Origin of the sequence: Pseudomonas sp. FP2300, assembly GCF_030687595.1 — a bacterium.
In the GTDB taxonomy this organism is placed as follows: Bacteria; Pseudomonadota; Gammaproteobacteria; order Pseudomonadales; family Pseudomonadaceae; genus Aquipseudomonas; species Aquipseudomonas bijieensis.
In genome coordinates this window covers 1265940-1378642 of record NZ_CP117440.1, presented here as the reverse complement: position 1 = coordinate 1378642, position 112703 = coordinate 1265940, and the positions used below count along the sequence as shown (strand labels likewise).

Sequence of the window (112703 nt, the reverse complement as noted above, 5' to 3'; positions counted from 1 at the left end):
ACAGCACCACGCCCCAGACCAACGCGATCATTGTCAGGGCGACGAACTGGGCGGCGCTGCCCATGTCCTTGGCGTTTTTCGACAATGGGTGCAGTTCCAGGGAGATGCGGTCGATGGCCGCCTCCACCGCCGAGTTGAGCAGCTCCACGATCAATGCCAGCAGACACACGGCTATCAGCAGCGCCTGCTCGACACGACTGACGTTCAGGAAGAATGACAACGGAATCAGCACGACGTTGAGCAGCACCAGCTGACGGAAAGCCGCTTCGCCGACAAAAGCCGCACGCAGTCCGTCCAAGGAATAGCCGGAGGCGTTGAGGATGCGTTTCAGGCCGGTCTGGCCTTTAAAAGGTGACATAGAGTGGGCAACTGATCGAAAAGGAGTGGAGAAGCTAATTCAAACCCGGTCAAAAAAGCGTGAATCAGAACACTAAGCCTGCGGTGAAATTGACTCAAGTTGTTGCAACAGCAAGGCTGCCTGGGTCCGGGTGCGCACGTTCAGCTTACGAAAGATCGCCGTGACGTGGGCCTTGATGGTGGCCTCCGACACGTTCAGCTCATAGGCAATCTGCTTGTTCAGCAGGCCTTCGCAGACCATGGTCAACACCCGAAACTGCTGCGGCGTGAGGCTGGCCAGCCCCTCGCTGGCGGCCTTGGCTTCCTCGGACACGCTCACTGCTTCGAACGCCTGGGGCGGCCAGCAGACATCGCCGTCCAGGACCGCTTTCACAGCCTTCTGGATCATCTCCAGGGAACTGGACTTGGGTATGAAGCCACTGGCACCGAACTCCCGGGCCTTGACCATCACCGAGGCTTCTTCCTGGGCCGAGACCATGACCACGGGGATCTGCGGGTATTGGCCGCGCAACAGCACCAGCCCGGAAAACCCATAGGCACCGGGCATGTTCAGATCCAGCAGCACCAGGTCCCAATCGGCCTTCGCCGTCAGTTGGACCTCCAGTTCCGCGATACTGGCCACCTCCGTCAACCGGACAGCCGGGCCAAGGCCCAGGGTCACTGCCTGATGCAACGCGCTGCGAAAGAGCGGGTGGTCATCGGCAATCAGGATTTCGTATGTGGCCATTTTTCCAATGATCCTGTTTTTAATGGCAGGCCCGATGCATTCGCGCCTCGCCAAGACAACTCAAGACACCGCCATGCAGCGGCATCCACAGGGGCACGTTCAACGCCAAACAGGGCGTTTCAAACATCGGCTGCACCCGGGTCGGCGCCAAGCATGCCCAGCGAAGCCGGGGTGGTCAAGCAGCACGGCCGCCCCTGTGTCCAGTATGGGCCACTATTGGGCCAATACCGCCTGCGGTGTACCGATAAAGGCTTGCAACTGCGCGTGCGCCGGGGTCGACACGTTCACCTCCTGCTGCCCCTTGGCCCCCAGATAATGCTGGCTGAACACATCGAAATAGGCGTCCAGGGCCGACGCGGCGTCGGTGTCCCCCGCCAGTTCCAGACACAACGCCGCCACTTCGGCGGTGCACAGGTGCTCGCTACGGGTCGAACGGCGCAAGCGGTAGCGCGACAGTCTGTCGGGTAGCAGGCTCAGGATCGGCAGCCGGTCGAAATACGGGCTCTTACGGAAAATCTTCCGCGCCTCCGTCCAGGTCGCGTCCAGCAGAATGAACAACGGGCGCTTGCCATGATCTAGGTCAACCGTGTGGGTAACCCGCGATGGCTCGACGTATTCGCCAGGAAACACCAGGTACGGTTGCCATTGCGGATCGTTCAGCAATGCCAGCAGTTGTTCATCAACGTCGGTGCGCGACCAGATGAATGCATGATTGTCGCGCACCACATCGGCAATCAGCCAACCGGTGTTGCTCGGCTTGAACACTTCCTTGTTGGTCATGATCAGGCAGACCCCGGAGCGGGTCTCGACGCTAGGACGCCAGGCGCACAGGCAATGGCTCTCGATCACTCGGCAAGCGCTGCAACGGGGGGCGCGCCAACCACGGGCCTGGATCGGCTTGATTCCTTCGTCGATGCGCTGGTCGCGCAGGCGGGCTACGGCGTTAGGGGCATGATTCATCGTGGGTGACGCCGACAGACAGGAAAACTCGACACGAACGACACTCGGCAGGGCAATAAAGGCCGGCAGTCTACCAGAGCGCACGAGCCTGTACCGTCCACCCTGGCTCCCCTATAATTCCCAGCCACTGAACGCACAGTCATGTGATCGGTCGAACCACCAGTCACTGAACCAGGAGAGTTTCATGCTGCGCCTTATCGTCCCTACCGTTGCCGTTTTGCTGGCAACGTCCCTCAGCGCTCAGGCTGCCTCGCTGAAAGAACTCGAACTGAACAAGATGCTGCAGAACGTCGCCAGGGAAAGTAGCGTCGGTACGCCACGGGCGATCAACGAAGACATCCTCGACCAGGGCTATACCGTCGAAGGCACCGAGTTGATCAATCACCTGAGCGTGCAAAGCAGCCATGCGCAGAAAATGCGCGCTGACCCCAAGGCCGTGTATTTCCAGTTGGGCTCCACGGTGTGCACCAATCCGGGCTTTCGCAAGTTGATGGCCAAGGGCGCGACCATGCGCTACGAGTTCACCGAAGTTAAGACCAACCGCCCGGTTGCAACCGAGCGCTTCCAGGAATCGGACTGCCCGAAACCGGCCAAGACGAAGAAGTAATCAACCCAAGCGTGCGCGCCGCTGCTCATCGTCGGCGCGCAGTTCGGCTACCAGCGCTTGCAGATAACGCGAGCGCCAAGTCCGGCCTTCCAGCCGTCGGCAGCATTCCTCTTCAAGACTTACCTGATTGGCCTTAGCCGCTTCCAACAACGTCAGGTATAACTGCCTGTCGAGTTCCAGAGTCACCCTGGCCATCTCTCCCGCCTCCATGCCCTATCCGCTTCAGTCCATCGCCTGACGCCCAGCCCTGAGCGCCGAATTGCATTGGCACGCTTGTTATCAGTAAATCAGAGCGGCACGTAGCCAGTCGCTAATCTGACGAGCGGTGGGGTATTTCAGCGGTTGCCAACGGTCACTTTTGAGCGCCATGATCAGGGCTACGAAGATCAGCTAGATTCAGAAGTATCTTTTGTCATCGGGCAGAACGAGGCTGCCCTGCCAGTACCTTGCCGTGTGATTGTTTTCATCCAAGGGAAAAACGGAACCTGTTGGATGGCTTGATCGCTTTGTTGCAGACCGCGTCGAGCCAGGTCGAACGTCCAGGCACGGGCCTGGGCCGACAACGACACACGGAGTGTCGTGGCCCTGACGAATCTCTCGTTCGGGCCAGGGTTCTGTTAAGAAGGAGAAGTTGAATGCCTTACAAACCGAATGACCTGCTCAGTCGTCATTTTGAGAACCACGGCCACGACCTCACCCGCAAGGTCGAAGAGCAACTCAACCTGGTGTCCCCCAACAGCCCCAACCTCCCCATTTATCGCGACATGATCCTGACCGTGCTGCGCATGGCCCAGGAAGATCACAACCGCTGGAATGCCAAGATCACGTTACAGGCCCTGCGGGAACTGGAGCACGCCTTCCGTACGCTCGAACAGTTCAAGGGCCGGCGCAAGGTCACCGTCTTCGGCTCGGCCCGAACCCCCATCGAACATCCTTTGTATGGCCTGGCCCGAGAGCTGGGGGCTGCGCTGGCCCGTTCGGACATGATGGTCATCACCGGTGCCGGCGGTGGCATCATGGCCGCTGCCCACGAAGGCGCGGGGCGTGACCATAGCCTGGGCTTCAATATCACCCTGCCTTTCGAACAGCACGCAAACCCGACCGTTGAAGGCACGCCGAACCTGCTGCCATTCCACTTCTTCTTCACCCGCAAACTGTTTTTCGTCAAAGAGGCCGACGCACTGGTGCTCTGTCCCGGCGGTTTTGGCACGCTAGATGAGGCTTTGGAAGTCCTGACGCTGGTACAGACAGGCAAGAGCCCGCTGGTACCGGTGGTGCTGCTGGATGTCCCAGGGGGCAAGTTCTGGCAAGGTGCCCTGGATTTTATCCGTGAGCAATTGGAGCAAAACCGCTACATCCTGCCCACTGACATGAAGCTCATGCGCCTGGTGTACAACGCTGAAGACGCCGTGGAAGAGATCAACCAGTTCTACCGCAACTTCCACTCCAGTCGCTGGCTCAAGCATCAGTTCGTGATCCGCATGAATCACAAGCTAAGCGAACAGGCATTGCAGCAGATGCAGGCGGATTTTGCCGACCTGTGCCTGAACGACTGCTTCCATCAACATGAGTACAGCGGTGAAGAGCACGACGAGCTCCGCTTCAGTCATCTGACGCGACTGGCGTTTACTTTCAATGCCCGCGATCACGGCCGCTTGAGGGAACTGGTGGACTTCATCAATTTGCCGGAAAACTGGGCCCAACCCGCCCAAAAGCCCCATCCCCTCACGTGGGAGCCGATCAAGGTAACCTGAGCCCATAAAAAAACGGCCCGCTATCGAAATAGCGGGCCGTTTTATTTAATCGTCCATACCGCGACCGCTGAACAAGCGGTTGATCATTTCCATGGAGTAGCCTCGGTACGCCAGGAAACGCCCTTGCTTCGCGCGTTCTCGTGCATCGATAGGCAAATGCCCTGAGAACTTGCGCCGCCAGGTGTCCGTCAGTTGCTCCTGCCAATCGATACCGCTTTCGCGCAAGGCGAGTTCGATATCCGGGCGCTGCAAACCACGCTGGCCCAGCTCCTCACGAATGCGCAAAGGCCCATAGCCGGAGCGAGCGCGATAAGAGACGAAGCTTTCCAGGTAACGGGACTCCGACAGCAGGCCCTCTTCAGTCAAACGATCAAGGGCCGTGTCGATCAACTCATCAGGCGCGCCACGCTGACGAAGTTTACGCGTCAGCTCGACTCGACCGTGCTCGCGTCTGGCGAGCAGGTCCATCGCGGTTCGCCGCACCGCGACGAGGGTATCGAGTACGGCGGTCATTGGATCGATCAGATGTCAGCGTCAGCCAGGTCGTCAGCGGTCTCGCGGTTGGCGACTGACTTGACGTCTGCCACTGGGCTCAGCAGCTTGTCACGCAGTTGCTTCTCGAGAGCCGCGGCAACTTCCGGATTATCTGCCAGGAACTTGGCCGAGTTGGCCTTGCCCTGACCGATCTTGGTGCCGTTGTAGGCATACCATGCGCCGGATTTTTCGACGAAACCGTGCAACACACCCAGGTCGATCATCTCGCCATTGAGGTAGATGCCCTTGCCATAAAGAATCTGGAACTCGGCCTGACGGAACGGCGAAGCCACCTTGTTCTTCACGACCTTGACGCGGGTTTCGCTGCCGACAACCTCATCACCTTCTTTCACCGCGCCAGTACGGCGGATGTCCAGGCGGACCGAGGCGTAGAACTTCAGCGCGTTACCACCAGTGGTGGTTTCCGGGCTGCCGAACATCACGCCGATCTTCATACGGATCTGGTTGATGAAGATCACCAGGCAGTTGGCATTCTTGATGTTACCGGTGATCTTGCGCAGGGCCTGGGACATCAGGCGAGCCTGGAGGCCCACGTGCATGTCGCCCATTTCACCTTCGATTTCAGCTTTAGGTACCAGCGCCGCCACGGAGTCGACGATGATCACGTCGACCGCATTGGAACGCACCAGCATGTCGGTGATTTCCAGGGCCTGCTCGCCGGTGTCCGGCTGGGAAACCAGCAGGTCATCGACGTTGACCCCCAGTTTGCCGGCATATTCCGGGTCCAGGGCGTGTTCGGCGTCGACGAAGGCGCAGGTCGCGCCGGCTTTTTGGGCCTGGGCGATCACGGACAAGGTCAGTGTGGTTTTACCGGACGACTCAGGACCGTAGATCTCAACGATACGGCCTTTTGGCAGGCCGCCGATGCCCAGCGCGATGTCCAGGCCCAGGGAGCCGGTGGAGATGGAAGGAATAGCCTGACGGTCCTGATCGCCCATACGCATTACGGCACCCTTGCCGAATTGACGTTCGATCTGACCCAAGGCCGCAGCCAAGGCTTTCTTCTTGTTGTCGTCCATTAAAGTCCTCACGTAATCAATAAGGCCTGACGGCCAACACCTGTATAAGTAGCCAGTATTATTCCACAGCGTTCGAGGATCGCCTACCCCTGATTTGAGATTTCTACAGCGGCATGTTGCAGCAGCCCCTCTAGCGCGGCCTTCACCGTTTGTCGGCGAACCTCGTCGCGGTTGCCCGGAAAGAATTGCTGCTCGCTGACGACCTTCTCGCCAACGCCCCAGGCCAGCCAGACAGTGCCCACCGGTTTGTTCGGCGAACCACCGTCCGGTCCCGCGACGCCACTGACCGCCACAGCAAAACGCGCCAGGCTCTTGTGCTGGGCGCCTTGCGCCATGGCCTCGACCACCTCGCGGCTGACCGCCCCGACCGTCTCGAACAACTCGCTCGGCACGTTCAACTGCTGGGTCTTCTGACGATTGGAATAGGTCACGAACCCCGCCTCGAACCAGGCCGAGCTCCCGGGAATCCGGGTGATTGCCTCGGCAATCCCCCCGCCCGTACAGGATTCGGCCGTGGTCACATGGGCATTGAGCAATTGCAGGCGCCTGCCCAGTTCGGCGGCCAGTTCGGTAATGTCGTCCATGATGCTCTCCTGATTCGACACAATGGGGCCTACCGTACACGAGCAGCCGAAGCTTGCAAGGCTCGCCGGATTACCGACCCAGCGCTCTGATATAGGCCTGACAGGCCTGCAAGGCAATCAATCCGCGATCACCGGCGTCGGTGATGGCGATAATTCGTTGAGCATGCGCCGGGTCAAGTCGGGCGCGTGGGGCGCCATGATCCAGGCCGCCGGCGCCGGTGGCGGCAGGCACTGCACAGCCGGCGGCAACATCGTCGGCGTCGAGGAGGACTGACAGCCGGACATCGGCAGTAGCAAGGCGATCGCGCAGGCGATCCTGGTTACGTTGGGCATCGCTCAAGGCTCGGTAATGGGTTTGTTCGCTGGTGGAGAGTTGCTGCTCCAGAGCCAGTCGTTTGTCGGTTTCGTGCTGCTGTGCAATAGCGCTCGACAAGGTCAACTGACGCAGGGTTTCGGCCTGTAGCCTGGCCTGTTCCGCCAATGCCTTGCCGTAGCGCCAATCCTGGACTTTCCACGTTACACCGGCCGCCAACAGCAGAAGCATCAGCATGAACACCGGGGCGAACCTCATTACGACGGGGTTCATCCCAGCACCTTCAGCGCCTGTGTATAAAAGGCCCGACGCTGCGTCGCGCCGTTCTGGCCACCGTTGATCCGCTGCGTGATCTTGTCGAAAAGTCCCGCGTCAGCCAGAGCATTGAGCCCATGGACCGCCCAGAACCAGGCCGCCGAATGAGCGGCCCACCGTGGCTGCTCCAGCAACGCCGGCTCATTGACCAGGTCCAGGCCCAAGGCTTCGCCGCACGCCTGATAGTTAGCCCGACCGGTAATCTGAATCAAACCCCGGCCCCGGTACTTCTGACCATCACCGTCGGCTTGTGGACTGTTCCCCAGGCGCAGGGCCAACGGGCCGGTGTCATATTTCGACAGATAGGCATCATTGCCCAACTCACGCACGTAGCGCAGTTGACCGGACTCATGACCCACCTGGGCAATGAATGCGGCGACACGCTTCGAGCCGATGACCTGATAACGGCCCATGGCTACGTTCAGCACAGGTGCAAAAACGCCGGCGTTTGTGCCGGCGTTCGGGAGGATCTGTAGCAGTTGTGCCTGTGTGATGGGCATGGCGTTCTCCTTAACGCAATTGAAAGACATCGTCGAAAAATCGCTCATGGCGATGGCGGATGCTGAAATCGGCATCGTATTCAGAGCGAAACCGGACTGAACAAAAAGCAACAATTTCAGTCGATTAGTAGATCGTAACGTCGCGAATCACTTTGAGCGTGCCGATGGAAAAGCCGGAAGCCGGCCTTTATCCAAGCTGCCCCTCAACTGGAAAGCGACGTGTCCGAATAATCGTTGCACAAGCGATGACCTGAACATTAAGGAAGGACAAATGAGCAAGGAAACCTCAGATAGGTCATACACCAAGGATCCCCCCGCCGCCCCGTCCAGGCAAATCTCCCCTGATGAACTGAAGAGCGTAAAAAGCGGCCCTGTCTTTATTATCGCCTCAGGCAATTCGGCGAAGCATTTTCCTATCCATGAGTTTTCAGACATCCCGATGATCACCATGAATGGCGCCATATCGATGTTCACCCACACCGATATAAAACCATTCTTCTATGTCTGCTCCGACAATGATTTCCCGCGTCAGCAACCTGAGCTGTTTGCCACGGCCATGCGGCTCAGCGAACACGTCGCGTTATGGGAAGATCAATTCGAAGCCATTGAAACCCCGCCAAGCGGACGCTCCCTGAGCCTTAAAAAAGCCCCGAGGGCCTCCTTCTTGGCGACCTTGTTTGGCAGAGAAAAGTCGCTCGTCCGAAAAACATCTTTCCTGAGCAAACGCAGCAAAGACATCGGCTTCAGCAAAGACCTCGCCGCTGGCTGCTTCGATGCGCGAACCGTCATGTACCTTGCCCTGCAGGTCGCCTACCACCTGGGATTCAACAAGGTGTTCCTCGTAGGCTTCGACTTGAACCAGGCCGCAGGCCGATTTTATGAAACGGCCCAGATCAACCGGTCGCCCTGCGGCCTGGACCAGCACTATTACACCCGAATCCTGCCGTCCTTGAAGCTGATGGCGAACTCCGTCATCGATAGCCGTTTCCAGGTTTACAACTTATCCTCCACCTCCAGGGTTCCCACACACATCATCCCGAAAGTAAGCGTTGATGATGCGAAGCGAATACTTGCAACCTGAAGTCGCAACTCGTCCAAATAGACGCCCATCAAAAACCGCTCTCATGGGTGAACGTCAAGCCCTGGCATCCAGGCAGGTCGCTTCAATGCTGCAGCGATAGCTTTTTTCCCGGTCACCGCTGGCAGTGACCTTGTCAATCGACCAGCGACCGCGCATGAAGTCCGGCCAGGTAGGGTCCAACAGCACGATGCCTTCAGCAGATAATCCCGGATTGCCAGGGCATTCGATCGTCACCTTGAGGGCCTCGCGCATCATCCGCCGCACCTCGCCTTCGCCAGCGGCGCGGGCATCGTCGGCGCTCTGGAAACGTTGGCGCAGGGTCTTGAACGGCGCGAGGCCACTCTCCTCGACACGCACTTTGCCGGCCGCCGCGTCCCACCAACTGGTCTTGCAGCCCTGGTATTTCGCCCGGGCGGTTTCTTCCAGCTTGGCCGAGATAAAGGCGTTATCCCCCGGGCGATTATTGGTGGTCACCGACAGCTTTATCTCTGGCAAGACCTTGCCCGACAATGACTTCGCCTGACCGCGCCGAGCCAGCACATACAACTCGTTGATTGGCTTGGCGACGGCGTCATAACGGTGGGCCAGGCGCGTCAGGAACCCCATGTCGGTTTCGTTGGACTGGTCGACGTGCTCGATTTTTATCAGCGACAGATCCGGCGCGACACGAGGAGAAAAGCCGTGCCTGCTGGTCAATTGCCGAAACAGCGCCCCCAGGGTCGTCGGGCCATGGCTGACGGATCGGCGTTGCTTGAACCCGCTCTGGTCCGCCGCGCTGAACGGCGCGGCCATGGCCACCAGGACCATTTGCAGGGGAAACAGCATCGGCGTGCGTCCGGTAATGACGAACTCGCCTTTATCCACCAGCCCCGACTCCAGATAACCGACCCGCAGGCCGATTTTTCCACCCAGGCTGGGCATCCCTTCAAGCCCGTCCAGGCTGATCGTCAGCGTGAGTTGATCGGACTCGATCCCCGCCGCGTCGACGTGCGACCACTTGAGCAAGCGTTCGTTGAGCAGTGCCGCGTTCGCACCATAAATTTCCACCGCTGGCGTGAAACCCAGTGACATGTTGCCTCCTTAATCCCAGGCCGAAACCGGTGGGGTTGCCACGGGTTTGAGATCCACTTCCGGCAAGACCACCCACACGCCCGCCGGCAATACCGGGCCCCACTCAGCCAATCCCGGATTGAGCCGCCAGAGCGCTTCCTCGACGATGTCGTCACAACGCTCCAACTCGCGATACAGCAACAGATTCACCGAATCACCGGCGATACTTCGAACCCTACGCATTGGCGAACTCCATCAATACCACCACCCAGCCGACCACCATCGCCGTGCCGTCATCAATGATTTCGGTCTGGGTTTCCGTGACCTTGTTGATCTGCCACAGGCCCCAGTTGCGGCCGATGCCATCGACCAACGGCAGCGGAATGCGCTGTGCCTGCAGGGCGCGCAGTTCATCGAGGCGATCCATGGCGGTCGCGTACATCGACTTGCCCGTGATCGTCAGTTCTTGCAGGCCCTGGCCGATCTGGCTCGACTTGGGTTTGCTGGTGAGAATGTCGATGTTTTTCCAGCCACCGTCCGACGTGTGCACCAGTTGGTGGTAGGCAAAATTTCTCGACAGGCCAAAAATGAAACTGCCCAATGCCATTTGTTGGCGCATCACGTACCTCCGTCGGTCAGGGCCGCGTCACTGCGCATGGCAAGTGTGTTGGGCATGGTCGTTAAGCCGAATTGGCCCGAGAGCTGCTGCACCACCAGGTTGGCCAATTGACTGGCGCTGGCCTGGTCCTGGCCGTTGATGTAGATGTTCGCGGTCATGGTGTTCTGTTGTGTGGGGGGCTGGGCGCCGGCCAGGTCTTTGCTGACCTGGTCTGGAGCGGCGAGTCTGTCGGCGGGGGCGACGAGTTTTTCACCCAGAGACGCGCCAGCATCGCTCCCCAACCAGCCGCCCAGCAGTCCGCCAAGCACACCACCAATGGCAGTGCCGATCACCGGAACGACACTACCCAAAGCGGCACCGGCCGCAGAACCCGCAGCAGCACCTGCCCAGCCGCCACCGGCGGCTCCCAGGCCTGCGCCCATCATTCGCTTGTCGCCGGTAAGCACACCCTCGGCCACGTCAGCGACAGCGCCGACTACTTTTAATGGGCCGGGCGCACGGCGAGTCATCGAGCGTAATGACGCCGTTGGTCCGAGTGAAAGACGCCCTGCGCTCCCCCGTGAGCCTCGTGTACTGACGCGTATTTTCGGCCTTCCCGTGGATTCGGGACGCTGGCTGGCATTGCTTGGATCCAGCTTGTCCCCACGAGGATTTTTTCTGAAGTCTTCGGAGATCACCTCACCCAATTGGCCGGGAAGGTACGGGGCAGCCTTACCCAGCACCCGCTTGGCCACCTGATTGGACACCTCATCCCCTACGGCTTTGAGCAACGCACTCACCAGCGGTTTGATCGCTGCGGCGACAAGCACAATTGCCGCGGTGGCTTTAGGTGAGGACTCAGCCAATTCACTCATGCCATCGGCCAGCGAACCCAACGCCTGAAGCGAGCTATCCGCCACGGGCGCCAGGGCATTGCCCGTGGTCACCGACAGACGCTCAGCACGTGCACCCAAGACATTCCACTGGCCTTGCTGGGTATTCGACAGCGCCAACGCGTCCTGCCTTACCGAACCCTTATCACCCAACTGCGACGTGGCGTATTGGGCCGGGTCTTTCACTTGTCCGAAGGCTTCATTCACATCGGCCAGTTTCTGCGCCATGCGCAGCACCGATTCATCCCCACTGCCAAACAGCGAAGAAGCAAGGGTCGAGCGTTTATCAGCAGGTTGGGCGTTCAAGGCCGCGAGCACCGTCATCACCGTGCCAGACGTCGTGTCCTTGTCACGCAAGCCGCTCGCCACCGCGTTCGGCTCCAGGCCCAGTTGCTTCCAGGCCGCTTGCTCGGTGGCAGAGGCCTGATCCCCTTTGCCCAGGGCAGTCGTGAAGTGATCAAGCGCCACGCCGGCTTCAGCCTGTTGCGTGCCGGTATTGAGCAATGCCGCCGTCAACGCTGCCGCTTGCGCAGGAGCCAGGCCCGCCGTCGTCGCAGCCGCACCGTCACGCTGCAAGACGGCGCCGATGTCTCCCGGTTTCGCCCCACCGGGGATCTTGCTCAACTGGTTGATGGCATCCGCCAGGTCAAAGGCTTGAGCGCCGCTGAGCTTCATGGAGGTGCGCCAGCCGACCATCATCTCGGCGACTTCCATGGCCGGTTTTCTGAACGCCGATGCAGTGACACCAACATCACTGGCAAAGCGCAACAGTTCGAACTGTCGGTCCGATGCATGGGGCAGATCGCGACCGATGCCAGCACTGGCTGCCAGGCTTTCGATTCTCACCAGGTCAACCGCTTTGGTTCCGCCGGCTGCTACCAGCGGTGCGCGGGCGATCTGCTGAGTCGGCTCAGCCATCTCCGCGATCTGGCGAGGGGTAAACTGGGTGGCCAGCTTCAGATCGGCCATGGCCGAATCCATCGCTATCGCGGGTTTGAGCAACTCGGGTGGTTCGATACCGCCACCCGACTTGCCCTTTGGCTCATTGGCCGACTCGCCCTTGGCGCCGATGCCCATCGTTTGGGAGAACAATCGTTGCGCCGACAGCTTCACGGTCAGCGACTCGATCGCCGTGGTCAGCAGCCCGAGCTTGAGCCCGAGCGTTTCCAGCGCCAGATCGAGACTCGACAGCTGGTCCCTGGCAAACGCGCCCTGTGCCGACACGCCACTGGTGAGGCTGGTATTACCGAACGCCAGCCCACTCTCATTGAAGGCTGCGTATTTGAGCGAATATCTATCGTCCGCCATCCCGCTCTACTCCTGTTTCACGCCAAGGCGAGTGATCGCGATGTCGTAACGGCGCAAGGCCTTGCCGGCGTCCCACTCCAGGATTTCCGCCTCACTTACCGAGTAAATGAGCGGCACCACATCGAGAATCACTTCGATGTCGCGCTCCGAAAGTAGTCCGCCGGTTTGTTTAAAAAATCGTCGATGCGCACCTGAAGTTGCGTCCAGTCGGGCACGCTCAGCAGGTCCAGGTCGGGAATCATCAGGCCGGTGCAATGGGCGGTGATGAACTCGGCGCGTTCCTTGGCCGTCTTCAGTTTCTTCATCGCCTTGGTCGCTCGCAGCACCGGCATTTCCAACGTCAGCGACGTCAGGCTGCGGCCCGCCACGTTCAGCGGTTGCAGCAGTTGCACCTGGTCGGGGTCGGTCTGCGGATCATCCAGAAAATACGACGCCGGGCGCGTGGACATGTCGTGCACGTACTGGGCAATGCTGACGTAGTCCGGGCGCTTGAGCTGATCCAGCTCCTTGACCGACAGGCCGGTGGCCAATTTGGCCAGCTCGAAAAACTGATCGTCTTCGTCATCGCCGGCACGGGCCAGGGCGTCTTTCTGCGCCGCGTAGAACAAGGGTTTGAGTTGGAGCTGCTCGATCTGCGACTCGTCGTTAGCGGTGATCGGCGACAACAACACATGAACAGGAGGCGTCCAGGACATGAAGTGAATTCCTTGGTGGATCATGGAGGGCGAACCCCTTGTGGGAGCGGGCTTGCTCGCGAAAGCGGTGGGTCAGGCAACTTCGATGTTGAAGCTGATGGCCTCTTCGCGAGCAAGCCCGCTCCCACAGGAGGTCTGCGTTCAGCCGACAGGCCTTGGTTTAAGGCAACAACACCGCACGGCGCGCATCGCCGAGAATGTCGACGCCGTTGAGCACGAACTTCTGGGTGCGCACGTCGATGTCGATCACCGGGACGCCGTTTTCCAGACGGTTGTAGGTGCGGCAGGACAGCTCAAGGTTGGTCTTGGGCTTCTCGCTCATTTTCAGCGGCGTCTCCTCGAGGGATTTCAACTTGCCGCCGACCGTGTGGTAAGTGAACCAAGTGTTGCCGTCCTGATCCTGACCGGCTTCACGAACGTTCAGCAGAATGTCGTCGCCCACGCTCACGCCCAGCGCCAGCATGATTTCCGGGCCGAGGCCTTGCAGCGTCAACTTGGCCGTCAGCACCTTGCCGCTCTTGACCATTTCCTCGCCAATGAACCGGCCGCCACGCATATCTTCCATGTCGAATTCGATCTTCGGCGGGCTGAACTCTTCCACGGTCGCCGACAACGGCAAGCCTTGCAGGGTGGCCGCGATGGCCTGTCTTACGCGGTTGGTAAACATTAGAGAACGTCCTCCAGGAACTGCTCGATGATTTCATCGCGGGCATTGAGTTGATAAATCATGTGTTCGTTCGGCGCGTAGCGGCCGTAGTCGATGACCACGTACCAGGTGCCGTTCTTGTACTTCTCGACGCTGTTCAATTCCGGGTGCAGGTACACGCTGCCGCCGGGGATGGTTTCGTCGGCGACCAGGGTTTGCAGCCAGTCGTTGATGCGCTTGACCTCCTGGTCCATGAACGACTTGGTCAGGTTCTTGGCCATGGCCTTCTGACCGGCTTTCACCAGCTTGCGGCTGATGGCATCTTCCAGGCCGACGTAGCTGATGAACTTGCCGGTGATGGAGCGGTTACCCAGCAGCGAGAAGCCGCCGAGGATCGTGCGGGCGTAGTAGCTGACGCCGTAGCGGTTGAGCAGATCGCCTTCGGTGGAGGTGTCGAGGATGTTGTATTCGACGGTGCGCGAGACATCTTCGGCGTAGGTCACCTGGTTACCCGGGCTCTCCCATTGCTTGACCTTGGCCAGCGCGGCGATGGCCAGGCTCGACGGGGCCAGGAAGACGTTTTTCTTCGCCGCCTTGGAGTACACCGCCGGCATGTTGTGCACCACCAGGCAACGGTCGAAACCCAGGTCCGCGCCGCCCAGTTCCTGGCTGTAAGTCACTTGATCAGCGACCGAGGCGTCCTTGCCGTCGAGCACCACGCGCGCCTTGATGCGCTTGCCGAACGAGGCGAACTCGCTGGCTACGGCCTTGGTGCCGGTGAAGCCCGGCGCGCCGATGATGGTCAGGTCTTCAGCGACCCCACTCAACGCGGCCAAGCCCAACTTGCGCCCGGTCTGCGCCTCGATGCCGCCGATGACGTTGTTCTGCGTGTCGGCCTGAGTCGCGCCCTCTTCGACGATGACGACGTAGACCGGCACCTTGACCACTTTGAGGATCTGGTAGACCGCCTGGAACAGCGTGCCCGCCTCGGCACCGGTCGGGTCCAACTGGGCCTGGGTGGTGAAGCTGTTGATGCGGAACGGGGTGTTTTTCGGAATCAGCAAGTTGGCATTCGGCGCGGTGCCGACCAGCCCGATGACGTTGTCACCCAGGCCACCCATGGCCTCGGGAGATTCAGTGGCATTGACGGTAATGCCGTTGTGCTCGAAGTTCAAAACCTCAGCCATGGTTATTCAGCCTTTTTGGTTGTGGCCTTTTTGGCCGGGGTGGATGCAGAAGCCGCTTCAGCGACCTCGGTTTTTTTCAGCTCCAGGCGACCAGCGCTGCGCAAGGCATTGGCCTCAACGTCGAGCAGGTCGAGCTCCTGGCCGACGCTCGACCAGTGCCCTCCCCCGGTGGGGAATGGGAGGAGTACGGTGTAGGTTTGGCGTGGTGCCATTTGAGGTTCTCCAGATATGAAAAAGCCCCGTGTGTGCGGGGCTGTTGTCAGGTTTTTGTGATGTGTTGCGGAAGGAAAACGTCCCGATGGTGCGGGGCGCTTATTGGGGTTGTTTTGCAATCCAGGGCGGTGCAACTGGCCGCAGCCCAGCACTCGGAAAAGTCGCTGTTTGCGGCCAATCCCGAAGCGCCTGACGATAGGAAAGCAACTCAGAGAATTGCCCTGCCGCCAATGTAGGAGCCAATCCCAAATCCTGTTCTTCACGGTGTCGCGCAACCAACCATTCGGTACGTTGAATGTCCGAATCACGCCAGCTACGCTCAAAGGCGATCAATTGATCAGGCGGTACAACCCGGTTAATCGCCTCCGGCCACCCATCGACAATCGTTATTTCTTTGCCTTGATCAATTTCCTCTCTTAAGACCTGGTAAGCCTCCTGGGTAAGCTCTACACATTCCTTCCCTACCGCATCGCCATAGGGGCCTCCGGGATAAAAGCCGCCCGTTTCGGCGCAAAAAAATACAGTCATTATCAATATCCCCAATATTCCCAGGTTCCAGTGGTGTTAGTTAGCGCCAACGTGGAATTGTTGTTAACACAGACGACAATTGTTGTTTTTGAAGACCCGTTAGGACGGGGCTGCGCACTGCACAAGCCTTGGTTATGAACTGAAGCTGAGGAAGAAAGAAGCCCATTTGGAAAAGCTTTGGGCAAGGTAATTACCAGCCCGACGTAGGCACCGCTTGCAATAGAGGGCGCATTGAAAGTTCCCCACTGACGGATCAGTCCGCTCGGATATTCTTGGCTGCCGCTGGTGCCGATACTAGCGGAAAACATTCCCGAATATTTATTAAGCACGGTGCCTGAAACCACCCTCCACCCACTAGGATTGGAAACCAATATGATGCTTTCAAAGACATCAATAGGGACGGTGGGGAGAACAGATAATCCGATAGATATCCCAGGATCGCCCGCAAAAGCTTTCAAATTAAAGCTTCCTGCGCCTGCGGAAATAATGATGGACTGGCCCGGTGTTGTCGTTGATAGCTGTGGCAACGTGACATCTAACCCAGTCAGCCCGGCGGACCCGATAATTAGACATCCTGTATCGTTTACAGTCAGATCAGTCGACGCAGTAATGATCTTGATGCCCGAATAGTTGCCCATTAAGGAGTTGATCGCTGCCGAATCCACAATTTGGGCAGAACCTGATGCCCACCACCCGCTGGCGCCGTCAGTAGTAAGATCCAGCGTAGATCCCACAGGCATAACCATCGTAGTCTTAGTTAGACGGCCCGATTTAATATTGTCCGAACCAGGGCAAAGAATGGTTACTACACCCGCACCTCGGTTTCGGATACTTATTGTTCCGCCTGCACCGCCGCTGTTGGCGGCAGGGAGAGTGATATTAAAGGTTCCAAGGCAAGAGATCATGGAGCCGAACGCCGTAGATGCTATCAAGGTCGTGTTAGACGTTGCATTAAGGAACCCTCGATAGTTTCCTTTCGCGCGCTCTACAAATTCGGTAGTTGCCAGCAACCTGCTGCTATCGAAAATCACCGGGGTATCGCCAAACAATTTGGAGTACTGCAACTGCGCAGACCCCTCCGCCCACCAGGCAGTCACACCATTACTGCTCAACACCAAGGTGGTACCCGGCTGCAATGCAATACTATTGGGCTGATTGAAGTTCCCTGCGTTGATTAGATCAGCACCTACACAAGCCACGGTGACAACACCGCCGCCAATGTTTCGGAAGTGGATCGAACTACCAGATGGTAGGGCGTTGGCCGTCGGCAAGGTAAGTGTGAACGTCCCAATCACCGAAACCAAAGTGCCTACCGCTGTTGCCGTCAGCGTGGTGGCCGACGTCAAGCTAGTAAAGCCGCGATAATTGCCACTGGCACGCATGACGTATTCAGTCGTCGCGATCGACTTCGTATTGTCAAATAGCGGCGGCGTATTTGCTGTGGGGTTTACCAGCACCGGCGAATTAAGCGGCGCAAACCCTTGAGTGATGTTCTGAAACATCAACGCGGTGGTACCCAGCACAATCACACCGTCAGTAATCAACTGCCAGATCGTATTGGCAAGCGTCGCGCCCTCCTCCACCGAAACGATCAATCCCGAGGTGACGTCGGCACTCGCATCGGCATCCTTCGCACGAACCCATGCGCTGTTTGCAGCGACATAGATGCCGTTGTCTTTCGCCAAGGTCTGGGATTTAACAAGCACGCGATCTCCAGCGATCACAGCAACACCGTCAATCGTCTGCGCACCACTCAAGACAATATTGGCCGTCGTCGCTGCCCGCACAGACTGCTTCCTGTCGAGCTTGGCGAGTTCGTCGGCCACATAGCTGGCAACCCAGGCCCGCGTCGCCTTGACCACCGTATCGTCAATCAGCAACGTCACCAACTCCGCATTGCTGGTTTCGAAAATCGAGCGGATATAAAACTCTTTCCCCGAACCGGAAGTCGCCAACACCGGCTTGAACGACTCCGGATATTTGACAATCGCGTACAGGATCCCGGTATCGGTCCAGATCCCGGCCTCACGCACATACCAGCCGCCCACATCGGACGGGATAGTGACCTCAGCCAGCAGCCAGCTCGGGTTGTTTTCATCCTGGAACAGCGCATTGAGCGGCCCACGCCAGACTTCACGCTTGAGTGCCGTCGCCGTTGCGGCCGGGTTGTATTCTGTGCCGCCGCCGTCACCGACGGAAATCTGCGACAGCTTGATCGGTGTGCCCGCCGCCTTGCAGGCAGTTTCGTAGGCGATCCCCGCATCGGTGAGCAGGGTGTAGTAGTCGGCCATTTAGGACCCCTGTGGATAAATAGTGGAGGTTTCGACGGTGTAGAGCGCAGCGGCCATGAAGGCCTGGCCCGAGGCTTCCAGCCCTTGGATGACAATCGGGTAAACCGTGGTCAGCTCGCCGCACAGCGTGGCGGCGCCGATGACGTGACGGCCGAAGGCACTCAAGCCGACAGACACCGTCAAGGTGTCGCGCTCGCTTTTGGCGTCGGCCAGGCGGCGGTCGAGACGGGCGTCGATAGCTTCGCTGTAGGGTTGCTCGGTAAATGCCCTGACGGAAAAACTGTAGGGCGGGCCGGGTGGCGCTTGCTCATACCAGGCGCGCACTTCAGGCATCAGTTGCAAACCCTTGGCGGCGTTTTCCAGCGCTTTTCGCGTTCCCGCCTGGCGGGCGGTGGGCCAGGCGAGCTCAACGGTCAGGCGCTTTTCAGCCTCGGGTGCCGTCGTGCTCCACTCACTGACTCCGCGATCCGCCGCCAGATACGGCAAAAACGCCAAAGGCGTGGCCGCCGGGTTCATCAACTCAGGAAACGGCGGATCAACGCGCTCGAGCAACCGGGCGAAGCCCAGATCGAGCGCCCTTTCCAGCGCCGAGCTGTTGGCCGGCAACAGGCTTGGGCGAGGTGTGTCGTCACTCATAACGTATCCACCTCGACCTCGACGCCCGTGCAGTACGGGGCTTGGAAAGCCGTCGTCACAATCGGCGCCAGCGGTTCGAGAATCTGCAACTGAACCGCGCCCGCACTGTGCAGCGTGTAGTCGATCCAGCTCGGATCCACTCGCCCTTCCAGGCGATGACAGGCCTCGGCGTACGTCCGCAATTGCTGCTCGGCAGCGACCTTGGTCAAACCTGAATCAGGACCGGCATTGATCTTCGCCACGACGCGGATTTTGTAGGGTTTGATTTGCGCGGCCTGGACGATGACCAGGTCGGTTTCCGGTCGCACATCAGGCCGGGCGAAATGCTGGCGAACGCCCTCGAGCAGCGCCTCGGACGGTGTGCCATCGCCCTCTCGGGACAGCACCGTGACCGTGACTTCGCCCGGCGCGGTGCGGCGTCCGTTGCCGTCCTTGACCTGCGCCGCATGGCCATCCGGGTCGAAGGTGTAGGTGACCGTCACTACGCCCGCCGAGGCGTTTTCCACCTTCACCACGGGCCGTTCACCCAAGGTAAAAATCTCCCGCCGATACTGCATGCGCGAGCCGGCGGCCGGGGCATGGGGCGCCAGGTAATAGCGCAAGCGGGCATCGTCATCGCTCTCGTAGACCGGTGGAATGGGCGGGAACGCCGCCGGATCGCCGGGATCGAGCAACTGGCGCTCAAGGCCCATGTCCGCGAGGCGCGCATCGAGGTTGGTGCCGGTGGCCCACCACGCGAGCATCTGCTTGATGCGCGCGTTGTATTTGCGTTCGTGGGTTTGCAGCCGAACACAGAACGCCTCAAGGGCCAGGGTCAGCAGTTCGCTTTCGTTTTCCAGGCTGTTTACAAGCTTGGCCGCGCTCTCAGGAGAACGGGCACCGACGTACTCGACCACGAAGGTCTTGAATTCGGCGAGCAGGTCCTCGAACGCTTCGACGGTGACGATGGCCGGTTCGGCCAACTGGTTCTGGCCGGGTATCAACATGCTCATGTCACCACCTCGAAAGTCTGTTTGCGGTTTTTCCAGGTGCCGGCGAAGCGCAACAACAAACCGGCGCCCTGTCGGCTGGCGACAATGACCTGCGGCTCGAAATCACCGATGCCATTGTCCGGGTTGTAGAACGCTTGGGCCGCGTGGCTCTGGGCCAGAATCAGCAAGTCATCGCCGAGGTTCTGCCCGAGCAATTGCGTGAGTGCACAGCCATACAAAGGGCGCTTCTGGCGAGTGCCCAACGGCGTGGTCAACGCCCGAGTGGCGCGCTGGACAAATTGCAGCCAGTCGTCGACCGTGGCGCCGGTATTTCGATCGATTCCAATCATGGGGAAATCTCTTATGCGGTACTGATGACACGTCCCTGGTGATCCACCACCGGGCCGCTCAAGTGCACACCGGAGGCGTCGAGCCGAATGCCGACGGCACCGACTTGCAATTCGATGGCCTCGGGTGTCATCGCCAATCTCGACGGGCCAATGCTCAATTCGAGGGATTCGCGAGAGCCGGCGAATGCCGCCGGACCGTTTTGCCAGTGCAGGACATGGCTGGCATGGTCGTAGCCGTTTTCCGTACCGTCCTGATAGAGGCGACGCGTCAACGTGGCCTGGGTCGAGACGGGAGGAAACTGACCGCCGTTAAGGCCGAACAACGCCACCGCCTGCCCGCCGCCCTCGCCGCCGCCATGGTTCAGCAACAGGCACTGCTCACCCACGGACGGAATCCGCGACTCGCTCTGGGCGCCGGCGCTCGGGTTGAAAAAACGAATCGCCGGGGTCAGCAGTCCGCCATGGCTGACTTTGCAGGTATTGCTGGCCGCATCGACTTCCTGGCAAACGCCGATGCGGCAGAAACTCTCCGCACGCCGATGCAGGTCCTCCAGCTCGGTTTCCATCTGTGCCAGCCGCTCGATGATCGGCCCCAGATGCGTCCGTAATAGCGCATCAAACATGGCTCAACCCTCGAGTGCGGTGTATTGGTCCGGGTCGTCGATGTTCGAGACTTCCCAGGTGCGGGCAAATTTCGGGATGCCCAGCGGGTCCTCCAGCAGCGTCGGGCCGAGGTACAGGGTTTGACTGAAGGAAAGGGTCCAGGCGGTGTACGCCCGCGCCGGGTTAATGAACGTGGATGGCAGGCCATCGAGCTCCGTGGGCAGATCGCATTGATTGGCCGACAGCCCCCAGCGGTTATCCACAACCAGGTGTTTCAGCTCAGCGGCCAAGTCGCAGGCATCCCAGCCCGGAACAGCCATGACCACTTGCAGGGAAACCGTCAGGACATGGGCGATACGCCCGTCGTTGGCACGGTGGCCAGGCCCATCACGCTCAAGGGCAATCAGCACCCAGGGTTGGTCGTCGGTGCCATCGAAATCCTGGGGGCTGCCGATTTTCAAAGTGGGGTAAGTGGCGCGCAGCGTCTGGGCAACGGCGGCGAACAGCTGCGACGGTTTTTCGAGGACGGCAGGCATCAAGGCCTCCTGTTTTTTATGGCGGCACGAAGATCACCAGCGAGGGATCAGTGTTGGTCGGAACGGGGATCGCGCGGCGGCAGCTCACTGACGCCCATCCGCTTGGCGGCCCAGCGTTCGTAAAGACCGATGGCCACGTCCGCCCCGGCCATCGCCGTCAGGCAACCAAAGGCACCAGCGGCCCAGATCGACAAGCCCATGGCGTACAACAGCATGATCGCCGAGACGCCGCAGACCATGCAGGCGCCGGAACGCAGAGCCAGGCGACGTAGCAGCGACCAGCCTCGGGCGCCCTCCTTGTCGGCACGCCACATCTCGCCAGTCACCCCACCCACCAGGGCGAGCACGATGACCAGCCAGATCGGCATGTCCAGCAACGCTTGTTGCTCGTTTGTCATGTCACGCTTCCTGGGGGGTGAGGGATGAGTGCTTGGGGGCGGCGGGTCTTCGCAGGACAATCGTTGGTTTACAGTGGCTCAACGCTGACGTTGTCGATGAAGGCGAAGTGGGCGTAAGGGTTCTGCTCATTGGAGAACGCCAAAGTCGTTTGGGCCGAAGTGGCCGTGAAGTCATACGTGATGGTGCTCCACTCCACTGCGGTACCTTTGGCCGACGGCGTGTCGAAGGTGACACTCTGCCCCGCCACCTTGACCTGGATGGTGCCGTCGCCGGAGCGGCTGGCGTAGCGCGAATTACCCGCGCTGAAGGTCAATCGGTACTTGGCCCCGACCGTGGTGGCGAAGTTCTGCTGGATACCACCGCCGTTGCCGTAGACATAATTGGCCAGGTCGACAATCACAACGCCATCCGCAGCCACGGAACCCCCGATCGAAGCGGGCATATTGAAGTACTCGGCACCGGACAGAAACGTCGTCCAACCGGTGATGAAATTGGCTTTCGCCGGGGTATCGAGGATGCAACTGCCACTGCAGCCTGGCTGTTCGAAACTACCGTTGACCAGAAGGTTGGCGGCGCTAGCGTTGCTTCCCACACCGAGCAACGCAATGGACAGCATCAGCGGGGCAACGTATTTCTTGAAACGATTCATGATTCACCTCTTGAGTTATTGATTGATCGCGCGGTTGATCAACAGCGCTCATCTCGCTCTCTGGCGATCACTCGAGGCTCAAGGGCCTTCACATGATTCAACGTCCCGCATCGGGCACATTTGATCTGGAGTTCGGTGTTCTCGCCCATGCGGGCCAGAAGCCTTTTGCAGCTACCGCATCTGAAATCCTTCAGCATTGAAAGCCCTCCCATTGGCGGCGGTTTGAAGCACCTCACGGCACAGGCATTCCAAAAAGCCCGGTTACCCAGGCTTTTCAGTAATGCGCTTGATCTTTCGGCGCGACTGGCGCGGTACGGATCCATTCAAATTGTTCCTCCGGCCGCGGTCCCTGCCCGCCGGATAACTGCTTCTGGTGCTTTACGCTGCACACCCGGGTCAGTTGCCAACCCTCTGAACCGTTAAGGCCGGTTCATCGCTGCCTGTTGGTGGTACTAAAGAGCTTTGTTGCCAGCCGCTTTGTCGAGCGGCTTGGACACAGAATATGCATGGATGCATATACAGTCAATGCGTAAATGCATTTATTTATGCATTGAGAATGCGCACATGCATGAAATCCTTGTAAACACAGAGGTTGCGGGTTTTCAGGAGGCGAAAAAAAACCCGCACGGCGGCGGGTTTTATCTGACAGCGGAGGGGTTAACGGGCGTACATGCCCCACCAGAAGACGTGACCGAGAATGACGATTTGCTCGTCCTGCATTTCCTGAAAGGTGTAGTCCTCGTCCGGATGCTCGTCACGGTTGAAGCTACGCAGGCGGATGCCGGTGGGCAGGCGATAAAGCTGCTTCACTCGCAATTGGCCGTTATGGTTGATGGCGTAGAGGTCACCGTCGACGATGTCGCCGATCCCGCATTTGCCCGCATTCACTCCAACCGTGGCGCCGTCGCGCAGCACCGGCAACATGCTGTTGCCGCGCACCGTCACGCACTTGGCCTGGTCGAACTGCACACCGTTGTGGCGCAGGCTGCGTTTGCCAAAGCGCAGGCTAGAGCGCTCGCTTTCCTCGATGACGAATCTTCCTGATCCAGCAGCCAATTCAACCTCACGCAGAAAAGGGACCGACACCTCGTCTTCTTCGACGGGTGTTTCGTCGTCCCACAGGCTTATGTCCTTGAGTTCGGAATGCGGCTCATCGCGGCGAGCATTGCCGGCGGGCACAACGTCCGCACGCCCGCGCAACTGATCGGTGCTCACGGCGAAGTATTCGGCGATCTTCGAGATGTGTTTATCCGAAGGATCGACGATCTTGCCGCTGAGGATCCGCGAGAGAGTGGACTGAGGCACGCCGGTACGCCGGTGAAGCTCCGTGGGGGAGATCCCGTGCTGATCGAGCAATGCTCTTAATACGGTAGAAACGTTGCGTTTTTGCATAACGCGCATGATGCTTGTTCTTTTTGCAGAAGACAAATGCTGTTTTGCATAAGCGTGCATATCGACGACGAAGTGCTTCCCCCCAACATCAACGCAAGCTGAACCACCGCTATCGCGAGCAAGCTCGCTCCCACAGGGGATTTGGGTGCATGTGATGTCTGTGAACACCTCGGTAAAACTGTGGGAGCGGGCGTGCTCGCGATGACGGCCGTACATTCAACGCCGATGCAAGCTGTCCTCAGCACTCTCGCTGGCTACGTAGGGCGGCCAACTTGTGTGAGCGCTTCGCGCTCAAGCGGGAGCAAGCTCCCTCGCCACGGACTCAATCCAACGCTCAAATGAATGGTGTTGCGACCAAGCATCATGCCTTCCGACACTCGGGAAATTCCCCCTACAACCTCGTGAGAAACGGCCCAACCCTGCGTCCTTCAAATGTGCGACACGAGGCTACGTCGCCTTGCGCCCCTGCCTACAACTACGCCAGAATCCGCCGGCTTGTCCACCTTGGATCCCATCGGTACTTTTGATCCTGTCACTGCCCATCAGTGATCGGGTTTAGTAGCTCGGTATCCAAGATGTTCATTGCTCCATTCAGTCAGGTGTTCCTATTCCTGCACTCAATGGTGGCTGTGCGCAGGGCGCCCTCGGGCGCGCCGGTTTCTTGGATCCCCGGTCTACTAACCTGCGTACAGCTGCCGCCCATCTCGTTTAGTAGCGGATTGGTAGTGGCTCCAACTTAAGGATCCAAGACTATGACCAAACCAACTCCGAATCCCCCTGAAAAAGACCATACATCCCGCAGCCAATCGGCCAATGCCAAAAAACTCGACGACGCGGCCACTCGTGCCCTGGACTATTACCTCAAACCCAAAGCCGACAAAGAAACCGGCGACACACCCGACACCCTTTTCATCATCGCCCCGAACATCGACGCCGAATGCCTGCTCGCCAACCTCAGCGAAACCCTGGCCTCGGCCAACGCCATGGTCAGCGACCTGGCATTCGACCTGAAGGGCTCGCGACGAAATATCGCCCTGGGGGTTCAGCAGATGATTGAGCTCAGTCAGTTGCTGGCGAACCGGGCGTTGGATGTGGTTGAGGTGAGGTAAGCATTCATGATGCAAGCCGAGACCTAAGAGAAGCCCGAGCAATCACTGTGGGAGCGAGCTTGCTCGCGATAGCGGTAGTCCAGTGACAACTAAGTTGTTTTGGCTGCCGTCATCGCGAGCAGGCTCGCTCCCACAATTGGATCGGCGTACAGCCAGAGAACCAGGCCGGCTGTCAGGCCGTCTCGCGAGCAAGCTTTGCTCCCACAGATATGATGGGTGTACGACCGGGAGAGCCAGGCCGGCTGTCAGGCCGCCTCGCGAGCAAGCTTTGCTCCCACAGATATGATGGGTGTACGACCGAGAGAGCCAGGCCGGCTGTCAGGCCGCCTCGCGAGCAAGCTTTGCTCCCACAGATATGATGGGTGTACGACCGGGAGAATCAGGCCGGCTGTCAGGCCGCCTCGCGAGCAAGCTTTGCTCCCACAGATATGATGGGTGTACGACCGAGAGAGCCAGGCCGGCTGTCAGGCCGCCTCGCGGTGGACGTTGATCTCGGCGCCCCGTTAACCACGATGGCTGAACGAAGGTATTGCGCAGTGGGCAACCCGGCATGGATGCCGGGTTAGCCGCGCTGGGCCATGGATGGCCCTTCGCGGCGGCCCACGGAGCAATGCCTTCGTTCAGGCATGCCGAGCCTAAGCGAGGCACCGAGTGGTGGGGCATGTACGGGACAACCACATGGGTTACAAAAAAGTACATTCACATAGGTGACACTTTGATTGAAACGTAGCCGTTCTTTGCGTCCCTGGCATTGACGTGACCTAGGATCACCGGACCGAAGATCACATTCCATACTCCATCTTTGATCATCTCCATTCCAATGTTTTGATGCCTGAGCAGATTCCCCACGTATATCCGCAGCCCCGCCCGATTAATGATTCCGCAACTATCAGCCAGGTAACACTCAACATGGCTCGCATACCCCATTTCCGGTAGCTTTTCCGGGTAAGCTCGGGTTGAAGGGGTATAGCAGGAAGCCGGGGTTTTCTGGCCGAGCGCCTCGTGCCCTCGCTCGTGATTGTAGTGCTGCATAAAACGATCAAAGTGTTTTTGCTGAGCCTCCCAGGCAATGGCTGGCGGTTTGGGGAAAGTACTTTTCAATGTCCGGTGCATGCGCTCATGACGCCCATTTTGATCTGGCCGACCGGGCTCAATTCGCTCAGGAATAATCCCAAGGCGCAACCACCAAATCGACAACTGCGATAGTCCTGCACGACCGGTGCTGGCAAACGGCACGCCGTTATCGGTGCGGATGCGCTCAGGCATCCCGTATTCACGAAAAACGCGCTCGAAGGTTTGCTGGGTCTCCTTGAGATTGGTATTGGCCATGCTCTCGCAGGCAAGCAAGAACCGACTGGCATGATCCATGATCGTCAGTGGATAGCACCAAACGCCCGCCCCAGTGAGAAATTGGCCCTTGTAATCTGCGCTGAAGAGCTGATTAGGCGTTTCTGCCTTACGCAAAGGCTTGGGATAGACAGCGACACGCTGACGCAACGGTCGAGACGTAATCAAGTCCGCAGCCTTGAGGATGTTGTAGATGGTCGTTTTCGACGGCGGATCCTGCCCCGGAAAACGCTTCATCAGGTCGTTCTGGATCTTTTTAGGGCCCGGAACCGTTTCGCCAGTAGAGCGAAACTCAATGATTGCCTGCCTCACAACCAATGGCACCACATAGGTTTGGTTGTGCCGTCGGCGGCTACGTTCGTCGAGCCCACTGGGCCCCTCCAGCTCATAGCGCTCGACCCATTTGTAGCCAGTCTTTCGGCTGATCTGATAGTCCCGGCACAGCCGGCTAAAGTTGTGCTTTTCAGACAGATACTCAGCGATGAACATCACTTTGAGGTCCATAGGTTTCAGCTCTCTCCAGGGCATGGTCAGATCCTCGCGAAATCGACCCTGCCAGTTAAAAACTGTTACCTATGTGCGTGAACTGATTTGTAACCCATGTGGGTGAGTCATACCGGCAGAAGCGCTTTGGTTACTTTCGCGCTTTTCGAAAGTGACCCGCCGTCAGGGCGGAACCCTAAGTGGCCGTTACCGCAGCAACGGATATGCACTCAATCCCATACACACCAAAGTCCCAAAAACCACTCACATATGGGTCGCACCAGACCGCCCATGTTAACCTTGCGCCCATCGCGGAAAAGCCGGGCCAATGCCCCTCCTTTTGCCCCAAACCTTTCAACGAGCCTGCCTGACACCCATGAATACAGCCGTGAACGACCTCTCCAGCCACACGCCGATGATGCAGCAATACTGGCGCCTGAAGAACCAGCACCCCGACCAGCTGATGTTCTACCGCATGGGCGACTTCTACGAGATCTTCTACGAAGATGCGAAGAAAGCCGCCAAGTTGTTGGACATCACCCTGACGGCGCGTGGGCAATCGGCGGGCATGGCGATTCCGATGTGCGGGATTCCTTACCACGCGGCGGAAGGCTACCTGGCGAAGCTGGTCAAGCTCGGCGAGTCCGTGGTGATCTGCGAGCAAGTCGGCGACCCGGCCACCAGCAAAGGGCCGGTGGAACGCCAAGTCGTACGTATCATCACACCGGGCACAGTCAGTGATGAAGCCCTGCTGGATGAACGCCGGGACAACCTGATCGCCGCAGTCCTGGGCGATGAGCGCCTGTTCGGCCTGGCGGTGCTGGACATCACCAGCGGCAATTTCTCGGTGCTGGAAATCAAGGGCTGGGAAAACCTGCTGGCGGAGCTCGAACGAGTCAACCCGGTAGAGCTGTTGATCCCGGATGACTGGCCCAAAGACCTGCCGGCAGAAAAACGCCGTGGCGTGCGGCGTCGGGCGCCGTGGGATTTTGAGCGCGATTCGGCGCTGAAAAGTCTCTGCCAACAGTTTTCCACCCAGGATCTCAAGGGCTTCGGCTGCGAGAACCTGACCCTGGCCATCGGCGCGGCCGGTTGCCTGCTGGCCTACGCCAAGGAAACCCAGCGCACCGCCCTGCCCCACTTGCGCAGCCTGCGCCACGAACGCCTGGATGACACGGTGGTGCTGGACGGCGCGAGCCGGCGCAACCTGGAGCTGGACACCAACCTGGCCGGCGGGCGCGACAACACCTTGCAATCGGTGGTCGATCGCTGCCAGACCGCCATGGGCAGTCGTCTGCTGACCCGCTGGTTGAATCGGCCGCTGCGGGACCTGACCGTGCTGCTGGCGCGTCAATCCTCCATTACCTGCCTGCTGGATCGTTATCGCTTCGAGCAGTTGCAGCCGCAGCTCAAGGAAATCGGCGACATCGAGCGCATCCTCGCCCGTATCGGCCTGCGCAATGCCCGTCCCCGTGACCTGGCGCGCCTGCGTGATGCCCTCGGCGCCCTGCCCGAGCTGCAAGTGGCGATGACCGACCTCGAAGCACCGCACCTGCAGCAACTGGCGCACACCACCAGCACCTACCCGGAGCTGGCCGCGCTGTTGGAAAAAGCCATTATCGATAACCCTCCGGCGGTGATCCGTGACGGTGGCGTGCTGAAAACCGGCTACGACGCCGAACTCGACGAACTGCAAGCGCTGAGCGAGAACGCCGGCCAGTTCCTGATCGACCTCGAAGCCCGGGAAAAAGCCCGCACCGGCCTGGCCAACCTCAAGGTCGGCTACAACCGCATCCACGGTTATTTCATCGAGTTGCCGAGCAAGCAGGCCGAACAGGCCCCGGCGGACTACGTTCGCCGCCAGACCCTCAAGGGTGCCGAGCGCTTCATCACTCCAGAACTCAAGGCGTTCGAAGACAAGGCGTTGTCGGCCAAGAGCCGCGCCCTGGCTCGGGAAAAGATGCTCTATGAAGCACTGCTCGAGGACCTGATCAGCCAACTACCGCCCTTGCAGGACACCGCCAGTGCCCTGGCGGAACTGGACGTGCTGAGCAACCTGGCCGAACGCGCACTGAACCTGGACCTCAACTGCCCACGCTTCGTCAGCGAACCGTGCATGCGCATCAGCCAGGGTCGTCACCCAGTGGTCGAGCAAGTGTTGACCACGCCGTTCGTGGCCAACGACCTGAGCCTGGACGACAACACCCGCATGCTGGTGATCACCGGTCCGAACATGGGTGGTAAATCCACCTACATGCGCCAGACTGCCTTGATCGTGCTGCTGGCCCACATCGGCAGCTTCGTACCAGCAGCGAGCTGCGAATTGTCCCTGGTAGACAGGATTTTCACCCGGATCGGCTCCAGCGATGACCTGGCCGGTGGGCGCTCGACCTTCATGGTGGAGATGAGCGAAACCGCGAACATCCTGCACAACGCCACCGAACGCAGCCTGGTGCTGATGGACGAAGTCGGACGCGGTACCAGCACCTTCGATGGCCTGTCCCTGGCCTGGGCGGCGGCCGAACGGCTGGCGCATTTGCGAGCCTACACCCTGTTCGCCACCCACTACTTCGAGCTGACGGTACTGCCGGAAAGCCAGCCGCTGGTGGCCAACGTGCACCTCAACGCCACCGAGCACAACGAACGCATCGTTTTCCTGCACCACGTGCTGCCCGGCCCGGCCAGCCAGAGCTACGGCCTGGCAGTGGCGCAGTTGGCCGGCGTGCCGAGCGAAGTGATCAGCCGTGCCCGCGAACACCTGAGCCGCCTGGAAACTACCAGCCTGCCCCACGAAGCACCGCGCCCGACCAAAGGCAAACCGGCCGCTCCACAGCAAAGCGACCTGTTCGCCAGCCTGCCCCATCCGGTGCTTGATGAACTGGCCAAGCTCGATCTGGACGACCTGACTCCACGTCGGGCGCTGGATTTACTCTATACATTGAAGACACGGATCTAACGCACAGGCTTTCAAGCTGTTAGAATCTCGCGCGGTTTGGGATGCTGCGGACTATTAGCCTGGTTCGCAGACTACCGCTCCCGAACCTGGCGACCCCACCCGTGAAGGGGATTCGCTGCCGCCGCCTGAGGAGAGAATTAGAAATGACCTTCGTCGTCACCGACAACTGCATCAAGTGCAAGTACACCGACTGCGTAGAAGTCTGTCCGGTGGACTGCTTTTACGAAGGCCCGAACTTCCTGGTCATTCACCCGGACGAGTGCATCGACTGCGCCCTGTGTGAACCGGAATGCCCGGCGAATGCCATTTTCTCGGAGGACGAAGTGCCGACCGGCATGGAGAACTTCATCGAGCTGAACGCCGAGCTGGCGGATATCTGGCCGAATATCACCGAGAGGAAAGACGCCCTGCCGGACGCCGCAGAGTGGGATGGCAAGCCTGGCAAGATCGCAGACCTCGAACGCTGATTACCCCTGCGCTCCTCGAAAAGGCCCCTCGTGGGCCTTTTTGCTGCCTCGAACAAAATCGCAGGCAAAAAAAAGGGGCGGTTTGACCCGCCCACATTTTTTCCCTAATCCCTTTAATCCTATTCATCATCCTGATGAATCGCGTCCTGCGATGTCCTTCCTTCCCATCGTCCTTGACGGGTGTGTCTGTCCGTCGACACAGGACTGATATTAGTGTTTTCCCGGACGAGTGCAATTCACCTGATACGGTCAACGCACGTTGTCACACCACGTTCATCAATTAAATTCTCCTTTAAAATCATTAAACTACAGAAAATTTTACGGTTTCCATAGCCGTCTATCCCTTCAATGGGAAACCAAACACTTACGCAATACTAGGCAAAAGCTTACAAGCTGAAACTACAAATAGAATGAGATTGGAAAGCAGTCACCGCAGAAACGAAAAAGCCCCGAACCAGTCGGGGCTTTCGCTGTTGCACTGAGCTTCATGTCACTGGAACAGCGACTCGCTCGACAAGCCGTTTTTCTCCAGGATCTCTCGCAGACGCTTGAGGCCTTCTACCTGGATCTGCCGGACCCGCTCACGGGTCAGGCCAATCTCCAGCCCAACATCTTCCAGGGTGCTGCTTTCATGACCCCGCAAACCGAAGCGGCGAATCACCACTTCCCGTTGCTTGTCGGTCAGTTCCGAAAGCCACTGGTCAATGCTCTGGGAAAGGTCATCATCCTGAAGTAGCTCGCACGGGTCCGTGGGGCGATCGTCGGTGAGGGTGTCGAGCAGGGTTTTATCCGAGTCCGGCCCCAGTGAAACGTCCACCGAGGACACCCGCTCGTTGAGCCCAAGCATGCGCTTGACCTCACCTACCGGTTTCTCCAGCAGGTTGGCGATTTCTTCGGGTGAGGGTTCATGGTCGAGTTTCTGGGTCAACTCACGGGCGGCCCGCAGGTAGACGTTCAGTTCCTTGACCACATGGATCGGCAACCGGATGGTCCGGGTCTGATTCATGATCGCCCGTTCGATGGTCTGGCGGATCCACCAAGTGGCGTAGGTCGAGAAACGGAAGCCGCGTTCGGGGTCGAATTTTTCCACGGCGCGAATCAGGCCCAAGTTGCCCTCTTCGATCAGGTCCAGCAGCGAAAGCCCGCGATTGACATAGCGTCGGGCGATTTTCACCACCAGGCGCAAGTTGCTTTCAATCATGCGTTTTCGACCGGCCGGGTCGCCACTTTGCGACAGCCGCGCAAAATGAACTTCTTCCTCGGGGGAGAGCAGCGGCGAGAACCCGATTTCGTTGAGGTACAGCTGAGTGGCGTCCAGCGCCCGGGTGTAATCGATGTACTTATGTTGTTTAAGTGAAGCGGAGTGTCTGGATTTGGCACGAACGGAAGGTGGAGTCGCCCCTTCATCATTCGACATCGAATCCATAGCGATGCCGGTCTCCATAAGGAGAACCTCATCGTCGATGTCAAACTCCGGCACTTCTTTACTGAGAGCCATTGTTATAGTCCTTTGGTGAGTTCGACCTCAAGCTCAAGCGACGCCTTTATCCTTGGCAACGCTGGAGCCTGTTCCCTCTACGTGACGGAACAGGCTGACAATCAAATCAACGACGTGGCAGGAATTGCAGCGGATCTACTGGTTTACCTTGTCGGCGAATCTCAAAGTGCAGTTTCACCCGGTCCGTTCCCGTCGATCCCATTTCGGCAATTGTCTGTCCGACCTTGACCTGCTGCCCCTCCCGAACCAACAGCCTGCGGTTGTGACCGTAGGCACTGACGTAGGTATCGCTGTGTTTGATGATCACGAGTTCGCCGTAGCCCCTCAAACCACTCCCGGCGTACACAACCGTGCCATCAGACGCGGCTAAAACAGGCTGTCCCAAATCCCCGGCGATATCAATTCCTTTATTCAAACTACCGTTTGAAGAGAATTTTCCAATAAGAACGCCATTAGAAGGCCATCCCCAGCCTGTCGGGGCGGGGCCTGCCGGAGGCATCGGAGCGGGGGTCGGTTTGCTCGCGACGGACGGTACTGTCGCCGTTGCAGCCCCCGCCGGGCGGCGAATGACCGTGGTTTTACTCGACGACGATGCCGTCGATCCCGACTGCGTCACCACTGCGGTAGGCGTTGAACCGCTACGGCCATCGAAGCGAATCGTCTGACCGGGGTGGATCGTATAAGGCGCAGGAATGTTGTTACGCGCCGCGAGGGCCTTGTAGTCCCAGCCATAGCGAAAAGCGATGGAAAACAGCGTATCGCCGCGACGGACTACATACTGGCCGGTCGTTACTGTAGGACGTTGTGGTGCTGCACTGTTGCGATCGACAACCCGGACATTACCCGATGGTGTACTGGAACATCCGACCAGCAAAGTGCTCAAGACAAGGCCAGTCAACAGGCGCTGAAAGCTCGTGATACCCATACGCTGCGCAATGACTGTGAGACTCACCCGCCGCTCCCTTTGTGGTGGCTGAAAAATGGGAAACTGCCTGTCCAGGCAGAAATACATACAAATATAGCTGGCAGCGAACGCGTCTCTATTAATGAGGCGCCAAGTGCCGCCGCACACGTTTGCTCGATACCGTTGCCCGCTGTTTCATAAAGCAGCGCCGCTGTAAGACACAACCGATGCCGCAGAATTCAGCGTCTGTTTATAAATGCTCAGGCCAACGGCCCGTTGAGCAACGGCACGAATCGCACCGCACCCAGGACATGCCGCGAGAAACCGTGTTCTTCACGCACGATCAGCATCAATTGCTGAACCTCGCCGGCCCCTACTGGAATGACCAGCCGCCCACCAGGAGCAAGTTGATCCAACAGGGCCTGGGGTACATCGGTGGCCACCGCGGTCACAATGATGCCGTTATACGGCGCCAGGGCCGGCCAGCCTTCCCAGCCATCGCCCCAACGAAACACCACGTTGCGCAGGTTCAACTCAACCAGGCGCTCCTTGGCGCGATCCTGCAATACCTTGATCCGCTCAACGGAAAACACCCGTTCCACCAACTGCGACAACACCGCCGTCTGGTAACCCGAACCGGTACCGATCTCCAACACCTTGTCCAGCGGCCCCGCCTCCAGCAGCAACTCGCTCATGCGGGCCACCATGTACGGCTGGGAAATGGTCTGGTTGTGGCCGATCGGCAATGCCGTATCTTCATAGGCGCGATGAGCCAGGGCTTCATCGACGAACAGATGACGCGGCGTTCGGCGAATCACCTCCAACACCTGGGCGTTGGACAGGCCTTCTTCGTAGAGACGCTGGATCAGTCGTTCACGGGTGCGCTGGGAGGTCATGCCGATTCCGCGGCGCAGCATATCGTCTTGCTCACGAGCCATCAGCGCAGCCCCTCCAGCCAGCCATCGAGATTTCGAAAGGCGTCGTTGAAGGTACGGTCCAGTTGCAACGGCGTGATCGAGACATAACCTTGCATGACCGCATGGAAATCGGTGCCCGGCCCACCGTCTTCGGCATCACCGGCGGCGGCGATCCAGTAACCGGCCTTGCCGCGCGGGTCGACGACGTGCATCGGTTTGGCGGCGCGGGCACGGTGGCCCAGGCGAGTGAGCTGGATGCCGCGGATGTGATCGAGCGGCAGGTTGGGGATATTCACGTTCAGCACCGTGCGTGGCGGCAGGTCCAGCGCACCGTGGGCCTCGACCAATTTACGGGCGAAGTAGGCGGCGGTAGGCAAGTTGTCGACCTGGCGTGAAACAAACGAAAAGGCAAACGATGGTTTTTCCAGGAAGCGTCCCTCCAGGGCCGCGGCGACCGTGCCGGAATACAGCACGTCATCCCCCAGGTTAGCGCCCAGGTTGATGCCCGACACCACCATGTCCGGCGCGCGTTCCAGCAACCCGTTGATCCCCAGGTGCACGCAATCGGTCGGTGTGCCGTTGAGGCTGATGAAACCGTTGTCCAGATAGCAGGGGTGCAACGGACGGTCGAGCGTCAGCGAGCTGCTGGCGCCGCTTTTGTCCTGGTCCGGGGCGATGACCACGCACTCGGCAAAATCCGCCAGCGCAGCATAAAGCGCGGCAAGACCGGGTGCAGTCACCCCGTCGTCGTTAGAAATCAGAATACGCATGGGCTGTCCGTCTGCCCCACCGGCACCAGATCGACGAGTTCGCGCACCAAGACAGTGGCGAAACATCCGGCCGGCAGGACGAATTCCAGTTGCAGAATGTCAGGCGAGGGATAATGCCACGACAGCCCGCCAATGGGCAGTCGCAGGATGCGACGTTCGTGACTCATTCCCGTGTTTATCAACCAGTCGCGCAAATCGGCCTCGCCCGCTGCGACGGCTTGTTCCAGCTCGAACGTCGCACCGGCGGCAGGCGAAGGCCCCTCGCCCCACTGCGGCCCGGTCGGGTGCAGATCGAGGATCGCCAGGCGTGGATCGCTGCACTCAGCCTCGCCGGCCGGGAAGAAGCTGCGACTATCGGTGAAGGCGAGCAAGTCGCCCACCTGGGCTTTCTGCCAGGTACCGTCGGCGACCCGCGCCGCCAACACCTGGTTGAACAGAAAACTGCGGGCGGTAGACAGCAGCCGCGAGCGCACATTGCGCTGCTCCGGCAAGGCCTTGCGCGCCGCCCAGGCACGGGCATCGACGACATTGCCACCGTCATGCCCGAAGCGCTGGGCGCCAAAATAGTTGGGGATGCCCTGACGGACAATCTGTTGCAGGCGCGCGTCGATCGCCGCTGTGTCGCCCTTGAATTGGGTCAGGCGCAAGGTAAAGCCGTTGGCCGAGTGCGCGCCGCGTTGCAACTTGCGCCTGTGGCGTGCGGTCTTGAGGATCTTCAGTGTGTCATTCTCTGCCGCCGACAAGTCCGGATCGGCCTTGCCCGGCAATTGGACGCTGAACCACTGGCGGGTCAAGGCCTGGCGGTCCTTGAGCCCGGCGTAGCTGACAGTGCGCAACGGCACGCCAGCGGCCTTGGCGATTCGCCGGGCCGCTTCTTCGGTGTTCAAGCCTCGTTTTTCAACCCAGATCCACAGGTGCTCGCCATCGCCGGTCAACGGAATGTCGAGCACTTCATCGACCTGGAAATCTTCAGCGCTGGCCTTGAGTACCGCGCTGCCCAACGACTCGCCATAGGCCCGCGGCCCCAACAGTTCCAGTTCAGTCATGGGCGCAGCAACAAGGCAACGGAGTGGACGGCAATGCCTTCTTCGCGACCGACGAAACCCAGCTTCTCGGTGGTGGTGGCTTTCACGTTCACTTGGTCCAACTCAACTTGAAGATCCTCGGCGATCAACCGGCGCATCGCTTCGATGTGCGGCGCCATCTTGGGGGCCTGGGCAACGATGGTGTTATCGACATTGCCGACTTTCCAGCCCTTGGCGTGGATCAGCGAGACAACATGACGCAGCAGCACGCGGCTGTCGGCGCCCTTGAATTGCGGATCGGTGTCGGGGAAGTGCTTGCCGATGTCACCCAGGGCAGCCGCGCCGAGCAAGGCATCGCTCAAGGCGTGCAGCAGGACATCACCGTCAGAATGCGCGAGCAGCCCGAAGCCGTGTGCGATCCGCACGCCGCCCAGAGTAATGAAGTCGCCTTCAGCGAAACGGTGAACATCGTAGCCGTGGCCAATACGCATAAAAAAAACGCCCCGTTTTTTGTCAGGGCGTGATTCTACCTGCATTAGGCGTTTAGAGCGCGCGCATGATGCTGCAAGTGGTCGTCAATGAAGCTGGCGATGAAGAAGTAGCTGTGGTCGTAGCCCGGTTGCAGGCGCAACTCCAGCGGATGACCAGCGGCCTTGGCGGCTTGCTGCAGGGCTTCGGGCTTGAGCTGATTAGCCAGGAAGTCATCGCGATCGCCCTGATCCACCAGCAATGGCAGTTTCTCGTCGGCTTCGGAGATCAGCGCGCAGGCATCCCATTCGCGCCATTTCGAGCGGTCTTCCCCCAGGTAACGAGAGAACGCTTTCTGGCCCCATGGGCAATCCATCGGATTGTTGATCGGCGAAAAGGCCGACACCGAACGGTAACGCCCCGGGTTGCGCAAGGCACAGATCAACGCGCCATGGCCACCCATGGAATGACCACTGATGCCGCGTTTATCCGAGGCCGGGAAATGCGCCTCGACGAGTGTCGGCAATTCCTGCACCACGTAGTCATGCATCCGATAGTGCCGGGCCCACGGCTCCTGCGTGGCGTTCAGATAAAAGCCCGCCCCCAGGCCGAAATCCCAGGCACCGTCCGGATCGCCCGGCACATCGGCGCCTCGTGGGCTGGTGTCCGGCGCAACGATGATCAACCCCAGCTCGGCGGCCATGCGCTGGGCACCGGCCTTTTGCATGAAGTTTTCGTCGGTGCAGGTTAACCCGGACAACCAATACAGCACCGGCAACTTGCCGCCCTGCTCGGCTTGCGGCGGCAGGTATACGGCAAACACCATGTCGCACCCGAGCACTTCGGAACGGTGCCGGTAACGCTTGTGCCAGCCGCCGAAGCTTTTCTGGCAGGAAATGTTTTCCAGACTCATGACCGACCTCAGAAATGGATGACGGTGCGGATGCTCTTGCCTTCATGCATCAGGTCGAATGCCTTGTTGATATCTTCCAGGCCCATGGTGTGGGTGATGAAAGTATCCAGCGGAATCTCGCCCTTCTCGGCCATTTCCACATAGCTTGGCAACTCGCTGCGACCACGCACGCCGCCAAACGCCGAGCCGCGCCAGACGCGTCCGGTCACCAACTGGAATGGACGGGTGGCGATTTCCTGGCCGGCCCCGGCGACACCGATGATCACCGACTCGCCCCAACCTTTGTGGCAGCACTCCAGCGCAGCACGCATCAATTGGACATTGCCGATGCACTCGAAGGAAAAGTCCACGCCGCCGTCAGTCATGTCGACGATGACTTCCTGGATCGGACGGTCGAAGTCTTTCGGGTTGACGCAATCGGTGGCGCCCAGTTGCTTGGCGATTTCGAACTTGGCCGGGTTGATGTCGATGGCGATGATGCGCGAGGCCTTGGCCTTCACCGCGCCAATCACCGCCGACAGGCCGATGCCGCCCAGGCCGAAGATCGCCACGGTGTCACCCGGCTTGACCTTGGCGGTGTTGATCACCGCGCCAATGCCAGTGGTGACGCCACAACCCAGCAGGCAGACTTTTTCCAGCGGCGCTTCTTTTGGGATCTTCGCGACGGAGATCTCCGGCAACACGGTGTACTCCGAGAACGTCGAGGTGCCCATGTAGTGGAAAATCGTCTCGCCTTTGTAGGAAAAACGCGAAGTACCGTCCGGCATCAGGCCTTTGCCCTGGGTGGCGCGAATCGCCTGGCACAGGTTGGTCTTGCCCGACTTACAGAATTTGCACTGGCCGCACTCCGGCGTGTACAGCGGGATCACATGGTCACCCACCGCCACCGACGTCACGCCTTCGCCGATGGCTTCGACAATGGCGCCGCCTTCATGGCCGAGGATCGACGGGAAGATTCCTTCCGGGTCAGCGCCCGACAAGGTATAGGCATCGGTGTGGCAGACACCGGAAGCCACCACACGCAACAGCACTTCGCCCGCCTTGGGCATGGCGACGTCGACTTCAACGATTTCCAGGGGTTTCTTGGCCTCGAAGGCAACGGCAGCGCGCGACTTGATCATCCGGGTTCTCCAGCAAATAAAAACAAGACCGGGAGTGTAATCCTCCACTGGACGATGAATAATCCAACCAAAAGCAAAACATTATTGCTGTACAGGGATAATCGTTATGTCCGACAACCGCTGGGAAGGGATCGACGAGTTCGTCGCCGTGGCCGAATGCAGTCAATTCACCGCCGCAGCCGAACGTCTTGGGGTTTCGTCTTCCCATATCAGTCGACAAATCGTACGGCTGGAAGAACGCCTTCAGACACGGTTGCTCTACCGCAGCACCCGCCGGGTCACCCTCACCGAGGCCGGGCAGACTTTTTTGCAGCACTGCCAGCGCCTGCAGGATGGCCGCGAGGAAGCGTTGCGAGCGGTGGGCGATCTCACCAGCGAACCCAAGGGCATGCTGCGAATGACCTGCGCCGTGGCCTATGGCGAACGGTTTATCGTGCCGCTGGTGACGCGGTTCATGGGCCTTTATCCACAGTTGCGGGTGGATATTGAACTGAGCAACCGCCCACTGGACCTGGTTCATGAAGGACTGGACCTGGCCATACGCCTGGGTCGTTTGCAGGACTCGCGCCTGGTCGCTACGCGTCTGGCACCCCGGCGCATGTACTTGTGTGCTTCACCTTCTTATCTGGAACGCTATGGCCGACCCCATAGTTTGTCGGAACTGAGCCGCCACAATTGCTTGATCGGCAGTTCCGACATTTGGCAGTTAGAGCAGAACGGGCGGGAATTTTCCCAGCGGGTACAAGGAAACTGGCGCTGCAACAGTGGGCAAGCGGTGCTCGATGCGGCGCTGCAAGGGGTCGGGTTGTGCCAACTGCCGGATTATTACGTGCTGGAACATCTGCACAGCGGCGCGTTGATCTCGCTGCTGGAGGCTCATCAGCCGCCGAATACGGCGGTGTGGGCGCTATATCCGCAGCAGCGGCATCTGTCGCCGAAGGTGCGCAAGTTGGTGGATTACTTGAAGGAGGGATTGGCGCAGCGACCGGAGTATCGAGGGTAGCACTGGTTTTTCGGGTTGTCTGAGCGATTGCTATCGCGAGCAGGCTCGCTCCCACATTGGATCTTCAGTGCCTGCAAATTTTGTGTACAGCCAAGATCCCTTGTGGGAGCGAGCCTGCTCGCGATGGCGATTCAGGACGTGCCGCATCTCTGGTTAATGCCGATTCGCCCAGCGCTGGCGCAACCACTCCAGATCTTCCGGCCGAGTGACCTTGATGTTATCGGCCCGCCCTTCGATCAACCGTGGCGCCTGCCCCGCCCATTCCATGGCGGACGCTTCGTCGGTAATCAGCGCATCCGCCACCAGGCTATCGGCGAGGGCCCGATGCAAGGCGCCGAGGCGGAACATCTGTGGCGTGTAGGCTTGCCAGATCACACTGCGATCAACGGTTTCCAGCACGCGGCCCTGCTTGTCGACACGCTTGAGGGTATCGCGCGCCGGGACGGCCAGCAGGCCGCCGACCGGGTCGTTCGCCAGTTCACTGAGCAATGTATCCAGGTCATCCCGGGCCAGGTTGGGCCGGGCGGCGTCATGCACCAGCACCCAATCGTAATCGTCGGCACCCTGTTCGTGCAGATGCAGCAAAGCATTGAGCACGGAGTCCGAACGCTGCTCGCCACCGTCCACGCGCTGGATGCGCGGGTCGTTGGCGCAGGCCAGGGTCGGCCAGTAAGGATCATCGTGGGCAACGCTGACCACCACGCCTTTAACGGTCGGGTGATCGAGGAAACAGCCAAGGCTGTGTTCGAGAATTGTGCGCCCGCCCAGTTGCAAGTATTGCTTGGGACGGTCCGCAGCCATACGGGCACCGACGCCCGCGGCAGGAATCACGGCCCAGAAGGCCGGCAAACGGATACTCATTGGGCCAACTGGTAGAGGGTTTCACCCTCCTTGACCATGCCCAGTTCATGGCGAGCCCGCTCTTCAACGGTCTCCATGCCTTTTTTCAACTCGCTGACCTCAGCGTCCATCACCCGATTGCGCTCCAGCAATGCTTCGTTTTCCGCATGCTGATCGGCTATTTGCTGAGTCAGGTCGGCCACTTGCGCCAGACTGCCATTGCCCACCCACAGGCGGTACTGCAGGCCGGCCAGCAACAGGAGCAAGACAAGAAACAACCAATTGGGACTGCGCATCGAATATCAGGTATCCAGTGAAAAAAGACAGCCATGCCAAACTTTGAAACGTCTGATAGCACGAAGCCTGGAAAAACCAGGCTTGTGCTTGATAAGGCATCAGATTAGAAGCAAAACCGCCGCCAAGGCGACCTTTTCGACACAATCCGCTGTCTTTTTACCATTTACTGCTTAGCCGCGAAACTCGGCGCGACCGTTGTACTTGGCCTTGCCGTTCAACTGCTCTTCGATACGCAGCAGTTGGTTGTACTTGGAAACGCGGTCGGAACGGCACAGCGAACCGGTCTTGATCTGGCCCGCCGCAGTGCCCACGGCCAGGTCGGCGATGGTCGAATCTTCGGTTTCGCCGGAGCGGTGGGAGATCACGGCAGTGTAGCCGGCGGCCTTGGCCATCTGGATGGCTTCCAGGGTTTCGGTCAGGGTGCCGATCTGGTTGAACTTGATCAGGATCGAGTTGGCAATCTTCTTGTCGATGCCCTCTTTCAGGATCTTGGTGTTGGTCACGAACAGGTCGTCACCCACCAGCTGGGTTTTCTCGCCGATCTTGTCGGTGAGGATTTTCCAGCCAGCCCAGTCGGATTCGTCCAGACCATCCTCGATGGAGATGATCGGGTAACGCTCGGTCAGGCCCTTGAGGTAGTCGGCGAAACCTTCGGCGGTGAACACCTGGCCTTCGCCAGACAGGTTGTATTTACCGTCTTCGAAGAACTCACTGGCGGCGCAGTCCAGGGCCAGGGTCACGTCGGTGCCCAGCTTGTAGCCAGCGTTGGCCACGGCTTCGGAGATCACTTTCAGCGCGTCTTCGTTGGAGGCCAGGTTCGGAGCGAAACCACCTTCGTCGCCAACAGCGGTGCTCAGGCCACGGGCTTTGAGCACAGCCTTGAGGTGATGGAAAATCTCGGTGCCCATGCGCAGGCCTTCGGAGAAGGTCTTGGCGCCAACCGGCTGCACCATGAATTCCTGGATGTCGACGTTGTTATCGGCGTGCTCGCCACCGTTGATGATGTTCATCATCGGCACCGGCATCGAGTAGACGCCCGGGGTACCGTTGAGGTTGGCGATGTGGGCGTACAGCGGCAGGTCCTGGTCCTGGGCAGCGGCCTTGGCAGCGGCCAGGGATACGGCGAGGATCGCGTTGGCGCCCAGGGTGGCTTTGTTTTCAGTACCGTCGAGCTTGATCATTGCGTGATCGAGGGCTTTCTGGTCGGCAGGATCCTTGCCCAGCAACAGCTCACGGATCGGACCGTTGATGTTGGCGACGGCTTTGAGCACGCCCTTGCCCAGGTAACGGCTCTTGTCGCCATCACGCAGCTCCAGCGCTTCGCGCGAGCCAGTGGAAGCACCGGACGGCGCGCAGGCGCTGCCGATGATGCCGTTGTCGAGAAGCACGTCCGCTTCGACAGTGGGGTTGCCACGGGAGTCGAGAACTTCACGACCTTTGATGTCGACGATTTTTGCCATTGTTGTAAACACTCCAAAGTTGACGAAAACGCTGTGGGAGCACGGCTTGCCGGCGATGGGGACCTCAAGGACGCCATCGCTGGCAAGCCATGCTCCCACAAGAGCAGTGCGGCCAGCGGGCCAGAGCGATAATCGAGCGGTACTCTACCGGAGAAAACCGCGTTACGCGGTTTCTATCGTCGGAAAACTCTTGACCAGCTCATCCAATGCCTTGAGCTGAGACAGGAAAGGTTCCAGCTTGTTCAAGCGCAAGGCACAAGGGCCGTCGCACTTGGCGTTGTCCGGATCGGGGTGGGCCTCGAGGAACAGACCGGCCAGGGACTGGCTCATGCCAGCCTTGGCCAAGTCGGTGACCTGGGCGCGACGACCGCCGGCGGAGTCGGAGCGACCGCCCGGCATCTGCAAGGCGTGCGTCACGTCGAAGAGCACCGGGTATTCGAACTGCTTCATGATGCCGAAGCCGAGCATGTCCACCACCAGGTTGTTGTAGCCGAAACTCGAACCACGCTCGCAGAGGATCAACTGGTCATTGCCGGCTTCTTCACACTTGCTCAGGATGTGTTTCATCTCCTGGGGCGCGAGGAATTGGGCTTTCTTGATGTTGATCACCGCACCGGTCTTGGCCATCGCGACCACCAGGTCGGTCTGGCGCGACAGGAAGGCCGGCAACTGGATGACGTCGCAGACCTCGGCGGCGACCGCGGCCTGGACTGGCTCGTGGACGTCGGTGATGATCGGCACGCCAAAGGCTTGCTTGATGTCCTGGAAGATCCGCATGCCTTCTTCCAGGCCCGGGCCACGGTAGGACGTCACGGACGAGCGGTTGGCCTTGTCGAAGCTGGCCTTGAAGACATAAGGGATACCCAGTTTCTGGGTGACCTTCACGTATTCCTCGCAGACCTGCATCGCCATGTCGCGGCTTTCCAGCACGTTCATGCCGCCAAACAGCACCATGGGCTTGTCGTTGGCAACCTCGATGTCGCCGACACGAATGATCTTCTGGGCCATCGTCTTATGCCTTTTTCTGGTGTTGAGCCAAAGCGGCTTTCACGAAACCACTGAACAGTGGATGACCGTCCCGTGGCGTCGAGGTGAACTCGGGGTGGAATTGGCAGGCGACGAACCATGGATGATCCGGCGCCTCGACCACTTCCACCAACGCGCCGTCACCGGAACGACCGGAGATCTTCAGGCCGGCCTCGATCAGTTGCGGCAGCAGGTTGTTGTTCACTTCGTAGCGATGACGGTGACGCTCGACGATCACATCCTTGGCGTAGCAATCGTGCACCTTGGAGCCGGCTTCGAGCAGGCAATCCTGGGCGCCGAGGCGCATGGTGCCGCCCAGGTCGGAAGCTTCGGTACGGATTTCCACGGCACCGGTGGCGTCTTCCCACTCGGTGATCAGGCCCACGACCGGATGGCCGCTGGCACGGTCGAACTCGGTGGAGTTGGCGTCTTTCCAGCCCAATACGTTACGGGCGAACTCGATGACCGCCACTTGCATGCCCAGGCAGATACCCAGGTAAGGCACCTTGTTTTCGCGAGCGTACTGCACGGCCGTGATCTTGCCTTCCACGCCCCGCAGGCCGAAGCCGCCCGGCACGAGGATCGCATCGGCGCCCTCGAGCAGGCCGGTGCCCTGGTTCTCGATGTCTTCGGAATCGATGTAGCGCAGGTTGACCTTGGTACGGTTGCTGATACCGGCGTGACTCATCGCTTCGATCAGCGACTTGTAGGCGTCCAGCAGTTCCATGTACTTGCCGACCATGGCGATGGTGACTTCGTGTTCCGGGTTGAGCTTGGCATCGACCACGGCATCCCATTCGGACAGGTCGGCGCCAGCGCACTGCAGGCCGAAGCGCTCGACGACGAAATCGTCCAGGCCCTGGGAGTGCAGGATGCCCGGGATCTTGTAGATGGTGTCGGCGTCTTCCAGGCCGATGACCGCGCGCTCTTCAACGTTGGTGAACTGGGCGATCTTGCGACGCGAAGAAATGTCGATCGGGTGATCGGAGCGGCAGATCAGCACATCCGGCTGCAGGCCGATGGAACGCAGTTCCTTGACCGAGTGCTGGGTTGGCTTGGTCTTGGTTTCACCCGCGGTGGCGATGTACGGCACCAGCGTCAGGTGCATCAGCATCGCGCGCTTGGCGCCGATCTCGAAACGCAACTGGCGGATGGCTTCGAGGAACGGTTGCGACTCGATGTCGCCCACGGTGCCGCCGATCTCGACCATCGCCACGTCGGCATCGCCAGCACCCTTGATGATGCGGCGCTTGATTTCGTCGGTGATGTGCGGGATGACCTGGATGGTCGCGCCCAGGTAGTCACCACGGCGCTCTTTGCGCAGCACGTGTTCGTAGACACGGCCGGTGGTGAAGTTGTTGTTCTGGGTCATGGTCGTGCGGATGAACCGCTCGTAGTGGCCCAGGTCCAGGTCGGTCTCGGCGCCGTCATGGGTGACGAACACTTCACCGTGCTGGAACGGGCTCATGGTGCCCGGGTCAACGTTGATGTACGGGTCCAGCTTGAGCATGGTGACCTTAAGTCCCCGCGCCTCCAGGATGGCCGCCAATGAAGCCGAGGCAATGCCTTTCCCCAATGAAGAAACAACACCGCCCGTGACGAATATGTAGCGCGTCATGAAAAACCCTAGAAGTCTGCGTTAAAGCGGTCCGAGCCGCCGGGGAAAGCGAAGGAAGGCCGAAGCCCCCGATCACCTGCATTAATCACAGTGCACCTTTCAAAAAAACCGCCGCGTTGGGACAGACCGGAAGTGAAATCACCGGTACGTTGCTCGCTACACATTTTTTGGAATCGCCCAGCAAAGACTGCTTGGTAATCGGCAACTCCTGCAATTCAGGCGAATCCACAGAAGTTGTATCAAGAAGGGAGCGTAGTCTACCGGAAAGCCCCTTTCAGCTCAAACCCAGATCTTGGCTTCCTGGCGTCCAGATCAATTGCCAACTGCCATCAACCGGCGCATCGAGCCCGGCCAGGTTGGCCACCGCCAGCAATTGCTCGCCCTGATACAGCAGCGGCAATCGGCCGCGAACGAACGCCGGCACGCCCTTTTCATTGAGCAAACGCTTGAGGTCACGATGACCACGACCCGGTAACGCCATCACCTCGCTGCCTTGACGATAGCGCACGCAAAGCGGTCCCGCAGGTGGCTTGCCGTTGAGTGCCACCCGACCATTGCCCGGCAAGTACAGCGCAACCACCGGATCCGCCCAGCCGACGGCGCCTGACACCGGACATAGCCAGTGGTCGGATAACCACCAGACCCGCCCGGCGGCCCGGCGCAACTCACCACCGGCCAGCCGCCAGATCGGCCGGGCATCGTCTGCGGCATCGCGCAACGAATCCCAGCCCGACCAGTGATCGCTGTCGGGCAGCAGGGTCATCGGCGCCAACCAATGGCTCAACGCGTTACGCTGACGGGCCGGCGACAACGCCCGCAAAGGCGCCAGCGCCAGGGATTGCAGACCAAGCCAATCGAACGCGTCCGGGGGCGCGGCCTGGGCCAGGTCGATCCGCGCCAGATCATCCAGCAAACCTTGGGCTTCGCCCATGTGCGCAGCGCTGCGGGCCAGGGTCGCCGAAGCTTGCGGCCATTGCTCGGCCAGCACTGGAAAAACCCGTTGGCGCAGATAATTGCGCGCGTAACGGTGGTCGTCGTTGGAGGGATCTTCGATCCAGCTCAAGCCTTGTTGCGTCGCATAGGCCTCCAGCTCAGCGCGGGACACGTCGAGCAGGGGTCGCAGCAAACAGCCCTGGCCCAGCGGACGCTGCCTCGGCATCGCCGCCAAGCCCCTCACCCCTGCCCCACGCAGCAAACGAAACAACAGGGTTTCGGCCTGGTCGTCGCGGTGCTGGGCGGTAAGCAGCACTTCATTGCTGCGGAGCGCCGCCACGAAGGCACCATAACGAGCGTCCCGGGCAGCGCGCTCGATGCTGGCGCCGGGCTGGACTTGCACGCTCACTACCTCAAGCGGTACTCCAAGCGCGTTGCAGACCGAACGACAATGGTCCGGCCATGCATCGGCCACAGCCTGGAGGCCATGATGGATGTGGATAGCACTCAGGGGCGGCAGGGTTTGGGTTTTTGCCAGGGACGCAAGCAGGTGCAGCAGGACGGTGGAATCGAGGCCGCCGGAGAAGGCGATGCGCCAGGTAGCGGCGTTGCGCCAGGGGGATAGCTGTGTGAGGAGCCGGGTGGGCAGGTCGATGCTTGTGTTCATGGGTATCAGCCTTGGCACAAATCAAATGTGGGAGCGGGCTTGCTCACGAAGGCGGTGAATCAGTCAACACATGGGTTGAATGTTAAACCGCTTTCGCGAGCAAGCCCGCTCCCACACTGGCCCCCACAACTGCTGGAAGCTTGGTCAGATCAGAGACCGTAGCTCATCAACCGTTCGTAACGACGAGCCAGCAGCGCGTCGTTGTCGAACTTCTTGAGCATCGACAGTTGCGAACTCAGCTCGGCACGGATCAGTGCCGCGGCCGCAGCCGGGTCACGGTGGGCACCGCCCACTGGCTCGTTGATCACTTTGTCGACGATGCCCAGGCCTTTGAGACGCTCGGCAGTAATGCCCATGGCTTCAGCCGCGTCCGGCGCCTTCTCGGCGGTTTTCCACAGGATCGAGGCGCAGCCTTCCGGCGAGATCACCGCATAAGTGGAATATTGCAGCATGTTCAGTTGATCGCAGACCCCGATGGCCAGCGCACCGCCCGAACCGCCTTCGCCGATCACAGTGGCGATGATCGGGGTTTTCAGGCGAGCCATGACCCGCAGGTTCCAGGCAATCGCCTCGCTCTGGTTGCGCTCTTCGGCGTCGATGCCCGGGTAGGCGCCCGGTGTATCGATGAACGTCAGGATCGGCATCTTGAAGCGCTCGGCCATTTCCATCAGGCGACAGGCCTTGCGGTAGCCTTCCGGACGCGGCATGCCGAAGTTGCGGCGTACCTTCTCGCGCACTTCACGGCCTTTCTGGTGACCGATCACCATCACCGGCTGGTCTTCCAGGCGGGCGACACCGCCGACGATCGCGGCGTCGTCGGAGAAGTGACGGTCGCCATGCAACTCATCGAACTCGGTAAAGATGTGCTCGATGTAGTCCAGGGTGTAGGGACGACGTGGATGACGCGCCAGGCGGGCGATCTGCCAGCTGGTCAGCTTGCCGAAGATGTCTTCGGTCAGCGTGCGGCTTTTGTCCTGCAGACGAGAGATTTCATCGCCGATATTCAGCGAATTGTCATTACCGACCAAGCGCAACTCTTCGATCTTGGCTTGCAGGTCGGCGATCGGCTGTTCGAAATCTAGAAAATTCGGGTTCATAGGCGTCCGTCTTGGGTCGACGTCCAAGAGAGCTTGGGCCGGCCGGTTGTCTATTCGCGCCTACCTTAAGGGAGAGGCGCGTTCAGGTCGAGATTAAAAATTCGGGTCGAGATCAGGGGCATTCCGGTTTCAAGAATGGCCCCTGGCCGTCAACGGTATTGGAGGAAGACGTTGTCTTTGCCGAACTGGTCACGCAAGGCTTGAATCAACGCATCCGCCGGATCGATTCGCCAGCCCTCGCCGAACTGCAGCACAGCCTTGGCATCGGGGCGCACGTACTCCATGGTGATCGGGCAGGCACCGCGATGGCGCTTGAACAATTCGCCCAACCAGCGTAGCTGATCGCCCTTGAGATCCTGGGTCTGCAACTTCAGGCGCAGGCTCTCGGCCAGGTTGGTACGGGCATCTTCCATGCTCATCACCCGCTTGACCCGCAGCCGCAGGCCACCGGAAAAGTCATCATTGCTGACCTCGCCTTCCACCACCACCATCGCGTCGGTCTGCAGCAGCGATTGCGCCGAGTGGAACGCATCGGCGAACAACGAAGCCTCGATGCGCCCGGAGCGGTCGTCGAGGGTGATGAAGCCCATCTTGTCGCCCTTTTTGTTCTTCATCACCCGCAGGGCGATGATCATGCCGGCGACGGTCTGCGTATCGCGAGCCGGCTTGAGGTCGATGATGCGCTGGCGGGCGAAGCGGCGGATCTCGCCTTCGTATTCATCGATCGGGTGCCCGGTGAGGTACAGCCCCAAGGTGTCTTTCTCACCCTTGAGGCGTTCCTTGAGGGTCAGTTCCTTGGCCTTGCGATGGTTGCCGTAGACATCGGCGTCCTCTTCGACGAACAGCCCGCCAAACAGGTCGGCGTGACCGCTATCGTGGGTGCGGGCGGTCTGTTCGGCGGCCTTGATCGCTTCTTCCATGGCTGCCAGCAACACCGCGCGATTGCGGTCGATGTTGGCCTGGTAGGCCTTGGGCTCATCCTGGAAGTACGGCCCCAGGCGGTCCAATGCCCCGCTGCGGATCAAACCGTCGAGGGTGCGCTTGTTGATGCGCTTGAGGTCGACCCGGGCGCAGAAATCGAACAGGTCCTTGAACGGCCCGTCCTGGCGCGCTTCGGTGATGGCCTCCACCGGGCCCTCGCCCACGCCCTTGATCGCACCGAGACCGTAGATGATGCGACCTTCGTCGTTCACCGTGAACTTGAACTCCGAAGCGTTCACGTCCGGTGCGTCGAGGCGCAGCTTCATGGTCCGCACTTCTTCGATCAAGGTCACGACCTTGTCGGTGTTGTGCATATCCGCCGACAGTACCGCGGCCATGAACGGCGCTGGATAATGGGCCTTCAGCCACGCGGTCTGGTAGGACACCAGGCCATAGGCGGCGGAGTGGGATTTGTTGAAGCCGTAGCCAGCGAACTTTTCCACCAGGTCGAAGATGTTACCGGCCAGGTCCGCATCGATACCGTTGTTCGCGCAACCTTCAATGAAACCGCCACGCTGCTTGGCCATTTCCTCGGGCTTTTTCTTACCCATGGCTCGGCGCAGCATGTCCGCACCACCGAGGGTGTAGCCGGCCATCACCTGGGCAATCTGCATCACCTGTTCCTGGTACAGGATGATGCCGTAGGTCGGCGCCAGCACCGGCTTGAGGCCGTCGTACTGGTAGTCGGGATGCGGATACGCCAGTTCGGCGCGACCGTGCTTACGGTTGATGAAGTCGTCCACCATGCCCGACTGCAACGGGCCCGGACGGAACAGGGCCACCAGTGCGATCAGGTCTTCCAGGCAGTCGGGCTTGAGCTTTTTGATCAGCTCTTTCATGCCCCGGGATTCGAGCTGGAACACCGCCGTGGTTTCGGCTTTTTGCAGCAGGCTGTAGGTCGGCTTGTCATCCAGCGGGATGAAGGCGATGTCCAGCGGCTCTTCGCCGACCTTGGCCCGGTCACGGTTGATGGTCTTCAGGGCCCAGTCGATGATGGTCAGGGTCCGCAGGCCGAGGAAGTCGAACTTCACCAGGCCCGCCGCCTCGACGTCATCCTTGTCGAACTGGGTCACCAGGCCGTCGCCCTCTTCGTCGCAATAGATCGGCGAGAAGTCCGTCAGCTTGGTCGGCGCGATCACCACGCCCCCGGCGTGTTTACCGACGTTACGCACCACGCCTTCGAGCTTGCGTGCCATCTCCCAGATTTCCGCGGCTTCTTCATCGACCTTGATGAAGTCCCGCAGGATTTCTTCCTGCTCGTAGGCTTTTTCCAGGGTCATGCCGACTTCGAACGGGATCATCTTCGACAGACGATCCGCCAAACCGTAGGACTTGCCCTGCACCCGCGCCACGTCGCGCACCACAGCCTTGGCGGCCATGGAACCGAAAGTGATGATCTGGCTCACCGCGTTGCGACCGTATTTCTCGGCCACGTAGTCGATCACCCGGTCGCGACCGTCCATGCAGAAGTCGACGTCGAAGTCGGGCATGGACACCCGTTCCGGGTTGAGGAAACGTTCGAACAGCAGGTCATATTCCAGCGGATCGAGGTCGGTGATCTTCTGTACGTAGGCCACCAGCGACCCGGCGCCCGACCCACGGCCAGGGCCCACCGGCACGCCGTTGTTCTTGGCCCACTGGATGAAGTCCATCACGATCAGGAAGTAACCGGGGAACCCCATCTGGATGATGATATCCAACTCGAAATTCAAGCGGTCGACATAGACCTGGCGCTTGGCTTCATAATCTTCAGTGGTGTCTTTGGGCAGCAGGACGCTGAGGCGTTCCTCCAGGCCGTCGAAGGACACTTTGCGGAAATACTCGTCGATGGTCATGCCATCGGGAATCGGGAAGTTGGGCAGGAAGTGCTTGCCCAGCTTCACTTCGATGTTGCAGCGCTTGGCGATCTCGACGGTGTTTTCCAGCGCCTCGGGCAGGTCGCTGAACAACTCGGCCATTTCCTCGGCGCTCTTGAGGTATTGCTGGTCGCTGTAGTTCTTTGGACGTCGCGGGTCATCGAGGGCGCGACCTTCACCGATGCAGACACGGGTTTCGTGGGCCTCGAAGTCTTCCTGCTTGATGAAGCGCACGTCGTTGGTCGCCACCAGCGGCGCGCCGATCTTGTCGGCCAGGGCCACGGCGGCATGCAGGTGCTCTTCGTCGTTGGGACGATTGGTGCGCTGCACCTCGATGTAGAAGCGGTCCGGGAACACCGACATCCAGTCACGGGCCAGGGTCTCGGCTTCCTCGGGGTTGCCACTGAGCAGGGCCAGGCCGATTTCACCTTCCTTGGCCGCCGACAGCATGATCAGCCCTTCGCTGGCCTCGGCCACCCACTCGCGCTCGATGATGATCGAACCATTGCGCTGGCCGTCGATAAAGCCACGGGAGATCAGCTCGGTGAGGTTGCGATAACCCACGGCGTTCATCACCAGCAGGCTGATACGGCTCAGCGGGGCATCCGGGTCCTTGTTCGACAGCCACAGGTCGGCCCCACAGATCGGCTTGATCCCGGCACCCATGGAGGCCTTGTAGAACTTGACCAGCGAACACATGTTGTTCTGGTCGGTGACCGCCACGGCAGGCATGTTCATGCCCACCAGGGTCTTGACCAGGGGCTTGATCCGCACCAGACCGTCGACCAGGGAGTATTCAGTGTGCAGGCGTAGATGAACGAATGAAGCCGGCATAGTGATCCTGCGTTAAGTCATGAAAACAACAAGGCCCGGATTGTACCGGGCCTTGGGTAAAACATCAGCCTGCAACCCATGTTGTTCACTTGAGAGATTGAATCCGTGGCGAGGGGAGCTTGCTTGTGGCGAGGGAGCTTGCTCCCGTTTGGGTGCGTAGCACCCACACCTGCAATTGCAATTTCACCCAGGGGGCTGCGGCGCAGCCCAGCGGGAGCAAGCTCCCTCGCCACAAAAGCGGTGTTGCCCTTAAGACACAGGGCACTGGCTGCTGACGATCAGACCTTCACGCGCTTCATAAGCCAGCCGCACCGGCGCGAACGAACGCCGGTGGATCGGCGTTGGCCCCAGGCGCGCCAGGGCTTCCAGATGAACGGGGGTTGGATAGCCTTTGTGACTGCCGATGCCATAGCCCGGGTAGATCAGCTCGAAGGCGCTCATTTCCCGATCGCGGCTGACCTTTGCCAGGATCGAGGCCGCCGCGATGGCCGGTACCTTGCCGTCGCCCTGGATGACCGCTTCGGCGCGCATCGACAGTTTCGGGCAGCGATTGCCATCGATCATCGCCAGCTTCGGCGTGATATGCAGCCCCTGCACGGCACGCTGCATGGCGAGCATGGTGGCGTGCAGGATATTGAGTTCATCGATTTCTTCGACTTCGGCCCGGGCGATGCACCAGCTCAGGGCTTTCTCGCAGATCTCGTCGTAGAGTTTTTCCCGACGAGCCTCAGTGAGTTTCTTCGAATCGTTGAGGCCAAGGATCGGCCGCTTCGGGTCGAGAATCACCGCCGCCGTCACCACTGCGCCGCACAATGGGCCACGCCCCACCTCATCGACACCGGCCACCAGCTCTTCCACTTCGGCAACCAGGTTGAAGTCCAGGCCCATCTGTAGCTTCGAGTTACTCATGGTTTTGCGCCGATCAGGGTCAGTACTGCGTCTGCGGCCTGGTTGGAGGCATCGCGACGCAGGGTACGGTGGATTTCGTCAAAGCCCCGGGTCTGCTCCTCACCGCCGTCGAGCAAGGGCGACAGCGTGTTGGCCAACGCCTCGGCGGTCGCTTCGTCCTGCAGCAGCTCCGGCACCAACAGGCGCTGGGCCAACAGGTTCGGCAAGGAAACGTAGGGACTCTTGACCATGCGCTTGAGAATCCAGAACGTCAGCGGTGCCAGGCGATAGGCGACCACCATCGGGCGTTTATACAACAATGCCTCAAGGGTAGCAGTACCGGAGGCAATCAACACCGCATCGCAAGCCGCCAGCGCTTCATGGGAACGGCCGTCGAGCAACGTCACCGGCAAATCGCGGCCGACCAGCAGCGCTTCCAACTGAGCCCGGCGCTGTGCACTGGCACACGGCAAGACAAAACGCACACCTGGGCGCAGCGCCCGAAGGCGTTCGGCGGCGTCAAAGAACAAGCCACCCAGGCGACTCACCTCGCCGCCCCGACTGCCGGGCATCAAGGCCACCAGAGGCCCTTCGGGCAGGCCCAACGCCTGGCGAGCCGCATCGCGGTCGGCTTCCAGGGGAATGGTATCGGCCAGGGTGTGCCCGACGAACCGCACCGGTACGCCCTTCTCTTCGTAGAACCGGGCTTCGAACGGCAGCAACGTCAACATCAGGTCGCAGCCTTCGCGAATCTTCAGCACCCGCTTCTGCCGCCAGGCCCAGACCGACGGGCTGACGTAGTGCACGGTCTTGATCCCGGCCTGACGCAACTTGAGTTCGATATTGAGGGTGAAATCCGGGGCATCGATGCCGATGAACACATCCGGCTTTTCATCGATCAGGGTCTGGATCAGCTTCTTGCGTCGGGCCAGCAGCTCGCGCAGGCGACCGAGCACTTCCACCAGCCCCATGACCGACAAACGCTCCATCGGAAAATAGGACGTCAGCCCCTCGGCCTCCATCAACGGCCCGCCGACACCGATGAATTCGACCGCCGGATGCTGCGCCTTGAGCGCCCGCATCAGACCGGCGCCCAGAATGTCACCGGAAGCCTCTCCCGCCACCAGTGCAACACGCAAGTTAGCCATGGTCAGCGAGTGATGCCGCGGGTCGAAGACTGGATGGAGTCGCGGAAGATCGCGACTTCCGGGTACTGCGTCGAGGCCTCGGCCAGTTCGGCGAGCGCCTGCTCGACCGTCAGGCCCTGGCGATACACGACCTTGTAGGCACGACGCAGCGCCGTAATCGCCTCTTCGCTGAAACCACGACGACGCATACCTTCGAAGTTCATGCTTCGGGCTTCGGCCGGGTTACCGAACACCGTGACATAGGCCGGGACGTCCTTGCCAATGGCCGTGCCCATGCCAGAGAAGCTATGGGCGCCGATATGGCAATACTGGTGCACCAGGGTGAACCCGGACAGGATCGCCCAATCATCCACGTGCACATGGCCAGCCAGCGCGGTGTTGTTGACCAGGATGCAATGGTTGCCGATCACGCTGTCATGGCCGATGTGCGCATAGGCCATGATCAGGTTGTGGTCGCCCAGGGTCGTTTCGGAACGATCCTGAACGGTGCCACGGTGAATCGTCACGCCTTCACGGATCACGTTGTGATCGCCGATGACCAGACGGGTCTCTTCACCTTTGTATTTGAGATCGGGCGTATCCTCGCCTACCGAAGAAAACTGGTAGATGCGATTGTGACGACCAATCCGGGTCGGGCCCTTGAGCACTACGTGGGGACCGATCACCGTACCCTCGCCGATTTCCACACCTGCGCCGACAATCGACCACGGGCCGACCTCGACATCGGCGGCCAGGACGGCCGTCGGATCGATGATTGCGCGAGGGTCAATCAAACTCATAGCTTGCGTTCCGCACAGATGATTTCAGCGGAACAGACTGGCTTGCCGTCGACCGAAGCCTGGCATTCGAATTTCCAGATCTGGCGCTTGCAACTGATGAACTTGGCTTCGAGGATCAACTGATCGCCCGGGGTGACCGGCTGACGGAAACGCAGCTTGTCGGAGCCGACGAAGTAATAGAGCGTGCCGTCGGCAGGCTTTACGTCGAGCATTTTGAAACCAAGGATCCCGGCAGCCTGAGCCATTGCCTCGATGATCAGCACGCCCGGCATGATCGGATGCGCGGGGAAGTGGCCATTGAAGAACGGCTCGTTGATGCTGACATTCTTGTAGGCGCGAATGCGCTTGCCTTCAACGTCCAGGTCCACCACCCGATCCACCAGCAGGAACGGGTAACGGTGAGGCAGGTATTCGCGAATCTCGTTGATGTCCATCATTTCGGGGGGAAGCCTATGTAAAGATTGGGAGCGCACGAGTGACGCGCACTCCGCTAGCAAATCAAGAAGCCCTAACGGCTGTGCACACTTGATATGGAAATGGTATCAGCCATCTGATGAAGCATTACCGCCAGGGGTCACGTCCCCTACACGCTTTTCCACCTGCTTGAGGCGCCGCGCGATGTCATCGAGCTGGCGGATACGGGCCGCGCTCTTGCGCCATTCGGCTGCCGGTTGCATGGCCGTACCGGAAGAATAGGCACCCGGCTCGGTAATCGAGTGGGTCACCATGGTCATCCCGGTCAGGAACACGTTGTCACAGATATCGATATGCCCCACCAACCCCACGCCACCGGCGAGCATGCAGTGCTTGCCGATCCTGGTGCTGCCGGAGATGCCCACGCAGGCCGCCATGGCGGTGTGATCACCGACCTGGACGTTGTGGGCGATCTGGATCTGGTTGTCGAGCTTGACGCCATTGCCGATGACCGTGTCGGCCAGGGCACCACGGTCGATCGCGGTGTTGACGCCGATCTCCACATCATCGCCAACGGTGACGCCACCAATCTGGGCGATCTTTTGCCAGATGCCTTTTTCGTTGGCGAAACCGAACCCTTCACCGCCCAGCACTGCGCCGGACTGAATCACGACCCGCTTGCCGATGCGCACATCGTGGTACAGGGTGACGCGTGGCGCCAGCCAGCCGCCTTCGCCGATCTCGCTGCGCGCGCCGATGACACAATGGGCGCCCAGCGTAACGCCGGCACCGATTCGGGCCGCGCTTTCGATGACCACGAACGGACCGACGCTGGCCGTGGGATCGACCACGGCATCCGCCGCAATCACTGCGCTGGGATGAATACCAGCAGCCGACTTGGGCTTGGGGTCGAACAGGTGGGAGATTCGTGCATACGCCAGGTACGGATCAGGCACGATCAGGGCATCGCCGGCAAACCCATCGGCATCAGCGGCCTTGAGCAACAGCGCGGCAGCCCGGCTGTCGGCCAGGTACTTGCGGTATTGGGGATTTGCCAGAAAGCTCAACTGAGCTGGGCCAGCCTCTTGCAAAGTGGCTAGCCCAGTAATTGCCTTCTCCGGGTCGCCACGCAGGGTGGCGCCGAGGAACTCGGCCAATTGGCCGAGCTTGATAGTCGCTGTCATGGATTACTTCAGCTGATTCATGCGCTCGATCACCTGGCGCGTGATGTCGTATTGAGGCTTGACATCGATCACTGCGCCACGCTCGAACACCAGGTCAAAACCACCTTTCTTGATGACTTCTTCCACGGCGCTGTCGAGTTTCGGCTTGAGTTGCTTGAGCATTTCGCGGTCAGCAACGGCTTTCGCTTCGTTCAGCTCCTTGGACTGGAACTGGAAGTCACGGGCCTTTTGCTTGAATTCAAGCTCCAGACGCTCGCGCTCGCCCTGGGCCATCTTGTCGCCACCGGCTACCAGACGATCCTGGATGCCCTTGGCGCTGCTTTCCAGGCCCTTGAGCTTGGTCAGTTGCGGGCCGAACTTTTTCTCCGCATCCACGGCGTATTTCTTCGCCGCGTCGGACTCCAGCAAGGCCATCTGATAATTCAGCACGGCGATCTTCATGTCGGCAAAAGCCGGACCTGCGACCAGTACGGTCGCCAGGAGAACCAATTGAGTCAACTTACGCACGATGTACTCCTACAAAATCCATTGTCGTTATCTTGGGCCAGATACTTAGAACGTCTGGCCGAGGGAGAATTGGAACACTTGGGTTTCAGCGTCATCCGGTTTCTTGATCGGCATTGCCAGCGCGAAACTCAATGGACCCAGCGCGGTGACCCAGGTCACGCCCACACCAACGGAACTGGCCATGTTGCTCAGGCTGATGTCGTTGCACTGTGTGTTGGACCTGGTGCCGTTGGCGTTAGTGGTGTCGCTGCACTTGGAGTCGAATACGTTACCCACGTCCCAGAATACCGAGGTACGCAGGGAGCGTTGATCCTTGACGAACGGCATCGGGAACAAGACCTCGAGGCCACCCTGGATCAGTACGTTGCCGCCGAACGGTAGTGGATCCTGGTCCGGGTCGGCAATTGTGCCTGGGTTGTTGCCTCGGCTCGGCGTACTGCGCGGGCCCAGGGTACTGTCCTTGAAGCCACGTACCGAGTTGAAACCACCGGCGTAGTAGTTCTCGTAGAACGGCAGGCCATCGGTCGAACCGTAGCCGTCACCATAGCCCAGTTCAGTGTGCAGGCGCATGGTGTAGTTATCAGACAGCGGCTGGAACAACTGGCCACGGTAGTCGAGCTTGAAGAACGACAGGTCGCTGCCAGGAGTGGTGGTTTCGAACACCAGGCTCTGGGAATGGCCACGGGTCGCCAACACACCTTTGTTCAGGGTCGACTCGGACCAGCCGGCGGACGCCTTGAAGTTCAGGTAGCTGTCGCCTTCCTTGTTAACGAAATCGAAGATCTCGTCGACGGTGTAGCGACCGGTGTTGATCTTGTCCTGCTGGGCAGTCAGACCGAACGTCAGGCGCGAAGTCTCGCTGATCGGGTAGCCCACGTTGGCGCCGACACCGTAGCTGTCCACCGCGTAGCTGGAGATATCGGAATCAAGCTCGTCATAGTCGGTGGTGCGATAGAAGGCGTTGTAGCCCAGGCTCACACCGTCGGCAGTCCAGTAGGGGTCCACGAAGCCGAAGTTGTAGCGGGTCTGGTACTCACTGCGGGTCAAGCCGATGCTGACCTTGTTACCAGTACCCAGGAAGTTGTTCTGGGTGATCGAGCCACCGAGGATCAGGCCGGCGCTCTGGGCGAAACCGACACTGGCGGTGATCGAGCCGGAAGCCTGCTCCTCGACGCTGTAGTTCACGTCGACCTGGTCATCGACGCCCGGTACGGCCGGCGTCTCGACGTTGACTTCCTTGAAGAAGCCCAGGCGCTCGAGGCGGGTCTTGGACTGGTCGATCAGGTAGGTCGAAGCCCAGCCACCTTCCATCTGGCGCATTTCACGGCGCAGCACTTCGTCCTCGGACTTGGTGTTGCCACGGAAGTTGATGCGGTTGACGTAGGCACGCTTGCCCGGGTCCACGGCGAAGGTGATGTCGACGGTATGGTCTTCATCGTGGGGCTGTGGCACGCCGTTGACGTTGGCGAAGGTGTAGCCCTCGTTACCCAGGCGGCGGGTGATCAGCTCGGACGTGGTGGTCATCAGCTTGCGCGAGAACACCTGGCCCTTCTGCACCAGCAACAGCGACTTGACCTGGTCTTCGGGGACCTTCAGGTCACCGCTGAGCTTGACGTCACGAACGGTGTATTTTTCGCCTTCGTTGACGTTGACGGTGATGTAGACGTGCTTCTTGTCCGGGGTGATGGACACCTGGGTCGAAGCGATGTCCATGTTGATGTAGCCACGGTCCAGGTAGTAGGAACGCAGGCGCTCCAGGTCACCGGAGAGCTTTTCACGGGCGTACTTGTCGTCGTTCTTGAAGAACGACAGCCAGTTGGTGGTCTTGAGTTCGAACAGGTCGATCAGGTCTTCATCCGGGAAAACCGTGTTGCCCACCACGTTGATGTGCTGGATGGCCGCCACGGTGCCTTCGTTGATGTTGACCTTCAGGCCGACGCGGTTGCGCGGCTGCGGCACCACTTCGGTGTCGACAGTGGCCGAGTAGCGGCCCTGGGCAACGTACTGGCGTTGCAGCTCGTTACGCACACCTTCGAGGGTGGCGCGCTGGAAGATCTCGCCTTCGGCCAGGCCGGATTGCTTGAGGCCCTTCATCAGGTCTTCAGTGGAGATCGCCTTGTTGCCTTCGATCTCGATACTGGCGACCGAGGGACGCTCGACAACGGTGATGACCAGGACATTGCCGTCACGGCCCAGTTGGATATCTTGAAAGAAGCCGGTCTTGAACAGCGCACGAGTGGATTCCACCAGGCGCCGATCATCCGCCTGCTCGCCGACGTTCAACGGCAAGGCACCAAAGACGCTACCCGCGGAGACCCGCTGGAGGCCATTGACGCGAATATCAGAGATAGTGAAGGACTCGGCGTGAACTTCGGCGATCATCAATACGGTGAGAACCGCAGTTAGCAGCAGACGTTTCATGAAGTCCTTTCTTATTCCAACTGGCAATAAACAAACTGCCGCAAAATGCGGCAGATTCGCAATTCAGCGAAGCGTTACAGACGACCCAGATCGTTGACGAGGGCAAGCAACATGACCCCGACCACCAAGCTGATGCCGATCTGTATCCCCCAACCTTGCACCCGATCCGACAAGGGACGACCACGCGCCCACTCGATCAGATAAAACAGCAGATGCCCCCCATCCAGTACCGGGATAGGCAGCAAATTCAGAACCCCCAGGCTAATGCTCAGATAAGCAAGGAAATTCAGGAAATCAGCGACGCCCGACTGGGCAGAAGCGCCCGCCACTTTAGCAATGGTTATCGGTCCACTCAAGTTTTTTACCGAGAGCTCGCCGAACAACATTTTCTTGAGCGAGTCCAGCGTCAGGACGCTCATGGTCCAGGTACGACGCGCACCCTCGCCAATCGCCGCCACAGGGCCGAAACTGACCTCGCGGATCATTTCCGGCGGCCAGTCGACCGCCTTGACACCCGCCCCCAGGTAACCGGTCGGCGCCTTGCTTTCGCCACGGGCGGCCAGGGTCACCGGGACGTCGATTGGAGCACCGTCGCGCTCGATGCGCAGCACAATTTTGGTATCAGGACGTACGCGAACCGAATCGACCACCTGCTGCCAATCGCTGACCGGCTGGCCATCGAGTGCCAGCAACCGATCGCCGGTTTTCAGGCCAGCAGCCTGGGCCGGGCCTTTCGGGTCGAGTTCTGCGAGTATCGGTGGCAACGCTGGCCGCCATGGCCGAATCCCCAGGGATCGGATCGGATCGGGCTCGTCGGCACCTTTGAGCCAGTTATCCAATGCCAGTTCGCGAGGTGAATCCACCGTGGAGCCCTGCTCGCGCACCATCAATTGCAACGAACCGCTCTCACCCAGGCGCCGCACCAGTTGCAGATTGACAGCAGCCCAGCCCGACGTCGGCTCGCCGTCGATAGCGACGATTTCCTGCCCGGCACCCAACCCGGCGCGGGCGGCAACGCTGCCAGCCTCCACCGCACCGATGACCGGACGCACTTGTTCGCTGCCCAGCATGGCCAGGGCCCAGAAAAACACCATGGCCAGCAGGAAGTTGGCAATCGGCCCCGCCGCGACGATGGCAATGCGCTGACGGACGGTCTTGCGATTGAAGGATTGGTCGAGCTGATCAGCAGGCACTTCGCCTTCACGCTCGTCGAGCATTTTCACGTAGCCGCCCAGCGGGATGGCCGCCACGACGAACTCGGTGCCTTTCTTGTCGTGCCAGCGCAGCAAGGGCATGCCGAAGCCCACGGAAAAACGCAGGACCTTGACGCCACAGCGACGTGCGACCCAGAAATGACCGAATTCGTGAAATGTGACCAACACCCCCAAGGCAACCAGGGTGCCGACAATCATATAGAGCGCGCTCATCTGTTTTCTCCGCAATCCTGTCCAGGGTAGCCCTGGCTAACGTATCGCAGCTTCAACGCCCGTGGCGCTGCAGCCATTGGCCCGCCAACTCACGAGCCCTGGCATCCGCCGTAAACACTGTATCGAGGTCATCGACCGAAACCACGGCCTCGAGATTCAAGACTTCCTCGATGATACTCGCGATCTCGAGGTAACGGACACGTCCATCGAGAAACGCTGCAACCGCCACTTCATTGGCGGCGTTAAGCATGGCCGGGGCACTGTCGCCCGCCTCGGCCGCCTGGCGCGCCAGGCGCAGGCAAGGGAAACGCTGCTCATCGGGAGCCTGGAAATCCAGGCGGGCGATGGCGAACAGGTCCAGCGGCGCAACGCCCGAATCGATGCGCTCTGGCCAGGCCAGGGCATTGGCGATCGGGGTGCGCATATCCGGGTTGCCCAACTGGGCCAGTACCGAACCGTCGACGTAGTCCACCAGGGAGTGAATCACGCTCTGGGGATGAATCACCACCTCGACCTGGGACGGCTTGGCATCGAATAGCCAGCAGGCCTCGATCAGCTCCAGGCCTTTGTTCATCATGCTGGCCGAATCCACGGAAATCTTGCGCCCCATGGACCAATTCGGGTGCGCACAGGCCTGCTCGGGTGAAACATGCATCAATTCTTCCAGCGGCGTCTGCCGGAACGGACCACCGGAGGCTGTCAGCAAAATCCGCCGGACCCCCACCGCACCGAGGCCACGGGAAAAGTCCTGCGGCATGCACTGGAAAATCGCATTGTGCTCGCTGTCGATGGGCAGCAACACCGAACCGCTTTTGCGCACAGCCTGCATGAACAGTGCGCCGGACATCACCAGCGCCTCTTTGTTGGCCAGCAGGATCTTCTTGCCGGCCTCCACCGCCGCCAGCGTCGGACGCAAGCCCGCCGCACCGACGATTGCCGCCATCACGGCATCGACTTCAGGGTCTGAGGCCACTTGGCAGAGCCCTTCCTCCCCCACCAGCACGCGAGTGTGCAAACCGGCTGCGCGCAGATCGTCCTGCAACGCCCGCGCCACGCCGGCCTCAGGCACTACGGCAAACCGTGGCGTGTGGCGTATGCACAATGCCAGCAATTCACTCAAGCGCGTGAAGCCGCTGAGGGCGAACACCTGGTAACGCTCCGGATGCCGGCCGATGACGTCAAGCGTACTCAGGCCGATCGAACCGGTCGCGCCAAGGACGGTGATCTGCTGGGGGCGACTCACGATGCCGCCATCCACAACAGCACGGCAAAGATCGGGATCGCGGCGGTAAGACTGTCGATACGGTCCAGCACGCCACCGTGACCGGGCAACAGGTTACTGCTGTCCTTGATCCCGGATTGGCGCTTGAACATGCTTTCGGTCAGGTCGCCGACCACGGACACAAATACGATCAGGGCTGCACCAATGAGCCCCATCAGCAGTTGCGCCACCGTCCAGTCCCGCACGAAGCCGACCACGGTGGTGATCACCAGACTCAAGGCCAGGCCACCATAGACGCCCTCCCAACTCTTGCCGGGACTGACTTTCGGCGCCAGCTTGCGCTTGCCGAAGGCCTTGCCGGAGAAATAGGCGCCAACATCGGCCCCCCAGACCAGCACCATCACGGCCATGATCTGCCAGTTACCCAGCGGGCCTTGCTTGATCCAGATAAGCCCTTGCCAGGCCGGCAGCAGGATCAACAGGCCGATCACCAGCTTGGTCGCTGCGTTGGCCCAATGATGGGTCGTGCGCGGATAAGTCAGGACCAGGAAGGTCGCTGTCGCCCACCACAGCACCGCAGCGCCCAGCACCCAAGGCGCGAGGCCGGGCACCACGTACATGATGAACAGCATGGCCGCCACGGCCGCGGCGTAAGCCACGCGGGCCGACTGCGCAGGAAAACCCGCCAACCGCGCCCACTCCCACGCCCCCAAGGTCACGACCAGGCCGATGAACAGCGCAAAACTGGCGCCTTCGAGCAGGAAAAAACCACCCAGGGCAATGGGCAACAGGATCAGGGCAGTGATGATTCGTTGTTTGAGCATTAAACCCGGGCTCCAGCTTCGATCTGCTCGCTCGTTTTACCGAAGCGACGCTGACGGGAAGCGAAATCGGCCAGCGCGGTGCGCATGGCTTCGTGTTTGAAGTCCGGCCAGAACAGGTCGGAGAAGTACAGCTCGGCATAAGCCAGCTGCCAGAGCAGGAAGTTGCTGATGCGATGCTCGCCACCGGTACGGATGCACAGGTCCGGCAACGGCAGGTCGCCGGTCGCCAGGCAGGTCTGCAGCAGTTGCGGCGTGATGTCTTCCGGACGCAGGTGCCCAGCCTGGACTTCCCGCGCCAACCGCTGGGCAGCCTGGGCAATGTCCCACTGACCGCCATAGTTGGCGGCGATCTGCAGGACAAAGCGATCGGCACCTGCTGTCGCGGCCTCGGCTTCACGCATCGCAGCCTGCAACTCGGGATGGAAACGCGAACGATCGCCGATGATGCGCAAGCTGATCTTGTTGTCGTTGAGGCGTTTGGCCTCACGACGCAGGGCCTTGAGGAACAGGTCCATCAAGGCGCTGACTTCATCGGCCGGCCGCTGCCAGTTCTCGCTGGAGAAGGCGAACAGGGTCAGCACCTCGACCCCTGCCTCGGCGCACACCTCGATGACCGCACGAACCGCATCGACCCCCGCCTTGTGCCCGGCAACGCCAGGCATAAAGCGCTTCTTGGCCCAGCGGTTGTTGCCGTCCATGATGATCGCCACGTGGCGCGGCACCGCGAACGGCACGGCCTGCTTGGTCTTTTCCATGAAAACGAGACCCTTATACGGCCATCAGGTCTTTTTCTTTCTGCGCCAAATCCGCGTCGATCTTAGCCACGTATTTCTTGGTCAGGTCGTCAATCTCACCTGTGGCGCGGCGCTCTTCGTCTTCGCTGATTTCCTTTTCCTTGACCAGGTCCTTGAGCTGGCTGTTGGCATCGCGACGGATGTTGCGTACGGCAACACGGGCATCTTCAGCCACATCACGTGCCTGCTTGGTGAAGCCCCTGCGGGTTTCCTCGGTCAGGGCCGGCATGGAGATCAGCAGCAGTTCACCCAGGTTGGTCGGGTTCAGGTTCAGGCCGGCACTGCCAATGGCCTTGTCGACCGCGCCCAGCATATTGCGTTCAAAGGCTACGACCTGCAGGGTACGAGCGTCCTTGACGGTGATGTTGGCCACCTGCTTGATCGGGGTGTCAGCGCCGTAGTACGGCACCATCACGCCCTCAAGGATGCTCGGGTGTGCCTGGCCGGTGCGGATGCGACCGAAGTTGTGCGCCAGGGACTCCAGGGATTTCTGCATGCGCTGTTCAGCGTCTTTCTTGATTTCGTTGATCATTGTTGAACTTCCTCGATCAGTGTTCCTTCGGCGCCACCATGGACGATATTCAGCAGGGCACCGGGCTTGTTCATGTTAAAGACGCGCAACGGCATCTTGTGGTCGCGGCACAGGCAGATAGCCGTCAGATCCATTACACCCAGCTTGCGATCCAGCACTTCATCGTAGGTCAGATGATCGAACTTCTCGGCATGCGGGTCCTTGAACGGGTCAGCGGTATAGACGCCATCGACCTTGGTTGCCTTGAGCACGACATCGGCATCGATCTCGATCGCTCGCAGGCAGGCGGCCGAATCCGTGGTGAAGAACGGATTACCGGTACCGGCGGCAAAAATCACCACTTCCTTGGAGTTGAGGTGGCGCATGGCTTTGCGGCGGTCGTAGTGATCGGTCACGCCAACCATGGAAATGGCCGACATCACGATGGCCGAGATATTGGCACGCTCCAGCGCGTCACGCATAGCCAGGGCGTTCATCACAGTGGCCAGCATGCCCATGTGGTCGCCTGTGACCCGATCCATGCCGGCCGCGCTCAGCGCTGCGCCGCGGAACAGGTTGCCGCCGCCGATGACTAGGCCGACCTGCACGCCGATCCCGACTAACTGGCCAACTTCCAGGGCCATGCGATCCAGCACTTTCGGATCGATCCCGAACTCTTCCGAGCCCATCAGGGCCTCGCCGCTAAGCTTGAGTAGAATGCGTTTATAGCGAGCCTGATAACCACTGCCCTGCTGAGCCATTGCGAATCTCTCCTGCGGCGTATTTTCGAAAATTTTTGCAGGCTGTTTGCAGCCTGCATCTACTCTAGGCTTTGAACGAAAAGTGCCTGCGCGCCTTTTCGTTCAAAGCCTGGTTTGACGCTGACACAGCGCCATCGGAACACGGCTTTGTAAGCCAGTTCCGACAGGAAACCAATAAAAATCGGCATCCCCATCCAAAAAGAGGCTGCGCGCGTTAAGCGGGCAGCCTCTTCAGGGCGACAGTTGTAAGAACCGTCTTATTGCTTGGCAGCAGCCAATTGGGCAGCAACTTCTTCAGCGAAGTTGTCGACCGGCTTCTCGATGCCTTCGCCTACCTTGAAGTAGGTGAAAGAAACGATTTCAGCACCGGCTTTCTTCGCCAGGTCGCCGACCTTGATTTCCGGGTTCTTGACGAAAGCCTGCTCAACCAGGCTGGCTTCGGCCAGGAACTTGGAGATACGACCGCTGACCATTTTTTCTGCGATTTCAGCAGGCTTGCCTTTGAGCTTCTCTTCGTTCAGCTGCAGGAAGACGCTCTTCTCGCGCTCGATCGCTTCAGCCGAAACGTCCGAAGGCAGCAGGAACTCAGGGTTGGTCGCTGCAACGTGCATGGCGATGTCTTTTGCCAGCTCGGTATCGCCGCCCTTGAGGACAACCGCAACACCGATCTTGTTGCCGTGCAGGTAGGTACCGACCACGTCACCTTCAATGCGAACCAGACGACGGATGTTGACGTTCTCGCCGGTCTTGCCAACCAGGACCAGGCGCGCTTCTTCCTGAGACTCGATCAGCGGAGCTGCATCGGTCAGTTTGTCAGCGAAGGCTTTTTCAACGCTGGCAGCGACGAATGCCTTGAAGTCATCCTGCAAAGCCAGGAAGTCGGTCTGGGAGTTGACTTCCAGCAGCACGGCTGCCTTGCCGTCGTCCTTGATGGCGATGGCGCCTTCAGCGGCAACGTTGCCCGCTTTCTTGGCAGCCTTGATGGCGCCCGAAGCACGCATGTCATCAATGGCTTTCTCGATGTCGCCGCCAGCCTTGGTCAAGGCCTTCTTGCAGTCCATCATGCCTTCGCCGGTACGCTCGCGCAGTTCTTTGACCAACGCTGCAGTAATCTCTGCCATTTCAAAATCCTCTTGGATAGGTTTTCAACCATTCCACCCGATCGAACGGGCGATCAATTCTTCCTGGAAAACCACTGCTTATAGGCCGCGGCAGGTTACAAACAGGTCACTGCGCTGGCGGCAAATGGTTTTCGAGGTGGCAAAAAGGGGGCCAAGCCCCCTTTTTGCTTACTGAGTCAACGCCAGGGGCGTCGATTACTCAGCGGCTGCTGCCGGAGCTTCTTCAGCGAAGACTTCGGTGCCGCCGTTCACGTTGTTGCGACCACGGATAACAGCGTCTGCCATCGAACCCATGTACAGCTGGATGGCGCGGATGGCGTCATCGTTGCCTGGGATGATGTAGTCAACGCCTTCCGGGCTGCTGTTGGTATCGACAACGCCGATGACCGGGATACCCAGCTTGTTGGCTTCGGTGATCGCGATGCGCTCGTGGTCAACGTCGATCACGAACAGTGCGTCAGGCAGACCGCCCATGTCCTTGATACCGCCCAGGGAGCGGTCCAGCTTCTCAAGATCGCGAGTGCGCATCAGCGCTTCTTTCTTGGTCAGCTTGGCGAAAGTACCGTCTTCGGACTGGACTTCAAGGTCACGCAGACGCTTGATGGAAGCGCGAATGGTCTTGAAGTTGGTCAGCATGCCGCCCAACCAGCGGTGATCGACGTACGGCGAACCGCAACGTGCTGCTTCTTCAGCAACGATCTTGCCAGCGGAACGCTTGGTGCCGACGAACAGAATCTTGTTTTTGCCCTGGGCCAGGCGCTCTACGAAGGTCAGTGCTTCGTTGAACATCGGCAGGGTTTTTTCAAGGTTGATGATGTGGATCTTGTTACGCGCGCCGAAAATGTATTTACCCATTTTCGGGTTCCAGTAACGGGTCTGGTGACCGAAGTGCACACCGGCCTTCAGCATATCGCGCATGTTGACTTGGGACATGATAGTTCCTTGATAAGTCGGGTTTGGCCTCCACGTATCCCAATGACCAACCAGCGGCTTATATAAGCCGAGGCACCCAGGTCATCGTGTCGACACGTGTGTGGATTTAAGCTTACGGGGTCATCCCCGGAAAGCGGCGCATTTTATACCACAGCAAGGGCGAAAACGGAACACGGATTCTGAAATCCTGGTGAAGCCCCCCTCCCACAGCCCTTTCATGGGCAATGAATGCACACCCTTATAGAGAGAAGCGATGCATGTGGACGCGGATTTGCGCTGATCGTCTGTTAGAATCGCCTCTTTCAGGGCCACGTGAATCATCATCCGCCGCCCATTTCGCTTTGAACAGCGCCGTCGGGCGCAGAGAGAGCCTGTATGACCGTTACCCTCAAGACCCCCGAGGACATCGCCAAAATGCGTGTCGCCGGCAAACTTGCCGCCGAAGTGCTGGAGATGATCGCCGACTACGTCAAGCCTGGCGTGACCACCGAAGAGCTGGACCGCATCTGCCACGACTATATCGTCAACGAGCAGAAGGCCATCCCTGCCCCGCTCAACTACAAAGGTTTCCCGAAGTCGATCTGCACCTCGATCAACCACGTGGTCTGCCACGGCATCCCCAACGAAAAACCGTTGAAGGATGGCGATACCCTGAACATCGACGTCACCGTCATCAAGGACGGTTACCACGGCGACACCAGCCGCATGTTCCATGTCGGCAACGTGCCGGAGTGGGCCGAGCGCCTGTCGAAAGTCACCCAGGAATGCATGTACATGGCCATCGAACTGGTGAAACCGGGCTGCCGCCTGGGTGACATCGGCGAAGTGATCCAGAAGCACGCACAGAAGAACGGCTTTTCGGTGGTGCGTGAGTTCTGCGGCCACGGTATCGGCAAGGTGTTCCACGAAGAGCCACAAATCCTGCACTACGGCCGTGCCGGCACCGGCATGGAGCTGCAAGCGGGCATGACCTTCACCATCGAGCCGATGATCAACCAGGGCCGCGCCGACACCAAGGTGCTGGGCGACGGCTGGACCGCCATCACCAAGGACCGCAAGCTGTCGGCCCAGTGGGAGCACACCTTGCTGGTCACCGAGACCGGCTACGAGATCTTCACCCTGCGCAGCGATGACACCATCCCGCGCGTTTCCGCCTGATCCGAACCCAGCCTATAGCTATAGATAGAAAGGAAAGCCATTCAATGCCGCAGGTGGACCCCGAACTCTTCGACCGCGGCCAGTTCCAGGCTGAACTGGCCCTGAAGGCAAGCCCCATCTCGGCGTTCAAGAAGGCGATCCGCCAGGCCCACGAAGTGCTCGACCAGCGCTTTCGCAATGGCCGGGACATTCGTCGGCTGATCGAGGACCGCGCCTGGTTCGTCGATAACATCCTGCAAAAGGCCTGGGAGCAGTTCGACTGGAGCGAAGACGCCGACATCGCCCTGGTGGCGGTCGGCGGCTATGGGCGCGGTGAGCTGCACCCCTACTCCGACATCGATCTGCTGATCCTGCTGGACAGCGCCGATCATGAGGTTTTCCGCGACTCCATCGAGCGGTTCCTGACGCTGCTGTGGGACATCGGCCTGGAAGTCGGCCAGAGCGTGCGCTCGGTGCAGGAATGTGCCGACGAAGCCCGCGCCGACCTGACGGTGATCACCAACCTGATGGAAAGCCGCACCGTCGCCGGCCCCGAACGCCTGCGCCAGCGCATGCTCGATGTCACCAGCACGGAGCACATGTGGCCGAGCAAGGACTTCTTCCTGGCCAAGCACGCCGAGCAGAAGGCCCGTCACCACAAGTACAACGACACCGAGTACAACCTGGAGCCCAACGTCAAGGGCTCGCCCGGCGGGCTGCGGGACATCCAGACGATCCTCTGGGTTGCTCGCCGCCAGTACGGCACGCTGAACCTGCGGGCCCTGGCTGGCGAAGGGTTCCTGGTGGAAAGCGAAAACGCCTTGCTGGCCTCGTCCCAGGAATTCCTGTGGAAGGTTCGCTACGCCCTGCACATGCTGGCCGGGCGTGCCGAAGACCGCCTGCTGTTCGATCACCAGCGCTCCATCGCCGGCCTGCTGGGTTTCGAGGGCCAGGACGCCAAGCAGTCCATCGAAAACTTCATGCAGCAGTATTACCGGGTGGTGATGAGCATCGCCCAGCTCAGCGAACTGATCATCCAGCACTTCGAGGAGGTCATCCTCGCCCCAGAAGACGAAGAGCCGCCGCAGCCGATCAACTCACGTTTCCAACTGCACGACGGTTACATCGAAGCTCGCAACGCCAATGTGTTCCGCCGCACGCCGTTCGCCATGCTGGAAATCTTCGTGCTCATGGCCCAGCAGCCGGAAATCAAGGGCGTGCGCGCCGATACCATTCGCCTGCTGCGGGAAAACCGTCATCTGATCGACGAGGATTTCCGCCACGACATCCGCAACACCAGCCTGTTCATCGAGCTGTTCAAGTGCAAGATCGGCGTGCACCGCAACCTGCGGCGCATGAACCGCTACGGGATCCTCGGGCGTTATCTGCCGGAGTTCGGCTTCATCGTCGGACAGATGCAGCACGACCTGTTCCATATCTACACGGTCGATGCCCACACCCTGAACCTGATCAAACACCTGCGTAAACTCCAGTACACCCAGGTCTCGGAGAAATTCCCGCTGGCCAGCAAGCTCATGGGCAAACTGCCCAAGCCCGAGCTGATCTACATGGCGGGGCTGTACCACGACATCGGCAAGGGCCGCCAGGGCGATCACTCCGAGATCGGCGCGGTGGATGCCGAAGCGTTCTGCCAGCGCCATCAACTGCCGGTATGGGACAGCCGGCTGATCGTCTGGCTGGTGCAGAACCACCTGGTAATGTCGACCACCGCCCAGCGCAAGGATTTGTCCGACCCGCAGGTGATCCACGACTTCGCCCAGATCGTTGGCGATGAAACGCGCCTGGATTACCTCTACGTGCTGACCGTGGCCGACATCAACGCCACCAACCCGACCCTGTGGAACTCCTGGCGCGCCAGCCTGTTGCGCCAGTTGTACACCGAGACCAAACGGGCCTTGCGCCGTGGCCTGGAAAACCCGGTGGACCGCGAAGAACAGATCCGCCGGACCCAGAGCGCAGCCCTGGACATCCTGGTGCGCGGCGGTACCGACCCGGACGACGTCGAGCAACTCTGGTCACAACTGGGCGACGACTATTTCCTGCGCCATACCGCCGGCGACGTGGCCTGGCACAGCGACGCGATCCTCCAGCAACCGGCCGACGGCGGGCCGCTGGTGCTGATCAAGGAAACCACCCAACGCGAGTTCGAAGGCGGCACGCAGATTTTCATCTACGCCCCGGACCAGCACGACTTCTTCGCCGTGACCGTGGCGGCGATGGACCAGCTCAACCTCAACATCCATGATGCACGGATTATCACCTCCAGCAGCCAGTTCACCCTCGACACCTATATCGTGCTCGACACCGACGGCGATTCGATTGGCGATAACCCGGCACGGGTCAAGCAGATCCGCGACGGCCTCACCGAGGCCCTGCGCAACCCGGCGGACTACCCGACCATCATCCAGCGCCGGGTGCCACGCCAGCTCAAGCATTTCGCCTTTGCGCCCCAGGTGACGATCCACAACGATGCCCAGCGTCAGATCACAGTGCTGGAACTCAGCGCCCCGGATCGTCCCGGCCTGCTGGCGCGGATCGGGCATATCTTCCTGGAGTTCGACCTGTCGCTGCAGAACGCCAAGATCGCCACCCTCGGCGAACGGGTGGAAGACGTGTTCTTCATCACCGACGCCCATGGCCAACCGCTGTCCGATCCACAGCTGTGCAGCCGCCTGCAGGAAGCGATCGTGCGGCATTTGAGCGTCAACCAGGAACCCGATGCCCACCTGACACGCATCGGCATCTGAACGAACAAATTTCCCCCTGTGGGAGCGGGCTTGCTCGCGATAACGGCGGAACATCCAGCACAGATGTTTCCTGCCATACCGCTATCGCGAGCAGGCTCGCTCCCACATTGAACGAGGCCCCCGATGAACAACGCCCTGAACCAGCTGCAGCCCTATCCGTTCGAAAAGCTCCGCGCCTTGCTCGGCAGCGTCACGCCCAACCCCGACAAGCGCCCGATCGCGTTGTCCATCGGCGAGCCCAAGCACCGTTCGCCGAGCTTCGTGGCCGAGGCCCTGGCCAGCAATCTGGAAAAGATGGCCGTGTACCCGACCACCCTCGGTATCCCGGAATTGCGTGAAGCCATCACCGGCTGGTGCGAGCGCCGTTTCAACGTGCCGAACGGCTGGCTGGACCCGGCGCGCCATGTGCTGCCGGTCAACGGCACCCGTGAGGCCTTGTTCGCCTTCACCCAGACCGTGGTCAACCGTGGCGACGATGCCCTGGTGGTCAGCCCCAACCCGTTCTATCAGATCTACGAAGGCGCGGCGTTCCTGGCCGGGGCCAAGCCGCACTACCTGCCGTGCCTGGACGCGAATGGCTTCAACCCGGATTTCGACGCGGTTTCGCCGGACATCTGGAAACGCTGCCAGATCCTGTTCCTGTGCTCACCTGGCAACCCGACCGGCGCGCTGATTCCGGTGGATGTACTGAAGAAACTCATCGCCCTGGCTGACGAATATGACTTCGTCATCGCCGCGGACGAGTGCTACAGCGAACTGTACTTCGACGAGCAGACCCCGCCGCCAGGGCTGCTCAGCGCCTGCGTCGAACTGGGCCGCAAGGATTTCAAACGCTGCGTGGTGTTCCACAGCCTGTCCAAACGCTCCAACCTGCCCGGCCTGCGCTCCGGTTTCGTCGCTGGCGACGCGGACATCCTCAAGGGTTTCCTGCTGTACCGCACCTACCACGGCTGTGCGATGCCGGTTCAGACCCAACTGGCAAGCATCGCGGCGTGGAACGACGAAGTGCACGTGCGCGCCAACCGCGCGCTGTACCGGGAAAAGTTCGACGCTGTGCTGGAAATCCTCAGCCCGGTACTGGATGTACAGCGTCCCGATGGCAGCTTCTACTTGTGGCCGAATGTGGCGGGCGATGATGCAGCCTTCTGCCGTGACCTGTTCGAACAGGAACACGTGACCGTGGTGCCGGGCTCGTACCTGTCTCGCGATGTGGATGGCGTCAACCCAGGCGCAGGGCGTGTGCGCATGGCCCTGGTCGCGCCGCTGGCCGAATGTGTGGAAGCGGCGGAGCGGATTCGCGCGTTCATTCAGCGTCGGGGTTAATGACTGTATCGGGGCTGTTGTGGCGAGGGGATTTATCCCCGCTGGGCTGCGAAGCGGCCCCCAAGCCAGCCAACTCGGTGTGCCAGGAAGATTGAGTTCACTGCTTTAGGGCTGCTGCGCAGCCCAGCGGGGATAAATCCCCTCGCCACAGGTCCAGTGCTTCACAGGTATTTTTGTGTTTGCCTTTCGATTTATCGCGAGCAAGCTTTGCTCCCACAGTGGACTTGTGTGGCTCTCACAACCTGTGATCGATACCGGATCCTGTGGGAGCAAAGCTTGCTCGCGATGAGGCCGGCATTTATTGCATCAAGTCCGAAGCTCTACCCGATCCAAAGCCTTGGGCAGCGACACCCAGAGGCTAGAGCCCTCGCTTCCGACGGACAACCTTAAAAACTTGTCGGAAACTTCGGCGCGTCTGACAGACCACGGTCTGTCTGCTCAGACAAGAAAAGACATAAAACGTACCGCGAACGCCAAGCCGTTGATTTCGCTTACTTTGTACACCGAAAGATCTCATTCAACCCTGTTGCGAGGGTTCAAGCTGGCTTGAATTCGCTATCCCCTGTAGCCATAATCCTCCCCGTCACCAGCGAAAGCTGGCAGGAGTCTGGGTCCCTCTCGAGGTTGACCCAGCGGCGCAGAAAGGGCGAAGCAAGCTCAACTGCGTGTCGATTGAAGCCGCCTTCGGGCGGCTTTGCTTTTTATGAGGATAAGGAATGCCTCTCTATTACCATTCCAAGCAAGGCGATGTTCTTCTTTGCGACTTCACGCGGGGCTTTGTTGCACCTGAAATGCTGAAGATCCGCAAGGTGGTAATGATCTCCCCTACCGCCACACACAGTCGCAAGCTCTGTACCGTAGTGCCGATTTCCTCCACAACTCCACAAACTCAGCAGGACTGGCACCACCTGCTCCGCACCAACCCCCTCCAGTCCGATGGCTACAAAGAGCTTTGGGTGAAGTGCGACATGATTTATACCGTGAGTTTTGAACGTCTGGACAAGCTGCACAGAAAGACTCGATCCAAGGGCCGAGAGTACTTCGTTCCTCGCCTGGGCTCTGAAGACATGCAAGGCGTGATCGCCGGTGTGAAGGCCTACCTTCCGCTCTAACCCCAACCGTTATTTACCCAACCCCAAATTCGCCTCCGCCAGATCCAACTCCCCCAGCACCTCACGCAACACGTCATCCCCAATCTGGTGATGACGGCTGAGGCGATACAGCTCCAGCCGCTGCGCCCGAAAAGCCTTCAAGCGCAGCCGGCGTTCCAGCAGGTCCATCTCGAACGCCAACGCCTGGGCTTCGGCGGAGTCGTTGAACACCTCCAACTGATGGCGATATTCAGACATCAACCGCGCCTTGACCTCGGTCGCCAACGCCGCCTGGGCCGCATCCGGCGTACTGGTCGCTTCGGTCGGCTCCTCCACTTCCAGCGCATGGATCGCCGCTTCAGCGGTTTTGCGCCAAGCCTCGCGAACTTCGTTGCGACGCTTGTCGTCGGGGCTCTTCTCGATACCCCGCAGCAGCAGTGGCAGGGCGATGCAGGCCGCAATCAGCGACAGCAGAATCACCCCGGCGGCAATGAAGATCAGCAAGTCCCGCTCGGGAAATGCCTCCCCCGCCCCCAGCAACAACGGCACCGACAACACACCTGCCAACGTCACCGCCCCGCGCACACCGCCGAAGGTCAGCAACCAGCAGGAACGCGCCGTCGGCACCAGGGTCAACTCGCCCTTGCCGCGCCAGCGGCGCAACAGCCCGGACACGCGCCAGATGCTTTGCACCCAGACAAACCGCAGCACCAACAACACCAGGAAAATCGCCACCACGTCCAGGCAGCGATAGAACAACGTAGGCCACAACGTCGGCTCATGGCTGGTCACGGCCTTGATGATGTCCGGCAATTGCAAGCCCAGCAGCAGGAAGATCAAGCCGTTGAAGGCGAATTCCAACAGCGACCAGACACTGCGATTGAGCAATCGCGTGCCGGTCTGGCGCGGCAGCAGGTCGAGCCAGCTCTGCATCATGCCTGCCGCCACCGCCGAGAGAATCCCCGAGGCGCCCAAGCGTTCAGCCAGCACATAGGCTGCGAATGGCAGTAGCAACATGAACACCACGTGGGTGGCCGGATCGTCCCAGCCCCGGGCAATCATCCAGGCCCGCAAGCGGCCCACCAGCCAACTCAACACCACGCCCACCAACAGGCCACCGACCGCCACCAGGACAAAGGCCAGGCTCGCCCCCGCCAGGGAAAACACGCCAGTGATCGCCGCCGCCAGGGCGAACTTGAAGGTCACCAGGCCCGACGCATCGTTCATCAACGCTTCGCCCTGGAGCATGTGCATCAATGGCGCGGGCAAGCGGTCCCGGGCAATCGCCGAGACCGCCACGGCGTCGGTCGGTGACAGGACAGCCGCCAGGGCGAAGGTCACCGGCAACGGGATACCGGGCAGCAGCCAATGAATGAAATACCCCGCCCCAACTACCGTAAACAGCACCAACCCTACCGCCAGCGTCAGGATCGGCCCGCGCAGGCGCCAGAATTCGCGCTTGGGCATGCGCCAACCATCGGAGAACAGCAGTGGCGGCAGGAACAGAAACAGAAACAACTCGGGATCAAGCGCCACATGCAGCCCCAGCGAGGGCCAGGCCAGCACGGCGCCGGCGCCGATCTGCACCAGGGGCAACGGCAGCGGAATCAACCGTCCGATCAGGCGCGACACGCCCACCAGCATCAACAGGATCAGGACGGTATAGGCGCTTTGCATAACGGACTTCCAATGACAGCCATACACATCTGCGGCAACAGCTGGCCGGTGAAGTGCCATATTAACTGCCAAGGTGAACCGCTGCCGTTGCACATTGGTCGCACCTGAGCGGCGTCAGTGCGCAGTCGCCCCTTGGTCGCTCCCAACCTCCACGCGGCAGGAGCGACCGGCGACTATCCGAAGCTAAACAGCTCGCTCAGCGGCATTGAGGGTCGGGCGGCCCGAGACAACATCGACGCCGTCACCCTCATTGTCGCTGTCTTCCCCGATCTGTTCGGCCGCCGACATTTCGACCAAGGGCAACATTCCCTGCAGCTCATCCGGATGAGCGGGACCGGCAGATAGCCTGTCCAACGCGGCGGAGGCCTCGTCCGCCAACGGCTGGGTCATCACTCCCGTCGTCACCCAGGCGGCGAGCACCGGGGCCATCGTGGCCGTAACCGTCGCCTTGCCAGCCGCCGCAACACCCGCAGGCGAAATCCCGGCGTTCCTGGCTGCATTGACAGCGGCGGTCTGGGCCATGCCGATCGCAGTAATCCCGCCGGCCAACGCTCCAAGACCACTGGTCAAGCCGGTCGGCGTAACCAGGGCTTGCAGCGATTTGCTGCCATCGCGCATCGCGTCCAGCGGCAGGCTGCCGACCCGCTTCGCAATGCCCATCGCAGCACTTCCTACGCCATAATTCTTGAGGTCCTTGTAACGCTGGTGCCAGTCTTGACGCCCCAACAGGTATTGCGGGCCAATCCGGTGTTTCGATTTATCGATGGAATGTTGCAGGTCATAGGCGGCCATGCCTGAAAGCGGAGAACCGACGGCAGCTATCACAGAGTCCACCCTGCTGCCCGTTTGCGCATCGACGAGATGCGTCACGACGGGTTGGACGACCGTGCGCAACGCGTTTCGCGCGCTGAAGGTCTGGAAAGTCAGGCTGCCTTCGATAGCCCGGGTCGTCAGGCTCGGCTTCGCCGCCTGGGCGGATTCCCGCATGACCGGTTCCAGATCGGCATCTTCGGCCACCAGCCACTGGGTGTCGCTGGTGGCGCGCTGGATCAGGCCATTGCCGACCGTGTCGGCGGCGCTGCTGACCAGGCCGGCAATCGCCGACAGCGCCAACGGCGCGGTAATCGAGCCATTGCCGGTCACCGCCGGGACGAAGTCCAGCGCAATGGACGCCACGCCGAAGGGAACCGAACGAACGAATCCAACAGTGTCATGGGCCGCGCGATCCAGCCGAGAGCCTTTGGTCAGTACGGCATCGACGCTTTCCGCGGTTTCCCCGTCATTGGCCAAGGTGCGCGAACGATCGTCGATCAGTGCTTCGAAGGCCTCGCGATTGGCACCGTTTATATGCGGCTCGAATACCCGGATGAGCTGGGCCTTGATTGCACCAGTGCGATTTGCCAGGTCCTGTTCAGCCGTGACAGGACCGATCGGGACGGCTGCGGCGGTCCCGGTGGTCGATGTCGTTGAATGGAGCGGGGGGGTCAGGGAAATAGGATCCATGGGCTGCTCTCTCGTGCGCAAAAGTGTTGGGTTTACCTGTGCTGTGTGGTCGCCTCTTTTCTATCGGTTCCGCCTTGTCCGATCCGTCGCGACAGTCAAGGCACTGAAAGGAACGACGTGGCATAATCGTCCGCTGATTTTCAGGACGATACCGGGAACGTTTTGGAGGAGCATTCATGCCCAGGGAAAACAAGCATTTACAGCTTTTCGGCATCAAAGCCTGCGATACGATGAAAAAAGCGCGTACCTGGCTCGATGAGCACGCGGTGCGCTATGACTTTCACGATTACAAAACTGCCGGCATCGACCGTGAGCACCTGACCCAATGGTGCAACGAACATGGCTGGCAAGTGGTGTTGAACCGTGCCGGTACGACCTTTCGCAAACTCGACGACGAACGCAAAGCCGATCTCGACCAGACGAAAGCCATCGAACTGATGCTCGCCCAACCCTCGATGATCAAGCGCCCGGTGCTCGATCTCGGTGACCGAACCCTGATTGGCTTCAAGCCAGATATTTATGCGGCAGAGATCAAGTAAACCTGCCCAGTCCATTCTGTAGAGGTAATTTCATGTCCACTACCCTGTTCAGCCTGGCCTTCGGTGTCGGCACTCAAAACCGTCAAGGCGCCTGGCTGGAAGTGTTCTACGCACAGCCGCTGCTCAACCCGTCGGCTGACATCGTCAAAGCCATCGCGCCGATCCTTGGCTACAGCGAAGGCAACCAGGCCATCACCTTCACCACCGCCCAGGCCTCGCAACTGGCTGAAGCGCTCAAGGGTGTCGATGCCGCGCAAGCCGCGCTGCTGACCCGCCTGGCCGAAAGCCACAAACCGCTGGTCGCCACGCTGCTGGCCGAAGATGCCCAACTGAGCTCCACGCCTGAGGCTTACCTCAAGCTGCACCTGCTGTCCCATCGCCTGGTCAAGCCCCATGGCCTGAACCTGGCCGGCATCTTCCCGCTGCTGCCGAACGTGGCCTGGACCAGCCAGGGCGCGATCGACCTGAGCGAACTGGCCGAGCACCAGCTCGAAGCCCGCCTGCGTGGCGAGTTGCTGGAAGTGTTCTCGGTGGACAAGTTCCCGAAAATGACCGACTACGTGGTGCCGGCTGGCGTACGGATCGCCGATGCCGCGCGGATCCGCCTGGGCGCCTACGTGGGCGAAGGCACCACCGTGATGCACGAAGGTTTCGTCAACTTCAACGCTGGCACCGAAGGCCCGGGCATGATCGAAGGCCGCGTGTCGGCTGGCGTGTTCGTCGGCAAGGGTTCGGACCTGGGCGGCGGTTGCTCGACCATGGGCACCCTGTCGGGCGGCGGCAACATCGTGATCAAGGTTGGCGAAGGCTGCCTGATCGGCGCCAACGCCGGCATCGGCATCCCCCTGGGCGACCGCAACACCGTGGAGTCGGGCCTGTACGTGACCGCCGGCACCAAAGTCGCCCTGCTGGACGAAAACAACCAACTGGTGAAAGTGGTCAAGGCCCGCGACCTGGCCGGCCAGCCCGACCTGTTGTTCCGCCGCAACTCGGAAACCGGCGCGGTGGAATGCAAGACGCACAAATCGGCCATCGAGCTGAACGAAGCACTGCACGCCCACAACTAAGCCGCTTCACACCCTCACCTGTGGGAGCAACCTTGCTCCCACAGGGTCCGGCGTAACTCCAGCAGGGCCCGAAAGCATGTTGATCCAATCCCCCTGGCGTGCCGATTTCCCGGCCATCGCCGCCCTGCAACGGCAAGGCCAGACCTACCTGGACAGCGCCGCCACCACGCAAAAACCCCAAGCCCTGCTCGATGCCCTGACGCATTACTACGCCAATGGCGCCGCCAATGTGCACCGTGCACAACACCTACCGGGCGCCCACGCCACCCAGGCGTTCGAGGACAGCCGCCTCAAGGTGGCGCAATGGCTCAACGCCGGGGATTGCGGGCAGATCGTCTTCACCCATGGCGCCACTTCTGCGCTGAACCTGCTGACCTATGGCCTGGAGCATCTATTCAACCCTGGCGATGAAATCGTCATCAGCGCCCTGGAACACCACGCCAACCTGTTGCCGTGGCAGCAACTGGCCGAGCGCCGTTCGTTGACGCTGGTGGTGTTGCCGCTAGACGCTGACGGGGTGATCGATCCTGGCGCCGCCGCCGAACTGATCGGCCCGCGTACCCGCTTGCTGGCGGTGAGCCAGTTGTCCAATGTGCTGGGAGCCTGGCAGCCAGTGCCTACGCTGCTGGCGCTGGCCAAGGCCCAGGGCGCACTGACAGTGATCGACGGCGCCCAAGGCGTGGTCCATGGCCGCCACGACGTTCAGGCACTGGGCTGCGACTTTTATGTGTTTTCCAGCCACAAACTCTACGGCCCCGACGGGCTGGGCGTGCTGTTTGGTCGTACCGAGGCCCTTGGCAACCTGCGCCATTGGCAGTTCGGTGGCGAAATGGTGCAACAGGCCGATTACCACAACGCCACGTTCCGCCCGGCGCCGCTGGGCTTCGAGGCCGGCACGCCGCCGATTGCCAGCGTGATCGGGTTGGGCGCGACCCTGGACTACCTGTCCACTCTTGATCCGCAAGCGGTCATTGACCATGAGGCGGCGCTGCATGACTACCTGCTCCATGGTTTGTTGGCTCGCAACGGCGTGCGCCTGGTAGGCAACCCACGGCTGGCCCTGGCCAGCTTCGTGGTTGAAGGCGTGCACAACGCCGACCTGGCCCATCTGCTGACCGAACAAGGCATCGCCGTGCGCGCCGGGCATCACTGCGCCATGCCGCTGTTCAAGCATTTGAAGCTGTCCGGGGCGATTCGGGTGTCACTGGCGCTGTACAACGACTCCGCCGATATCGAACGCTTCTTCGAAGCGCTGGATCAGGCCTTGGAGATGCTTCGATGAATCTACCCGCCGATGCCGCCGCAGCGTTGCAGATTTTCCAGGACGCCTCGGGCTGGGAACAACGCGCCCGGCTGCTGATGCAATGGGGCGAGCGCCTGCCGCCCCTGAGCGACGCAGACAAATGCGACGCCAACCTCGTTCATGGCTGTGAGAGCCAGGTGTGGTTGGTGGGCCAGTTGCACGACGGACATTGGCAGTTTGCCGCCAGCAGCGATGCGCGGTTGATTCGTGGGCTGGTGGCGTTGCTGCTGGCGCGGGTCAATGGATTGTCCGCTGACGAGTTGCAGCAGGTGGATTTGCCGGATTGGTTCAATCAGCTGGGATTGTCGCGACAGTTGTCGCCGTCGCGTAGCAATGGCTTGAATGCGGTGTTAAAGCGGATGCGCGAATTGACACAATAACCGTGGCGAGGGAGCTTGCTCCCGCTGGACTGCGCAGCAGTCCCAAAAGCAGTCAACTCAATCTGTCTGACATACCGCGTTGCCCGGTTTCAGGGCCGCTTCGCGACCCAGCGGGAGCAAGCTCCCTCGCCACAAAGGCCGTTACTGCCCGCCCTTGAGCCGATCCGCCGGCCGCCGCACACCCGCCACGATCTTATCCACAGCCTTGGTCGCCGCGACCATGCCGAACGTCGCCGTGACCATCATCACCGCGCCAAACCCACCGGCGCAGTCGAGCTTGACGCCGTCGCCGACAAAACTCTTCTGCAGGCAAATGCTGCCATCCGGTTTGGGGTAGCGCAGTTGTTCGGTGGAGAACACGCAGGGCACGCTGTAGTGGCGGGTCACGGTGCGGGAAAAACCATAGTCGCGGCGCAAGGTGGAACGCACTTTCGAGGCCAGGGGATCGTTGAACGTGCGGTTCAAGTCGCAGACCTGGATCAGCGTCGGATCGATCTGCCCACCCGCCCCGCCCGTGGTGATGATCTGGATCTTGCGGCGCTTGCACCAGGCGATCAGCGCAGCCTTGGCGTTGACGCTGTCGATGCAGTCGATAACACAGTCGATGTTCGGCGTGATGTATTCGGCCATGGTCTCGCGGGTGACGAAGTCCGCCACCGCGTGCACCGTGCAGTCGGGGTTGATCCCCCGCAGCCGCTCGGCCATCACGTCGACCTTGGTCTTGCCGACAGTGCTGTCCAGGGCGTGCAACTGGCGGTTGGCGTTGCTGACACAGACATCGTCCAGGTCGAACAGCGAAATCTCGCCCACGCCACAACGGGCAATGGCTTCCGCCGCCCAGGAACCGACCCCACCCACGCCGACGATCGCCACATGGGCCGCCCGCAGGCGCTCCAGGCCTTCGATGCCATACAAACGGGCGATACCGGCAAACCGTGGATCTTCTGTACTCATGACCATTACCCCAAAAACCGGCGCGCATTATAGGGCTTTGTCTCGGCAATTTAAGCAAAACCTCTGTGGGAGCGAGCCTGCTCGCGATGGCGGTGGATCAGTGGCAGTGATGTTGACTGACACACCGCCATCGCGAGCAGGCTCGCTCCCACAGGTTTTGTGCTCCAACTGACCAGCACCAGGGGCCCATGCCAGTCGTTTTGCTATAAGATAACCGCCATTTTGTGGGTGTCAGCCAGCCCCCACACAAGCCTTGCGTTCATACTAAATATTCCCGGAGTTTCCATGACGGCCCACGCCGACCTCTCGCCGACCCTGCAACTCGCCTGCGACCTGATCCGCCGTCCGTCCGTGACGCCGGTGGATGCTGATTGCCAGAAACTGATGATGCAGCGCCTGGGTAATGCGGGTTTTGCGCTCGAGCCGATGCGCATCGAGGACGTGGATAACTTCTGGGCCAGCCATGGCAAGCATGACGGTCCGGTGCTGTGCTTCGCCGGGCACACCGACGTGGTGCCGACCGGCCCGGTGCAGGCCTGGCAGCTCGACCCGTTCGACGCGGTCATTGATGAGCACGGCATGCTTTGTGGCCGTGGCGCAGCGGACATGAAGGGCAGTCTGGCGGCGATGGTGGTGGCGGCCGAACGGTTCGTCGCCGACTATCCGGACCACAAGGGCTCGGTCACCTTCCTGATCACCAGCGATGAAGAAGGCCCGGCCCACCACGGCACCAAGGCCGTGGTCGAACGTCTCAAGGCCCGTCAGGAGCGGCTGGACTGGTGCATCGTCGGCGAGCCATCGAGCACCACCTTGGTGGGCGATGTGGTCAAGAACGGCCGGCGCGGTTCCCTCGGCGCGAAGCTGACCGTGCGTGGCAAGCAAGGCCACGTGGCCTATCCACACCTGGCGAAGAACCCGATTCACCTGGCTGCCCCGGCGCTGGCTGAATTGGCCGCCGAGCATTGGGACCACGGCAACGACTTCTTCCCGCCGACCAGTTTCCAGATCTCCAACCTCAACGCTGGTACCGGCGCGACCAACGTGATCCCCGGTGACCTGGTGGCGGTGTTCAACTTCCGTTTTTCCACCGAGTCCACCGTCGAAGGCCTGCAACAGCGCGTCGCCGACATTCTCGACAAGCATCAGTTGGACTGGCACATCGACTGGGCGTTGTCGGGCCTGCCGTTCCTGACCGAACCAGGCGCTTTGCTGGATGCCGTGTCTTCGAGCATCAAGGATGTCACCGGTCGCGAGACGAAAGCCTCCACCAGCGGTGGCACCTCCGATGGTCGCTTCATCGCCACCATGGGCACGCAAGTGGTAGAGCTGGGGCCGGTCAACGCGACCATCCACCAGGTCAATGAACGAGTGCTGGCAGCCGATCTCGAGGTGCTGACCGAGATCTACTACAAGACGCTGATCAAGTTGCTCGCCTGATGCTTGCTTGCCCGATCTGCAGTGAGCCGCTGAACGCGGTGGACAACGGTGTGGTGTGCCCGGCCGGCCACCGCTTCGACCGTGCGCGGCAGGGTTACCTGAACCTGCTGCCGGTGCAGCACAAGAACAGCCGCGACCCCGGCGACAACCAGGCGATGGTCGAAGCCCGCCGCGATTTTCTCAACACAGGGCATTACGCCCCCGTCGCCCGGCGTCTGGCGGAACTGGCCGCCGAACGTGCGCCCGGACGCTGGCTGGACATCGGCTGTGGCGAGGGCTACTACACCGCGCAAATCGCTGAAGCGTTACCCAATGCCGATGGTTATGCCCTGGACATCTCCCGAGAGGCGGTCAAGCGTGCCTGCAAACGCAACCCACAACTGACCTGGTTGATCGCCAGCATGGCCCGCGTGCCCTTGGCGGACGGCTGCTGTCAGTTCCTGGCCAGCGTGTTCAGCCCGCTGGACTGGCAGGAAGCCAAGCGTTTACTCAGCCCCGGTGGCGGCCTGATGAAAGTCGGCCCCACCGCCGGCCATCTGATGGAATTGCGCGAACGCCTGTACGACGAAGTTCGCCAGTACACCGATGACAAGCACCTGGCCCTGGTGCCTTCGGGCATGGCGCTCGATCACAGCGAAACCCTCGAATTCAAGCTGACGCTCGACAGCGGCCAGGACCGCGCCAACCTGCTGGCCATGACGCCCCACGGCTGGCGTGCCAGTGCCGAACGCCGTGCCAGCGTGATCGAGCAGGCCGAGCCGTTCGAAGTCACGGTGTCGATGCGCTACGATTATTTCGTTCTTCAATAACCCTTTTGTTTCCGGGCCCGGGCAACCGTCCGGGGCCAGTTAAATCCGCGAATGGATTTTTCAAGACCGCAGTGAGGACATCCATGCGCCAACCCGATATCGAGATTTACCTCAAGGACGCCGACGTCGACCACAAGGCCATCGCCGCCTGGCTCGGCCAGGCCCTGGGCCCATGCAGCGAATGGGTACAGAAAGGCCAGACCTACAAGTGCAAGGCCGGCAGCATCCCGGTGACCTGGCTGCCCAAGGCCGTGGGCAAATGGAACAGCCTGTACCTGGAAAGCGACCAGACCCCGTGGGAAGACGACATCGCCTGCGCCCGCGCCGCCTTCGCCGCCCTGAATGTCGAAGTGCGCTGCGCGCCTGGGTCGTGGGTGGAAGAAGAAGGTGAAGAGTCGGCGGATCGCTGGATTCGCATCAGCGCCGATGGGGAAGAAGAGATTACCTGGAAGACGGCGTAACGCCCGTCTCAGCCTCAGCCTAGATCCAACTGTGGGAGCGAGCCTGCTCGCGATAGTGGTGTGACAGTCGATTAGGTATCGCCCGATACACCGCTATCGCGAGCAGGCTCGCTCCCACAGTGGTCTTCATGGTGACTGCAAGGGCGGGTTACAACCCCACCACATCCTCAGCCTGCAAGCCCTTCTGCCCTTCCACAACCGCGTACTCGACCTGCTGGCCTTCGGTCAGTGAACGGTGGCCTTCACCGCGGATGGCGCGGTAATGCACGAACACATCCGCGCCGCCTTCACGCTGGATGAAGCCGTAGCCCTTCGCGTCGTTGAACCACTTCACACTGCCGGTTTCCCGTGCTGCCATGATGCTCACTCCCATTTTTATTTTTTAAGTCGGCTTTTCGAAGGAAAGCCGTACGAACGTTAGCTGCCGTCCAGCCGTCCAAAGGTGGCCGTGGCAGTCACTGGCCGAGTATATGACACACGTAAAAACTCTCAACTGACTTTACTTCGGTGCTTTTTTGCCGATTTTCGATGAATCCGGCACACTAGCCAGCCCGAGCAGCCGCTCGGTTTTATCCACTCATGCAGAAGCCGTATGACCCGCTCCCCGTTCCGCCGTCTTGTGTTTGGCACCCTGCGCCGACTGTTGTACCTCTGGGTTCGCTCCGAGACCATCAACCAGTCGTCCTTCACCCTCAACCTCGACCGCAGTCGTCCGGTGTTCTACGTCCTGCAAGATCCTTCGCTCACCGACCTGGCGGTGCTCGACACCGAATGCACCAAGGCTGGCCTGCCCCGTCCGGTGCTGCCAGTCTCGGTGGGTAACCTGCTGGAACCGGCGGCGTTTTTCTACCTGACGCCAGCACCGGACTGGATCGGGCGCCAGGACAAGCGCGGCGCGCCACCGACCCTGACGCGGCTGGTCAATGCCCTGACCCACAACGCCGCCGAAGATGCACAGATCATCCCGGTCAGCGTGTTCTGGGGACAGTCGCCCGACAGCGAATCGAGCCCCTGGAAGCTGTTGTTCGCCGACAGCTGGGCCGTCACCGGGCGTCTGCGCCGCCTGTTGAGCATCATGATCCTGGGACGCAAGACCCGCGTGCAGTTCTCCGCGCCGATCCATCTGCGCGAACTGATCGAACACGACAAGGGCCACGAACGCACCGTGCGCATGGCCCAGCGGATCCTGCGGGTGCACTTCCGCAATTTGAAAGCAGCGGTCATCGGCCCGGACATTTCCCACCGCCGCAACCTGGTCAAGGGCCTGCTGAACCAGCCACTGGTCAAGCAGGCGATTGCCGAGGAAGCCGAGCGGGAAAAAATCTCCGCGGAAAAAGCCAAGGCCCAGGCCCTGCGCTACGGCAACGAGATCGCCTCGGACTACACCTACACCGCGATCCGGTTCCTGGAAGTGGTGCTGAGCTGGTTCTGGAACAAAATCTACGACGGCATCAAGGTCAACCACATCGAAGGCGTGCAGAACATCGCCCAGGGCCACGAAGTCATCTACGTGCCGTGCCACCGCAGTCACATCGACTACCTGCTGCTGTCGTATCTGCTGTTTCGCAACGGCCTGACCCCACCGCACATCGCCGCCGGCATCAACCTCAACATGCCGGTGATCGGCGGCCTGCTGCGCCGTGGCGGGGCGTTCTTCATGCGCCGCACCTTCAAGGGCAACCCGCTCTACACCGCCGTGTTCAACGAATACCTGCACACGCTGTTCACCAAAGGCTTCCCGGTGGAGTACTTCGTCGAGGGCGGTCGCTCGCGCACCGGGCGCATGCTGCAACCCAAGACCGGCATGCTCGCCATCACCTTGCGCAGCTTCCTGCGCTCATCGCGCATGCCCATCGTCTTCGTGCCGGTCTACATCGGTTATGAGCGCGTACTCGAAGGCCGTACCTACCTGGGCGAGTTGCGCGGGGCCAGCAAGAAAAAGGAATCGATCTTCGACATCTTCAAGGTCATCGGCGCCCTCAAGCAACGCTTCGGCCAGGTGGCGGTGAACTTCGGCGAACCGATCAAGCTGGCGGAATTCCTCGACGGCGAACAGCCGGATTGGCGCCAACAGGAACTGGGCCCGCAATTCAAACCGGCCTGGCTCAACGCGACCACCCACCGCCTCGGCGAGCGCGTGGCCCGACATCTGAACGAGGCCGCGGCCATCAACCCGGTCAACCTCGTCGCCCTGGCGCTGCTGTCAACCAGTCGCCTAGCCCTGGACGACCGCGCCATGGCCCGGGTGTTGGACCTGTACCTGGCGCTGCTGCGAAAAGTCCCGTACTCGCCCCACACCACCCTGCCCGAAGGCGATGGCCAGGCGCTGATCGAGCACGTGAAGGGCATGGACCTGCTGTCGGAACAGAGTGATGCCCTGGGCAAGATTCTGTACCTGGACGAGCAGAACGCGGTACTGATGACCTACTACCGCAACAACGTGCTGCACATCTTCGCCCTGCCGGCGTTGCTGGCGAGTTTCTTCCAGAGCAGCTCGCGCATGAGCCGCGAACAGATCCTGCGCTACACCCATGCGCTGTACCCGTACCTGCAATCGGAGTTGTTCATTCGCTGGTCGCTGGAAGAACTGGATGGCGTGGTCGACCAGTGGCTCGAAGCGTTCGTCGAACAGGGCCTGCTGCGTTTCGAAAATGACCTGTACCTGCGTCCGGCGCCGAGCTCGCGGCACTTCGTGCTGCTGACCCTGCTGTCCAAAAGCATCGCCCAGACCTTGCAGCGCTTCTACATGACCGTCTCGCTACTGCTCAACAGCGGCCAGAACACCATCAGCGCCGAAGAACTGGAGGACCTCTGCACCGTCATGGCCCAGCGCCTGTCGATCCTGCATGGCCTGAACGCGCCGGAGTTCTTCGACAAGAGCCTGTTCCGCCACTTCATCCAGACGATGCTGGACCTCGATGTGCTGCGCCGCGACGAAGCCGGCAAACTCAGCTACCACGAGCTGCTGGGCGAACTGGCCGAAGGCGCGGCCAAGCGGGTGCTGCCGGCGGAAATTCGCCTGTCGATCCGCCAGGTGGCGCTGCATCGCAGTGAAGATGCGGCGGAGGTCGCCGCCAGTCCTGGCGTTTGAAACTTTCCGATCACTCACCCAGAACCATGGAGCGGTTTCGGTGAGCTGATGGGGGCATCAAGGAACTTACTCCGACGCTGCGCAGCGGCTAAAGCGACGTCAAACGAAGAAAAGACCTACAGAGAACTTTGGAGCAGGCTTCTAGGATGAGGCCACGTCAATGTCGACGTACTGAAAAGGAATTCAGCATGAATATCATCACGTTAACCATGCAACTGCCCGAAGGCCATCAACTTCCCGAAGCCGGCCGCACCGAAGTCAGTGTTCTAAATGCAGCCGGTGCGCAGATCAGCGTCAGCGGCGGCCAGGGCTCCAACGTGGCACCCAAGGAACCGGGGGCCCAGCAGCCTTGGCAATATCGCTTTCTTGTCGATTCCAAGACGACGCGTGTAGGGGAAGAGCTCCTGGTAAAGGCACGAGTGTACCGAGCCGACACCGCTCTTTTTCTTGAGGCCGAACAGGCCTTCACCTGGGATGGCGGCAATCAACACGTTGACATCCCCCTGAGCCTGGCGCCAGCATCGCTGGCTGAAACTGTTCAAGCGCCCGCGTTCGGCTCCTGAGCCGCAACGTTGCGAATGGGTGCTTGGACGCAAACCCGCTAAATGCCCATTGACGCCTGTGTGTTGCTGGCGTCAATGGGCAAGGTGCTTCCAATGAAAAAAATAGCTCTGCTTGCATCCATGGCGTTACTGGCCGCTTGCCAATCGGCAACGCCACCCTCCACCACCGCATCCCTGGATGGCGAAGTGTTCTACCTGCAACGCATCGCCCTGCCGCCCAACGCTACCTTGAGCGTGAGCCTGCAGGACGTTTCCCTGGCCGACGCCCCCGCCGTGGTGCTCGATGAGCAGAGCGGCCCGATCAAAGGCCAGGTCCCGCTGCCGTTCCACCTCAGTTATGATCCCGCCCAGGTCAAGCCCGGCCATCGTTATGCCGTGAGCGCCCGCATCGAAGTGGACGGCCAGTTGATGTTCATCACTACCGAACAGCACGCCGTACAACTCGATGGCAAGGATCCGCAGCCGTTGAAGGTCCGCGTCAACGCCGCACGCTGATCGCTTTTTCCAAATTTCTTCAAGGACGCCATCATGCTTCGCTCTACCCTCCGTTTCACCGGCCTGTGCGCAGGCCTGTTGATCTGCGCCAATGCCATGGCCCTGTCCCTGGGCGACCTGTCGCAAAAAGACGCCGCGGGCGGCCTCAAGGATGCCTTGACCCAAGGCGCACAGGTTGCGGTCAAGCAACTGGGTACACCCGGCGGCTTCAGCAACAACCCGGATGTGAAGATCGAACTGCCAGGCAAGCTGGGCAAAGTCGCCAGCAAGATGAAAGCCTTCGGCATGGGAGACCAGGTCGATCAATTGGAAACCAGCATGAACCAGGCCGCCGAAGCCGCCGTGGTCCAGGCCCAGCCGATCCTGGTCAATGCCGTGAAGAACATGAGCGTGGACGATGCCAAGGGGATCTTGAGCGGCGGTAACGACTCGGCGACGCAATACCTGAACAAGAGCAGTCGCGAACAGATCCGCGCCAAGTTCCTGCCCATCGTCAAGCAAGCCACCGACAAGGTCGGCCTGGCGCAGAAGTACAACGCCTTCGCCGGCCAGGCCGCGACCTTCGGCGTGCTCGACACCAAAAGCGCCAACATCGAAAACTACGTGACCGAGCAGGCGCTGGACGGATTGTTTGAGATGATCGGCAAGCAGGAAGCCGCCATTCGCCAGAACCCGGCAGCTGCAGCGACCAGTTTGGCGAAGAAGGTTTTCGGTACGCTCTAGGATTGCGCGCAAAACACCTGTGGGAGCGAGCCTGCTCGCGATTGCGGTATCAGCCATAGCATCTCTGTTGGCTGTTACATCGCTATCGCGAGCAGGCTCGCTCCCACATTTGATCTTCAGTGTTATCCGAATCGCGTCAAGTCTTCTTGACCCTGAACCACGCCGCATACAACGCCGGCAGGAACAACAGCGTCAACGCCGTCGCCACGATCAAGCCCCCCATGATTGCCACGGCCATCGGCCCGAAGAACAGGCTGCGCGACAGCGGGATCATGGCCAGCACCGCCGCCAGCGCGGTGAGTACGATCGGGCGGAAGCGGCGGACCGTCGCTTCGATGATCGCCTGCCAGGGCGACAGCCCCGCCTTGATGTCCTGTTCGATCTGGTCCACCAGGATCACCGAGTTGCGCATGATCATCCCCGACAGCGCGATAGTGCCGAGCATGGCGACGAAACCGAACGGCTGGCGGAACACCAGCAGGAACAGGGTGACGCCGATCAGCCCCAAGGGCGCGGTGAGAAACACCATGGCCGTGCGCGAGAAGCTGCGCAGCTGCAGCATCAGCAACGTCAACACCACCACGATGAACAGCGGCACACCGGCATTCACCGATTTCTGGCCGCGAGCCGAATCCTCTACTGTACCGCCCACCTCGAGCAAGTAACCGGACGGCAGTTCGGCACGAATCGGGTCCAGGGTCGGGAAGATCTGCTGCACCAGGGTCGCCGGTTGCTCCTTGCCATAGATATCGGCCCGTACGGTCACGCTCGGCAGACGGTTGCGGTGCCAGATCACCCCCTCTTCGAAACCGTATTCCAAGGTCGCGATCTGCGACAGGGCAACGCTCCTGCCGTTGTCGGTCGGCACCGCCAGGCTCGACAGCAATGACAATTCGGTGCGCTCATGCACCGTGCCGCGCAGCAGGATTTCGATCAGCTCATTGTCTTCGCGATACTGGCTGACGCTGGAGCCCGTGAGGGAGCTGCGCAGGAAACTCGCCAGATTGGCGGTGCTGACACCCAGGGCCCGGGCACGGTCCTGGTCGACGTTCAGGTACACCACCTTGCTCGGCTCTTCCCAGTCCAGATGCACATTGGCCACGTAAGGGTTTTCTCGAACTTTCGTCGCCACTTTGCGTGCCAGGGCCCGGACCACTTCGATGTGTTCACCAGTAACGCGGAACTGCACCGGGTAGCCGACCGGCGGGCCGTTTTCCAGGCGTGTGACCCGCGAGCGCAGGGTCGGGAACTGTTCGTTCAGGGTAGTGATCAGCCAACTGCGCAACGGCTCGCGATCTTCGATGGTCTTGGCCAGCACCACGAACTGGGCGAAGCTGGACGCTGGCAGTTGTTGATCCAGCGGCAGGTAGAAGCGCGGTGAACCGGTGCCGACATAAGCCACGTAATTGTCGATGCCGGCGTGGTCCTTGAGCAGCGCTTCAAGGCGCTTGACCTGCTCGGCGGTGTTGCTCAGGGAGGCACCTTCCTGCAGTTTCAGGTCCACCATCAACTCCAGCCGTCCCGACGCCGGGAAGAATTGCTGCGGCACGAAACGGAACAACACCACCGAGCCCACGAACAACAGCACGGTCAGGGTGAGGACGGTTTTGCGACGACGCACGCACCACTCCACCATCCGCCGGACACGCTGATAAAACGGCGTGCCGTAAGGGTCGGTCTGGCCGTCAGCCGTGCCATGTTTGGCCGCGTGAATTTTCGCCAGGTCCGGCAGGAGTTTTTCCCCCAGGTACGGCACAAACACCACGGCAGCCACCCAGGACGCCAGCAATGCCAAGGTCACGACCTGGAAAATCGAACGGGTGTACTCGCCGGTGCCCGATTGCGCGGTGGCGATCGGCAAGAACCCCGCCGCCGTGATCAACGTACCGGTGAGCATCGGGAACGCCGTGCTGGTCCACGCAAAACTGGCGGCCTTGATCCGGTCGAAGCCCTGCTCCATCTTGATCGCCATCATCTCCACCGCGATGATCGCATCGTCCACCAGCAGCCCCAGCGCCAGTACCAGCGCGCCGAGGGAAATCTTGTGCAGGCCGATCCCCAGGTAATACATCGCCGCGAAGGTCATCGCCAGCACCAGCGGAATCGCCAGGGCCACCACCATCCCGGTGCGCAGGCCCAAGGAGAAGAAGCTCACCAGCAATACAATCGTCAGCGCTTCCACCAGCACCTGGACGAACTCACCGACCCCGGTCTTCACCGCCGCCGGCTGGTCCGACACCTTGCGCAATTGCATGCCGGCCGGGAGCGTATCCTGGATACGGGCAAAATCGACCTCAAGGGCCTTGCCCAGGACCAGGATGTCACCACCATCCTTCATCGCCACGGCCAGGCCGATGGCGTCTTCGCCCATGAAACGCATGCGTGGCGCCGGTGGGTCGTTGAAACCACGGCGCACATCCGCCACATCACTGATACGGAACGTACGACCGGCGACCCGGATCGGGAAGTTGCGGATCTCTTCCACGCTCTGGAAATTCCCCGAAACCCGTAGCTGCAATCGCTCGCTGTCGGTTTCGAAGAAGCCCGCGGTCGATACCGCATTCTGCTCCTCCAGGGCCTGCTGTACCGCCGCCAAGGGCAGGCCAAGGGTCGCCAGCTTCACGTTCGACAGCTCGATCCAGATCTTCTCGTCCTGCAAACCGATCAGCTCGACCTTGCCCACGTCCTTGACCCGCTGCAGCTGGATCTGGATGCGATCGGCGTAGTCCTTGAGCACGGCGTAGTCGAAACCATCGCCGGTCAAGGCGTAGATATTGCCGAAGGTAGTCCCGAACTCATCGTTGAAAAATGGCCCCTGGATACCCGGCGGCAAGGTATGGCGGATGTCACTGATCTTCTTGCGGATCTGGTACCACAGCTCCGGGATCTGCGCCGAATGCAGGGAGTCGCGCGCCATGAAAGTCACTTGGGACTCCCCCGGCCGGGAGAACGAAACGATCCGTTCGTAATCGCCGGTTTCCATCAGCTTCTTTTCGATGCGCTCAGTGACCTGGCGCGAGACTTCCTCGGCCGTGGCGCCCGGCCAGTTGGTACGGATCACCATGGCTTTGAAAGTGAACGGCGGGTCTTCGCTCTGGCCGAGCTTGGTGTAGGAAAGCGCGCCAACGATGGCCAGCAACAGCATCAGGAACAGTACGATCTGGCGGTTGCGCAGCGCCCATTCGGAAAGATTGAAACCCATCGTGGATTACTCCTTCGCCGTCAGGTTGACCACGCGGTTGGAGCGATCCACCGGCCGCACCTGCTGGCCGTCGAGGAGCACATGCACGCCGGCCGCCACCACCCAGTCATCGGGGCTGAGGCCTTCAAGCACCGGAACGGTCTTTTCGCCGAAGGCGCCGACTCGGACCGGGACCTTTTTCAGAGTGTTGTCGGCGTTGACGACCCAGACATAGGTCGCGCCATTTTCAGCCGTCAGGGCCGACAACGGCACCGACAGCGGCACCTTGTCGGCGGTCTGGATAAATACCCGGGCACTCTGGCCCAGCTCGGCCGGAACACTGCCGGCAGTGAAGGCCACCCGGGCGGCGAAGGTACGGGACCTGGGGTCGGCGGCCGGCGACAGTTCGCGAATGCGTCCGCTGAAACGCTGGTTGGGCTGGCTCCACAGTTCGACCGAAACCGGCTGGCCGATCTTGAACCGGCCAAACCCCTGTTCCGGGAGGCTGATCAACACTTCACGCTCGCCATCGGTGGCCAGGGTGAAGACGGTTTGCCCGGCCGACACCACCTGCCCAACCTCCACCGAACGCCGGGCGACCACGCCATCCTGGGGCGCACGCAGCACCGAATAACTGGCCTGGTTGTTGGCGACATCGAACTCGGCCTTGATCTGCTTGAGCCGCGCAGTGCCTGAGCGATAAAGGTTTTCGGCGTTGTCGTACTGGGAACGGCTGACCATCTGCCGCTCCATCAAGGTCTTGTAGCGATCACGCTCGGCGCGGACCAGGTTCAGGTTGGCCTCGGCGGCGGCGACCTGGGCACGGGTCGCTTCCAGTTGCAGGCGCACATCCTCGGGATCGAGTTCGGCCAGCGGTTGATTGGCCTTGACCCGCTGCCCCTCTTCGACCAGCCGTCGGCTCACCTTGCCGCCAATGCGAAAGGCCAGGTCGGGCTCGAATCGGGCCCGCACTTCGCCAGGGTAACTGTCCATCGCCTGGGCCGACGGCTCGGGCTTGACCACCATGGCAGGGCGCACGGCGACGGGCACCGGCTCGTCATGACCGCACGCAGACAATAAAAAAGCCAGGGTGACTGGCACGGCGAGGGGCAGGGCATAGCGGAACATGGCGAGTGACCTTTCGCTAATGGTGCTTGGAATAATTATACTGACGAGTATGTTATTAATAGCAAACTCACCAGTCCAGTATTAAAGCGAAGAAATGTCGAACAATCTTTCCCCCCCCAGCGGCCCCGGTCGCCCGAAGGATCTGGCCAAGCGCCAGGCCATTCTCGACGCAGCGAAACGCCTGTTCGTGAGCATGGGTTACGCCAGCACCAGCATGGATGCCGTCGCCACCGAGGCGGGCGTGTCGAAGCTGACCGTCTACAGCCACTTCACCGACAAGGAAACGTTGTTTTCCGCTGCCGTGATCGCCAAGTGCGAAGAACAGGTGCCGCCGCTGTTTTTCGAATGGCCGGACGGCGTTCTGATCGAACACGTGTTGCTGAACATTGCCCGTGGTTTTCACCAGCTCGTCAGCAGCGAGGAATCGGTGAACCTGCATCGGGTGATCATGGCCCTGGGTAGCCAGGATCCGAAACTCTCGGCGATTTTCTACGAAGCCGGCCCGCAGCGGATGCTCTCAGGCATGGAACGTCTGTTGACCAAGGTCAACCAGAGCGGCGCCCTGAGCATCGACAAACCGCGCAATGCCGCCGAGCATTTCTTCTGTCTGATCAAGGGCGCGGCGAACTTTCGCCTATTGTATGGCTGCGGCGCGCCACTGGAGCCTGAAGCGGCCGAGAGTCATGTGCAGGAAGTGGTGGGGTTGTTTATGCGGGCTTATCGGCCTTAGCTCGACCAATGGCCCTTCGCTAGCTGGGAGGGCCTCATCGCGAGCAGGCTCGCTCCCACAGTTTGATCGAGAAGGCTCACAGAGTCTGTGTTCACCAGCGATTCCTGTGGGAGCGAGCCTGCTCGCGATGCAGGCGCCGCGGTCTCAGGCCTTGAGCGCTTTCTTCGGGTAGATGTCGTAGCGACTGGACTTGCCATCAAGCCCATGGCTCGGCTTCGGCCCTTCGATGCACGGGGCCTTGCGCGGACGCTTGACCACCACCCGGTGAGTCGCCAGCGCCAGGGCCGCGGCGAGCAGCGCCGGGGCGTCCGGGTCATCGCCCACCAGGGGCCGGAACAGGCGCATTTCCTTCTTCACCAGGGCGGTTTTCTCACGATGGGGAAACATCGGGTCCAGGTAGATCACCTGGGGCGGTTCGCCTTCCCAGTTGCGCATCACTTCGATGGAGTTGCCCTGGAGCAAACGCATGCGCGCCACGATCGGCGCCACGTCGAAGTCTTCCGCCCCACGGGCCAGGCCATCCTCCAGCAGGGCCCCGATCAGCGGTTGACGCTCGATCAGGCTCATTTCGCAGCCCAGGCTGGCCAGCACGAACGCGTCCTTGCCCAACCCGGCCGTGGCATCCAGCACCCGCGGGCGCACACCCTGGGCGACCCCGACGGCCTTGGCGATCATCTGACCACTGCCACCGCCGTACAACCGACGATGAGCCGCCCCGCCCTCGACGAAGTCCACCCGCACCGGTCCTGGCGCGTCCGGGCCCAGTTGCTGCAGTTGCAGGCCCTGCTCGCCGACCTGCAAGGCAAACTCGCCATCGCCCACCTGCAAAGGCAGGCCAAGCCGCTGCGCCCAACGCTCGGCCTGCGGCTGGAAGGCCGGGGCCAGGGCTTCGACATGGATGCGGCAGGCCACAGGTTGCTCACTCATGAAAAACACGCTCAAAAAATTAATGATCGGCAAAAATGGCCGATAACAAAGGTGAACGGCATTTTGCCAGAGCTGAGCGTCGACCGAGAAAAATGTCAGACATTCAATCCACATCGATAGGCGTTATCTCCCCTTACGGCGATTACAGCCTGCGTAACACCCAAGCCCTGAGCGGCGTCAGTCACCTGTGGCAGGACTTTTTTGCCCGGGCCCTGGCCGATCAACTGGGGGATAACGCACCGGCGCCTGGCAGCTACCAGCCAGTGGCCCTCGATGAGGCTGTTGAACCGACCCTCGGCGCTGAGCTGCTGGAGCACATCGTCAGCCAACGCACCTGCGAAGTGACCGAAACACCGGTCAAGCCGCCTGAGCCGTTGTTCCTGCCCATCGCCGAATTCGAACTCGACCTGCTGGACAAGCCCTTCCCGCCCTTCCCAGAGGAAGAAATCGCTGCCCAGCAAAAACAGCAGACCTTCGAGAGCAACTGGGTTCGCCCACTCGTCCTCGCCGCTGGCCAACCGCTGCCGGAACCCGGCCCGGCACCGCAACCGCGCCCATTGCACCTGCCGATTGCCGAGTTCGAACTCGACCTGCTGGACAAGCCGTTCCCGCCCTTCCCGGAAGAGGAATTGGTGGCGCAACAGAAGCAACTGGACTTCGACATCCGCTGGGCACGCCCGATCGTGCTGCAGAACCTGCGTATCGCCGCCTGACCCGCTCAGGACACTAGCGGCAGATCCACCATGGACCCACATCCAGATGAAAATGGTTGCGGTGCGCCGCGTTGTAATCCGGACTCAAGACCACACTGAACATATCGCAGGCGCCATCGCGGGCCTGGCGTAGAAACCGTGCATCGGCATTATCCTTGGGCCAGTCCCTGAGCACGCTGACCGTGCGGCCATCGGCCAGGCGAAACCCGGCGATGTCCAACGCACTGGCGGTAGCATGCTGGCTGCGCGCGCCGCTCTCACGCCCGTACATGTTGCGGCAGGCGAAACTGCCCAGGTGATCGACCCGCGTCACTTTCTGCCCGTAGACCGCCATTGCCGCCGGCTGCAACCCATGGCGCTCGAACAGCGCGAACGCCACCGCCAACGGGCAACTGGCGAGGAAACTGCTGCTCAGCGCCACCTCACCGCCCTGCACCCTCAGCACGTTGGTCAGCGGGCACGTCGAATTGGCGCCGCTGTCCGCCTGGCGAGCGGTGCGCAGCCCCGAGGTGGCGAGGGCCTGATCGCACAGCTGCGGGTCGTTGCGCAGGGCCATGAGCTTGAAGCGGGTCAGCAGGTTGGGCGCGAGATTGACGTCCAGGGGCGCCCAGGGATTCCATTGCGGCGGCAGCGCCACCCAACCGCGCCATACCCCCAGCCCTGCGAAACCAACAATCAGTGCCACTACCGCAAGAGCTTTCCAAAACCGCACGACAATGCCTCGGGCATCAACCCTTGAATAATTGATTGGCCTGCTTGAACGGCATCGAGCGGCGGGTGAAAGTGAACGTGCCCTGTTGCTGGATTTCCTCGGCGGCGCGGAAGAACTCACCATACGCGGCCAGGGCCAACGCCGATCCAACGCTGATGCGCTTGACGCCCAATTCGCTCAACTGCGCGACGGACAGGTCCAGCGCCCCGGACATCAGCACGTTCACCGGTTTCGGCGCCACGGCCCGCACCACCGCAAGTACTTGTTCGGCGCTGCTCAGCCCCGGGGCGTACAACACGTCGGCCCCCGCGTCCGCGAAGGCCTTCAGGCGGCCAATGGTGTCATCCAGGTCCGGATTGCCGTGCAGGAAGTTTTCCGCCCGGGCCGTCAGCAGGAAGGGATACGGCAAACCGCGTACGGCGTCGGCAGCGGCCTTGACCCGCGCCACGGCATGCTCGAAGCAATAGATCGGGCTGTCTTCGCGCCCCGTGGCATCCTCGATCGAACCACCCACCGCACCGGCCTTCGCCGCACGGAGCAAGTTACGCGCACACTCCTCGGGCGCATCGGCAAAACCGTTCTCCAGATCGACGGCCACCGGCAGATCAGTAGCGGCCACAATCGCTCGCACGTTAGCCAATGTGTCATCCAGGCCCAGTGCACCATCGGGCCGTCCCAAGGAAAAGGCATGGCCGGCACTGGTGGTCGCCAGGGCTTCAAAGCCGAGGCTGGCCAGCATTTTGGCCGAACCGGCATCCCATGGGTTGGGAATGACAAAAGCCCCTTCGCGTTCGTGCAAGGCCTTGAACGCCTGGGCTCGACGGGTTTGCGCATCCATGAGTTCGCTCCTGAGCAGAGAGGAAGTGGCCTCAGAGCAAACCCAGTTGCTCGGCGGCGGGCTCTCTATATAGCTCAGGCAGGGCCGGCAAGCCAGGCAATCGACGCATCAATCGGCTGTGGAAGTGTTGCGCGAGCCGGGCCGCCAGCAGATTGTCGGCGGTGTGCAGGAAAATATAGGGCGTGCGCCCTTCTTCGATCCACCCGGCGATTTTTTCCACCCAGGGCGTCAGGAACGGCTCGTTGGCTTCCAGCACCGGATGGCCGATGAAGCGCACTTGCGGACATTGGGTGAACGCCGCAGGCCGGGGCGGTACCCGGGGCTTTTTCGATTGTGCGTGGAGCACGGCGGGATCGGGCGAAGTGCAACTGAACAAGGCCCGGGGATCGAGGCAGATGCGTTCGACACCGCGATCGAGCAACAGGCGATTGAGACGTCGTTCGGCATCGCCCTTGGCGAAGAACTCATCATGACGGACCTCCACGGCCAAGGGCCGCTGCAAGGCGTCGATGAACCCCGCCAGCTCCGGCAACCGATTCGGGGTAAAGGCCTTGGACAGTTGCAGCCAGTACGGCGAGACACGCTCGCCCAAAGGGCTGAGCAGTTGCAGGAAGGTTTCGGTGGCCGTCAGGCGCTCACGCAAATCACCGTTGTGGCTGATGTCACCGGGAAACTTGGCGGTGAAGCGAAAGTGCTCGGGCATGGTTTCTGCCCACCGCTGCACGACGGCCGCTGATGGGCTGGCGTAGAAGGTCGTATTGCCTTCCACGGCATTGAACACTTGGCAATAGAGATTCAGGAAGTCGGTGCTTTTGGCGTCCTGGGGATAAAGATAATCGCGCCAGGCGTTTTCGCTCCAGGAGGGGCAGCCCAGGTAGTAAGGCAATACCATCAGATGTAGAGATCGAGTCCCAGCACTTCCATATCCCAATCGACGAAACCGGCGGTGCTCAGGTAGCTGGCCAGGGCCGTGGCGACACTGCGGCTCATCGCACGGTGATAAAGCATGTCTTGCTGACGGGCGGGAAGATTGCTCAGGCGTTGCGCGGAGGCTTTGGCGGCACGGGCGGCCAGTTGCTCTTCAGACGGAAACTCCAGTTCGCCATCGATATCATCGAAGGACTCCTGCTCAGCGATTTTGCCTGCACGAGGCTTGCGCTTGATGGGGTAGGACTGGGATGAAACGCCGTCTATACGCATAACAGAATGCTCGGTATCAATGATGGCAATTTAGCGGCACTTTCGCAGCCGCGCAAATGCGCAAGTGATAACTAGAACACATAAAGCCTAAAAGGTTTAAAAACGGGCTGAAAAAGTGACGACTGGCAATATCAGGCGTGACTTCTGAAGATGCGAATGACTTTTGCGAGCGCACCGCTGTGGGAAGGCCAATGCTTTTGTGGCGAGGGAGCTTGCTCCCGCTGGGCTGCGAAGCAGCCCTCAGAAAACTGATTTCAGTCTGGCAAGATTAAGATGTGAATCAGACTTTAGGGCCGCTTCGCGCCCCAGCGGGAGCAAGCTCCCTCGCCACAACGCTGCTCATTTGAGAATGGGGTGAGGTTTTTTACCGCTCGGACTTGGGCGTTGCGACCTTGTCCCGCAGGTACACCGGTTGCGCATCGTCAGCCCGGATGGCTTCGCCACGCGCCCAGGCGAAGCGGGCCAGGGTTAGCAGGTCTTCGGCATGGGGCAGCATCGAGGCGTCCTGGCCGGTCAGGCTGACGGCAATCCGCTCGCCATAACCCCAACCGGTACCGGCGCCGAACCAGTCACCGTCGGCCCCGCTCGGCAAAGCCGCGGCTTCGGGTGGCAGTACTGCCTCAGCACCGACCAGGCGCATCTCACCGTCGGTTTCGCGATAGCAGCCCCAATACACCTCGTCCATGCGCGCATCGATGGCCGCCGCGACTTGGCGCGCTCCCTGTTCGCGCAAGGCACGCTGGGCCAGCACCGCCAGGTTCGACACCGGCAACACCGGCCGCTCCAACGCAAACGCCAACCCCTGCACCACACCAATGGCGATGCGCACGCCGGTGAAAGCCCCCGGCCCGCGGCCAAAAGCAATCGCGTCCACGGCCTGCAAGGTCGTCCCGGCATCGCTGAGCAATTGCTGGATCATCGGCAACAGCTTCTGCGCGTGCAGGCGCGGGATCACCTCGTAATGGCTCGTGACCGTGCCGTCGTGCAGCAAGGCAACGGAGCAAGCTTCAGTCGCGGTGTCCAGGGCCAGCAAGGTACTCATCGATGTGTCCGTAAATCAGGTGGAAAAAAGTGCGCCAGTATAAACAACTACGGCCCGCAAGCGGGCCGTAGTTAGTGCAACTGATCAGACTTTTCAGCTCAAGGCTGCAAGCACCTTGGCAGTGATCGCTTCAACCGAACCGACGCCTTCGATATGGCTGTACTTCGGCTTGCCATTGGCAGCCGACAGTTTCTGGTAGAAATCCACCAGCGGCTTGGTCTGGGAATGGTAGACCGACAGGCGATGACGCACGGTTTCTTCGGTGTCGTCCTTGCGCTGCACCAGGTCTTCACCCGTCACATCGTCCTTGCCTTCGGTTTTCGGCGGGTTATAGACGGTGTGGTAAACACGACCGGAAGGCTCATGAACGCGTCGACCGGCGATACGCTGGACGATTTCCTCGTCTTCGACGGCGATTTCAACCACCGCATCGAGCTCGACACCGGCAGTCACCAGGGCTTCGGCCTGGGGAATGGTGCGCGGGAAACCGTCGAACAGGAACCCCTTGGCGCAGTCGGGCTGAGCGATGCGATCCTTGACCAGGGCAATGATCAGGTCATCCGACACGAGGCCGCCGGCATCCATGATGCTCTTGGCCTTGACGCCCAGCTCGGTGCCCGCCTTGACTGCGGCACGCAGCATGTCGCCAGTGGAAATTTGCGGGATACCGAATTTCTCGGTGATGAACTTTGCCTGAGTACCTTTACCGGCCCCGGGAGCTCCCAGCAGAATGACGCGCATCGATGTGCTCCTCAATTTTTTTATGTAAACGCTCGGATTCGCCTCGTGGGGCCAATCGCGGAAAACAGGATCGTGACCGCCCAAACGGCCAAAGGCTGATCAAGATACACAGCAGGCCCGACCCACACAAGCCGCCGAAAGTCGGAGGAACCCGCGCCCGATACGACCTTCGGAGGGGGTAGCGAGAGTCGCAACCGGGCAACAAACTGTCGCCTGGCCGACCTGCTCCCTCCCCCACCGGACAACGCCCGGGGACGCCGGGCGAGCCGTTTCGGTGCGCTGCCTAACCTTAGCCGGTATTGCGCAAACCGGCGGCAATCCCCGCCACAGACACCAGCAACGCCTGTTCCACGGGGCTGCCCTGGGCCCCATCCTGTTGCCGCGAGCGTGCCAACAGTTCGGCTTGCAACAGGTGCAGCGGGTCAAGGTAGGTGTTGCGCAGGCGAATGAATTCCAGTGTGGCTGGGCTATGTGCCAGTAGCTGCGACTGACCGGTCAACCCCAGGACCACGGAACAGGCCTGCGACAATAGGTCGCGTAAATGCGCACCCAAAGATAGGAGCCCCGGCTCCACCAGACGCTCGTCGTAGGAGCGGGCAATATCGGCGTCAGCCTTGGCCAGCACCATTTCCAACATATCGATGCGGGTACGGAAGAACGGCCATTGCTCGCGCATCTGCCCCAGCAATTCACCTTCGCCGCGCTCCAAGGCCTTGCTCAGCGCGGTTTCCCAGCCGAGCCAGGCCGGCAGCATCAGGCGGGTTTGGGTCCAGCCGAAGATCCACGGGATCGCCCGCAGGCTTTCGATACCGCCGGCGCGACGCTTGGCCGGACGGCTGCCCAGGGGCAGGCGCCCCAGTTCCTGTTCCGGCGTGGACTGGCGGAAGTACTCGACGAATTGCGGATTTTCCCGCACCACGGCGCGGTAGGCACTGACGCCGTCGGCCGCCAGTTCGTCCATCAGGTGTCGCCACTGGGGCGTGGGTGGCGGCGGTGGCAGCAGCGTCGCTTCAAGCACCGCGGCGAGGTAAAGATTGAGGTTCTGTTCGGCGATGTCCGGCAGGCCGAATTTGAAACGAATCATTTCGCCTTGCTCGGTGGTGCGGAAACGCCCGGCCACCGAACCCGGTGGCTGGGACAGGATCGCGGCATGCGCCGGACCACCACCACGGCCCACGGTGCCGCCACGACCGTGGAACAACAGCAGTTCGACTTGCTGCTCGCGGCAGATGTCCACCAGTCGTTCCTGGGCCCGATACTGCGCCCAGGCCGCCGCCGTGGTCCCGGCATCCTTGGCCGAGTCGGAATAGCCGATCATCACTTCCTGAGGGCCTTGCAGCCGCGAGCGATAGCCGGGCAGCCGCAACAGGCGCTCGATCACCGGCCCGGCGTTATCCAGGTCGGCCAGGGTCTCGAACAACGGCACCACCCGCATCGGCCGCAATACACCGGCCTCCTTCAACAACAGCTGCACGGCGAGGACATCGGAAGCCGCGCCGGCCATGGAGATCACGTAGGAACCCAGGGACGCCGCCGGCGCCGCGGCCACTTCCCGGCACGTCGCCAACACTTCCGCGGTGTCGGCCGACGGCTTGAAATGGGCCGGCAGCAACGGACGCCGGTTGTTCAGCTCCTCCAGCAAGAAGCTGATGCGCTGCTCCTCGTTCCAATCTTCAAAGCGCCCCAGGCCCAGGTAGTCGGTTATTTCCGTCATGGCGGCGGTATGGCGCGTCGAGTCCTGGCGTACATCGAGGCGCACCAGGAACAAGCCGAACGTCACCGCCCGGCGCAGGCAATCGAGCAGTGGCCCATCGGCTATCACGCCCATGCCGCATTGGTGCAGCGAGTGGTAGCACAGCTCCAGCGGGTCCAGCAGCTCGCGGTTGTGCTGCAACACATCGGCGCCTGGCGGCGTGGCGGCGGTCAGGGAGGCGTGGGCCCAGTTGCGGGTGGCGCGCAGGCGCTCACGCAGTTGCTTGAGCACGGCGCGATAAGGCTCGGCGCTGTCGCCAGCCTGGGCACGCAAGGCCTCGCTGGCATGTTGCATCGACAACTCGGCCGCCAGTTGATCGACGTCGCGCAGGTACAGGTCCGCTGCCATCCAGCGCGCCAGCAACAGCACCTCGCGGGTCACGGCAGCGGTGACATTCGGGTTGCCGTCGCGGTCGCCGCCCATCCACGAGGCAAAGCGGATCGGCGCCGCCTCCAGTGGCAGGCGCAGCCCGGTGGCGGCATGCAGGGCCTGGTCGGCCTTGCGCAGGTAATTGGGAATGGCCTGCCACAGCGAATGCTCGATCACCGCGAACCCCCACTTGGCTTCATCCACCGGAGTCGGCCGGGTGCGGCGGATTTCTTCGGTGTGCCAGGCTTCGGCGATCAATCGTTGCAGGCGCTCGTGGATCTGCGCGCGCTCGGCGCTGGTCAGGTCGCGGTGATCCTGGGCCGCCAATTGCGCAGCGATGGCGTCGTACTTCTGGATCAGCGTACGGCGAGCCACTTCCGTCGGGTGAGCCGTGAGGACCAATTCGATTTCCAGCCGCCCCAGTTGCCGGGCCAGGGCCTCGGCGCCATGGCCCTCGGCTCGCAACCTTGCAAGCAGTTCGGGCAGCACCCGCGCCTCGAAGGGTTGCGGCTGTGACTCTTCGCGACGATGGATAAGTTGATATTGCTCAGCGATGTTGGCCAGGTTGAGAAACTGGTTGAACGCCCGCGCCACCGGCAGCAGTTCGTCCTCGCTCAACTGGTTGAGGCTGGCGCTGAGCTCGGCATCCACGGAACCGCGCCGGTCAGCCTTGGCGCCCTTGCGGATCTGCTCGATCTTGTCGAGAAACGTGTCCCCATACTGTTCGCGGATGGTATTGCCCAGCAGTTCGCCGAGCAGGTGGACATCCTCGCGCAAGCGGGCATCGATATCGGTCATCAGCATTTCTCCAGCAAAAAAGTCCGGACAGCTCTTGCATTAGAGAGTGCCGATGCCCGTCGCTTATGACAAGCGACGAAGGGACTTTAAACCTTACACAACGAAGCTAGTCTCATGAGTAAGCCACACAACGGCTTGTCACTCACCGCGCCTGCCACGAGCAGGCTGATTGAGGTCATCATGAAAATTCGTGAACTTGCCCAGCATTGGGAAGAAAACGCCAAGGGCCGCCTGACCCAGACCGGCTACACGATCCATCTGGACGTGGAAGCCGCCGCACGGCTGGCGGCGATCTGCGATATGTACCCCAAGCGCCAGCCCGAAGAGCTGCTGGGCGAACTGATCGGGGCGGCGCTGGAAGAGCTGGAAGCAAGCTTCCCCTACATCAAGGGTTCGCAAGTCGTCGCCACCGATGAAGAAGGCGACCCGCTGTACGAAGACGTGGGCCCGACGCCACGGTTCCTCGCATTGTCCCGTCGGCATCTGCACGAACTTTCCTCGCAGAACGACAAATCCAAACACTGACTTCCTTCCCTCCAGGTTGCGATTTTGCGGCGCTGTGTCTCTTTCCATTGCGTCGCAATACCGCTGCGCGCCTGGAAAGTTCAGCTTTTCTGCCGCTGACCGATCAGTCAGTAATTCTTTTGGCGAATGGCCATCCTCGCTGAACTTTTGAAAAACGCCTCGGGTCACACCGAGTAACCATACTGGAACGGTCGTTTAAATAAACGCGCCTTGGCGCCCGCGCCAACCCACACGTCACAGCTTCGGTCCCAGCATGGATTTGTAGTTTTTTCAGGAGTTTTCCAATGGAGTTGAAGCCTATGAATACCTGCACTGCCAAACCCTCATCCACTGGCCTGCGCGGCCTGAAGTTGGCTGCCCTGGCTATCGGTAGCAGCTTCATCCTCGCCGGGTGTGCTGGCAATCCACCTTCGGAGCAGTACGCGGTGACCCAATCGGCGGTCAACAGCGCCGTCAGCGCCGGCGGTACCGAATTCGCCGCGGTGGAAATGAAATCGGCCCAGGACAAGCTCAAGCAGGCCGAGATCGCCATGCATGACAAGAACTACGCAGAAGCCAAGCGTCTGGCCGAACAGGCCGAGTGGGACGCCCGCGTCGCCGAGCGCAAGGCCCAGGCCGCCAAGGCCGAACAAGCCCTCAAGGACTCTCAGAAAGGGGTTCAGGAACTGCGTCAGGAAGGCATGAACAAGGTTCAGTAAACCGTTCACGCCACGACGTACTTCTCATTGATAAAAGGACGACAGACTATGATGCACAAACACTTGATGATGCCCGCCCTGCTCGCTGCCTGCGTAGCCCTGGCCGCTTGCTCCCACGACCCGAACGCGAACCTGGAACAGGCTCGCACCAACTACAACGGTCTACAGGCTGACCCGGCGGCAACGAAAGTGGCCGCATTGGAAACCAAAGACGCCGCCGACTTCCTGGCCAAGGCCGACAAGGCCTACCTGGACAAGGAAGACGAAGCCAAGGTCGACCAGTTGGCCTACCTGACCAACCAACGCGTTGAAGTGGCCAAGCAGACCATCGCCCTGCGCAACGCCGAAGCCGAGCTGAAAAACGCCGGTGACGAACGCGCCCGTGCCCTGCTCGATGCGCGTAATGCGCAGATCAAGCAATTGCAGGACAGCCTGAACGCCAAGCAGACCGAACGCGGTACGCTGGTGACCTTCGGTGACGTGCTGTTCGCCACCAACAAGTCCGACCTGCGCGCCAGCGGCATGACGAATGTGAGCAAACTGGCGCAGTTCCTCCAGGAAAACCCGGACCGCAAGGTGATCATCGAAGGCTACACCGACAGCACCGGTTCGGATTCCTACAACCAGTCGCTGTCCGAACGCCGCGCCAGTTCCGTGCAACTCGCGCTGGTGAAAATGGGCGTCGATCCGGCCCGTATCGTGACCCAGGGTTACGGCAAGGAATTCCCGGTGGCCGACAACACCAGTGTCTCGGGCCGTGCCATGAACCGTCGGGTGGAAGTGACCATTTCCAACGACAACCAGCCAGTGGCCCCGCGTTCGACCATGAGCGCCAACTGATCGGCTGAGTGCAACAAAAAAGCCCCGTCTGAGTTAATCAGGCGGGGCTTTTTCATGCCCGCACACATTCTTCGAGCCAGCCATATTCCCTGTGGGAGCGAGCCTGCTCGCGATAGCGGTGGTTCAGTAAACACCTATACAGCTGACCTGCCGCCATCGCGAGCAGGCTCGCTCCCACAGGGGGGTTGCTTATGGCTGCAATTTTTGTGGCGTTTCCTGCCCCATGCAACGCACCGCGCGCTTCTTCTCGTTGATCAGCACGCCGGTCAGGCCTTTCTGTTCGGTGTCGAACAACACCAGCACGCCGTCGATGCACTGGGCCACCTGCGGCGCCGGTTCCAGGGCGACTTTGTAGTCCTCGCCCGGCACGGTCTTGAGCATGGTGAATTCATTGAGCAGCAACGCGTCCTCGGGTTTGGCGAAGTGCAGGTAGCCGTAGTACCAGAGCACCGCGACGGTGCCGAGGATGCTGCAGATACCGGTGATGATCAGGGGGATGGCGTTACGTTCTTCGCTCATTGCGGGCTCTCTGAAGATTCAACGGGTGATTTCGGATAATTCGGGACTTCGCCCAGGCGGCGCAGGCCGTCAAAGTGCTGGGGGTCGTCAAGGTAACGCAGCATCACTGTGCGCCAGACCGGGTCGGCGAATGTCTGCACATGTCCGCCGCGGGTCAGTTGCAGGACCCGCGGCGGCGGCGCAGCTTGATACAGACGGATGCCGTTGGAAAGAGGCACGATGGGATCATCCAGGCTGTGGTAGATCAATTTCGGTACGCCGGTCAATTGCGCAACGGAGGCAATCGCGCTGTCACCGTCGGGCACCAGCCAGGACAGCGGCACCTGGAACGCCCAGGTCAGCCACGAAGTGCTCAGGGCGAAACGCCCGACGTCGCGATAGCTGGCCGGCACGCCATCGAGCACCAGGGCCTTGAGCTGCCGTTGGCGCTGGGGATGCTCGACCAGATAATGCACCGCCAGCGCGCCGCCCAGGCTCTGGCCGAGCAGTACCAGTGGCCTGCCTTGGACATCAGGAGATTGATCGAGCCATTTGAACGCGGCGTCGATGTCCTGGTAAATCGCCGGCAGGCTCGGCTCGCCTTCGGACACGCCGTAACCACGGTAGTCGACCATCAACACCTGGTAACCACGCTCCGGCAACCACCAACTCCCACCCAGGTGCCAGGCCAGGTTGCCGCCATTGCCGTGCAGATGCAGCACCGTGCCCTTGACCTCCACGCCGGGTTTGACCGGCAGCCACCAACCACGCAGCTTGAGACCGTCGGCGGTGGTCAGGGTGACGTCGCGGTACTCGAGCTTGGCCCTCTCCGGGGTGAACGGCAGGCCGCGCTCGGGGTAGAACAGCAGGGAGCTGCAACCGCTCAGGGCCAGCAGCAGGCAAATGATGCCGAGGGTTCGCATCCGGTGAAACCTCGCAAAATCAGAAGTTATAAACAGTCCCCCTGTGGGAGCGAGCCTGCTCGCGATAGCGGTCGGACATTCAACATCAATGTTGACTGGAACACCGCTATCGCGAGCAGGCTCGCTCCCACATCTTTAACCGCATCGCATTGTGTTCAAAGGATGTTGGAATAATCCGCTTCGATCCGATCCAGGCTCAGGTGGTTCAGGAAGTTGGAGAAACACATCCAGGCCGACAGCGCGTTCATGTCGCGAAACTGCTCGGGCAGGTACTTGGGCGGTACGACCAGGCCTTCGTCCACCAGTTGCCGCAACGTGCGCATGTCCTCAAGCGTGGTCTTGCCGCAGAACAGTAGTGGCACCTGTTCCAGCTTGCCCTTGCGCACGGCCAACTGAATGTAGTTGTAAACCATGATGAAGCCCTTGAGGTAGGACAAGTCTTTGGTGAATGGCAGCCCGGTCGGCACCGAGCCACGGAACACCCGGCTGGCGTTACCGTAGCTTTCAGCCATTTCAAAGCCCTGCTCGCGGAAGAACTCGAAGATCTGCAGGAAATCGGCCCCCTCCTCCACCATATGAATGGCGCGGGTGCGGTTGGTGAGTTTGCGCAGACGACTGGGGTAGGAGGCGAAAGTGATGATCTCCATCAGGATCGCCAGGCCTTCCTGAGTCACGGTGGATGAGGGCGGCCCCTTGGACAGGAAGGTGCAGATCGGTTGGTTCAGGCCGTTGAGGGTGGTGCCGACATGCACCAGCCCTTCGTGGACCTCCAGCGCCCGCACGTCACGCTCGTTGAACATCGCATCGGTGCGGATCTTGATGTAGTCCGCCCCCGCCGCCGCATCGGCCACGATGCCATCGGACTCGAACACGCGGATGGTTTCCTCGGCTTCGCCGAACACCCGGTTGAGCCGATGCTGCAGCAAGCTGACAGCGTCCTTGGCGGTGAGGATCTTCGGCTCGTCCTTCAGGTCGCCACGGCCATCGATGTTGTTCAGGTAGTCGGACAGCATCAACCCCAGGTCTGCCAGGGTCGGGTCGCCGGCGTGGAACGCATCGGAAGCCGCACCGTACAGCTCCTGGGAAATCAGCCCGAAATCCTCGGTGCCGCGCGCTTCGAGCATGCGCACCACCATGCGGTATTCCTTGCACATGCGCCGCATGATCTGGCCGACCGGGTTGAACTGCCCGAGTTGGCGGGTGATGTCACGCTCGATGTTCTGGAACTCCAGCTTCACCTTGCTGGAATCGAAGGACAACGGCCGGTTGAGGTAATAGTCGCGGTCCACGGCGGGCATTTCCTTGCCCTTGGCCTTGAGGAATCCCTTACGGATGCTGTCATCCCATTTCACCGCGTCGAGAATGCGAATCGGCGTTTGCGCCAGCACAATGCGATCGGACAAGGTGCGTATCGTCTGCTGGTAATCGTCCACCCGGAACTCCTGTGAAAAAACGTCCGCTTGTTGCTGTTATTAGGTTGTTGCTTATTGGGATTTGAGCAGCCGCTGGTAACGCACGGCCTCCGAGAACACATCGGAATTGGCCGGGTCGTCGAGGTAACTGAAGACCTTGTTCATGTCGCTGTCCACCAGCACGCCGTCGCCTTCTTCGCTCGGGTTCGGCTGGCCACTGAGGCGTTTCTGGTCGATGGCCTGGTTAATCTGCTCCAGGTCCAGGTTGTAGACCACCAGCTCCTGTTTATCGGTCAGTTCAAAACCGGCGATCACGAAATGCCCGCCATACCGTGCCGGCACCTTGGCCGACAGGTACCAGCGGCTGCCATGACGGGAGACGGTTAGCGGGATGGCTTCGCGCTCGTGGGGCCTGGCCCTGAAGTAGCTGATGGCCTGGTAGTGGTGTTTGCCGATCTCGGTCAACTCCAGGTTCAACGGCTCACCCCAGGCGTTGGTGCTGGTCCAGTGACCGAGCAAGCCCTTGGGCGCCGCTTCGCTCTCCGGCAACGGCGCCTTGAAGGACACCAGGCAGCCACCGAGCAGCAGCAACGACATGGCCAGTACAACGGCACGCCAGGCTTTCATTGGAACTCCCTATGGCACAGGTTGCCTGTGTCCTCTGTGGCGAGGGGATTTATCCCCGTTGGGCTGCGAAGCAGCCCCCTTGCAGTCAGCTCAGTTAGCCAGATGTACCGAGTTGGCTGGTTTTGGGGCTGCTTTGCAGCCCAGCGGGGATAAATCCCCTCGCCACAGGGGCTGTGGTGAACCCATCGGGGTTACACCGACGCCAGTACCAGGTGCATGTAGCGGGTCAGGATACCGAGCATATCTTCATCGGCTACCGGCTCGGCGCCATTGAGCAAGCCCTGATATTCCATCCGTCCGATAATCGCCGTCAACACTTTGGCATCCTGTTGCGGCTCGCGGGAGCCTAATACCTGGAAAAACTGACACGTGCCGTGCAGCAAAATCTGCTGGTGGGAACGCACCAACTCCGCCAGGCGTGGGTTGAGCAGCGCTTCCTGACGAAAGGCCTGTTCGGCCATCAGGTACTCGCGGCGACTGTCCAGTTGGTGCTGTACATAGTCAGCGGTCATCCGGGCGATGTCGTCCGCCAGTTGCGAGCGTGATTGGGCGCTGCCGTCACCGTAGGCGACCATTTCCCGCAGCAGGCCTTCGTTGTTGGTCCACAGCTTGGCCATGAATGCCGCACTGCGTTCCACGTACTGGGCAAAGGTGTCGGTGAGCAGGTCATCGATGTCCTTGAAATAGTACGTGGTGGCCGACAGCGGCACGCCGGCTTCGGCAGCCACGGCGCGGTGGCGTACGGCTCGCACGCCATCGCGCACCACGATGCGCATGGCCGCGTCGAGAATTTCCTGGCGACGCTGCTCACTGCCCTGTCGGCTGGCCTTGCGGCCCTGGTACTGAACACTTTCAGCGACAGCCGTGGCGACGCCCGCTGCACCTTCTGAAGCCATTGCACGATTCACGACAGGTCTTCCTCTTTTTTTCAAAAGTAACCAATTGATACGTTTGTACCAGACAGGCAATAAAAAGCCGCCCTTCCAGGCGGCTTTTTAGTTGAAACACTTACGCTTGAGGCCGCATGTGCGGGAAGAGAATCACATCCCGGATCGACGGTGAGTTGGTCAACAACATCACCAGGCGATCGATGCCGATGCCTTCACCAGCGGTCGGCGGCATGCCGTACTCCAGGGCACGCACGAAGTCGGCATCGTAGTGCATGGCTTCGTCGTCGCCGGCGTCCTTGTCGGCCACCTGGGCCATGAAGCGCTCGGCCTGGTCTTCGGCATCGTTGAGCTCGGAGTAGGCGTTGGCGATCTCGCGGCCACCGATGAACAGCTCGAAACGGTCGGTCACGCTAGGGTTCTCGTCGTTACGACGGGCCAGCGGCGACACTTCGAACGGGTACTGGGTGATGAAGTGCGGCTGTTCCAGCTTGTGCTCGACCAGCTCTTCGAAAATCATCACTTGCAGCTTGCCCAGCCCTTCGAAGCCGAGCACCTTGGCCCCGGCCTTCTTGGCGATGGCACGGGCCTTGTCGATGTCGTTCAGGTCAGCGGCGCTGATCTCGGGGTTGTACTTGAGGATCGAGTCGAACACCGACAGGCGCACGAACGGTTCGCCGAAGTGGAACACCTTGTCGCCATACGGCACGTCGGTGGTCCCGAGAACAAGCTGCGCCAGCTCGCGGAACAGCTCCTCGGTGAGGTCCATGTTGTCTTCGTAGTCGGCGTAGGCCTGGTAGAACTCGAGCATGGTGAACTCGGGGTTGTGTCGGGTCGAAACACCTTCGTTACGGAAGTTGCGGTTGATCTCGAAGACTTTCTCGAAGCCGCCGACAACCAGGCGCTTGAGGTACAGCTCCGGCGCGATACGCAGGAACATTTCCATGTCCAGGGCGTTGTGGTGGGTTTCGAACGGCTTGGCCGCCGCGCCACCGGGGATGGTCTGCAGCATCGGCGTCTCGACTTCCAGGAAGTCGCGCTTCATCAGGAAGCTGCGGATGTGGGCGATGACTTGCGAGCGCACGCGGAACGTCTGGCGCACGTCTTCGTTGACGATCAGGTCGACGTAGCGCTGGCGATAGCGCTGCTCGGTGTCGGTCAGGCCGTGGTGCTTGTCCGGTAGTGGGCGCAGGGACTTGGTCAGCAGGCGCACGCTGGTCATTTCGACGTACAGGTCACCCTTGCCGGAACGGGCCAGGGTACCTTCGGCGGCAATGATGTCACCCAGGTCCCAGGTCTTGACGGCGGCCAGGGTTTCTTCCGGCAGGGTCTTGCGGTTGACGTAGACCTGGATGCGCCCGGTCATGTCCTGGATCACCATGAACGAACCGCGATTGAGCATGATGCGACCGGCCACCTTGACTGGAATCGCCGCCTCGGCCAGCTCTTCCTTGGTCTTGTCCGCGTACGTCTTCTGCAAGACGTCGCAGTAGGCGTCGCGGCGGAAGTCGTTGGGGAAGGCCTGGCCCTTGGCACGCTCGGCAGCAAGCTTTTCCTTGCGCAGGGCGATCAGGGAGTTTTCTTCCTGTTGCAGGGCTTGCGGGTCGAGTTCTAGGTCGCTCATGTCTTTAAGGATTCCATCACAGGTTCGTTGCCCCCGGCCCCGGGGCCGGAGTTTGCGGGCGAGCCGCGCTCCCTGGTGGAAGCGTGCCTGCCCGCCGCATGGGTGTCGCGTTACAGCCCTTGTTTGAGGCTGGCGATCAGGTATTCATCGATATCGCCGTCGAGCACCTTGTCGCAATCGCTGCGTTCGATGCTGGTACGCAGGTCCTTGATCCGCGAGGCATCGAGCACGTACGAACGGATCTGGTGACCCCAGCCGATATCCGACTTGGTGTCTTCCAGCGCCTGGGACGCCGCATTGCGCTTCTGCACTTCCTGCTCGTACAGGCGGGCCCGCAGCATCTTCATCGCGGTGTCTTTGTTGGCGTGCTGGGAACGCTCGTTCTGGCAGCTGACCACGGTGTTGGTCGGTACGTGGGTAATCCGTACGGCCGAGTCGGTGGTGTTAACGTGCTGGCCACCGGCCCCGGAGGAGCGGTAGGTATCGATGCGCAGGTCCGCCGGGTTGATCTCGATCTCGATGTTGTCATCGATTTCCGGCGAGACGAACACCGCCGAGAACGAGGTATGGCGACGGTTGCCGGAGTCGAACGGGCTCTTGCGCACCAGGCGGTGCACGCCGATCTCGGTACGCAGCCAGCCAAAGGCATATTCGCCCTTGATGTGCACGGTGGCGCCCTTGATCCCGGCGACTTCACCGGCCGACAGCTCCATGATGGTGGCGTCGAAACCGCGTTTGTCAGCCCAGCGCAGGTACATGCGCAGCAGGATGTTGGCCCAGTCCTGGGCTTCGGTGCCGCCGGAACCGGCCTGGATGTCCAGGTAGGCGTTGTTCATGTCCATCTCGCCGCTGAACATGCGACGGAATTCCAGCTTGGCGAGGTTCTCGTCAAGGCGTGTCAGCTCGGCGACGACATCGCCGACCGCACCTTCATCGTTCTCTTCGACAGCCATGTCCAGCAGGTCGCGGCAATCGGCCAGGCCGCTGGACAGTTCATCCAGGGTCTCGACGATCTGCGCCAGCGCGGAACGCTCGCGGCCCAGTTCCTGGGCGTACGAAGGGTTGTTCCAGACATTCGGATCTTCAAGCTCGCGATTGACTTCGGTCAGGCGCTCATGCTTTTGATCGTAGTCAAAGATACCCCCGAATAGTTTCGGAGCGCTCGGACAGGTCCTTGATGGTGTTAAGGATCGGGTTGATTTCCATGGCGGGCAGCACTCGTTGGCGAACTTTTGAAAGCCGGCGAGTATAACGTAATCAAGCGCCAGCGGCAGCCCGCCTGGCGGCTTTAGGGGCAATGAGCTTCAGTGCACGGGCCCCGTGGCGAGGGAGCTTGCTCCCGCTGGGTTGCGCAGCGACCCTGAAACCAGGCGGCTCGGTGTGTCAGATGGGTTGAGTCGCCCATTTTTGGGGCTGCTGCGCAGCCCAGCGGGAGCAAGCTCCCTCGCCACAAAGGTGTCCAAGCCAACCCAGGGGTGATCTATTCAACCCCCACCCGATTGCGCCCACTGTGCTTGGCCACGTACAGCCCCTTGTCCGCCGCCGAGATCAATTGCCGGCTATCGCTACCCTGCTGTGGGGTAAAGGTCGAGACGCCGATGCTGATGGTCAGGTTCTCGCCGCCGTCGGGCGTGGCGTGGGGGATTTTCAGGGCGACGACGTTCTGGCGCAGTTTCTCGGCCATCAGCCGGGCGCCGCCAGGCGAGGTGCCGGGCAGTACCAAGGCAAACTCTTCGCCGCCGTAGCGGGCCGGCAAGTCGGACGGACGGCTGCACGCCTCGCGGATCGCCGTGGCGACCTTGCGCAAGGCCTCGTCGCCCTCCAGGTGACCGAAGTTGTCGTTGTAGGACTTGAAGTAATCCACGTCGATCATCAGCAGCGACAATTGACTCTGGTCGCGCATCGCCCTGCGCCATTCCAGCTCCAGGTACTCGTCGAAGTGCCGGCGATTGGACAGCCCGGTCAGGCCATCGGAGTTCATCAGGCGTTGCAGCACCAGGTTGGTGTCGAGCAGTTGCTGCTGGCTGACCCGCAGCGCGCGATAGGCCGCGTCGCGCTGCAACAGCATCATGTAGGAACGCGAGTGATAGCGGATGCGCGCCACCAGTTCGATGTTGTCCGGCAACTTGACCAGATAGTCGTTGGCCCCGGCGGCAAACGCCGCGCTCTTGACCAGCGGGTCCTCCTTGGTGGACAGGACGATGATCGGGATATCACGGGTGGCCGGATGATTGCGGTACTCGCGCACCAGGCTCAGGCCGTCGAGGCCAGGCATCACCAAATCCTGGAGAATCACCGTCGGCTTGATGCGAACCGCGTGGGCGATGGCCTGGTGCGGGTCGGCGCAGAAGTGGAAGTCGATGTTTTCTTCATTCGACAGCCCGCGCCGCACCGCTTCGCCGATCATCGCCTGGTCGTCGACGAGCAAGACCATGGCGGCGTTCTCATCGCGCTTGAATTCGTCGAGCTGCAGATCATTCATGGTGGCTTACCTGAATACGGCCTGGGGCAAAGCTGGCGGGGTTCTTCATGGGGTAAAAATCTCCAACAACCGTGGCGCGATAGCGTCCAGGGCAAGAATATGGGCGGCGGCGTCGATGGCGGCGGCCGCTTTGGGCATCCCGTACACCGCACTGCTGCGCTGGTCCTGGGCGATGGTCACATAGCCCTGCTGGCGCATGAGTTTAAGCCCTTGTGCACCATCACGGCCCATGCCAGTGAGCAATACGCCCACCGCGTCGCCACTCCAGTACTGGGCGACACTGTCGAAAAACACGTCGATGGAGGGCCGGTAGATCTCGTTCACCGGCTCGGCGGTGTAGGCCAGGGTGCCATCCTTCAACAAACGCAGATGATGGTTGGTCCCGGCCAACAACACGGTACCGCTCTGCGGTGTCTCGCCGTGCCGGGCCAGGCGCACCGTATGGCCCGATACACTGCCCAGCCACTCGGCCATGCCTGCGGCGAACACCTCGTCCACATGCTGGACCAGCACGATGGCCGGGGCAAAGTCACGCGGCAGCGCCTTGAGCAGCACCTCCAGCGCCGCCGGCCCGCCCGCGGACGATCCGATGGCCACCAGGCTCTTGCGCGACACTGCCGCACGCTGCGGCGCTGGCGCGGGTCGTTCACGCTTGTTGCGCTCACCGATCAGCCAGCCGATGTTGGTGATCTTGCGCAGCAACGGCGCCGCCGCGTCCGCCGGGTTACCGACGCCCAGGGCCGGGGTATCGACCACATCCAGCGCGCCATGGCCCATCGCCTCGAACACCCGGTGAACGTTCTGCTGGCTGTCACCAGTGACAATCACGATCGCACAGGGGCTGTCGGCCATGATCCGTCGGGTGGCCTCCACGCCATCCATGATCGGCATGAGCAAGTCCATCAGGATCAGGTCCGGGGTGTATTCGGCGCAGCGCTGCACCGCCTCGGCCCCGTTGGTGGCCACCCAGACCAGTTGATGCGCCGGCTCGAACGCCAGGGCGCGGCGCAGGGCCTCGACCGCTAGGGGCATGTCATTGACGATGGCGATCTTCAAGCGCGTGCCCCTCCGATCAATTCGACCACGGCGTCGAGCAAGGCGTCGTCGTGGAAACTCGCCTTGGCCAGATAATAGTCGGCGCCAGCGTCCAGGCCACGGCGGCGATCTTCTTCGCGATCCTTGTAGGACACCACCATCACCGGTAACGATTGCAAACGGTTGTCACGCCGCAACAGCGACACCAACTCGATACCGTCCATGCGCGGCATGTCGATGTCAGTGATCAGCAGATCGAAATCCTCCGAGCGCAAGGCGTTCCAGCCGTCCATGCCATCCACCGCCACGGCCACGTCGTAGCCGCGACCCCGCAACAACTTGCGCTGCAGCTCGCGCACGGTCAGGGAATCGTCCACCACCAGGATCCGCTTGCGCGGGGCCTGGGCCTGGTCCTGCCGGGCAATGCGTTCCAGGCGCCCGGTATCGAGCAACTTGTC

The 112703-nt window shown here is 60.8% G+C and carries 111 protein-coding genes (2 of these 111 cut by a window edge); 27 read left to right on the top strand and 84 right to left on the bottom strand.

Going from position 1 to position 112703, the window contains the following annotated elements; translation table 11 throughout:
• The 3 genes from PSH86_RS06015 to PSH86_RS06005 form a co-directional block, all read right to left on the bottom strand.
• Positions 1-358 carry the 5' portion of a diacylglycerol kinase gene (locus PSH86_RS06015; RefSeq protein WP_003184792.1) on the bottom strand. Its footprint begins 5 nt before the window's first position, so the window shows 358 of its 363 coding nt (coding positions 1-358); the start codon lies at positions 356-358; its stop codon lies off the left edge, out of view.
• A 72-nt stretch (positions 359-430) separates the two neighbouring features.
• On the bottom strand, positions 431-1084 hold the full coding sequence (gene erdR / locus PSH86_RS06010) for a response regulator transcription factor ErdR (protein ID WP_003198362.1): 654 nt from the start codon (positions 1082-1084) through the stop codon (positions 431-433).
• Positions 1085-1297: 213 nt separating this feature from the next.
• Positions 1298-2044 (bottom strand): tRNA-uridine aminocarboxypropyltransferase, encoded by a 747-nt coding sequence (locus PSH86_RS06005; RefSeq protein ID WP_212801953.1) that lies wholly within the window; start codon positions 2042-2044, stop codon positions 1298-1300.
• Positions 2045-2228: 184 nt separating this feature from the next.
• Between PSH86_RS06005 and PSH86_RS06000 the strand changes: the two genes are divergently transcribed.
• Positions 2229-2651: a quorum-sensing-regulated virulence factor family protein gene (locus PSH86_RS06000; RefSeq protein ID WP_109755671.1), complete on the top strand. Its 423-nt coding sequence runs from the start codon at positions 2229-2231 to the stop codon at positions 2649-2651.
• On the opposite strand, the gene PSH86_RS05995 is transcribed toward PSH86_RS06000, so the two are convergent.
• Positions 2652-2846, bottom strand: a complete 195-nt coding sequence (locus PSH86_RS05995; protein ID WP_109755670.1) for a hypothetical protein — start codon at positions 2844-2846, stop codon at positions 2652-2654.
• Between the two features lie 440 nt (positions 2847-3286).
• Here PSH86_RS05995 and PSH86_RS05990 point away from each other — a divergent pair, with 440 nt between their 5' ends.
• The gene (locus PSH86_RS05990) at positions 3287-4405 is read left to right on the top strand and encodes a TIGR00730 family Rossman fold protein (RefSeq protein ID WP_305488541.1); all 1119 of its coding nucleotides are present in this window, start codon (positions 3287-3289) and stop codon (positions 4403-4405) included.
• A gap of 45 nt (positions 4406-4450) precedes the next feature.
• On the opposite strand, the gene recX is transcribed toward PSH86_RS05990, so the two are convergent.
• The 5 genes from recX to PSH86_RS05965 all read right to left on the bottom strand — a co-directional run bounded on the left by recX (position 4451) and on the right by PSH86_RS05965 (position 7691).
• A complete protein-coding gene (recX, locus tag PSH86_RS05985; RefSeq protein WP_018607949.1) occupies positions 4451-4918 on the bottom strand; it encodes a recombination regulator RecX in 468 nt (155 codons plus the stop codon).
• A gap of 8 nt (positions 4919-4926) precedes the next feature.
• Positions 4927-5979 carry a recombinase RecA gene (recA, locus tag PSH86_RS05980; protein WP_003198351.1) on the bottom strand — a complete coding sequence of 351 codons (1053 nt, stop codon included), beginning with the start codon at positions 5977-5979 and terminating at the stop codon, positions 4927-4929.
• Positions 5980-6062: 83 nt separating this feature from the next.
• Positions 6063-6563, bottom strand: coding sequence for a CinA family protein (locus PSH86_RS05975; protein WP_305488537.1), 501 nt, complete (start codon positions 6561-6563; stop codon positions 6063-6065).
• 70 nt (positions 6564-6633) lie between these two features.
• On the bottom strand, positions 6634-7134 hold the full coding sequence (locus PSH86_RS05970; RefSeq protein ID WP_370873799.1) for a lysis system i-spanin subunit Rz: 501 nt from the start codon (positions 7132-7134) through the stop codon (positions 6634-6636).
• 11 nt (positions 7135-7145) lie between these two features.
• A complete protein-coding gene (locus PSH86_RS05965; protein WP_116831590.1) occupies positions 7146-7691 on the bottom strand; it encodes a glycoside hydrolase family 19 protein in 546 nt (181 codons plus the stop codon).
• Positions 7692-7962: 271 nt separating this feature from the next.
• Between PSH86_RS05965 and PSH86_RS05960 the strand changes: the two genes are divergently transcribed.
• The gene (locus PSH86_RS05960) at positions 7963-8772 is read left to right on the top strand and encodes a lipopolysaccharide biosynthesis protein (RefSeq protein ID WP_305488531.1); all 810 of its coding nucleotides are present in this window, start codon (positions 7963-7965) and stop codon (positions 8770-8772) included.
• 54 nt (positions 8773-8826) lie between these two features.
• Here the strand turns inward: PSH86_RS05960 and PSH86_RS05955 are convergent, their stop codons facing one another.
• The 19 genes from PSH86_RS05955 to PSH86_RS05865 form a co-directional block, all read right to left on the bottom strand.
• Entirely contained in the window at positions 8827-9843 is a 1017-nt protein-coding gene (locus PSH86_RS05955; RefSeq protein ID WP_176688538.1) for a contractile injection system protein, VgrG/Pvc8 family, read from the bottom strand.
• A gap of 9 nt (positions 9844-9852) precedes the next feature.
• The gene (locus PSH86_RS05950) at positions 9853-10065 is read right to left on the bottom strand and encodes a tail protein X (RefSeq protein ID WP_063322730.1); all 213 of its coding nucleotides are present in this window, start codon (positions 10063-10065) and stop codon (positions 9853-9855) included.
• Positions 10058-10441 (bottom strand): phage tail protein, encoded by a 384-nt coding sequence (locus PSH86_RS05945; protein WP_134923014.1) that lies wholly within the window; start codon positions 10439-10441, stop codon positions 10058-10060. Before PSH86_RS05945 ends, PSH86_RS05950 begins: the two co-directional genes overlap by 8 nt.
• On the bottom strand, positions 10441-12621 hold the full coding sequence (locus PSH86_RS05940) for a phage tail tape measure protein (protein WP_305488523.1): 2181 nt from the start codon (positions 12619-12621) through the stop codon (positions 10441-10443). The genes PSH86_RS05945 and PSH86_RS05940 overlap by 1 nt, the downstream gene beginning before the upstream one ends.
• Positions 12622-12749: 128 nt before the next feature.
• Positions 12750-13316: a phage tail assembly protein gene (locus tag PSH86_RS05935; RefSeq protein WP_305488520.1), complete on the bottom strand. Its 567-nt coding sequence runs from the start codon at positions 13314-13316 to the stop codon at positions 12750-12752.
• Positions 13317-13476: 160 nt separating this feature from the next.
• Positions 13477-13983, bottom strand: a complete 507-nt coding sequence (locus PSH86_RS05930) for a phage major tail tube protein (RefSeq protein WP_109755659.1) — start codon at positions 13981-13983, stop codon at positions 13477-13479.
• On the bottom strand, positions 13983-15149 hold the full coding sequence (locus PSH86_RS05925) for a phage tail protein (protein ID WP_163855149.1): 1167 nt from the start codon (positions 15147-15149) through the stop codon (positions 13983-13985). The genes PSH86_RS05930 and PSH86_RS05925 overlap by 1 nt, the downstream gene beginning before the upstream one ends.
• Before the next feature lie 2 nt (positions 15150-15151).
• Positions 15152-15361 carry a hypothetical protein gene (locus tag PSH86_RS05920; protein ID WP_134923011.1) on the bottom strand — a complete coding sequence of 70 codons (210 nt, stop codon included), beginning with the start codon at positions 15359-15361 and terminating at the stop codon, positions 15152-15154.
• A 100-nt stretch (positions 15362-15461) separates the two neighbouring features.
• Complete coding sequence (locus tag PSH86_RS05915) at positions 15462-15890, bottom strand: phage tail assembly chaperone (protein WP_305488508.1); 429 nt, start codon at positions 15888-15890, stop codon at positions 15462-15464.
• A gap of 2 nt (positions 15891-15892) precedes the next feature.
• Positions 15893-18181, bottom strand: a complete 2289-nt coding sequence (locus PSH86_RS05910; protein ID WP_305488506.1) for a phage tail protein — start codon at positions 18179-18181, stop codon at positions 15893-15895.
• On the bottom strand, positions 18182-18817 hold the full coding sequence (locus tag PSH86_RS05905) for a phage tail protein I (RefSeq protein WP_305488503.1): 636 nt from the start codon (positions 18815-18817) through the stop codon (positions 18182-18184).
• Positions 18814-19809: a baseplate J/gp47 family protein gene (locus PSH86_RS05900; protein ID WP_305488500.1), complete on the bottom strand. Its 996-nt coding sequence runs from the start codon at positions 19807-19809 to the stop codon at positions 18814-18816. Before PSH86_RS05900 ends, PSH86_RS05905 begins: the two co-directional genes overlap by 4 nt.
• A complete protein-coding gene (locus PSH86_RS05895) occupies positions 19806-20138 on the bottom strand; it encodes a phage baseplate protein (RefSeq protein WP_076386161.1) in 333 nt (110 codons plus the stop codon). Before PSH86_RS05895 ends, PSH86_RS05900 begins: the two co-directional genes overlap by 4 nt.
• An 11-nt stretch (positions 20139-20149) precedes the next feature.
• Positions 20150-20761: a phage baseplate assembly protein V gene (locus tag PSH86_RS05890; protein WP_305488497.1), complete on the bottom strand. Its 612-nt coding sequence runs from the start codon at positions 20759-20761 to the stop codon at positions 20150-20152.
• A 3-nt stretch (positions 20762-20764) separates the two neighbouring features.
• A complete protein-coding gene (locus PSH86_RS05885) occupies positions 20765-21277 on the bottom strand; it encodes a hypothetical protein (RefSeq protein WP_109755649.1) in 513 nt (170 codons plus the stop codon).
• Positions 21278-21324: 47 nt separating this feature from the next.
• The gene (locus tag PSH86_RS05880) at positions 21325-21675 is read right to left on the bottom strand and encodes a phage holin family protein (protein ID WP_109755648.1); all 351 of its coding nucleotides are present in this window, start codon (positions 21673-21675) and stop codon (positions 21325-21327) included.
• A gap of 68 nt (positions 21676-21743) precedes the next feature.
• Positions 21744-22325 (bottom strand): DUF642 domain-containing protein, encoded by a 582-nt coding sequence (locus PSH86_RS05875; protein ID WP_305488492.1) that lies wholly within the window; start codon positions 22323-22325, stop codon positions 21744-21746.
• A 38-nt stretch (positions 22326-22363) separates the two neighbouring features.
• On the bottom strand, positions 22364-22522 hold the full coding sequence (locus tag PSH86_RS05870; protein WP_109755646.1) for a Com family DNA-binding transcriptional regulator: 159 nt from the start codon (positions 22520-22522) through the stop codon (positions 22364-22366).
• A gap of 460 nt (positions 22523-22982) precedes the next feature.
• The gene (locus PSH86_RS05865) at positions 22983-23717 is read right to left on the bottom strand and encodes an XRE family transcriptional regulator (protein WP_003198297.1); all 735 of its coding nucleotides are present in this window, start codon (positions 23715-23717) and stop codon (positions 22983-22985) included.
• Between the two features lie 752 nt (positions 23718-24469).
• On the opposite strand from PSH86_RS05865, the gene PSH86_RS05860 reads away from it, so the two are divergent.
• Positions 24470-24826, top strand: a complete 357-nt coding sequence (locus PSH86_RS05860) for a DUF6124 family protein (RefSeq protein WP_305488489.1) — start codon at positions 24470-24472, stop codon at positions 24824-24826.
• Positions 24827-25525: 699 nt separating this feature from the next.
• Here the strand turns inward: PSH86_RS05860 and PSH86_RS05855 are convergent.
• Positions 25526-26701 carry an IS481 family transposase gene (locus tag PSH86_RS05855; RefSeq protein WP_305488487.1) on the bottom strand — a complete coding sequence of 392 codons (1176 nt, stop codon included), beginning with the start codon at positions 26699-26701 and terminating at the stop codon, positions 25526-25528.
• Positions 26702-27044: 343 nt separating this feature from the next.
• On the opposite strand from PSH86_RS05855, the gene mutS reads away from it, so the two are divergent.
• Entirely contained in the window at positions 27045-29612 is a 2568-nt protein-coding gene (mutS, locus tag PSH86_RS05850) for a DNA mismatch repair protein MutS (RefSeq protein WP_249016020.1), read from the top strand.
• A 143-nt stretch (positions 29613-29755) separates the two neighbouring features.
• Positions 29756-30079 (top strand): ferredoxin FdxA, encoded by a 324-nt coding sequence (gene fdxA / locus PSH86_RS05845; RefSeq protein ID WP_109756621.1) that lies wholly within the window; start codon positions 29756-29758, stop codon positions 30077-30079.
• 490 nt (positions 30080-30569) lie between these two features.
• On the opposite strand, the gene rpoS is transcribed toward fdxA, so the two are convergent.
• The 8 genes from rpoS to PSH86_RS05805 form a co-directional block, all read right to left on the bottom strand.
• Entirely contained in the window at positions 30570-31577 is a 1008-nt protein-coding gene (gene rpoS / locus PSH86_RS05840) for an RNA polymerase sigma factor RpoS (protein ID WP_047227588.1), read from the bottom strand.
• Positions 31578-31683: 106 nt separating this feature from the next.
• Positions 31684-32529 (bottom strand): peptidoglycan DD-metalloendopeptidase family protein, encoded by an 846-nt coding sequence (locus PSH86_RS05835; protein ID WP_116834186.1) that lies wholly within the window; start codon positions 32527-32529, stop codon positions 31684-31686.
• A gap of 212 nt (positions 32530-32741) precedes the next feature.
• On the bottom strand, positions 32742-33377 hold the full coding sequence (locus PSH86_RS05830; RefSeq protein WP_161796107.1) for a protein-L-isoaspartate(D-aspartate) O-methyltransferase: 636 nt from the start codon (positions 33375-33377) through the stop codon (positions 32742-32744).
• Positions 33378-33418: 41 nt separating this feature from the next.
• The gene (surE, locus tag PSH86_RS05825) at positions 33419-34168 is read right to left on the bottom strand and encodes a 5'/3'-nucleotidase SurE (protein WP_109756623.1); all 750 of its coding nucleotides are present in this window, start codon (positions 34166-34168) and stop codon (positions 33419-33421) included.
• The gene (gene truD, locus PSH86_RS05820) at positions 34156-35214 is read right to left on the bottom strand and encodes a tRNA pseudouridine(13) synthase TruD (RefSeq protein WP_109756624.1); all 1059 of its coding nucleotides are present in this window, start codon (positions 35212-35214) and stop codon (positions 34156-34158) included. Before truD ends, surE begins: the two co-directional genes overlap by 13 nt.
• On the bottom strand, positions 35211-35684 hold the full coding sequence (gene ispF / locus PSH86_RS05815; protein WP_109756625.1) for a 2-C-methyl-D-erythritol 2,4-cyclodiphosphate synthase: 474 nt from the start codon (positions 35682-35684) through the stop codon (positions 35211-35213). Before ispF ends, truD begins: the two co-directional genes overlap by 4 nt.
• Before the next feature lie 44 nt (positions 35685-35728).
• A complete protein-coding gene (gene fghA / locus PSH86_RS05810; RefSeq protein WP_109756626.1) occupies positions 35729-36574 on the bottom strand; it encodes an S-formylglutathione hydrolase in 846 nt (281 codons plus the stop codon).
• Positions 36575-36582: 8 nt separating this feature from the next.
• Positions 36583-37695: an S-(hydroxymethyl)glutathione dehydrogenase/class III alcohol dehydrogenase gene (locus PSH86_RS05805; RefSeq protein ID WP_024779034.1), complete on the bottom strand. Its 1113-nt coding sequence runs from the start codon at positions 37693-37695 to the stop codon at positions 36583-36585.
• A 106-nt stretch (positions 37696-37801) separates the two neighbouring features.
• Between PSH86_RS05805 and PSH86_RS05800 the strand changes: the two genes are divergently transcribed.
• Positions 37802-38698 carry a LysR substrate-binding domain-containing protein gene (locus PSH86_RS05800; protein WP_109756627.1) on the top strand — a complete coding sequence of 299 codons (897 nt, stop codon included), beginning with the start codon at positions 37802-37804 and terminating at the stop codon, positions 38696-38698.
• 153 nt (positions 38699-38851) lie between these two features.
• Here PSH86_RS05800 and ispD read toward each other — a convergent pair whose 3' ends face one another.
• The 23 genes from ispD to rpsB form a co-directional block, all read right to left on the bottom strand.
• Positions 38852-39559, bottom strand: a complete 708-nt coding sequence (ispD, locus tag PSH86_RS05795; RefSeq protein ID WP_109756628.1) for a 2-C-methyl-D-erythritol 4-phosphate cytidylyltransferase — start codon at positions 39557-39559, stop codon at positions 38852-38854.
• Entirely contained in the window at positions 39556-39834 is a 279-nt protein-coding gene (ftsB, locus tag PSH86_RS05790; RefSeq protein ID WP_025212129.1) for a cell division protein FtsB, read from the bottom strand. The genes ispD and ftsB overlap by 4 nt, the downstream gene beginning before the upstream one ends.
• Before the next feature lie 171 nt (positions 39835-40005).
• A complete protein-coding gene (gene eno, locus PSH86_RS05785) occupies positions 40006-41295 on the bottom strand; it encodes a phosphopyruvate hydratase (RefSeq protein WP_072408299.1) in 1290 nt (429 codons plus the stop codon).
• A gap of 162 nt (positions 41296-41457) precedes the next feature.
• Complete coding sequence (gene kdsA, locus PSH86_RS05780; protein ID WP_063322754.1) at positions 41458-42303, bottom strand: 3-deoxy-8-phosphooctulonate synthase; 846 nt, start codon at positions 42301-42303, stop codon at positions 41458-41460.
• A 4-nt stretch (positions 42304-42307) separates the two neighbouring features.
• Complete coding sequence (locus PSH86_RS05775; RefSeq protein WP_109756629.1) at positions 42308-43939, bottom strand: CTP synthase; 1632 nt, start codon at positions 43937-43939, stop codon at positions 42308-42310.
• Between the two features lie 274 nt (positions 43940-44213).
• Positions 44214-45539: a tRNA lysidine(34) synthetase TilS gene (gene tilS / locus PSH86_RS05770; RefSeq protein WP_163855167.1), complete on the bottom strand. Its 1326-nt coding sequence runs from the start codon at positions 45537-45539 to the stop codon at positions 44214-44216.
• 149 nt (positions 45540-45688) lie between these two features.
• Positions 45689-46636, bottom strand: a complete 948-nt coding sequence (locus tag PSH86_RS05765; RefSeq protein ID WP_047701999.1) for an acetyl-CoA carboxylase carboxyltransferase subunit alpha — start codon at positions 46634-46636, stop codon at positions 45689-45691.
• Positions 46637-46785: 149 nt separating this feature from the next.
• Positions 46786-50307 carry a DNA polymerase III subunit alpha gene (gene dnaE, locus PSH86_RS05760; protein ID WP_109756631.1) on the bottom strand — a complete coding sequence of 1174 codons (3522 nt, stop codon included), beginning with the start codon at positions 50305-50307 and terminating at the stop codon, positions 46786-46788.
• 249 nt (positions 50308-50556) lie between these two features.
• Entirely contained in the window at positions 50557-51216 is a 660-nt protein-coding gene (gene rnhB, locus PSH86_RS05755) for a ribonuclease HII (protein WP_116831572.1), read from the bottom strand.
• Positions 51213-52343, bottom strand: a complete 1131-nt coding sequence (lpxB, locus tag PSH86_RS05750) for a lipid-A-disaccharide synthase (RefSeq protein ID WP_116831571.1) — start codon at positions 52341-52343, stop codon at positions 51213-51215. Before lpxB ends, rnhB begins: the two co-directional genes overlap by 4 nt.
• Before the next feature lie 2 nt (positions 52344-52345).
• Positions 52346-53122 carry an acyl-ACP--UDP-N-acetylglucosamine O-acyltransferase gene (lpxA, locus tag PSH86_RS05745; protein ID WP_109756634.1) on the bottom strand — a complete coding sequence of 259 codons (777 nt, stop codon included), beginning with the start codon at positions 53120-53122 and terminating at the stop codon, positions 52346-52348.
• Positions 53119-53559: a 3-hydroxyacyl-ACP dehydratase FabZ gene (fabZ, locus tag PSH86_RS05740; RefSeq protein WP_003184897.1), complete on the bottom strand. Its 441-nt coding sequence runs from the start codon at positions 53557-53559 to the stop codon at positions 53119-53121. Before fabZ ends, lpxA begins: the two co-directional genes overlap by 4 nt.
• Positions 53560-53664: 105 nt before the next feature.
• A complete protein-coding gene (lpxD, locus tag PSH86_RS05735; RefSeq protein ID WP_116831570.1) occupies positions 53665-54720 on the bottom strand; it encodes a UDP-3-O-(3-hydroxymyristoyl)glucosamine N-acyltransferase in 1056 nt (351 codons plus the stop codon).
• A gap of 3 nt (positions 54721-54723) precedes the next feature.
• Positions 54724-55227: an OmpH family outer membrane protein gene (locus tag PSH86_RS05730; protein WP_003184901.1), complete on the bottom strand. Its 504-nt coding sequence runs from the start codon at positions 55225-55227 to the stop codon at positions 54724-54726.
• A gap of 45 nt (positions 55228-55272) precedes the next feature.
• Complete coding sequence (gene bamA, locus PSH86_RS05725) at positions 55273-57648, bottom strand: outer membrane protein assembly factor BamA (protein ID WP_116831569.1); 2376 nt, start codon at positions 57646-57648, stop codon at positions 55273-55275.
• 74 nt (positions 57649-57722) lie between these two features.
• Positions 57723-59075 carry a sigma E protease regulator RseP gene (gene rseP, locus PSH86_RS05720; RefSeq protein WP_109753714.1) on the bottom strand — a complete coding sequence of 451 codons (1353 nt, stop codon included), beginning with the start codon at positions 59073-59075 and terminating at the stop codon, positions 57723-57725.
• A 52-nt stretch (positions 59076-59127) separates the two neighbouring features.
• Positions 59128-60318, bottom strand: coding sequence for a 1-deoxy-D-xylulose-5-phosphate reductoisomerase (gene ispC, locus PSH86_RS05715; protein WP_116831568.1), 1191 nt, complete (start codon positions 60316-60318; stop codon positions 59128-59130).
• Entirely contained in the window at positions 60315-61121 is an 807-nt protein-coding gene (locus PSH86_RS05710) for a phosphatidate cytidylyltransferase (RefSeq protein WP_163855171.1), read from the bottom strand. Before PSH86_RS05710 ends, ispC begins: the two co-directional genes overlap by 4 nt.
• Positions 61121-61876: a polyprenyl diphosphate synthase gene (gene uppS / locus PSH86_RS05705; RefSeq protein WP_109753711.1), complete on the bottom strand. Its 756-nt coding sequence runs from the start codon at positions 61874-61876 to the stop codon at positions 61121-61123. The genes PSH86_RS05710 and uppS overlap by 1 nt, the downstream gene beginning before the upstream one ends.
• 13 nt (positions 61877-61889) lie before the next feature.
• Positions 61890-62447 (bottom strand): ribosome recycling factor, encoded by a 558-nt coding sequence (gene frr, locus PSH86_RS05700; protein ID WP_109753710.1) that lies wholly within the window; start codon positions 62445-62447, stop codon positions 61890-61892.
• Positions 62444-63187 (bottom strand): UMP kinase, encoded by a 744-nt coding sequence (pyrH, locus tag PSH86_RS05695; RefSeq protein WP_003198235.1) that lies wholly within the window; start codon positions 63185-63187, stop codon positions 62444-62446. The genes frr and pyrH overlap by 4 nt, the downstream gene beginning before the upstream one ends.
• Before the next feature lie 257 nt (positions 63188-63444).
• Entirely contained in the window at positions 63445-64308 is an 864-nt protein-coding gene (gene tsf / locus PSH86_RS05690; protein WP_305488446.1) for a translation elongation factor Ts, read from the bottom strand.
• Positions 64309-64503: 195 nt separating this feature from the next.
• Complete coding sequence (gene rpsB / locus PSH86_RS05685; protein WP_003198231.1) at positions 64504-65241, bottom strand: 30S ribosomal protein S2; 738 nt, start codon at positions 65239-65241, stop codon at positions 64504-64506.
• A gap of 375 nt (positions 65242-65616) precedes the next feature.
• On the opposite strand from rpsB, the gene map reads away from it, so the two are divergent.
• The 4 genes from map to PSH86_RS05665 all read left to right on the top strand — a co-directional run bounded on the left by map (position 65617) and on the right by PSH86_RS05665 (position 71581).
• Entirely contained in the window at positions 65617-66399 is a 783-nt protein-coding gene (map, locus tag PSH86_RS05680; RefSeq protein WP_030139491.1) for a type I methionyl aminopeptidase, read from the top strand.
• Between the two features lie 44 nt (positions 66400-66443).
• Entirely contained in the window at positions 66444-69146 is a 2703-nt protein-coding gene (locus tag PSH86_RS05675; RefSeq protein WP_305488443.1) for a [protein-PII] uridylyltransferase, read from the top strand.
• Between the two features lie 123 nt (positions 69147-69269).
• Positions 69270-70469 (top strand): succinyldiaminopimelate transaminase, encoded by a 1200-nt coding sequence (gene dapC, locus PSH86_RS05670; RefSeq protein WP_003198225.1) that lies wholly within the window; start codon positions 69270-69272, stop codon positions 70467-70469.
• Positions 70470-71185: 716 nt separating this feature from the next.
• Positions 71186-71581, top strand: coding sequence for a type II toxin-antitoxin system PemK/MazF family toxin (locus PSH86_RS05665; protein ID WP_305488439.1), 396 nt, complete (start codon positions 71186-71188; stop codon positions 71579-71581).
• Positions 71582-71590: 9 nt separating this feature from the next.
• Here PSH86_RS05665 and PSH86_RS05660 read toward each other — a convergent pair whose 3' ends face one another.
• Together PSH86_RS05660 and PSH86_RS05655 are read right to left on the bottom strand one after the other, a co-directional pair.
• Complete coding sequence (locus tag PSH86_RS05660) at positions 71591-73237, bottom strand: Na+/H+ antiporter (RefSeq protein WP_109753705.1); 1647 nt, start codon at positions 73235-73237, stop codon at positions 71591-71593.
• A 183-nt stretch (positions 73238-73420) separates the two neighbouring features.
• Positions 73421-74740, bottom strand: a complete 1320-nt coding sequence (locus PSH86_RS05655; RefSeq protein WP_305488434.1) for a type III effector protein RopAA — start codon at positions 74738-74740, stop codon at positions 73421-73423.
• A 176-nt stretch (positions 74741-74916) separates the two neighbouring features.
• Between PSH86_RS05655 and PSH86_RS05650 the strand changes: the two genes are divergently transcribed.
• The 4 genes from PSH86_RS05650 (at position 74917) to PSH86_RS05635 (ending at position 78029) form a co-directional block, all read left to right on the top strand.
• The gene (locus tag PSH86_RS05650; protein WP_212801935.1) at positions 74917-75279 is read left to right on the top strand and encodes an ArsC family reductase; all 363 of its coding nucleotides are present in this window, start codon (positions 74917-74919) and stop codon (positions 75277-75279) included.
• A gap of 32 nt (positions 75280-75311) precedes the next feature.
• Positions 75312-76346: a 2,3,4,5-tetrahydropyridine-2,6-dicarboxylate N-succinyltransferase gene (gene dapD, locus PSH86_RS05645; protein WP_047702245.1), complete on the top strand. Its 1035-nt coding sequence runs from the start codon at positions 75312-75314 to the stop codon at positions 76344-76346.
• A 76-nt stretch (positions 76347-76422) separates the two neighbouring features.
• The gene (locus tag PSH86_RS05640; RefSeq protein ID WP_305488425.1) at positions 76423-77628 is read left to right on the top strand and encodes an aminotransferase class V-fold PLP-dependent enzyme; all 1206 of its coding nucleotides are present in this window, start codon (positions 76423-76425) and stop codon (positions 77626-77628) included.
• Complete coding sequence (locus PSH86_RS05635; RefSeq protein WP_109753700.1) at positions 77625-78029, top strand: SufE family protein; 405 nt, start codon at positions 77625-77627, stop codon at positions 78027-78029. Before PSH86_RS05640 ends, PSH86_RS05635 begins: the two co-directional genes overlap by 4 nt.
• A gap of 141 nt (positions 78030-78170) precedes the next feature.
• Here the strand turns inward: PSH86_RS05635 and tcdA are convergent, their stop codons facing one another.
• On the bottom strand, positions 78171-78989 hold the full coding sequence (gene tcdA / locus PSH86_RS05630) for a tRNA cyclic N6-threonylcarbamoyladenosine(37) synthase TcdA (RefSeq protein WP_305488421.1): 819 nt from the start codon (positions 78987-78989) through the stop codon (positions 78171-78173).
• A 279-nt stretch (positions 78990-79268) separates the two neighbouring features.
• Between tcdA and dapE the strand changes: the two genes are divergently transcribed.
• From dapE to PSH86_RS05615, 3 genes are all read left to right on the top strand, one after another.
• Positions 79269-80420 (top strand): succinyl-diaminopimelate desuccinylase, encoded by a 1152-nt coding sequence (gene dapE / locus PSH86_RS05625; RefSeq protein WP_305488419.1) that lies wholly within the window; start codon positions 79269-79271, stop codon positions 80418-80420.
• Positions 80420-81229, top strand: coding sequence for a putative RNA methyltransferase (locus PSH86_RS05620; protein ID WP_305488416.1), 810 nt, complete (start codon positions 80420-80422; stop codon positions 81227-81229). The genes dapE and PSH86_RS05620 overlap by 1 nt, the downstream gene beginning before the upstream one ends.
• A gap of 83 nt (positions 81230-81312) precedes the next feature.
• Positions 81313-81690 (top strand): hypothetical protein, encoded by a 378-nt coding sequence (locus PSH86_RS05615; protein WP_109753696.1) that lies wholly within the window; start codon positions 81313-81315, stop codon positions 81688-81690.
• Between the two features lie 148 nt (positions 81691-81838).
• Here the strand turns inward: PSH86_RS05615 and PSH86_RS05610 are convergent, their stop codons facing one another.
• Positions 81839-82048 carry a cold shock domain-containing protein gene (locus tag PSH86_RS05610; protein ID WP_003198198.1) on the bottom strand — a complete coding sequence of 70 codons (210 nt, stop codon included), beginning with the start codon at positions 82046-82048 and terminating at the stop codon, positions 81839-81841.
• Positions 82049-82282: 234 nt separating this feature from the next.
• On the opposite strand from PSH86_RS05610, the gene plsB reads away from it, so the two are divergent.
• The 4 genes from plsB to PSH86_RS05590 all read left to right on the top strand — a co-directional run bounded on the left by plsB (position 82283) and on the right by PSH86_RS05590 (position 86562).
• Positions 82283-84781, top strand: a complete 2499-nt coding sequence (gene plsB, locus PSH86_RS05605; RefSeq protein WP_109753695.1) for a glycerol-3-phosphate 1-O-acyltransferase PlsB — start codon at positions 82283-82285, stop codon at positions 84779-84781.
• 188 nt (positions 84782-84969) lie between these two features.
• Entirely contained in the window at positions 84970-85344 is a 375-nt protein-coding gene (locus tag PSH86_RS05600; RefSeq protein WP_109753694.1) for a hypothetical protein, read from the top strand.
• A 93-nt stretch (positions 85345-85437) separates the two neighbouring features.
• The gene (locus tag PSH86_RS05595) at positions 85438-85839 is read left to right on the top strand and encodes a YbaY family lipoprotein (protein ID WP_109753693.1); all 402 of its coding nucleotides are present in this window, start codon (positions 85438-85440) and stop codon (positions 85837-85839) included.
• A gap of 33 nt (positions 85840-85872) precedes the next feature.
• Positions 85873-86562, top strand: a complete 690-nt coding sequence (locus PSH86_RS05590) for a DUF4197 domain-containing protein (RefSeq protein WP_109753692.1) — start codon at positions 85873-85875, stop codon at positions 86560-86562.
• A gap of 136 nt (positions 86563-86698) precedes the next feature.
• Here the strand turns inward: PSH86_RS05590 and PSH86_RS05585 are convergent, their stop codons facing one another.
• Complete coding sequence (locus tag PSH86_RS05585) at positions 86699-89764, bottom strand: efflux RND transporter permease subunit (RefSeq protein ID WP_305488411.1); 3066 nt, start codon at positions 89762-89764, stop codon at positions 86699-86701.
• A 6-nt stretch (positions 89765-89770) separates the two neighbouring features.
• Positions 89771-90871, bottom strand: coding sequence for an efflux RND transporter periplasmic adaptor subunit (locus tag PSH86_RS05580; RefSeq protein ID WP_109753690.1), 1101 nt, complete (start codon positions 90869-90871; stop codon positions 89771-89773).
• 94 nt (positions 90872-90965) lie between these two features.
• On the opposite strand from PSH86_RS05580, the gene PSH86_RS05575 reads away from it, so the two are divergent.
• A complete protein-coding gene (locus PSH86_RS05575) occupies positions 90966-91601 on the top strand; it encodes a TetR/AcrR family transcriptional regulator (protein WP_163855185.1) in 636 nt (211 codons plus the stop codon).
• A 144-nt stretch (positions 91602-91745) separates the two neighbouring features.
• Here the strand turns inward: PSH86_RS05575 and PSH86_RS05570 are convergent, their stop codons facing one another.
• Positions 91746-92528, bottom strand: coding sequence for a class I SAM-dependent methyltransferase (locus PSH86_RS05570; protein WP_305488406.1), 783 nt, complete (start codon positions 92526-92528; stop codon positions 91746-91748).
• A 92-nt stretch (positions 92529-92620) separates the two neighbouring features.
• On the opposite strand from PSH86_RS05570, the gene PSH86_RS05565 reads away from it, so the two are divergent.
• Positions 92621-93241 carry an energy transducer TonB gene (locus PSH86_RS05565; protein ID WP_109753687.1) on the top strand — a complete coding sequence of 207 codons (621 nt, stop codon included), beginning with the start codon at positions 92621-92623 and terminating at the stop codon, positions 93239-93241.
• Positions 93242-93254: 13 nt separating this feature from the next.
• Here PSH86_RS05565 and PSH86_RS05560 read toward each other — a convergent pair whose 3' ends face one another.
• The 7 genes from PSH86_RS05560 to ppc all read right to left on the bottom strand — a co-directional run bounded on the left by PSH86_RS05560 (position 93255) and on the right by ppc (position 100694).
• The gene (locus tag PSH86_RS05560; protein WP_176688560.1) at positions 93255-93953 is read right to left on the bottom strand and encodes an extensin family protein; all 699 of its coding nucleotides are present in this window, start codon (positions 93951-93953) and stop codon (positions 93255-93257) included.
• Positions 93954-93969: 16 nt separating this feature from the next.
• On the bottom strand, positions 93970-94791 hold the full coding sequence (locus tag PSH86_RS05555) for an oxaloacetate decarboxylase (protein WP_109753685.1): 822 nt from the start codon (positions 94789-94791) through the stop codon (positions 93970-93972).
• Between the two features lie 31 nt (positions 94792-94822).
• A complete protein-coding gene (locus PSH86_RS05550) occupies positions 94823-95683 on the bottom strand; it encodes a DUF72 domain-containing protein (protein WP_109753684.1) in 861 nt (286 codons plus the stop codon).
• Positions 95683-95991 (bottom strand): hypothetical protein, encoded by a 309-nt coding sequence (locus tag PSH86_RS05545; protein ID WP_109753683.1) that lies wholly within the window; start codon positions 95989-95991, stop codon positions 95683-95685. The genes PSH86_RS05550 and PSH86_RS05545 overlap by 1 nt, the downstream gene beginning before the upstream one ends.
• Positions 95992-96355: 364 nt before the next feature.
• Positions 96356-97033, bottom strand: a complete 678-nt coding sequence (gene tsaB / locus PSH86_RS05540) for a tRNA (adenosine(37)-N6)-threonylcarbamoyltransferase complex dimerization subunit type 1 TsaB (protein WP_109753682.1) — start codon at positions 97031-97033, stop codon at positions 96356-96358.
• Between the two features lie 93 nt (positions 97034-97126).
• The gene (gene adk, locus PSH86_RS05535; RefSeq protein WP_109753681.1) at positions 97127-97774 is read right to left on the bottom strand and encodes an adenylate kinase; all 648 of its coding nucleotides are present in this window, start codon (positions 97772-97774) and stop codon (positions 97127-97129) included.
• Between the two features lie 289 nt (positions 97775-98063).
• Positions 98064-100694 carry a phosphoenolpyruvate carboxylase gene (gene ppc, locus PSH86_RS05530; RefSeq protein ID WP_305488399.1) on the bottom strand — a complete coding sequence of 877 codons (2631 nt, stop codon included), beginning with the start codon at positions 100692-100694 and terminating at the stop codon, positions 98064-98066.
• Positions 100695-100874: 180 nt separating this feature from the next.
• Here ppc and PSH86_RS05525 point away from each other — a divergent pair, with 180 nt between their 5' ends.
• The 3 genes from PSH86_RS05525 to PSH86_RS05515 all read left to right on the top strand — a co-directional run bounded on the left by PSH86_RS05525 (position 100875) and on the right by PSH86_RS05515 (position 102757).
• Positions 100875-101219, top strand: coding sequence for a hypothetical protein (locus PSH86_RS05525; RefSeq protein ID WP_003198166.1), 345 nt, complete (start codon positions 100875-100877; stop codon positions 101217-101219).
• A 284-nt stretch (positions 101220-101503) separates the two neighbouring features.
• Entirely contained in the window at positions 101504-101917 is a 414-nt protein-coding gene (locus PSH86_RS05520; protein WP_109753680.1) for a DUF4398 domain-containing protein, read from the top strand.
• A gap of 51 nt (positions 101918-101968) precedes the next feature.
• A complete protein-coding gene (locus PSH86_RS05515; RefSeq protein ID WP_109753723.1) occupies positions 101969-102757 on the top strand; it encodes an OmpA family protein in 789 nt (262 codons plus the stop codon).
• A gap of 189 nt (positions 102758-102946) precedes the next feature.
• Here PSH86_RS05515 and PSH86_RS05510 read toward each other — a convergent pair whose 3' ends face one another.
• The 10 genes from PSH86_RS05510 to PSH86_RS05465 form a co-directional block, all read right to left on the bottom strand.
• On the bottom strand, positions 102947-103276 hold the full coding sequence (locus tag PSH86_RS05510; protein ID WP_045155163.1) for a hypothetical protein: 330 nt from the start codon (positions 103274-103276) through the stop codon (positions 102947-102949).
• Positions 103273-104178 carry an alpha/beta hydrolase gene (locus PSH86_RS05505; protein WP_109753679.1) on the bottom strand — a complete coding sequence of 302 codons (906 nt, stop codon included), beginning with the start codon at positions 104176-104178 and terminating at the stop codon, positions 103273-103275. The genes PSH86_RS05510 and PSH86_RS05505 overlap by 4 nt, the downstream gene beginning before the upstream one ends.
• Before the next feature lie 155 nt (positions 104179-104333).
• The gene (locus PSH86_RS05500; protein WP_109753678.1) at positions 104334-105611 is read right to left on the bottom strand and encodes a flavohemoglobin expression-modulating QEGLA motif protein; all 1278 of its coding nucleotides are present in this window, start codon (positions 105609-105611) and stop codon (positions 104334-104336) included.
• Positions 105612-105662: 51 nt separating this feature from the next.
• Entirely contained in the window at positions 105663-106217 is a 555-nt protein-coding gene (locus tag PSH86_RS05495; RefSeq protein WP_305488390.1) for a hypothetical protein, read from the bottom strand.
• A 191-nt stretch (positions 106218-106408) separates the two neighbouring features.
• On the bottom strand, positions 106409-107125 hold the full coding sequence (locus PSH86_RS05490) for a TetR/AcrR family transcriptional regulator (protein WP_109753676.1): 717 nt from the start codon (positions 107123-107125) through the stop codon (positions 106409-106411).
• 100 nt (positions 107126-107225) lie between these two features.
• Complete coding sequence (lysS, locus tag PSH86_RS05485) at positions 107226-108728, bottom strand: lysine--tRNA ligase (protein WP_109753675.1); 1503 nt, start codon at positions 108726-108728, stop codon at positions 107226-107228.
• 110 nt (positions 108729-108838) lie between these two features.
• A protein-coding gene (prfB, locus tag PSH86_RS05480) for a peptide chain release factor 2 (RefSeq protein ID WP_095963568.1) occupies positions 108839-109934 on the bottom strand; the annotation gives its coding sequence in 2 pieces (ribosomal slippage) (positions 108839-109861 and positions 109863-109934; 1095 coding nt in all).
• 274 nt (positions 109935-110208) lie between these two features.
• Positions 110209-111210, bottom strand: a complete 1002-nt coding sequence (locus PSH86_RS05475) for a diguanylate cyclase domain-containing protein (RefSeq protein WP_109753674.1) — start codon at positions 111208-111210, stop codon at positions 110209-110211.
• A 45-nt stretch (positions 111211-111255) separates the two neighbouring features.
• Positions 111256-112266 (bottom strand): chemotaxis response regulator protein-glutamate methylesterase, encoded by a 1011-nt coding sequence (locus tag PSH86_RS05470; protein ID WP_109753673.1) that lies wholly within the window; start codon positions 112264-112266, stop codon positions 111256-111258.
• Positions 112263-112703, bottom strand: partial view of a hybrid sensor histidine kinase/response regulator gene (locus tag PSH86_RS05465; RefSeq protein ID WP_109753672.1) — the 3' portion only. It continues 1824 nt past the right edge of the window; only the last 441 of its 2265 coding nucleotides appear in the window; its start codon lies off the right edge, out of view; it ends in the stop codon at positions 112263-112265. The genes PSH86_RS05470 and PSH86_RS05465 overlap by 4 nt, the downstream gene beginning before the upstream one ends.

What these genes read in the sequence shown, in the direction of transcription:
- erdR (WP_003198362.1), bottom strand. Translation starts at nt 1,084, where the DNA reads ATGGCCACATACGAAATCCTGATTGCCGATGACCACCCGCTCTTTCGC.
- PSH86_RS06005 (WP_212801953.1), bottom strand. Translation starts at nt 2,044, where the DNA reads ATGAATCATGCCCCTAACGCCGTAGCCCGCCTGCGCGACCAGCGCATC.
- PSH86_RS06000 (WP_109755671.1), top strand. Translation starts at nt 2,229, where the DNA reads ATGCTGCGCCTTATCGTCCCTACCGTTGCCGTTTTGCTGGCAACGTCC.
- PSH86_RS05995 (WP_109755670.1), bottom strand. Translation starts at nt 2,846, where the DNA reads ATGGCCAGGGTGACTCTGGAACTCGACAGGCAGTTATACCTGACGTTG.
- PSH86_RS05990 (WP_305488541.1), top strand. Translation starts at nt 3,287, where the DNA reads ATGCCTTACAAACCGAATGACCTGCTCAGTCGTCATTTTGAGAACCAC.
- recX (WP_018607949.1), bottom strand. Translation starts at nt 4,918, where the DNA reads ATGACCGCCGTACTCGATACCCTCGTCGCGGTGCGGCGAACCGCGATG.
- recA (WP_003198351.1), bottom strand. Translation starts at nt 5,979, where the DNA reads ATGGACGACAACAAGAAGAAAGCCTTGGCTGCGGCCTTGGGTCAGATC.
- PSH86_RS05975 (WP_305488537.1), bottom strand. Translation starts at nt 6,563, where the DNA reads ATGGACGACATTACCGAACTGGCCGCCGAACTGGGCAGGCGCCTGCAA.
- PSH86_RS05970 (WP_370873799.1), bottom strand. Translation starts at nt 7,134, where the DNA reads ATGAGGTTCGCCCCGGTGTTCATGCTGATGCTTCTGCTGTTGGCGGCC.
- PSH86_RS05965 (WP_116831590.1), bottom strand. Translation starts at nt 7,691, where the DNA reads ATGCCCATCACACAGGCACAACTGCTACAGATCCTCCCGAACGCCGGC.
- PSH86_RS05960 (WP_305488531.1), top strand. Translation starts at nt 7,963, where the DNA reads ATGAGCAAGGAAACCTCAGATAGGTCATACACCAAGGATCCCCCCGCC.
- PSH86_RS05955 (WP_176688538.1), bottom strand. Translation starts at nt 9,843, where the DNA reads ATGTCACTGGGTTTCACGCCAGCGGTGGAAATTTATGGTGCGAACGCG.
- PSH86_RS05950 (WP_063322730.1), bottom strand. Translation starts at nt 10,065, where the DNA reads ATGCGTAGGGTTCGAAGTATCGCCGGTGATTCGGTGAATCTGTTGCTG.
- PSH86_RS05945 (WP_134923014.1), bottom strand. Translation starts at nt 10,441, where the DNA reads ATGCGCCAACAAATGGCATTGGGCAGTTTCATTTTTGGCCTGTCGAGA.
- PSH86_RS05940 (WP_305488523.1), bottom strand. Translation starts at nt 12,621, where the DNA reads ATGGCGGACGATAGATATTCGCTCAAATACGCAGCCTTCAATGAGAGT.
- PSH86_RS05935 (WP_305488520.1), bottom strand. Translation starts at nt 13,316, where the DNA reads ATGTCCTGGACGCCTCCTGTTCATGTGTTGTTGTCGCCGATCACCGCT.
- PSH86_RS05930 (WP_109755659.1), bottom strand. Translation starts at nt 13,983, where the DNA reads ATGTTTACCAACCGCGTAAGACAGGCCATCGCGGCCACCCTGCAAGGC.
- PSH86_RS05925 (WP_163855149.1), bottom strand. Translation starts at nt 15,149, where the DNA reads ATGGCTGAGGTTTTGAACTTCGAGCACAACGGCATTACCGTCAATGCC.
- PSH86_RS05920 (WP_134923011.1), bottom strand. Translation starts at nt 15,361, where the DNA reads ATGGCACCACGCCAAACCTACACCGTACTCCTCCCATTCCCCACCGGG.
- PSH86_RS05915 (WP_305488508.1), bottom strand. Translation starts at nt 15,890, where the DNA reads ATGACTGTATTTTTTTGCGCCGAAACGGGCGGCTTTTATCCCGGAGGC.
- PSH86_RS05910 (WP_305488506.1), bottom strand. Translation starts at nt 18,181, where the DNA reads ATGGCCGACTACTACACCCTGCTCACCGATGCGGGGATCGCCTACGAA.
- PSH86_RS05905 (WP_305488503.1), bottom strand. Translation starts at nt 18,817, where the DNA reads ATGAGTGACGACACACCTCGCCCAAGCCTGTTGCCGGCCAACAGCTCG.
- PSH86_RS05900 (WP_305488500.1), bottom strand. Translation starts at nt 19,809, where the DNA reads ATGAGCATGTTGATACCCGGCCAGAACCAGTTGGCCGAACCGGCCATC.
- PSH86_RS05895 (WP_076386161.1), bottom strand. Translation starts at nt 20,138, where the DNA reads ATGATTGGAATCGATCGAAATACCGGCGCCACGGTCGACGACTGGCTG.
- PSH86_RS05890 (WP_305488497.1), bottom strand. Translation starts at nt 20,761, where the DNA reads ATGTTTGATGCGCTATTACGGACGCATCTGGGGCCGATCATCGAGCGG.
- PSH86_RS05885 (WP_109755649.1), bottom strand. Translation starts at nt 21,277, where the DNA reads ATGCCTGCCGTCCTCGAAAAACCGTCGCAGCTGTTCGCCGCCGTTGCC.
- PSH86_RS05880 (WP_109755648.1), bottom strand. Translation starts at nt 21,675, where the DNA reads ATGACAAACGAGCAACAAGCGTTGCTGGACATGCCGATCTGGCTGGTC.
- PSH86_RS05875 (WP_305488492.1), bottom strand. Translation starts at nt 22,325, where the DNA reads ATGAATCGTTTCAAGAAATACGTTGCCCCGCTGATGCTGTCCATTGCG.
- PSH86_RS05870 (WP_109755646.1), bottom strand. Translation starts at nt 22,522, where the DNA reads ATGCTGAAGGATTTCAGATGCGGTAGCTGCAAAAGGCTTCTGGCCCGC.
- PSH86_RS05865 (WP_003198297.1), bottom strand. Translation starts at nt 23,717, where the DNA reads ATGCAAAAACGCAACGTTTCTACCGTATTAAGAGCATTGCTCGATCAG.
- PSH86_RS05860 (WP_305488489.1), top strand. Translation starts at nt 24,470, where the DNA reads ATGACCAAACCAACTCCGAATCCCCCTGAAAAAGACCATACATCCCGC.
- PSH86_RS05855 (WP_305488487.1), bottom strand. Translation starts at nt 26,701, where the DNA reads ATGCCCTGGAGAGAGCTGAAACCTATGGACCTCAAAGTGATGTTCATC.
- fdxA (WP_109756621.1), top strand. Translation starts at nt 29,756, where the DNA reads ATGACCTTCGTCGTCACCGACAACTGCATCAAGTGCAAGTACACCGAC.
- rpoS (WP_047227588.1), bottom strand. Translation starts at nt 31,577, where the DNA reads ATGGCTCTCAGTAAAGAAGTGCCGGAGTTTGACATCGACGATGAGGTT.
- PSH86_RS05830 (WP_161796107.1), bottom strand. Translation starts at nt 33,377, where the DNA reads ATGACCTCCCAGCGCACCCGTGAACGACTGATCCAGCGTCTCTACGAA.
- surE (WP_109756623.1), bottom strand. Translation starts at nt 34,168, where the DNA reads ATGCGTATTCTGATTTCTAACGACGACGGGGTGACTGCACCCGGTCTT.
- truD (WP_109756624.1), bottom strand. Translation starts at nt 35,214, where the DNA reads ATGACTGAACTGGAACTGTTGGGGCCGCGGGCCTATGGCGAGTCGTTG.
- ispF (WP_109756625.1), bottom strand. Translation starts at nt 35,684, where the DNA reads ATGCGTATTGGCCACGGCTACGATGTTCACCGTTTCGCTGAAGGCGAC.
- fghA (WP_109756626.1), bottom strand. Translation starts at nt 36,574, where the DNA reads ATGAGTCTGGAAAACATTTCCTGCCAGAAAAGCTTCGGCGGCTGGCAC.
- PSH86_RS05805 (WP_024779034.1), bottom strand. Translation starts at nt 37,695, where the DNA reads ATGATCAAGTCGCGCGCTGCCGTTGCCTTCGAGGCCAAGAAACCCCTG.
- PSH86_RS05800 (WP_109756627.1), top strand. Translation starts at nt 37,802, where the DNA reads ATGTCCGACAACCGCTGGGAAGGGATCGACGAGTTCGTCGCCGTGGCC.
- ispD (WP_109756628.1), bottom strand. Translation starts at nt 39,559, where the DNA reads ATGAGTATCCGTTTGCCGGCCTTCTGGGCCGTGATTCCTGCCGCGGGC.
- ftsB (WP_025212129.1), bottom strand. Translation starts at nt 39,834, where the DNA reads ATGCGCAGTCCCAATTGGTTGTTTCTTGTCTTGCTCCTGTTGCTGGCC.
- eno (WP_072408299.1), bottom strand. Translation starts at nt 41,295, where the DNA reads ATGGCAAAAATCGTCGACATCAAAGGTCGTGAAGTTCTCGACTCCCGT.
- kdsA (WP_063322754.1), bottom strand. Translation starts at nt 42,303, where the DNA reads ATGGCCCAGAAGATCATTCGTGTCGGCGACATCGAGGTTGCCAACGAC.
- PSH86_RS05775 (WP_109756629.1), bottom strand. Translation starts at nt 43,939, where the DNA reads ATGACGCGCTACATATTCGTCACGGGCGGTGTTGTTTCTTCATTGGGG.
- tilS (WP_163855167.1), bottom strand. Translation starts at nt 45,539, where the DNA reads ATGAACACAAGCATCGACCTGCCCACCCGGCTCCTCACACAGCTATCC.
- PSH86_RS05765 (WP_047701999.1), bottom strand. Translation starts at nt 46,636, where the DNA reads ATGAACCCGAATTTTCTAGATTTCGAACAGCCGATCGCCGACCTGCAA.
- dnaE (WP_109756631.1), bottom strand. Translation starts at nt 50,307, where the DNA reads ATGCCGGCTTCATTCGTTCATCTACGCCTGCACACTGAATACTCCCTG.
- rnhB (WP_116831572.1), bottom strand. Translation starts at nt 51,216, where the DNA reads ATGAGTAACTCGAAGCTACAGATGGGCCTGGACTTCAACCTGGTTGCC.
- lpxB (WP_116831571.1), bottom strand. Translation starts at nt 52,343, where the DNA reads ATGGCTAACTTGCGTGTTGCACTGGTGGCGGGAGAGGCTTCCGGTGAC.
- lpxA (WP_109756634.1), bottom strand. Translation starts at nt 53,122, where the DNA reads ATGAGTTTGATTGACCCTCGCGCAATCATCGATCCGACGGCCGTCCTG.
- fabZ (WP_003184897.1), bottom strand. Translation starts at nt 53,559, where the DNA reads ATGATGGACATCAACGAGATTCGCGAATACCTGCCTCACCGTTACCCG.
- lpxD (WP_116831570.1), bottom strand. Translation starts at nt 54,720, where the DNA reads ATGACAGCGACTATCAAGCTCGGCCAATTGGCCGAGTTCCTCGGCGCC.
- bamA (WP_116831569.1), bottom strand. Translation starts at nt 57,648, where the DNA reads ATGAAACGTCTGCTGCTAACTGCGGTTCTCACCGTATTGATGATCGCC.
- rseP (WP_109753714.1), bottom strand. Translation starts at nt 59,075, where the DNA reads ATGAGCGCGCTCTATATGATTGTCGGCACCCTGGTTGCCTTGGGGGTG.
- PSH86_RS05710 (WP_163855171.1), bottom strand. Translation starts at nt 61,121, where the DNA reads ATGCTCAAACAACGAATCATCACTGCCCTGATCCTGTTGCCCATTGCC.
- uppS (WP_109753711.1), bottom strand. Translation starts at nt 61,876, where the DNA reads ATGGAAAAGACCAAGCAGGCCGTGCCGTTCGCGGTGCCGCGCCACGTG.
- frr (WP_109753710.1), bottom strand. Translation starts at nt 62,447, where the DNA reads ATGATCAACGAAATCAAGAAAGACGCTGAACAGCGCATGCAGAAATCC.
- pyrH (WP_003198235.1), bottom strand. Translation starts at nt 63,187, where the DNA reads ATGGCTCAGCAGGGCAGTGGTTATCAGGCTCGCTATAAACGCATTCTA.
- tsf (WP_305488446.1), bottom strand. Translation starts at nt 64,308, where the DNA reads ATGGCAGAGATTACTGCAGCGTTGGTCAAAGAACTGCGCGAGCGTACC.
- rpsB (WP_003198231.1), bottom strand. Translation starts at nt 65,241, where the DNA reads ATGTCCCAAGTCAACATGCGCGATATGCTGAAGGCCGGTGTGCACTTC.
- map (WP_030139491.1), top strand. Translation starts at nt 65,617, where the DNA reads ATGACCGTTACCCTCAAGACCCCCGAGGACATCGCCAAAATGCGTGTC.
- PSH86_RS05675 (WP_305488443.1), top strand. Translation starts at nt 66,444, where the DNA reads ATGCCGCAGGTGGACCCCGAACTCTTCGACCGCGGCCAGTTCCAGGCT.
- dapC (WP_003198225.1), top strand. Translation starts at nt 69,270, where the DNA reads ATGAACAACGCCCTGAACCAGCTGCAGCCCTATCCGTTCGAAAAGCTC.
- PSH86_RS05665 (WP_305488439.1), top strand. Translation starts at nt 71,186, where the DNA reads ATGCCTCTCTATTACCATTCCAAGCAAGGCGATGTTCTTCTTTGCGAC.
- PSH86_RS05660 (WP_109753705.1), bottom strand. Translation starts at nt 73,237, where the DNA reads ATGCAAAGCGCCTATACCGTCCTGATCCTGTTGATGCTGGTGGGCGTG.
- PSH86_RS05655 (WP_305488434.1), bottom strand. Translation starts at nt 74,740, where the DNA reads ATGGATCCTATTTCCCTGACCCCCCCGCTCCATTCAACGACATCGACC.
- PSH86_RS05650 (WP_212801935.1), top strand. Translation starts at nt 74,917, where the DNA reads ATGCCCAGGGAAAACAAGCATTTACAGCTTTTCGGCATCAAAGCCTGC.
- dapD (WP_047702245.1), top strand. Translation starts at nt 75,312, where the DNA reads ATGTCCACTACCCTGTTCAGCCTGGCCTTCGGTGTCGGCACTCAAAAC.
- PSH86_RS05640 (WP_305488425.1), top strand. Translation starts at nt 76,423, where the DNA reads ATGTTGATCCAATCCCCCTGGCGTGCCGATTTCCCGGCCATCGCCGCC.
- PSH86_RS05635 (WP_109753700.1), top strand. Translation starts at nt 77,625, where the DNA reads ATGAATCTACCCGCCGATGCCGCCGCAGCGTTGCAGATTTTCCAGGAC.
- tcdA (WP_305488421.1), bottom strand. Translation starts at nt 78,989, where the DNA reads ATGGTCATGAGTACAGAAGATCCACGGTTTGCCGGTATCGCCCGTTTG.
- dapE (WP_305488419.1), top strand. Translation starts at nt 79,269, where the DNA reads ATGACGGCCCACGCCGACCTCTCGCCGACCCTGCAACTCGCCTGCGAC.
- PSH86_RS05620 (WP_305488416.1), top strand. Translation starts at nt 80,420, where the DNA reads ATGCTTGCTTGCCCGATCTGCAGTGAGCCGCTGAACGCGGTGGACAAC.
- PSH86_RS05615 (WP_109753696.1), top strand. Translation starts at nt 81,313, where the DNA reads ATGCGCCAACCCGATATCGAGATTTACCTCAAGGACGCCGACGTCGAC.
- PSH86_RS05610 (WP_003198198.1), bottom strand. Translation starts at nt 82,048, where the DNA reads ATGGCAGCACGGGAAACCGGCAGTGTGAAGTGGTTCAACGACGCGAAG.
- plsB (WP_109753695.1), top strand. Translation starts at nt 82,283, where the DNA reads ATGACCCGCTCCCCGTTCCGCCGTCTTGTGTTTGGCACCCTGCGCCGA.
- PSH86_RS05600 (WP_109753694.1), top strand. Translation starts at nt 84,970, where the DNA reads ATGAATATCATCACGTTAACCATGCAACTGCCCGAAGGCCATCAACTT.
- PSH86_RS05595 (WP_109753693.1), top strand. Translation starts at nt 85,438, where the DNA reads ATGAAAAAAATAGCTCTGCTTGCATCCATGGCGTTACTGGCCGCTTGC.
- PSH86_RS05590 (WP_109753692.1), top strand. Translation starts at nt 85,873, where the DNA reads ATGCTTCGCTCTACCCTCCGTTTCACCGGCCTGTGCGCAGGCCTGTTG.
- PSH86_RS05585 (WP_305488411.1), bottom strand. Translation starts at nt 89,764, where the DNA reads ATGGGTTTCAATCTTTCCGAATGGGCGCTGCGCAACCGCCAGATCGTA.
- PSH86_RS05580 (WP_109753690.1), bottom strand. Translation starts at nt 90,871, where the DNA reads ATGTTCCGCTATGCCCTGCCCCTCGCCGTGCCAGTCACCCTGGCTTTT.
- PSH86_RS05575 (WP_163855185.1), top strand. Translation starts at nt 90,966, where the DNA reads ATGTCGAACAATCTTTCCCCCCCCAGCGGCCCCGGTCGCCCGAAGGAT.
- PSH86_RS05570 (WP_305488406.1), bottom strand. Translation starts at nt 92,528, where the DNA reads ATGAGTGAGCAACCTGTGGCCTGCCGCATCCATGTCGAAGCCCTGGCC.
- PSH86_RS05565 (WP_109753687.1), top strand. Translation starts at nt 92,621, where the DNA reads ATGTCAGACATTCAATCCACATCGATAGGCGTTATCTCCCCTTACGGC.
- PSH86_RS05555 (WP_109753685.1), bottom strand. Translation starts at nt 94,791, where the DNA reads ATGGATGCGCAAACCCGTCGAGCCCAGGCGTTCAAGGCCTTGCACGAA.
- PSH86_RS05550 (WP_109753684.1), bottom strand. Translation starts at nt 95,683, where the DNA reads ATGGTATTGCCTTACTACCTGGGCTGCCCCTCCTGGAGCGAAAACGCC.
- PSH86_RS05545 (WP_109753683.1), bottom strand. Translation starts at nt 95,991, where the DNA reads ATGCGTATAGACGGCGTTTCATCCCAGTCCTACCCCATCAAGCGCAAG.
- tsaB (WP_109753682.1), bottom strand. Translation starts at nt 97,033, where the DNA reads ATGAGTACCTTGCTGGCCCTGGACACCGCGACTGAAGCTTGCTCCGTT.
- adk (WP_109753681.1), bottom strand. Translation starts at nt 97,774, where the DNA reads ATGCGCGTCATTCTGCTGGGAGCTCCCGGGGCCGGTAAAGGTACTCAG.
- ppc (WP_305488399.1), bottom strand. Translation starts at nt 100,694, where the DNA reads ATGACCGATATCGATGCCCGCTTGCGCGAGGATGTCCACCTGCTCGGC.
- PSH86_RS05525 (WP_003198166.1), top strand. Translation starts at nt 100,875, where the DNA reads ATGAAAATTCGTGAACTTGCCCAGCATTGGGAAGAAAACGCCAAGGGC.
- PSH86_RS05520 (WP_109753680.1), top strand. Translation starts at nt 101,504, where the DNA reads ATGGAGTTGAAGCCTATGAATACCTGCACTGCCAAACCCTCATCCACT.
- PSH86_RS05515 (WP_109753723.1), top strand. Translation starts at nt 101,969, where the DNA reads ATGCACAAACACTTGATGATGCCCGCCCTGCTCGCTGCCTGCGTAGCC.
- PSH86_RS05510 (WP_045155163.1), bottom strand. Translation starts at nt 103,276, where the DNA reads ATGAGCGAAGAACGTAACGCCATCCCCCTGATCATCACCGGTATCTGC.
- PSH86_RS05505 (WP_109753679.1), bottom strand. Translation starts at nt 104,178, where the DNA reads ATGCGAACCCTCGGCATCATTTGCCTGCTGCTGGCCCTGAGCGGTTGC.
- PSH86_RS05495 (WP_305488390.1), bottom strand. Translation starts at nt 106,217, where the DNA reads ATGAAAGCCTGGCGTGCCGTTGTACTGGCCATGTCGTTGCTGCTGCTC.
- lysS (WP_109753675.1), bottom strand. Translation starts at nt 108,728, where the DNA reads ATGAGCGACCTAGAACTCGACCCGCAAGCCCTGCAACAGGAAGAAAAC.
- PSH86_RS05475 (WP_109753674.1), bottom strand. Translation starts at nt 111,210, where the DNA reads ATGAATGATCTGCAGCTCGACGAATTCAAGCGCGATGAGAACGCCGCC.